General features: G+C 68.0%; 108 protein-coding genes and 1 pseudogene (1 of these 109 only partly in view). 50 read left to right on the plus strand and 59 right to left on the minus strand.

Going from position 1 to position 110127, the window contains the following annotated elements; genetic code table 11:
• Positions 1–458: nucleotidyltransferase family protein (locus tag BLV25_RS05225; RefSeq protein WP_176819438.1), on the minus strand; the 458-nt coding region annotated here is incomplete at its 3' end.
• A 69-nt stretch (positions 459–527) separates the two neighbouring features.
• The gene (locus BLV25_RS05230; RefSeq protein ID WP_021074913.1) at positions 528–1328 is read right to left on the minus strand and encodes a M14 family metallopeptidase; all 801 of its coding nucleotides are present in this window, start codon (positions 1326–1328) and stop codon (positions 528–530) included.
• An 85-nt stretch (positions 1329–1413) separates the two neighbouring features.
• Here BLV25_RS05230 and BLV25_RS05235 point away from each other — a divergent pair, with 85 nt between their 5' ends.
• The 4 genes from BLV25_RS05235 to BLV25_RS05250 all read left to right on the plus strand — a co-directional run bounded on the left by BLV25_RS05235 (position 1414) and on the right by BLV25_RS05250 (position 5890).
• Complete coding sequence (locus tag BLV25_RS05235) at positions 1414–2169, plus strand: N-acyl homoserine lactonase family protein (RefSeq protein ID WP_092731253.1); 756 nt, start codon at positions 1414–1416, stop codon at positions 2167–2169.
• A 69-nt stretch (positions 2170–2238) separates the two neighbouring features.
• Positions 2239–3591, plus strand: a complete 1353-nt coding sequence (gene glnA2, locus BLV25_RS05240) for a gamma-glutamylputrescine synthetase (protein WP_092731255.1) — start codon at positions 2239–2241, stop codon at positions 3589–3591.
• A 121-nt stretch (positions 3592–3712) separates the two neighbouring features.
• The gene (locus BLV25_RS05245; RefSeq protein WP_021074910.1) at positions 3713–4015 is read left to right on the plus strand and encodes a transcriptional regulator; all 303 of its coding nucleotides are present in this window, start codon (positions 3713–3715) and stop codon (positions 4013–4015) included.
• A gap of 108 nt (positions 4016–4123) precedes the next feature.
• Positions 4124–5890 (plus strand): sensor histidine kinase, encoded by a 1767-nt coding sequence (locus tag BLV25_RS05250; RefSeq protein ID WP_092731257.1) that lies wholly within the window; start codon positions 4124–4126, stop codon positions 5888–5890.
• On the opposite strand, the gene hpt is transcribed toward BLV25_RS05250, so the two are convergent.
• From hpt to BLV25_RS05270, 4 genes are all read right to left on the minus strand, one after another.
• On the minus strand, positions 5887–6456 hold the full coding sequence (hpt, locus tag BLV25_RS05255; protein WP_021074907.1) for a hypoxanthine/guanine phosphoribosyltransferase: 570 nt from the start codon (positions 6454–6456) through the stop codon (positions 5887–5889). The genes BLV25_RS05250 and hpt overlap by 4 nt on opposite strands.
• Positions 6457–6570: 114 nt before the next feature.
• The gene (locus BLV25_RS05260; protein WP_021074906.1) at positions 6571–7206 is read right to left on the minus strand and encodes a hypothetical protein; all 636 of its coding nucleotides are present in this window, start codon (positions 7204–7206) and stop codon (positions 6571–6573) included.
• Between the two features lie 43 nt (positions 7207–7249).
• Positions 7250–7903 carry a hypothetical protein gene (locus BLV25_RS05265; RefSeq protein ID WP_049817652.1) on the minus strand — a complete coding sequence of 218 codons (654 nt, stop codon included), beginning with the start codon at positions 7901–7903 and terminating at the stop codon, positions 7250–7252.
• A 119-nt stretch (positions 7904–8022) separates the two neighbouring features.
• A complete protein-coding gene (locus tag BLV25_RS05270) occupies positions 8023–8469 on the minus strand; it encodes a bis(5'-nucleosyl)-tetraphosphatase (RefSeq protein WP_021074904.1) in 447 nt (148 codons plus the stop codon).
• Between the two features lie 181 nt (positions 8470–8650).
• On the opposite strand from BLV25_RS05270, the gene BLV25_RS05275 reads away from it, so the two are divergent.
• From BLV25_RS05275 to BLV25_RS05290, 4 genes are all read left to right on the plus strand, one after another.
• Positions 8651–8983, plus strand: a complete 333-nt coding sequence (locus BLV25_RS05275; RefSeq protein WP_021074903.1) for an uS10/mL48 family ribosomal protein — start codon at positions 8651–8653, stop codon at positions 8981–8983.
• A gap of 146 nt (positions 8984–9129) precedes the next feature.
• Positions 9130–11073: a molecular chaperone DnaK gene (dnaK, locus tag BLV25_RS05280; protein ID WP_092731259.1), complete on the plus strand. Its 1944-nt coding sequence runs from the start codon at positions 9130–9132 to the stop codon at positions 11071–11073.
• A gap of 147 nt (positions 11074–11220) precedes the next feature.
• Entirely contained in the window at positions 11221–12390 is a 1170-nt protein-coding gene (gene dnaJ, locus BLV25_RS05285; protein ID WP_039400576.1) for a molecular chaperone DnaJ, read from the plus strand.
• Between the two features lie 90 nt (positions 12391–12480).
• Positions 12481–13236: a hypothetical protein gene (locus tag BLV25_RS05290; RefSeq protein ID WP_092731261.1), complete on the plus strand. Its 756-nt coding sequence runs from the start codon at positions 12481–12483 to the stop codon at positions 13234–13236.
• Between the two features lie 50 nt (positions 13237–13286).
• Here the strand turns inward: BLV25_RS05290 and BLV25_RS05295 are convergent, their stop codons facing one another.
• Positions 13287–15341: an AMP-binding protein gene (locus BLV25_RS05295; protein WP_092731263.1), complete on the minus strand. Its 2055-nt coding sequence runs from the start codon at positions 15339–15341 to the stop codon at positions 13287–13289.
• Between the two features lie 184 nt (positions 15342–15525).
• Between BLV25_RS05295 and BLV25_RS05300 the strand changes: the two genes are divergently transcribed.
• Positions 15526–16107 (plus strand): GNAT family N-acetyltransferase, encoded by a 582-nt coding sequence (locus tag BLV25_RS05300; protein WP_092731265.1) that lies wholly within the window; start codon positions 15526–15528, stop codon positions 16105–16107.
• Between the two features lie 45 nt (positions 16108–16152).
• On the opposite strand, the gene BLV25_RS05305 is transcribed toward BLV25_RS05300, so the two are convergent.
• Entirely contained in the window at positions 16153–17640 is a 1488-nt protein-coding gene (locus BLV25_RS05305) for an aldehyde dehydrogenase family protein (protein WP_092731267.1), read from the minus strand.
• Positions 17641–17930: 290 nt separating this feature from the next.
• Here BLV25_RS05305 and BLV25_RS05310 point away from each other — a divergent pair, with 290 nt between their 5' ends.
• From BLV25_RS05310 to BLV25_RS05325, 4 genes are all read left to right on the plus strand, one after another.
• On the plus strand, positions 17931–19292 hold the full coding sequence (locus BLV25_RS05310; RefSeq protein ID WP_021075126.1) for an adenylosuccinate synthase: 1362 nt from the start codon (positions 17931–17933) through the stop codon (positions 19290–19292).
• A 6-nt stretch (positions 19293–19298) separates the two neighbouring features.
• Entirely contained in the window at positions 19299–20573 is a 1275-nt protein-coding gene (locus tag BLV25_RS05315) for an MFS transporter (protein WP_092731269.1), read from the plus strand.
• 184 nt (positions 20574–20757) lie between these two features.
• Complete coding sequence (locus tag BLV25_RS05320) at positions 20758–20952, plus strand: methytransferase partner Trm112 (protein ID WP_021075128.1); 195 nt, start codon at positions 20758–20760, stop codon at positions 20950–20952.
• A gap of 215 nt (positions 20953–21167) precedes the next feature.
• On the plus strand, positions 21168–21755 hold the full coding sequence (locus BLV25_RS05325) for a DUF7524 family protein (RefSeq protein WP_021075129.1): 588 nt from the start codon (positions 21168–21170) through the stop codon (positions 21753–21755).
• 27 nt (positions 21756–21782) lie between these two features.
• Here BLV25_RS05325 and BLV25_RS05330 read toward each other — a convergent pair whose 3' ends face one another.
• Together BLV25_RS05330 and BLV25_RS05335 are read right to left on the minus strand one after the other, a co-directional pair.
• Positions 21783–23075 carry a DR2241 family protein gene (locus BLV25_RS05330; RefSeq protein WP_176819439.1) on the minus strand — a complete coding sequence of 431 codons (1293 nt, stop codon included), beginning with the start codon at positions 23073–23075 and terminating at the stop codon, positions 21783–21785.
• The gene (locus BLV25_RS05335) at positions 23072–23944 is read right to left on the minus strand and encodes a CbiX/SirB N-terminal domain-containing protein (protein ID WP_021075131.1); all 873 of its coding nucleotides are present in this window, start codon (positions 23942–23944) and stop codon (positions 23072–23074) included. The genes BLV25_RS05330 and BLV25_RS05335 overlap by 4 nt, the downstream gene beginning before the upstream one ends.
• 148 nt (positions 23945–24092) lie before the next feature.
• Here BLV25_RS05335 and BLV25_RS05340 point away from each other — a divergent pair, with 148 nt between their 5' ends.
• Together BLV25_RS05340 and BLV25_RS05345 are read left to right on the plus strand one after the other, a co-directional pair.
• Positions 24093–24620 carry a DUF7523 family protein gene (locus BLV25_RS05340; protein ID WP_021075132.1) on the plus strand — a complete coding sequence of 176 codons (528 nt, stop codon included), beginning with the start codon at positions 24093–24095 and terminating at the stop codon, positions 24618–24620.
• Positions 24621–24784: 164 nt separating this feature from the next.
• Positions 24785–25090, plus strand: coding sequence for a hypothetical protein (locus tag BLV25_RS05345; RefSeq protein WP_021075133.1), 306 nt, complete (start codon positions 24785–24787; stop codon positions 25088–25090).
• A 146-nt stretch (positions 25091–25236) separates the two neighbouring features.
• Here the strand turns inward: BLV25_RS05345 and BLV25_RS05350 are convergent, their stop codons facing one another.
• The 3 genes from BLV25_RS05350 to BLV25_RS05360 form a co-directional block, all read right to left on the minus strand.
• Positions 25237–27861: a DUF7527 domain-containing protein gene (locus BLV25_RS05350; RefSeq protein WP_092731271.1), complete on the minus strand. Its 2625-nt coding sequence runs from the start codon at positions 27859–27861 to the stop codon at positions 25237–25239.
• A gap of 159 nt (positions 27862–28020) precedes the next feature.
• Complete coding sequence (locus BLV25_RS05355) at positions 28021–28497, minus strand: NUDIX hydrolase (protein WP_092731273.1); 477 nt, start codon at positions 28495–28497, stop codon at positions 28021–28023.
• Between the two features lie 76 nt (positions 28498–28573).
• Positions 28574–29542: a transcription initiation factor IIB gene (locus BLV25_RS05360; RefSeq protein WP_021075136.1), complete on the minus strand. Its 969-nt coding sequence runs from the start codon at positions 29540–29542 to the stop codon at positions 28574–28576.
• A gap of 318 nt (positions 29543–29860) precedes the next feature.
• Between BLV25_RS05360 and BLV25_RS05365 the strand changes: the two genes are divergently transcribed.
• The 3 genes from BLV25_RS05365 to BLV25_RS05375 all read left to right on the plus strand — a co-directional run bounded on the left by BLV25_RS05365 (position 29861) and on the right by BLV25_RS05375 (position 33490).
• The gene (locus tag BLV25_RS05365; RefSeq protein ID WP_092731275.1) at positions 29861–31021 is read left to right on the plus strand and encodes a M24 family metallopeptidase; all 1161 of its coding nucleotides are present in this window, start codon (positions 29861–29863) and stop codon (positions 31019–31021) included.
• A gap of 79 nt (positions 31022–31100) precedes the next feature.
• Entirely contained in the window at positions 31101–32285 is a 1185-nt protein-coding gene (locus tag BLV25_RS05370; protein ID WP_092731277.1) for an MFS transporter, read from the plus strand.
• Between the two features lie 137 nt (positions 32286–32422).
• Positions 32423–33490, plus strand: a complete 1068-nt coding sequence (locus tag BLV25_RS05375; protein WP_092731279.1) for an ornithine cyclodeaminase family protein — start codon at positions 32423–32425, stop codon at positions 33488–33490.
• A gap of 177 nt (positions 33491–33667) precedes the next feature.
• Here the strand turns inward: BLV25_RS05375 and BLV25_RS05380 are convergent, their stop codons facing one another.
• Complete coding sequence (locus BLV25_RS05380) at positions 33668–34180, minus strand: DUF5797 family protein (RefSeq protein ID WP_021075140.1); 513 nt, start codon at positions 34178–34180, stop codon at positions 33668–33670.
• Positions 34181–34328: 148 nt separating this feature from the next.
• Between BLV25_RS05380 and BLV25_RS05385 the strand changes: the two genes are divergently transcribed.
• Complete coding sequence (locus tag BLV25_RS05385; RefSeq protein WP_092731281.1) at positions 34329–34733, plus strand: CBS domain-containing protein; 405 nt, start codon at positions 34329–34331, stop codon at positions 34731–34733.
• A 12-nt stretch (positions 34734–34745) separates the two neighbouring features.
• Here BLV25_RS05385 and BLV25_RS05390 read toward each other — a convergent pair whose 3' ends face one another.
• A complete protein-coding gene (locus BLV25_RS05390; RefSeq protein WP_021075142.1) occupies positions 34746–36071 on the minus strand; it encodes an MFS transporter in 1326 nt (441 codons plus the stop codon).
• Positions 36072–36274: 203 nt separating this feature from the next.
• Here BLV25_RS05390 and BLV25_RS05395 point away from each other — a divergent pair, with 203 nt between their 5' ends.
• On the plus strand, positions 36275–36601 hold the full coding sequence (locus BLV25_RS05395; protein WP_021075143.1) for a transcription factor S: 327 nt from the start codon (positions 36275–36277) through the stop codon (positions 36599–36601).
• Between the two features lie 128 nt (positions 36602–36729).
• Here the strand turns inward: BLV25_RS05395 and BLV25_RS05400 are convergent, their stop codons facing one another.
• Both BLV25_RS05400 and BLV25_RS05405 read right to left on the minus strand, forming a co-directional pair.
• Complete coding sequence (locus BLV25_RS05400) at positions 36730–37551, minus strand: 50S ribosomal protein L11 methyltransferase (protein ID WP_092731283.1); 822 nt, start codon at positions 37549–37551, stop codon at positions 36730–36732.
• Positions 37548–37949 carry a nascent polypeptide-associated complex protein gene (locus BLV25_RS05405; RefSeq protein WP_092731284.1) on the minus strand — a complete coding sequence of 134 codons (402 nt, stop codon included), beginning with the start codon at positions 37947–37949 and terminating at the stop codon, positions 37548–37550. Before BLV25_RS05405 ends, BLV25_RS05400 begins: the two co-directional genes overlap by 4 nt.
• Positions 37950–38083: 134 nt before the next feature.
• Between BLV25_RS05405 and BLV25_RS05410 the strand changes: the two genes are divergently transcribed.
• A complete protein-coding gene (locus BLV25_RS05410) occupies positions 38084–39775 on the plus strand; it encodes an acyl-CoA mutase large subunit family protein (RefSeq protein ID WP_092731287.1) in 1692 nt (563 codons plus the stop codon).
• 9 nt (positions 39776–39784) lie between these two features.
• Here BLV25_RS05410 and BLV25_RS05415 read toward each other — a convergent pair whose 3' ends face one another.
• Positions 39785–40252, minus strand: a complete 468-nt coding sequence (locus tag BLV25_RS05415; protein WP_092731819.1) for a DUF5796 family protein — start codon at positions 40250–40252, stop codon at positions 39785–39787.
• A gap of 151 nt (positions 40253–40403) precedes the next feature.
• Here BLV25_RS05415 and BLV25_RS05420 point away from each other — a divergent pair, with 151 nt between their 5' ends.
• Both BLV25_RS05420 and BLV25_RS05425 read left to right on the plus strand, forming a co-directional pair.
• Positions 40404–41339 (plus strand): shikimate kinase, encoded by a 936-nt coding sequence (locus tag BLV25_RS05420; RefSeq protein WP_092731289.1) that lies wholly within the window; start codon positions 40404–40406, stop codon positions 41337–41339.
• A 14-nt stretch (positions 41340–41353) separates the two neighbouring features.
• Entirely contained in the window at positions 41354–41650 is a 297-nt protein-coding gene (locus BLV25_RS05425; RefSeq protein WP_021075149.1) for a chorismate mutase, read from the plus strand.
• 1 nt (position 41651) lies between these two features.
• Here the strand turns inward: BLV25_RS05425 and BLV25_RS05430 are convergent, their stop codons facing one another.
• From BLV25_RS05430 to BLV25_RS05455, 6 genes and pseudogenes are all read right to left on the minus strand, one after another.
• Positions 41652–42005 carry a type II toxin-antitoxin system PemK/MazF family toxin gene (locus tag BLV25_RS05430; protein ID WP_092731291.1) on the minus strand — a complete coding sequence of 118 codons (354 nt, stop codon included), beginning with the start codon at positions 42003–42005 and terminating at the stop codon, positions 41652–41654.
• Positions 41998–42234, minus strand: a complete 237-nt coding sequence (locus BLV25_RS05435; RefSeq protein ID WP_092731293.1) for a hypothetical protein — start codon at positions 42232–42234, stop codon at positions 41998–42000. Before BLV25_RS05435 ends, BLV25_RS05430 begins: the two co-directional genes overlap by 8 nt.
• Positions 42235–42411: 177 nt before the next feature.
• Positions 42412–43677 (minus strand): annotated as a pseudogene (locus tag BLV25_RS05440) (RNA-guided endonuclease InsQ/TnpB family protein).
• Between the two features lie 472 nt (positions 43678–44149).
• Positions 44150–45700: a hypothetical protein gene (locus BLV25_RS05445; RefSeq protein ID WP_256335655.1), complete on the minus strand. Its 1551-nt coding sequence runs from the start codon at positions 45698–45700 to the stop codon at positions 44150–44152.
• A gap of 59 nt (positions 45701–45759) precedes the next feature.
• Positions 45760–46617, minus strand: a complete 858-nt coding sequence (locus tag BLV25_RS05450; RefSeq protein WP_092731297.1) for an ABC transporter ATP-binding protein — start codon at positions 46615–46617, stop codon at positions 45760–45762.
• Positions 46618–46656: 39 nt separating this feature from the next.
• Positions 46657–47376, minus strand: coding sequence for a hypothetical protein (locus BLV25_RS05455; RefSeq protein WP_092731299.1), 720 nt, complete (start codon positions 47374–47376; stop codon positions 46657–46659).
• Between the two features lie 384 nt (positions 47377–47760).
• Here BLV25_RS05455 and BLV25_RS05460 point away from each other — a divergent pair, with 384 nt between their 5' ends.
• A complete protein-coding gene (locus tag BLV25_RS05460; protein ID WP_092731301.1) occupies positions 47761–49044 on the plus strand; it encodes a DUF6498-containing protein in 1284 nt (427 codons plus the stop codon).
• A gap of 203 nt (positions 49045–49247) precedes the next feature.
• On the opposite strand, the gene BLV25_RS05465 is transcribed toward BLV25_RS05460, so the two are convergent.
• The 3 genes from BLV25_RS05465 to BLV25_RS05475 form a co-directional block, all read right to left on the minus strand.
• A complete protein-coding gene (locus BLV25_RS05465) occupies positions 49248–50507 on the minus strand; it encodes a chloride channel protein (protein WP_092731303.1) in 1260 nt (419 codons plus the stop codon).
• Positions 50508–50578: 71 nt separating this feature from the next.
• Positions 50579–51001, minus strand: a complete 423-nt coding sequence (locus BLV25_RS05470) for a universal stress protein (RefSeq protein WP_092731305.1) — start codon at positions 50999–51001, stop codon at positions 50579–50581.
• A 75-nt stretch (positions 51002–51076) separates the two neighbouring features.
• Positions 51077–51568, minus strand: coding sequence for a hypothetical protein (locus BLV25_RS05475; protein WP_092731307.1), 492 nt, complete (start codon positions 51566–51568; stop codon positions 51077–51079).
• A 221-nt stretch (positions 51569–51789) separates the two neighbouring features.
• Between BLV25_RS05475 and BLV25_RS05480 the strand changes: the two genes are divergently transcribed.
• Positions 51790–53061 (plus strand): outer membrane protein assembly factor BamB family protein, encoded by a 1272-nt coding sequence (locus tag BLV25_RS05480; RefSeq protein ID WP_256335656.1) that lies wholly within the window; start codon positions 51790–51792, stop codon positions 53059–53061.
• A gap of 109 nt (positions 53062–53170) precedes the next feature.
• On the opposite strand, the gene BLV25_RS05485 is transcribed toward BLV25_RS05480, so the two are convergent.
• The 4 genes from BLV25_RS05485 to BLV25_RS05500 form a co-directional block, all read right to left on the minus strand.
• The gene (locus BLV25_RS05485; protein ID WP_092731311.1) at positions 53171–53377 is read right to left on the minus strand and encodes a hypothetical protein; all 207 of its coding nucleotides are present in this window, start codon (positions 53375–53377) and stop codon (positions 53171–53173) included.
• Positions 53378–53578: 201 nt separating this feature from the next.
• A complete protein-coding gene (locus BLV25_RS05490; protein WP_092731313.1) occupies positions 53579–54151 on the minus strand; it encodes a hypothetical protein in 573 nt (190 codons plus the stop codon).
• A complete protein-coding gene (locus BLV25_RS05495) occupies positions 54148–54897 on the minus strand; it encodes an ABC transporter ATP-binding protein (protein WP_092731315.1) in 750 nt (249 codons plus the stop codon). The genes BLV25_RS05490 and BLV25_RS05495 overlap by 4 nt, the downstream gene beginning before the upstream one ends.
• Positions 54894–55793 (minus strand): ABC transporter permease subunit, encoded by a 900-nt coding sequence (locus BLV25_RS05500; protein ID WP_021073670.1) that lies wholly within the window; start codon positions 55791–55793, stop codon positions 54894–54896. Before BLV25_RS05500 ends, BLV25_RS05495 begins: the two co-directional genes overlap by 4 nt.
• 119 nt (positions 55794–55912) lie before the next feature.
• Here BLV25_RS05500 and BLV25_RS05505 point away from each other — a divergent pair, with 119 nt between their 5' ends.
• The gene (locus BLV25_RS05505; protein WP_092731317.1) at positions 55913–56806 is read left to right on the plus strand and encodes a hypothetical protein; all 894 of its coding nucleotides are present in this window, start codon (positions 55913–55915) and stop codon (positions 56804–56806) included.
• A 363-nt stretch (positions 56807–57169) separates the two neighbouring features.
• Here BLV25_RS05505 and BLV25_RS05510 read toward each other — a convergent pair whose 3' ends face one another.
• From BLV25_RS05510 to BLV25_RS05525, 4 genes are all read right to left on the minus strand, one after another.
• Complete coding sequence (locus BLV25_RS05510) at positions 57170–57577, minus strand: hypothetical protein (protein ID WP_092731319.1); 408 nt, start codon at positions 57575–57577, stop codon at positions 57170–57172.
• A 277-nt stretch (positions 57578–57854) separates the two neighbouring features.
• Positions 57855–58196: a DUF5615 family PIN-like protein gene (locus tag BLV25_RS05515; protein ID WP_092731321.1), complete on the minus strand. Its 342-nt coding sequence runs from the start codon at positions 58194–58196 to the stop codon at positions 57855–57857.
• Entirely contained in the window at positions 58196–58504 is a 309-nt protein-coding gene (locus BLV25_RS05520; protein WP_092731323.1) for a DUF433 domain-containing protein, read from the minus strand. The genes BLV25_RS05515 and BLV25_RS05520 overlap by 1 nt, the downstream gene beginning before the upstream one ends.
• Positions 58505–59130: 626 nt before the next feature.
• Complete coding sequence (locus tag BLV25_RS05525) at positions 59131–59967, minus strand: hypothetical protein (RefSeq protein WP_092731325.1); 837 nt, start codon at positions 59965–59967, stop codon at positions 59131–59133.
• A gap of 352 nt (positions 59968–60319) precedes the next feature.
• On the opposite strand from BLV25_RS05525, the gene BLV25_RS05530 reads away from it, so the two are divergent.
• Positions 60320–60754 carry an RDD family protein gene (locus tag BLV25_RS05530; protein WP_092731327.1) on the plus strand — a complete coding sequence of 145 codons (435 nt, stop codon included), beginning with the start codon at positions 60320–60322 and terminating at the stop codon, positions 60752–60754.
• A gap of 8 nt (positions 60755–60762) precedes the next feature.
• On the opposite strand, the gene BLV25_RS05535 is transcribed toward BLV25_RS05530, so the two are convergent.
• Positions 60763–62280, minus strand: coding sequence for a DUF790 family protein (locus BLV25_RS05535; protein WP_021073677.1), 1518 nt, complete (start codon positions 62278–62280; stop codon positions 60763–60765).
• A 129-nt stretch (positions 62281–62409) separates the two neighbouring features.
• Between BLV25_RS05535 and BLV25_RS05540 the strand changes: the two genes are divergently transcribed.
• Positions 62410–62811 carry a hypothetical protein gene (locus BLV25_RS05540; RefSeq protein ID WP_021073678.1) on the plus strand — a complete coding sequence of 134 codons (402 nt, stop codon included), beginning with the start codon at positions 62410–62412 and terminating at the stop codon, positions 62809–62811.
• A gap of 93 nt (positions 62812–62904) precedes the next feature.
• On the opposite strand, the gene BLV25_RS05545 is transcribed toward BLV25_RS05540, so the two are convergent.
• Complete coding sequence (locus tag BLV25_RS05545; RefSeq protein ID WP_092731329.1) at positions 62905–64245, minus strand: DEAD/DEAH box helicase; 1341 nt, start codon at positions 64243–64245, stop codon at positions 62905–62907.
• Positions 64246–64518: 273 nt separating this feature from the next.
• Entirely contained in the window at positions 64519–65511 is a 993-nt protein-coding gene (mvaD, locus tag BLV25_RS05550; RefSeq protein ID WP_092731331.1) for a phosphomevalonate decarboxylase MvaD, read from the minus strand.
• 138 nt (positions 65512–65649) lie between these two features.
• Between mvaD and BLV25_RS05555 the strand changes: the two genes are divergently transcribed.
• From BLV25_RS05555 to BLV25_RS05570, 4 genes are all read left to right on the plus strand, one after another.
• The gene (locus BLV25_RS05555; protein ID WP_021073681.1) at positions 65650–65994 is read left to right on the plus strand and encodes a 2Fe-2S iron-sulfur cluster-binding protein; all 345 of its coding nucleotides are present in this window, start codon (positions 65650–65652) and stop codon (positions 65992–65994) included.
• Positions 65995–66098: 104 nt separating this feature from the next.
• Positions 66099–67016, plus strand: a complete 918-nt coding sequence (gene pyrB / locus BLV25_RS05560; protein WP_021073682.1) for an aspartate carbamoyltransferase — start codon at positions 66099–66101, stop codon at positions 67014–67016.
• Positions 67013–67474, plus strand: coding sequence for an aspartate carbamoyltransferase regulatory subunit (gene pyrI / locus BLV25_RS05565; RefSeq protein ID WP_021073683.1), 462 nt, complete (start codon positions 67013–67015; stop codon positions 67472–67474). The genes pyrB and pyrI overlap by 4 nt, the downstream gene beginning before the upstream one ends.
• Before the next feature lie 309 nt (positions 67475–67783).
• Positions 67784–68644: a hypothetical protein gene (locus tag BLV25_RS05570; protein WP_092731333.1), complete on the plus strand. Its 861-nt coding sequence runs from the start codon at positions 67784–67786 to the stop codon at positions 68642–68644.
• A gap of 71 nt (positions 68645–68715) precedes the next feature.
• Here BLV25_RS05570 and BLV25_RS05575 read toward each other — a convergent pair whose 3' ends face one another.
• The gene (locus tag BLV25_RS05575; RefSeq protein WP_092731335.1) at positions 68716–71031 is read right to left on the minus strand and encodes a thioredoxin domain-containing protein; all 2316 of its coding nucleotides are present in this window, start codon (positions 71029–71031) and stop codon (positions 68716–68718) included.
• A 168-nt stretch (positions 71032–71199) separates the two neighbouring features.
• Between BLV25_RS05575 and purD the strand changes: the two genes are divergently transcribed.
• Together purD and BLV25_RS05585 are read left to right on the plus strand one after the other, a co-directional pair.
• Entirely contained in the window at positions 71200–72483 is a 1284-nt protein-coding gene (gene purD / locus BLV25_RS05580) for a phosphoribosylamine--glycine ligase (protein ID WP_021073687.1), read from the plus strand.
• Positions 72484–72896: 413 nt separating this feature from the next.
• Entirely contained in the window at positions 72897–73436 is a 540-nt protein-coding gene (locus BLV25_RS05585; RefSeq protein ID WP_256335670.1) for an acyltransferase, read from the plus strand.
• A 29-nt stretch (positions 73437–73465) separates the two neighbouring features.
• Here BLV25_RS05585 and BLV25_RS05590 read toward each other — a convergent pair whose 3' ends face one another.
• From BLV25_RS05590 to BLV25_RS05625, 8 genes are all read right to left on the minus strand, one after another.
• A complete protein-coding gene (locus BLV25_RS05590; protein ID WP_021073689.1) occupies positions 73466–74272 on the minus strand; it encodes a mechanosensitive ion channel domain-containing protein in 807 nt (268 codons plus the stop codon).
• On the minus strand, positions 74272–75084 hold the full coding sequence (gene dacZ / locus BLV25_RS05595) for a diadenylate cyclase DacZ (protein ID WP_021073690.1): 813 nt from the start codon (positions 75082–75084) through the stop codon (positions 74272–74274). The genes BLV25_RS05590 and dacZ overlap by 1 nt, the downstream gene beginning before the upstream one ends.
• Positions 75085–75248: 164 nt before the next feature.
• Positions 75249–75962 carry an ABC transporter ATP-binding protein gene (locus BLV25_RS05600; protein WP_021073691.1) on the minus strand — a complete coding sequence of 238 codons (714 nt, stop codon included), beginning with the start codon at positions 75960–75962 and terminating at the stop codon, positions 75249–75251.
• 1 nt (position 75963) lies between these two features.
• Entirely contained in the window at positions 75964–76794 is an 831-nt protein-coding gene (locus BLV25_RS05605; RefSeq protein WP_092731337.1) for an ABC transporter permease, read from the minus strand.
• A complete protein-coding gene (locus BLV25_RS05610; RefSeq protein WP_092731339.1) occupies positions 76794–77846 on the minus strand; it encodes an aliphatic sulfonate ABC transporter substrate-binding protein in 1053 nt (350 codons plus the stop codon). The genes BLV25_RS05605 and BLV25_RS05610 overlap by 1 nt, the downstream gene beginning before the upstream one ends.
• A 308-nt stretch (positions 77847–78154) precedes the next feature.
• On the minus strand, positions 78155–79348 hold the full coding sequence (locus BLV25_RS05615) for a redox-regulated ATPase YchF (RefSeq protein ID WP_021073694.1): 1194 nt from the start codon (positions 79346–79348) through the stop codon (positions 78155–78157).
• A 1-nt stretch (position 79349) separates the two neighbouring features.
• Positions 79350–79556, minus strand: coding sequence for a DUF5800 family protein (locus tag BLV25_RS05620; RefSeq protein ID WP_021073695.1), 207 nt, complete (start codon positions 79554–79556; stop codon positions 79350–79352).
• A gap of 79 nt (positions 79557–79635) precedes the next feature.
• Positions 79636–81654, minus strand: a complete 2019-nt coding sequence (locus BLV25_RS05625; protein ID WP_176819441.1) for a sensor histidine kinase — start codon at positions 81652–81654, stop codon at positions 79636–79638.
• Between the two features lie 174 nt (positions 81655–81828).
• Here BLV25_RS05625 and BLV25_RS05630 point away from each other — a divergent pair, with 174 nt between their 5' ends.
• Complete coding sequence (locus BLV25_RS05630; protein ID WP_092731343.1) at positions 81829–83118, plus strand: amidohydrolase; 1290 nt, start codon at positions 81829–81831, stop codon at positions 83116–83118.
• A gap of 52 nt (positions 83119–83170) precedes the next feature.
• On the opposite strand, the gene BLV25_RS17290 is transcribed toward BLV25_RS05630, so the two are convergent.
• From BLV25_RS17290 to BLV25_RS05645, 3 genes are all read right to left on the minus strand, one after another.
• Entirely contained in the window at positions 83171–84307 is a 1137-nt protein-coding gene (locus BLV25_RS17290) for a polyprenyl synthetase family protein (protein WP_092731345.1), read from the minus strand.
• A 95-nt stretch (positions 84308–84402) separates the two neighbouring features.
• Positions 84403–85773 carry a geranylgeranyl reductase family protein gene (locus BLV25_RS05640; RefSeq protein ID WP_039401829.1) on the minus strand — a complete coding sequence of 457 codons (1371 nt, stop codon included), beginning with the start codon at positions 85771–85773 and terminating at the stop codon, positions 84403–84405.
• Between the two features lie 133 nt (positions 85774–85906).
• On the minus strand, positions 85907–86227 hold the full coding sequence (locus BLV25_RS05645; protein ID WP_021073700.1) for a hypothetical protein: 321 nt from the start codon (positions 86225–86227) through the stop codon (positions 85907–85909).
• A 154-nt stretch (positions 86228–86381) separates the two neighbouring features.
• Here BLV25_RS05645 and BLV25_RS05650 point away from each other — a divergent pair, with 154 nt between their 5' ends.
• The 5 genes from BLV25_RS05650 (at position 86382) to BLV25_RS05670 (ending at position 92081) form a co-directional block, all read left to right on the plus strand.
• Positions 86382–87065 (plus strand): PHP domain-containing protein, encoded by a 684-nt coding sequence (locus tag BLV25_RS05650; RefSeq protein WP_021073701.1) that lies wholly within the window; start codon positions 86382–86384, stop codon positions 87063–87065.
• A 17-nt stretch (positions 87066–87082) separates the two neighbouring features.
• Positions 87083–88297 (plus strand): asparagine synthase C-terminal domain-containing protein, encoded by a 1215-nt coding sequence (locus BLV25_RS05655; RefSeq protein ID WP_092731822.1) that lies wholly within the window; start codon positions 87083–87085, stop codon positions 88295–88297.
• Positions 88298–88545: 248 nt separating this feature from the next.
• Positions 88546–89607, plus strand: coding sequence for a transcription initiation factor IIB (locus BLV25_RS05660; protein ID WP_021073703.1), 1062 nt, complete (start codon positions 88546–88548; stop codon positions 89605–89607).
• A 707-nt stretch (positions 89608–90314) separates the two neighbouring features.
• Positions 90315–91517 (plus strand): methionine adenosyltransferase, encoded by a 1203-nt coding sequence (locus BLV25_RS05665; protein ID WP_021073705.1) that lies wholly within the window; start codon positions 90315–90317, stop codon positions 91515–91517.
• Positions 91518–91628: 111 nt separating this feature from the next.
• A complete protein-coding gene (locus BLV25_RS05670; protein WP_092731347.1) occupies positions 91629–92081 on the plus strand; it encodes a DUF5804 family protein in 453 nt (150 codons plus the stop codon).
• 77 nt (positions 92082–92158) lie between these two features.
• On the opposite strand, the gene BLV25_RS05675 is transcribed toward BLV25_RS05670, so the two are convergent.
• Positions 92159–93091 carry a PLP-dependent cysteine synthase family protein gene (locus BLV25_RS05675; protein WP_092731349.1) on the minus strand — a complete coding sequence of 311 codons (933 nt, stop codon included), beginning with the start codon at positions 93089–93091 and terminating at the stop codon, positions 92159–92161.
• Positions 93092–93356: 265 nt separating this feature from the next.
• Here BLV25_RS05675 and BLV25_RS05680 point away from each other — a divergent pair, with 265 nt between their 5' ends.
• Entirely contained in the window at positions 93357–93740 is a 384-nt protein-coding gene (locus BLV25_RS05680; protein ID WP_021073708.1) for a thioredoxin family protein, read from the plus strand.
• Between the two features lie 246 nt (positions 93741–93986).
• Positions 93987–94166, plus strand: a complete 180-nt coding sequence (locus BLV25_RS05685) for an FmdB family zinc ribbon protein (protein ID WP_021073709.1) — start codon at positions 93987–93989, stop codon at positions 94164–94166.
• A 110-nt stretch (positions 94167–94276) separates the two neighbouring features.
• Here the strand turns inward: BLV25_RS05685 and BLV25_RS05690 are convergent, their stop codons facing one another.
• On the minus strand, positions 94277–95530 hold the full coding sequence (locus tag BLV25_RS05690) for a Glu/Leu/Phe/Val family dehydrogenase (protein ID WP_092731351.1): 1254 nt from the start codon (positions 95528–95530) through the stop codon (positions 94277–94279).
• Positions 95531–95748: 218 nt separating this feature from the next.
• Between BLV25_RS05690 and BLV25_RS05695 the strand changes: the two genes are divergently transcribed.
• The gene (locus tag BLV25_RS05695) at positions 95749–96252 is read left to right on the plus strand and encodes a MaoC family dehydratase (RefSeq protein ID WP_021073712.1); all 504 of its coding nucleotides are present in this window, start codon (positions 95749–95751) and stop codon (positions 96250–96252) included.
• A gap of 90 nt (positions 96253–96342) precedes the next feature.
• Here BLV25_RS05695 and BLV25_RS05700 read toward each other — a convergent pair whose 3' ends face one another.
• The gene (locus BLV25_RS05700; RefSeq protein ID WP_218128606.1) at positions 96343–97449 is read right to left on the minus strand and encodes a DUF4382 domain-containing protein; all 1107 of its coding nucleotides are present in this window, start codon (positions 97447–97449) and stop codon (positions 96343–96345) included.
• Between the two features lie 164 nt (positions 97450–97613).
• Between BLV25_RS05700 and cdd the strand changes: the two genes are divergently transcribed.
• Positions 97614–98078 carry a cytidine deaminase gene (gene cdd, locus BLV25_RS05705; protein WP_092731353.1) on the plus strand — a complete coding sequence of 155 codons (465 nt, stop codon included), beginning with the start codon at positions 97614–97616 and terminating at the stop codon, positions 98076–98078.
• A 29-nt stretch (positions 98079–98107) separates the two neighbouring features.
• On the opposite strand, the gene BLV25_RS05710 is transcribed toward cdd, so the two are convergent.
• Positions 98108–99079, minus strand: coding sequence for a mechanosensitive ion channel family protein (locus BLV25_RS05710; protein ID WP_092731355.1), 972 nt, complete (start codon positions 99077–99079; stop codon positions 98108–98110).
• Positions 99080–99175: 96 nt separating this feature from the next.
• Complete coding sequence (locus BLV25_RS05715) at positions 99176–100306, minus strand: pyridoxal phosphate-dependent aminotransferase (protein WP_092731357.1); 1131 nt, start codon at positions 100304–100306, stop codon at positions 99176–99178.
• A gap of 253 nt (positions 100307–100559) precedes the next feature.
• Here BLV25_RS05715 and purL point away from each other — a divergent pair, with 253 nt between their 5' ends.
• Positions 100560–102872 carry a phosphoribosylformylglycinamidine synthase subunit PurL gene (gene purL, locus BLV25_RS05720; RefSeq protein WP_092731359.1) on the plus strand — a complete coding sequence of 771 codons (2313 nt, stop codon included), beginning with the start codon at positions 100560–100562 and terminating at the stop codon, positions 102870–102872.
• A gap of 178 nt (positions 102873–103050) precedes the next feature.
• Entirely contained in the window at positions 103051–104352 is a 1302-nt protein-coding gene (locus BLV25_RS05725) for an ABC transporter ATP-binding protein (RefSeq protein WP_092731361.1), read from the plus strand.
• 91 nt (positions 104353–104443) lie between these two features.
• On the opposite strand, the gene BLV25_RS17295 is transcribed toward BLV25_RS05725, so the two are convergent.
• The gene (locus tag BLV25_RS17295) at positions 104444–104590 is read right to left on the minus strand and encodes a DUF7550 family protein (RefSeq protein WP_021073719.1); all 147 of its coding nucleotides are present in this window, start codon (positions 104588–104590) and stop codon (positions 104444–104446) included.
• Positions 104591–104667: 77 nt separating this feature from the next.
• Here BLV25_RS17295 and BLV25_RS05730 point away from each other — a divergent pair, with 77 nt between their 5' ends.
• Positions 104668–105351: a uracil-DNA glycosylase family protein gene (locus BLV25_RS05730; protein ID WP_021073720.1), complete on the plus strand. Its 684-nt coding sequence runs from the start codon at positions 104668–104670 to the stop codon at positions 105349–105351.
• Between the two features lie 56 nt (positions 105352–105407).
• Here BLV25_RS05730 and cyaB read toward each other — a convergent pair whose 3' ends face one another.
• The gene (cyaB, locus tag BLV25_RS05735; RefSeq protein WP_021073721.1) at positions 105408–106076 is read right to left on the minus strand and encodes a class IV adenylate cyclase; all 669 of its coding nucleotides are present in this window, start codon (positions 106074–106076) and stop codon (positions 105408–105410) included.
• A 201-nt stretch (positions 106077–106277) separates the two neighbouring features.
• Here cyaB and BLV25_RS05740 point away from each other — a divergent pair, with 201 nt between their 5' ends.
• The 3 genes from BLV25_RS05740 (at position 106278) to BLV25_RS05750 (ending at position 108695) form a co-directional block, all read left to right on the plus strand.
• A complete protein-coding gene (locus BLV25_RS05740; protein WP_092731363.1) occupies positions 106278–107216 on the plus strand; it encodes an FKBP-type peptidyl-prolyl cis-trans isomerase in 939 nt (312 codons plus the stop codon).
• A 140-nt stretch (positions 107217–107356) separates the two neighbouring features.
• Entirely contained in the window at positions 107357–107617 is a 261-nt protein-coding gene (locus BLV25_RS05745; RefSeq protein WP_021073723.1) for a hypothetical protein, read from the plus strand.
• A gap of 40 nt (positions 107618–107657) precedes the next feature.
• Positions 107658–108695 carry a sodium:calcium antiporter gene (locus BLV25_RS05750; RefSeq protein ID WP_039401812.1) on the plus strand — a complete coding sequence of 346 codons (1038 nt, stop codon included), beginning with the start codon at positions 107658–107660 and terminating at the stop codon, positions 108693–108695.
• 51 nt (positions 108696–108746) lie between these two features.
• Here the strand turns inward: BLV25_RS05750 and BLV25_RS05755 are convergent, their stop codons facing one another.
• Positions 108747–109376, minus strand: coding sequence for an RAD55 family ATPase (locus tag BLV25_RS05755; RefSeq protein WP_021073725.1), 630 nt, complete (start codon positions 109374–109376; stop codon positions 108747–108749).
• Positions 109377–109407: 31 nt separating this feature from the next.
• On the minus strand, positions 109408–110127 hold the 3' portion of the coding sequence (locus BLV25_RS05760; protein ID WP_092731365.1) for a MinD/ParA family ATP-binding protein. Its footprint extends 168 nt past the window's final position; the window shows 720 of its 888 coding nt (coding positions 169–888); the start codon falls outside the window, past its right edge — the gene reads right to left on this strand; its stop codon occupies positions 109408–109410.

Raw genomic sequence — 110127 nt, forward strand, 5'->3', positions numbered from 1 at the left:
TCGACGAGGCCGTAGGACTTGGCCTTCTCGCGGGAGCCGACGTCGTAGGCGGCCAGGGCTGGCTCGCCGGCGTCCGCGAAGAAGTCGACGAACTCGGCGATGTCGAAGCTGATGAGGTTGTCGCCGGCGACGACGACGAGGTCCTCGTCGATGCCCTCGCGGTCGACCAGCTGGGCGAGCGCGCCGACGACGCCGAACTTCTCGGACTCGTCGGTGGTGTCCTCGACGGAGAGGGTGGGTTTCTCGAACGCCGTTTCCGCGAGATACGTCTCGAACTCCCCCGCAAAGCGCTCGTTGGTGGAGACGAACACCTCGTCGATCCGGTCGTCGGCCTCCAGATCCGCGAAGATCTCGTCGATGACCGTGTGGTCGCCGATCGGGAGGAACATCTTGGGTCGATCCTTCGTGATCGGCCATAGCCGCGTCGCGTACCCGCCGGCGAGGACAACCGCCTTCATATACTCGCGCAGACGGGCAGGCATCGTATCATTCTTTCCGTCTCGGGACGGTCGGTAGTTCACGGCCGTTCATAGCTGGCCGACGCGGTCCGCGGCATACCCGAGAAGGGTGTCGTGGCCGTCCGCGGACAGCAGAACCGGCCGGAACGGCTCCGCGGCGCGAAGCTCACGGTCGTCAACCGTAGCGTAGGTCGTCCCCGCGGGAACGCGTTCGAAGTTCTCGACGTGAACGCGGTAGGACCGTCCGGGCGGTTTCTCGATCGTTTCGCGGACTCGAAAGTGGCCGGTCGGCGACGGCGTCACGTCCCCCGGGAGGGCGTCCGTCGCGCGGAGAAACGCCACCAGACAGTCGAACGCGTTGTCGGCCGCGGCGTCCGACCCTTGGTAACCGGCCTCGACGTTGACGAAGCCGGGGAGCGTGACGCTCCGTCCCTCGACGACGCCGGTGAAGTCGGCCGCGTGATCGAGCGGCAGCGCCCGCATCACCCGTGCCTTCCGGGGCGTGGGGTCAGCCAGCGTCCCGAACGGGCGGTCATCGGAGACGGTCGCGTGAAAGCCGAGCGTGAAACAGTCCTCGATCTCCCGCAGGAGATCGTGCGCGAGTCGCTCCTCGTGTGCGTCACCGTTCGGATCGCCGGGGAAGGACCGATTGAGGTCCGACTCCAGGAAGCGGTCGCCGGCCGCGAGCGCTGCCTCGTTGGCGACGATCAGCTTGACCGGCCGTCGTATTCGGTCGCGGAGGTCCGTCTCGAGGAAGCGATCGATCGCTCGAACGCCGCACGGTTCGTCGCCGTGAACTCCGCCGACCGCGGCGATCGGGGAGCGCTTCGCCCCGTCCCCGTCGTCCGGTTCAATCGTCTCCACGCGCATATCCCACCGGGGGACCCGCCGCCGCAAAAACGGTTCGGTCCGACGGGACGCCGGACTTATCCCGCGTGGCTCGCACGGTCCTCGTATGTCCCCCAGCGTGACCCCGATGTGTTGCGGGTCGCTGACGATGGACGCGGACGTGCTCGTCGCCGGCCGGTCGGGACGGATCGAGGCCCCTTCGACGACGTTTCTGATCGAGACCGCGGATCGCACGATCCTCGTGGACACGAGCTTCGGCCCGCCGGATCTGATGACGGAGCGCCATCCGGGGTTCGAGTGTCGTCGATCCGCCGACCGAACGCTGCGTGCGGCGCTCGAAGCCGAAGGGGCCGCGCCGTCGGACGTCGACGCGATCGTGTTCTCCCATCTCGATTGGGACCACTGTTACAACCTCGAGCTGTTCAACGAGGACGTCCCGATTTACGTCCAGCGGCGTGAGCTCCAGTACGCCATCGCCCCCTACCCGATGCATGCGGTTCGGTACGAGGCGAAGTCGCTCGGCCGGGAGCCGCCCTGGCTGTCTCGGGACCTGACCCCGATCGAGGGCGAGACGGAGCTGGCGCCGGGAGTCACCGCCTTCCCAACGCCGGGCCACACCGTCGGACACCAGTCCCTGGCGGTCGAGACCGACGCGGGAACGACCGTGATCGCCGCCGACGCGCTGCCGACCTTCGAGAACGTTCTTGAGGACGGGCCGGCGCCGTTCCGGCGGGGAGCGACGATGAACGACTTCGAGTGGTGGGAGAGTGCCCACGACGTCTCCGACCGGGCCGATCGGATCCTTCCGGGCCACGAGTGGGAGATCCTCGAAGCGAACCCGGTCGGATCGGATCGAACGTAGCGACCGAGGTAGCGATACGTTTTGCCGGAACAGTCGTCACTTAGTCACGCACGACGGGTAGGGTACGGTATGACCGACGCCGAGGACGTCCTTCGCCAAGCCGCCGAGTCGAACGTCGATCTGGTTCGGATCGTGTTCGTGAACAACAGCGGGGTGCCCCGCGGGCGGGTGGTCGACACGGACTCGCTCGAGCGCGTGCTCGAGCAGGGAACAAACGTCACGCACGCGATGCAGTCGTTCAACGCCCTCGACCGGCTCGCCCCCGAAGGGAGCTACGGACCCGCCGGTGAAGTTCGGATCGTGCCGGACCCCGAGACGTTCACCGTGCTTCCGTACGACGACCGCGCCGGCCTGCTGCTCGCCGACCTGCACGATCTGGACGGCGAGCCGTGGGCGGCCGGCCCGCGCGCACAGCTGGGGCGGTATCTCGAGGAGCTCGCGGCGGACGGATACACCGCGACGCTCTCCTTCGAGAGCGAGTTCTACTACACGCGGCAGGACGAGGACGGGGAGACGGTTCCCATCGACGGCAGCACGTGCTTTTCGACCGACGGGATGCGCAGCGCACACGACGTGATCCTCGACACCGTGGACGCGCTCGCCAAACAGGGCCTTGACCTCGCCGCCTACTACCCCGAGTACGGCCCCGGACAGCAGGAGCTGGTCGTCGAGCACGAGTCGGGGATCACGGCCGCCGACGCACAGGTCCTGTTCACCGAAACCGTCACCGCCGTGGCGAACGACCACGGCATCGACACGACGTTCCGGCCGAAGCCGTTCCCGGAGCTTCCCGGGACCGGCTGCCACGTCCACCTCTCGCTGTGGCGTGACGGGGAAAACGTCCTCCACGACCCGGACGACGGGGGACGGTATCCCCTCAGCGAGGCCGGGCGACACTTCGTCGGCGGGCTCCTTGAGCACGCGCCGGCGCTCGTTGCGATCACCGCACCGACGGTCGAGTCCTATGACCGACTCGCGCCCGGGATGTGGGCGTCGGCGTACACCTGTTGGGGCCACGACAACCGGGAGGCCGCGGTTCGGGTGCCGTCCGTGAGCACCGCGGACCCGGCGGCCACGACGCGCGTCGAGTTCAAGCCGGCCGACAACACGACCAACCCGTACCTCGCACAGCTGGCGCTGCTCGCGGCGGGGATCGACGGGATCGAGCGCGAGCTCGATCCGGGCGAGCCGCTCAACCGGGATCCGGGATCGCTCGATGAGGCGGCGCTGGCCGACCGCGGGATCGAACGACTGCCGGCGACGCTCGCGGAGGCGATCGACGCGCTCGAGGCCGACGCGGTTCTCCGGTCGGCGCTCGGAGACCCGCTTCACCGGTCGTTCATCGAGGTCAAACGCAGCGAGTGGGACCAGTCCACCACGGACGGGGAGTGGGAGTCCGACTACCTCGATCGCGCGTTCTGACGGGGGACGGACCGGACACCATCGCTCGGCCCCAGCCCGTCGCGATGCAGCCGGTCGTGACGCGGCCCCGTCTCCCCGCATCGATCCGGACGCTTATCTCGTTCGTCCCGTACGGTGATGTATGCCCCCCGCCGACGCCGACCGCACGACGAGACAGCGGATCGCGGACCGACTCCGCGACGGTGAGGCCACCGCAAGCGAACTGGCAGCGGAACTCGCGGTGCCGGTGCCGGTCGTCTACGACCACCTCGAGCACGTCGCGGAGTCGGTCGGGACGGACGAACGATTCCTCGTCGCGCCGCCGACCTGTCCCGACTGCGGGTTCGACCGGTTCGACGACCGTCTGGGACGTCCCTCACGGTGCCCGGAGTGTCGGTCCGAGCGGATCGAGGAGCCGGTCTACCGGATCGAGGAGCCCGACTAGCCGGTCGACCCGGGTGTGGTTCGTCCGATGACGCCCCTGATGGGTCCCCGCCTGGCGGCCGATCCGATGGCGGATCACCTCGGCGAGGCCGCGATCGGATAAACACCTATGGTGGTCTGTCCACTATCTCGGGGCGTGCTCGCTCAGTCGATCCCGTCGGTGTCGGCGCCGTTCGCGATCTACGTGCTGGCGTTCGCCGCCGCCGCGGTGGCCTGCTTCGCGAGCGTCCCTCGCGCACGCACGTTCGACGATCCGGACGTTCGCGTCGGGCTGGTCTCGCTGCTCGTGCTCAGCGGGCTCTGGGCGACGGCCCACGTCGGGTTCCTGCTGGCGGGGCAAGGCTCGCTGGCGGTCCCGCTGTACGTCGCCGGGCTCGTGGCCGGGTTCTCGACGATCGGCGCGTGGCTCTACTTCTGTTCGGCCTACACCGGGCGAACGCTGCATCGACAGCCCGTCTACCGGCGCGCCGCCGTCGGGGTCTTCCTCGCGGTGCTCGCGGTCAAGTTCACCAACCCGATACACGGGATCTACTTCACCGTCGAGCCCAGCACCACGCCGTTTCCCCACCTCGGGATTCACCATCTGGTCGGTCACTGGATCGCGATGGGACTGGCGTACGCGCTCGCGACCGTCGGGATCTTCATGCTCGTCGAGCAGTTCACGCAGGTCGGTGCCGACACCACGCCGCTTGCGGTGCTCGTCGGGATCACCGGACTTCCGCTCGTGCTCGACGTCATCGGGACGCTGCATCCCGGCTTGATCGATATGACCTACGAGCCCCTCGGCGTCGCCGTCTTCGCCGTCGGCGTGTTGTTCGTCTTCTACGACCGGTTCCAGGCGACGCGCATCGCCCACGAGACCGACGAACCGGTGATCGTGCTCGACGACGACGACCGGGTCCGGGACTACAACGTCAGCGCACGGCGGTGCTTTCCGGAGATCGCCGACCGCGTCGTCATCGGCGAGCCGCTCGCGGAGGCGCTGCCCGAACTCGCCGCGGCGGTCGAGTCGGGAACCGACGTCTGTCCGGTCGACCGGGACGGCGAGACTCGGTATTATCGCGTCTCCGTGGGTCCGTTCACGGCCGGGTCGCGTCACCTCGGCCGGCTCCTCACGATCGCGGACGTCACCGACCGCGAGCGCTACCGAACGGAGCTGGAGCGTCAGAACGAGCGGCTCGACCGCTTCGCGAGCGTGGTGAGCCACGACCTGCGGAACCCCCTCAACGTCGCGCAGGGTCGAGTCGAACTCGCCCTGGAAACCGGCGACGACGAACACCTCGCGGCGGCCGCGAACGCGCTCGACCGGATGGAGGAGCTGATCGCCGACGTCCTCACGCTGGCCAGACAGGGACAACCGATCGGCGAGACTGAGCGCGTCCGGCTCGAGGCCGTCGCCGAGGCGGCCTGGAGCGTGATCGAGGCGGACGCGGCCACGCTCGCCGTCGCGGACGATCCCGCGTTCCGGGCCGACGCCGACCGGCTCAAACAGCTGCTGGAGAACCTGTTCAGGAACGCGATCGAGCACGGCGGTTCGGACGTCCGCGTGACGGTCGGCGCGCTCCCGGACGGGACCGGGTTCTACGTCGCGGACGACGGACCGGGGATCCCCGAGGAGAGCCGCGAGGAGGTCTTCGAGTACGGCTACACGACCAACCGGGACGGGACGGGGTTCGGCCTCGCGATCGTCTCGGAGATCGCGGAGGCGCACGGCTGGGACGTCACCGCCACCGAGGGGGCGACCGGCGGCGCCCGGTTCGAGTTCGCCGGCGTCGATCCCGCCGGGGACGATGCCGAGTCCGGTTTCACCGTGGACGACGCCGAATCCGGCTTCGCCGGGGACGACGATGACGGGTCGACGGTCCGGCCGCGTTAGCCGTCGCCGTGGGCGTCGACGATGACGACCTCGCCGTCCTCGACGGTGACGTTGATGAGGGTCCGGACGGTGTAATCGGTGTCGTCGAGCTCGTTCTCGCCGGCCTTCTTGATGACGGCGACGACGTCGACGACGTCCGCGCCGATGTCGTTCGTCAGCGCGTCGAGGATCGCCTTCATCGTGCCGCCCGTCGAGAGGACGTCGTCGAGCACGAGCACGCGGTCGCCGGGCTCGACGTCGTTGATGTACATCTCCGACTCCGAGTAGCCGGTCTCCTGAAACAGCGGGACCTCGCCCTCGAGGCCGTACTGGCGCTTCCGGATGACCACGAGCGGAATGTCGGTCATCAGCGACAGCGCCGTCGAGATGTGGATCCCCATCGCGGCCGGGGTGACGATCTTGTCGACGTTCTCGAGCTCGGCCTTCCGGATGATCCGGATGACGATCTCCCGGAGGAGCTCCGGCTCGAGCATCGGAACCCCGTCGCTTATCGGATGGACGAAGTACTCGTACTCGCCTTTCTCGATGATCGGGGCGTCGAGCAGGGACTGCTCCAGCTGGTCCATGTCGCCGGTACAGACCCGGTCGGATAAAGCCTGGCGGTTATCGCCGTGCGTGCGCCGGTCTCCCACTCGATCACGACCCACCCGCGAGCCCTCTCCCGGGGACTCGCCCGGTAGTCAGTCGTCCGGCGGGAGCCGGTCCAGGACGCGCTCGCCGACGCCGGTGAGGTACGCCTGGCCCCAGACCCCGACGATCAGCGCGCCGATCGAGTTGAACACCAGATCCTTGACGGTGTCGTCGAGCCCGTGTTGGGCCAGCGGCATCGAGATGCCGGTCCTGGCAGCGAAGACGTCGAGGCCGAACTCGAACAGCTCCCAGACCACGCCGAACGCGAGCACGAACGCCACGAGAAAGACGACGAAGAAGCGTCGCGGAAGGCGGATCTCGTCGTGGTGGGCGTCGACGGCGCGGACGGCGACGTACCCGATCGCGGCGACCACGGACGCCGAGGTGGCGTGCGTGATGTGGTCCCACCAGCCCACGGAGGCGTAGAGGCCGGCCGACCCGAGCGTGTGCAGGAACACGGCGGTCGTGAGCCAGAACGCCAGAAACGGGTCGATCGGAACGCGGTAGTTCCGCTCGATGACCGCGGGCGCGAAGGTGATCGCCAGCGCCGCGGCGCCGTTCGTGACCGTCTTCGGCTCGCCGACCCAGACCCCGTAGCCGATCAGCACGACGAGGACCGCCTGCATCGTCCGCGCGAGTCCGCGTTTGGTTGCGGTCGGGAGCGTCGCCCGAAGTCGTCGGATCATCGGGATCGACCTCCGTTCGCCATCCGGCCCGGACCGGCCTTCGTCATTCGGACCGCCTCCCGTCCTCGGCCGCGGATCCAGTCGTTCCGGCGTCGCCGAGCTCCCGCTCGAGCCGCCGTGTGAGTGCGCGGTCGCGCCGGCGGAAGTACAGATCGAACAGCAGCCCGGCGACGATTCCCGCGATCGTCACCCATTGAAACTCGACCATCAGCGCCTCGTTGTCGGCGAGGTAGGTCGTTCCAAGCGTCCGGTCCAATCCCCAGCGGGCGATCGTCCACAGCGCCGCGGTCGCCAGCGTCGCCACGACGACCAGCAGGACCGCGAACCAGTGGGTCACCCGCATCGGCGTGAACATGTCCAGCTCGGCGACGACGAGCAGCGCGAGCGCCGCGAGCGAGAGGTAGGTCGCGAAGACGCCGATCTCGACGCCCGGGGCGAGCGCTCGTGCCGCGAGCGGCAGCGCGGCGAGCACGAGCAGCTCCCACGGGAGCATCACGCGCCAGTCGCGGCGCGCGACCGCCGGCAGCGCCATCACGCCCGCCGTGGTCGCCGAGACGATGAGCCACTGGGCGTCGAGCGGCAGCAGGCTCTCGAGGAACACGAGCCCGACCAGCCCGACGAGCACCCAGCCGATCAGCGCGTTCCGTCGCGTGTCGCGGAACAACGACGCCATGAGGTCGGCGTCAGCGTCAGTCATCGTCGGTCGATCCCGTCGGGCGTCGTCCGGAGTGGTGCTGCTGAATCATCGGTCGTGGATCACCGGGACTGGATCATCGGTCGTGGATCACCGGGAACGGGGCCGCCGTTCGGGAGCGCCTAGCCGTACTGGCCGTCTTCCTCGGCCTGGATCTCGTCGAGATACTCGTGGGCCTCCTCGAAGATCTCGCGGGGGCCGTCCTGGGTGATCGTGTTGATCGCCTGGTCGTAATCGCGCCACTGGAGGTCGCGGTGTTCCTTCGAGAGCTCGGCGCTCGCCTCGAAGGAGCGCGCGATGAACAGGTGGACCGTCTTGTGGATGGTCTCGCCGTTCGCCTCGAACACGTAATCGTACTCCTCGCGGAAGCCGTCGATGAGGCGGAAATCCGAGATTCCCGCCTCCTCCTCGACCTCCCTGATCGCCGTTTGCTGGAGCTCCTCGTTCCCCTCGACCCCGCCTTTGGGGAACTCCCAGTCCCCCGGACGGCTCTTCAGGAGCAGGTACTCCCGGTGGCCGCGGGTGTCGCGGAAGAGGATGGCTCCAGCGCTCGTCGCTTCGACCGTCATTGCGGGCTTCTACTTGGTCGCCGCTAAAGAGGGTGTCGGACGCGACACCCCGCCACGTCGGCCGGTCCGTGACCGTCGCCGGACCACGGCGCCCGATTCTCGACGCGTGCCCCCTCACGCCACGCGACCGGATGTAGGTGCGTTTTTACCCGTCGGCGCCCCACGATCGATATCCCCAGCGATGACCTTCGTCACCAAACTCTCCTTCGAATCCGGCGACCGGCGCGTCCTCGAGGAGACCGTCGAGGACCTCCACCGGACGCTCGAGCGAAAGGGCGTGGAGTGTAAGGGCCCTCACTCCTTCTCGCCCGAGCGAACGCGCGTGCAGCTTTATAAACAACTCCGACCCGGCGACCAGTTCTCGCCGTGGGAATACACCGTCTACGCGCGCAAACTCGAGATCCACGGGTCCGACGACATCGCCCGCGAGATGGTCGACCGCGACTTCCCCGACTCCGTCCACGTCGAGGTCGAGGTCGACCGGAAGAAGCCGCTCGGTCACGGTCGCGACTGACGGTTGAAAAGAGGATCAGTATAAATACTCCGACCGTGAGCACTCAGCGATAGCCCAAATCGACCGACTGCGGCGTGGTACTCTGAACCGGCGATCGGTCCCGTCTAGTAACCTTTAACCGACGCAAACCGGTATTTCCTCCCAAGATGGCGAGCAACAAGATCCTCGGTATCGACCTCGGTACCACGAACTCCGCGTTTGCGGTGATGGAGGGCGGCGACCCCGAGATCATCGCGAACGCCGAAGGCGACCGAACGACGCCGTCGATCGTCGCGTTTTCCGACGACGGGGAGCGGCTGGTCGGCAAGCCCGCCAAGAACCAGGCGGTACAGAACCCCGACCGGACGATCCAGTCCATCAAGCGGCACATGGGCGAGGAGGACTACACCGTGGCGATCGAGGACGAGGAGTACACGCCCGAGCAGGTCTCGGCGATGATCCTCCAGAAGATCAAACGCGACGCCGAGGAGTACCTGGGCGACGAGATCGAGAAGGCGGTCATCACCGTTCCCGCCTACTTCAACGACAAGCAGCGACAGGCGACGAAGGACGCCGGCGAGATCGCCGGCTTCGAGGTCGACCGGATCGTCAACGAGCCGACCGCGGCCGCGATGGCGTACGGCCTCGACGACGAGTCCGACCAGACCGTCCTCGTCTACGACCTGGGCGGCGGCACCTTCGACGTCTCCATCCTCGATCTGGGCGGCGGCGTCTACGAGGTCGTCGCGACCAACGGCGACAACGACCTCGGCGGCGACGACTGGGACGAGGCGATCATCGACCACCTCGCCGAGGAGTTCGAGAACGACCACGGGATCGACCTCCGCGAGGACCGGCAGGCCCTCCAGCGGCTCACGGAGGCCGCCGAGGAGGCGAAGATCGAGCTGTCGAACAAGAAGGAGACGACGGTCAACCTGCCGTTCATCACGGCGACCGACTCCGGCCCGGTCCACCTCGAGCAGTCGATCACGCGGGCCACCTTCGAGTCGCTGACCGAGGACCTCCTCGAGCGGACCGTCGGTCCGACCGAGCAGGCGCTCGAGGACGCGGGCTACGCAAAGGACGACATCGACGAGGTCATCCTCGTCGGCGGATCCACCCGGATGCCGCAGGTCCAGGAGAAGGTCGAGGAGCTCGTCGGCCAGGAGCCGAAGAAGAACGTCAACCCCGACGAGGCCGTCGCGCTGGGCGCGGCCGTCCAGGGCGGCGTGCTCTCGGGCGACGTCGACGACATCGTCCTGCTGGACGTGACGCCGCTGTCGCTCGGCATCGAGGTGAAGGGCGGCCTCTTCGAGCGGCTCATCGAGAAGAACACCACGATCCCGACGGAGGCCTCCAAGGTCTTCACCACCGCCGCGGACAACCAGACGTCGGTCAACGTCCGCGTCTTCCAGGGCGAACGCGAGATCGCCGAGGAGAACGAGCTGCTGGGCGCCTTCCAGCTCACCGGCATCCCGCCGGCGCCGGCCGGAACGCCGCAGATCGAGGTCTCCTTTAACATCGACGAGAACGGGATCGTCAACGTCGAGGCCGAGGACCAGGGCTCGGGCAACGCCGAGTCGATCACCATCGAGGGCGGCGCCGGCCTCTCCGACGAGGAGATCGAGCAGATGCAGGAGGAGGCCGAACAGCACGCCGAGGAGGACGAGAAGCGCCGCGAGCGGATCGAGGCCCGCAACGAGGCCGAGTCGACGGTCCAGCGCGCCGAGACACTCATCGAGGAGAACGAGGAGAACGTCGACGACGACGTGATCGCGGAGATCGAGGCCGCGATGGACGACGTCGAGGACGTCCTCGCCGACGAGGACGCCGACATCGACGAGATCGAGTCGGCCACGGAGGATCTGGCCGACCAGCTCCAGGAGATCGGCAAGCAGATGTACCAGGAGCAGGCGGCCCAGGCCGGTGCCGCCGGCGGCGCCGGCGCTGCGGGCGCCGGCCCGGGCGGAATGGGCGGCGCTGGCCCCGGCGGGATGGGCGGTGCCGGGCCCGGCGGCGCGGCCGGCAACGGTGCCGGCGAGCCCGGCGACGACGAGTACGTCGACGCCGACTTCGAGGACGTGGACGACGAGAACGAGGACGAGGAGTAATCGGTTCCCGTCCGCCGACCGGAAACCATCCAAGCGGACGGTTCACGCCCGCATCGGAACGATATCGGCCGCGCTCGGCCGCGGGTCGGGTGCACGCTTTTCAAGTAGCCCGACGAATTACGACGCCACAAGACCGGAACTTCACGCATGAGCGAGGACTTCTACGACGTACTCGGGGTCTCACGGGACGCCGACGTCGACGAGATCAAACAGGCGTATCGAAAGAAGGCGGCCGAATACCATCCCGACGTCAGCGACCACGACGACGCCGAGGAGAAGTTCAAGAAGATCAAGAAGGCCAAGGAGGTCCTCACCGACGAGGAGACGCGCCGCCAGTACGACCAGCTGGGCCACGACCGGTTCGTCGAGGCCGAGAAGCGCGGCGCGACGGGGTCGGGCGCCGGCGGCGGAGCCGGCGGCGCGGGCGGCCCCTTCGGCGGTGCCGGCGGAGCCGGTGGCGCCGGCGGCTTCGAGGACATCTTCAACCAGTTCTTCGGCGGCGGCGGTCGCGGCCGGGGCGGCGACCCGAACCGGCCGCGGCAGGGCCAGGACCTCCGGACGGGCGTGACGATCGACCTCGAGGAGGCGTTCGAGGGCGTCACCAAGCAGTTCTCGGTCACCAGACCCGAGACGTGTGACACCTGCGACGGCGCCGGCCATCCGCCGGACGCGGACGTCTCGACGTGTCGGCAGTGCAACGGCCAGGGCCAGGTCACGCAGGTCCAACAGACGCCGCTCGGACGCGTCCAGCAGACGACGACCTGTCCCCGGTGTGAGGGGACCGGCGAGACCTACAGCGAGCGCTGTGACGACTGCGGCGGCGACGGCGTCGTTCGCAACGAGGCGACGCTGTCGGTCGAGATCCCTGCCGGGATCCGGTCGGGGCAGAGCCTCCGGATGGAGGGCGAGGGCGCTCCCGGCGAGAACGGCGGGCCGAACGGCGACCTCCTCATCGAGGTCGACGTGGACGTCGGCGACCGGTTCGAACGCGACGGCGCCGACCTCCACGTCCACGAGGCGGTCTCGTTCCCGCAGGCCGTCTTCGGCGACACGGTGCAGATCGAGGCCGTCGACGGCACCGTCGAGATGGACGTCCCGGCAGGCACCCAAAGCGGCGAGACGTTCCGGCTCTCCGGCAAGGGGATGCCTCGGCTGCGCGGCCGGGGGCGCGGCGACCTGTACGTCCAGGTGCAGGTCGTCGTTCCGGACTCGCTCAACGACGAGCAGCGCGAGGCGCTCGAGGCGTTCGCCGAGGCCGGCGGCGAGGAGATCGACGTCGAGCAGGGCTTCTTCGAGAAGCTGAAGAGCTCCTTTTAAACTCCGAAGAGATACTTTTAAACCGGCCCTCCGATCGGCCGACCGTCCCTCGAGAGGGACGCTTTTGACTCTCTCGGCCGGAGTCGACGTATGGAGACACTTGCGGACCCGCTCGCCCGCGATCGACGAAGCGACGATCCCGCGCTCGTGACGCCGGACGGCCGGGAGCGTAGCCGCCACGACCTGATCACGAACGCGTACAGGGCCGGCAACGCGCTCCGGCACGAGGGCGTTCGCCGGGGTGCCGCGGTCGGGATCGCGCCGGTCCCTGATCTACCGTTCCTCCTCGCGTTCCTCGGCGCCGGCCTCCTGGGCGCGCGCGTTCGGTTCGACGTGGACGCGAGCCTCGCGGCCGGCGCGCGGGCCGTGGTCGTCCCGGCGGCCGACGCCCCGGACGTCACGGCGGAGGCGGGACCGGGAACGCGCGTGGTCGCCGTGGGCGGGGAGTCCGCCGATCCCGCCGTCACCCACTGGGAGGAGACCGTCTGGAGCGAGAATCCGGCGTTTCCGTCGCCGACGGTCGAGCCCGACGATCCGTTATTGGACTCGCCCGGCGGCGACGATGCCGTCACTCACGGCGAGGCGATCACCGCAGCCACGGCGATCGCCGAGCAGTACGGGATCACTTCGTCGCGTCGGGTCGTCCTTCGGTCCTCGCTGGCGCACCCGGGCGCGGTCGTGGCCGGCGTGCTCGCGCCGCTGTGCGGCGGCGGGGTCACCGTGTTGTCGTCGGCCGAGGCCGAGGGCGTCGCCGATGACGACCTGGTGATAACCGAGGCCGGTGACCCGACCACCATCGACGTCGCCGACCCGACCGTCATCGATCCCGACGACGTCCCGATCTGAGGTCTGCCGGTTCGACCGTCCCCGCGCGGTATCGTCGATTCTCGGGGCACTCACTGCAGCTCGCGGATCCGTGCGATCGCTTCGGGGTTCTCGATCGACGAGCGGTCGCCCGGGTCCTCCCCGCGGTGGGCCGCCGCGATGGCGCGGCGAACGACCTTCCCCGACTGCGTTTTGGGAAACTCGGGGACGAAACGGATCGCACGCGGTCGAAACGGCTTGCCGTGTTGCTCGCCGACCAGCGTCCGCAGCTCGGACCGGAGGTCCTCGGTCGGTTCGACTTCGGGATCGAGGATGACGTAGCAGACGACCGCGGTCCCCGTCGTCTCGTCCGGGACGCCGATCGCGGCGGCCTGGGTGACCGCCGGATGCTCGACGAGGACGCCCTCGATCTCGGCGGGGCCGACCTTCCGTCCCGCGACGTTCAGCGCGTCGTCGGCGCGACCGTGGAGGAACCAGAACCCGTCGGCGTCCACCTGCGCGAAGTCGCCGTGGTTCCACAGGCCCTCCCACCGCGACCAGTACTCCTCGAGATACCGCTCGTCGCCCGACCAGAGGCTCTTGGTCATCGACGGGCAGGAGTCGCGCGCGACCAGATAGCCGCGCTCGCCGGCTTCACGGACCGACTCGCCGGCCTCGTCGACGACGTCCACGCACATGCCGAGTCCCGGGCCGCCCAGCGTGCACGGCTTGAGCGGCCGGTCGGGCATCGGCATCAGGAAACAGCCGCAGATCTCCGTCCCGCCGGAGATGTTGATGATCGGACACTCCCCGTTCCCGACGGTCTCGTGGAACCACCGCCAGGACTCCGGATCCCACGGCTCACCGGTCGACCCGAGCAGCCGCAGGCTCGAGAGGTCGTGTGCGTCCACCCACTCGTCGCCGTGCTTTCGCAACGCCCGGATCGCCGTCGGCGAGACGCCGAAGGTCGTCACGCCGTGTCTCTCGATCAGCTCCCAGAAGCGGTCGGGATCCGGGTGGTCGGGGGCCCCCTCGTAGAGCACGACCGTGCCGCCGAAGGCATGGTTGCCGATCAGCGTCCAGGGTCCCATCATCCAGCCGACGTCCGAGACCCAGAAGAACCGGTCGCTCGGTTGGTGGTCGAACCCGAAGTGGATCTCCTTGCTGCACTGGAGGAGCACGCCGGCGTGCGTGTGAACGATCCCCTTCGGCTCGCCGGTGGTCCCCGACGAGTAGAGCAGCAACGACTCCTGATCCGCCGGGAACGAGTCGGAGCCGTAGCCGACCGGTTGTGAGTCGATCGCTGCCGCCCAGGTTTCATCGCGTCCGTCGGTCCAGGGGACCGCGGTCGGATCAGCGGCGTTCCCTGCTTCCGGGCCAGTCGTTCCGGCTGTCGGCTCCGCCGCGGGCGTCCGACCGAGACGGTCGTACACGACCACGTGCTCGACGTGACCGGCCTCCTCGATCGCGGCGTCGGCGGTTTCCTTGAGCATCACCGGCGACCCGCGGCGGTGGAAGCCGTCGGCAGTGAACAGGACCGACGGTTCGGCGTCGGCGATCCGCGTCGCGGTGGCCTCGGTCCCGAACCCGGAGAATATCGGGACGGCGATCGCGCCGACTTTGAAACAACCGTAGAGGATCGGGACGACTTCGGGGACCATCGGCATGTACAGCCCCACCGTGTCGCCGGGGTCGGTCCCGACCGACGTCAGGTAGGCGGCGACCCGATCGCTTGCGCGGGCGAGCTCGTGGAAGGTCAGTTCGCGGACGTCGCCGGGTTCGCCCTCCCAGACGACCGCGACGCGATCTCGGTTCGGCGACTCCGGCGCGGCGTGGCGGTCGCAGACGTTGTGCGCGACGTTCAACTTCCCGCCGACGTACCACTCCGAGAACTGTGGGCCGTCGGCGTCGTCGCGAACCGCGTCGTAGGGCTCGTCGAACTCGACCCCGAGGTAGTCGACGATCTCGTCCCAGAACCACTCCACGCCCGACTCGGCGACGCCGTCGATCCCGTAGCAGGTCCGGTCGATCAGTTCGTCGTAGTCGTCGATCCCGTACTCACGCATAAACGCCCGGACGTTCGTCTTCGCGGCGGTTTCCGGGTCCGGACGGTGGGCGATCTCCGTGCAGTCCTCGAGGGGATCCATCCCGTGAGTCTTGTGATCGATCCGGTAAGTAGTTTCGTACGATCGACGGGAAGACGGTTTTCGGGCGGTCGCGGGGGATCAGGTGGGCGCGGAGAATCGGATGGGCGCGGGGGGATCAGGTGGGTGCGGAGGAGCGGATGGGCGCGGGGAACGGTTTTCACCGTGGGAGTTCTTAGCCGCGTATATGTACGTCCGTGATGCCAAAAACCGGGACGAAGCGTGGTTGCTCGACCACATCGAGGCGATGGGGCTCGACGATATGGCGTTTCGCTCGCGGGATTACGTCATCGCGGTCGACGAGGAGTCGAACGAGCGCGTCGGGTTCGGTCGACTCCGGATCCACAAGGGCGATCCCGAGCTGTGCGAGCTCACGGGCATCGGCGTACTCGAGCCCTGGCGCGGACAGGGCGTGGGCGCGCACGTCATCGAACGGCTCGTCGAGACCGCGGACGCGGAGGGCTTCGAGACCGTCTACACCCTGACCGACGAGCCCGGCTACCTCGAGCGGTTCGGCTTCGAGCCGGTGGCCGACGAGGACCTCCCCGACCGGCTTCGCGAGCGGCTCTCGGAGAAGCGCTCGGTGGTCGACGAGTCGGTGGTCGGCCTCCGGATCGAGGTCGACGCCTTCGACCTCCCGGCCGGCACCCGGGAGGCCTTCAAAAACGCCGCGGCCGACGGGGAGACCGACAGCGACCACGAGGAGTCGCCCGAGGACTTCGGCATCGACCCCGACACGGCCACGTATAAGTACGACACCGGCAGCTGATCCGCCCTCGGTCCGGCGACGAACGCGGACGGCCGCACCGCGAGCCTAGAACGGGTACTCCCGCGGCTCGTGTTGCAGCGAGATCCACTTCGTCTCGGTGACCTCACGGAGGAACTCCTCGGCGTTGTACCCGCCCATCCCGGAGGCCTTGGTGCCGCTGAAGGGGACGTGGGCCTCGTCGTTGATGGGCTGGTCGCCGACGTGGACCATCCCGGTCTCGAGCCGGTCGGCGATCGCCTTCCCGGTGCCGACGTCGCCGGCGTGAACCGATCCCGAGAGGCCGTACTCCGTGTCGTTGGCGAGCGCGACCGCCTCGTCGACGTCGGAGAACGGGATCACGGGCGCGATCGGGCCGAAGTGCTCGAAGCAGGCGGCCGACATGTCGTTGGTGACCTCCGAGAGCACCGTCGGCGCGACCACGAGCGAGTCGTCGACGCCCTCGAGCGGCACCGTCTCGCCGCCGGTCTCGAGGGTCGCGCCGGCCGCGACCGTCTCCTCGACGTACTCGAGCATCTCGTCGCGCTGTGACTCGTCGATGATCGGCCCGACGATCGTCTCGGGGTCGTGTGCGGAGCCGGCCGGGATCGACTCGGCGCGCTCGACCAGCCGGTCGACGTACTCGTCGTGGACGGATTCGTGGACGAGATGGCGGTTGATGGAGATGCACACCTGTCCCTGGTGGACGAACGAACCGAAGACGGCGGCGTCGATCGCTCGGTCGAGGTCCGCCTCGGCGGTGACGATGTGGGCGTTGTTTCCGCCGAGCTCCATCGCCGGCGTCGCGAGGTTCTCCGCGGCCTGCGACGCCACTTGCCGCCCGACCGGCGTCGACCCCGTGAAGGCGACCACGTCGCTGACGGAGTGGCTCGCCACGCGGTCGCCGATCTCCGAGCCACGGCCGGTGACCACGTTGAGGACGCCGTCCGGCAGGTCGGCCTCGGCGAACAGCTTCGCGAACAGCAGCCCGCCAACGATCGGCGTGTTCGTCGAGGGTTTGAGCACGACCGTGTTGCCGGCCGCGATCGCGGGCGCGACCGCCCGCATCGAGAGGTTCAGCGGGAAGTTCCACGGCGAGATGACCGTGACCGTGCCGGCCGGGATCCGCTCGACGACGTTCTCCTTGCCCGGGACGTTCGAGGCGGCGTGCTCGCCCTTCATCCGGCGCGGGAGCGTCGCGGCCTCCGCGGCCTGGTCGGTCGCGAGATGGACCGACGTCTCCCCCATCGCCCGCGACCCGCCGGCCTCGCGGGACAGGAGGTCGACGATCGCCTCGTGGTGCTCCTCCAGCGCGTCGAGCAGGGACTGCATCGCCTCCTCCCGACGTGCCGGCGGCGCGGCGGCCCACTCCTCCTGGGCCGCGGCGGCGGCCTCGTAGGCCGCGTCGACGTCCGCCGCCGTCCCGCGCGGGACGTGCGCGACGGTCTCGCGCGTGGAGGGATCCTCGACCGCGATCGTCTCCCCGCCGTCGGCTCCGGTCCATTCGCCGTCGATGTACAGCGCGCTCCAGTCGTCGTCGATCCCGAGTTGGGTCATACGGTCGTGGTGTTCGGTAGCGATCCGTATAGATGATCGTGTCGAGGCGATCCGTTCGCGAGTGCGGGTCACGACGGCGGGGGAAGTGCCACGGCGGCGGAGGAAGTGCCACGGCGGCGGGGGGAGTGCCACGGCGGCGGGGGTGCCACGGCGGAAGAGCGCCAGGGCGCGCGACCGAGGAACGTAGCGGTCGCAACGGTGGTTCGGTTCGCACTCCCGCGATTCCGCCGTCGAACCGTCCCCGGGGCGGACCGTAATCGGTTTACTGCGGCCTGTAGAATGGCGGGTGTATGACAGTCACCATCGTCGGCTCCCAGCTGGGTGACGAGGGCAAGGGCGCCCTCGTCGACCGGTGGGGAGGGGACGCGGACGTGATCGTCCGTTATCAGGGCGGCGACAACGCCGGCCACACCGTCGTCGAGGACGGCGACGAGTACAAGCTCTCGCTGGTTCCCAGCGGCGCCGTCAGGGACAAGGTCGGCGTCCTCGGGAACGGCTGCGTCGTGAACCCGCGCACGCTCTTCGAGGAGATCGACGGCCTGCGCGAGCGGGGGCTCGACCCCGACGTCCGGGTCGCCAAGCGCGCCCACGCCATCCTGCCGTACCACCGCGTGCTCGACGGCATCGAGGAGGAGGTCAAATCCGACTCCGACCTCGACGCCGGGACGACCGGCCGGGGGATCGGCCCGACCTACGAGGACAAGGCGGGTCGACGCGGGATCCGGATCGGCGACCTGCTCGACCGGGAGGTGCTCCGCGACCGCCTCGAGTACGTCGTCCCGCAAAAGCGGGCGCTCGCCGAGGAGGTCTACGGCCTCGACGTCGCCGCCAGCGACCACGCCGACGCCTTCGACGTCGACGCCCTGATCGCGGAGTACGCCGATTACGGCGACCGGCTCGCCGCGGACGGGATGGCGATCAACTGCTCGCAGTTCCTTCACGAGGCACGGCAGGCGGGCGACCGCATCATGTTCGAGGGCGCGCAGGGCACCTCGATCGACATCGACCACGGCATCTACCCGTACGTCACCTCCTCGAACCCCACGGCCGGCGGCGCGGCGGTCGGGAGCGGCGTCGGCCCGACCGTCGTCGGGCAGGGCGAGGTCGTCGGCATCGTGAAGGCCTACCTCTCGCGGGTCGGGACCGGACCGCTCCCGACCGAGCTCGACGGCACCGACCGGGAGGAGGAGCTGGCCGACCACATCCGCGAGCGGGGCGGCGAGTTCGGGACCGTCACCGGCCGGCCGCGACGCATCGGGTGGCTCGACCTGCCGATGCTCCGCCACGCCGCGCGCGTCTCCGGCTTCACCGGGATCGCGGTCAACCACGTGGACGTCCTCTCGGGACTCGACGAGCTGAAGGTGTGTGACGCCTACGAGCTCGACGGCGAGCGCATCGACTCGATGCCCGCGACCACCGAGGAGTGGGGCCGGTGTGAGCCGGTCTTCCGCGAGTTCGACCCGTGGCCCGACGTGGACTGGTCGGCCGTCGCGGACGAGGGGGTCGACGCCGGCCTCGCGGCGCTGCCGGAGGAGACGCAGGCGTACCTCGAGTACCTGAGCGAGGCGGTCGAGGCGCCCGTCTACGCCGTCGGCGTCGGTCCCGGCCGTGAGGAGACGATCGAGCTCGTCAACCCCTTCGAGACCGCCTGAGGCCGGATGCACGACAACGACCGGTCGATCCTCGCGATCGCGATGACCGGTCACGGGATGGTCCACGCCTTCGAGATGTCCATCCCGGTCTTTCTCACCTACTGGATGGCCGCCTTCGATGTCGGCACGGGCACGATGGGGACGATCGTGGCCGTCGGCTACGCCCTGTTCGGCATCGGCGCGCTCCCGGGCGGGATCGCGGCCGACGTCTACGGCTCGAAGCGACTCGTGATGACGTGTCTGATCGGGATGGGACTCGCCTTCCTGCTGTTGGGATTCGGCGGGATCGTGGGTCTGACGGTCGCGTTGCTGCTGTGGGGCGCCGCCGCGAGCCTGTATCATCCCTCGGGGCTCCGGCTCATCAGCACCGGCATCGAGGAGCGGGGGTCCGCGTTCGCCTTCCATGGGATGGCGGGCAACCTCGGGATCACCCTCGGCCCGCTCGTCGCCGTCCTCCTGTTGCTGGTCCTTCCGTGGCGTGCGGTCGCGGCGGCGTTCGCGATCCCCGCCATCCTCGCCGCGATCGCGGTGGCGTTCGTCGACGTCGACGAAACCGCGGCGGCCGCGGGCGCCGACGGGACGAGCACTGATGGGGGCGAAGCCGCCGACTCCGATCACGGAGGCCCTGAAACCGGCGACCCTGGAACCGGCGACCCGCCCTCGGTCCGCGAGGTCCTCGCGGACACCCGGCTGCTGTTCGCGGGCGCCTTCGTGCTCGTGTTCGCGATCGTGATCCTCCAGGGGTTCTTCTACCGCGGCATCCTCACCTTCCTGCCGGAGGTGCTGTCCGACTCGGCGGTCCTCGAGCCGGTCGTCATCCTCGACCGCGAGGTCGCTCCCGCCAGATACGTCTACGTCGCGCTGCTGTGCGTCGGGATGGGCGGCCAGTACCTCGGCGGCACGCTCAGCGACCGGTACCCGCCCGAGCAGGTCGCGATCGGCGCGTTCCTGCTGCTTGCGGTCCTCAGCCTCGCGTTCGTTCCGGCCGCGGCGTTCGGCGTCGCGGCGCTGGTCGGCGTCAGTCTCCTGATCGGATTCGTCCTGTTCGGGGAACAGCCGCTGATGCAGGCCGTCGTCGCCGAGTACACCGGGTCCGGAGACCGCGGCCTGGCGTACGGCTATATGTACCTCGGGACCTTCGGCATCGGGTCGCTCGGCGCGGCCGTCAGCGGGGCCGTGCTGGCCTACACCACGCAGCAGGCGCTGTTCGTCGTGCTCGCGCTGGTGCCGACCGCTGCGGCGGTCGCCTCGGCGGCGCTCTACCGACGCGGCCGCGGCTGACGTCCGGGGCTCGTCCCGCGGTCCCGCCGCTGGATCCGAATCCCGCCCGACTCGCGACCGAGTTCGAACCGACCACGAAGCCGAGTCCGAACGACCGCGAAGCCGAATCCGAACGACCGCGAAGCCGAATCCGGTCCGAACCGGGACCCGCACACTTTTGACGGCCCCTCGCCTACCGCCGGCCATGAAGGAGTCGCTCCTCGACATCATCTGCTGTCCGCTGGACAAACACGACCTCGAGCTCGAGGTCGAGGACCGCGAGGACGGGGAGGTCCTCGAGGGCACGCTCACCTGCACCGACTGCGGGGAGACGTACCCGATCGAGGACGGCATCCCGAACCTCCTCCCGCCGGATATGCGCGAGGAAGCACCCGCCTGAGGCGGCCGCGTCGTTCGTACCGCGGCTCCGGTCACGGGACCGCTCCGCCCGCGTTGTCTCCCGGATCCGCCGCCGCCATCTCTCGAGGATCGATCACCACCATCTCCCGAGGATCGACCACCACCATCTCTCGGTCGTATCCGCCCCGTCTTGGGGGCCCGTGCGCGCCGTGACCGGCGTGAACCTTTTTCTACCGCGCACGCGAGGTAGCAGACGTGCAGACGATCCCGATCGAGGTGAACGGCGACGGCGTGCACTCGATCGCGGCTCCCGACCGGATCACGGTCGAGGGCCCCTTCGAGATCGCGATCGACAACCAGGGACAGGCCGCCCACGTTCACCTCAACGTCGACGACGACCTCGGACGGGTCGCCCGCCTCGGGGAGACGAACCACTTCCTCGAGGCGGACGCGCGCCGCGTCGTTCACGTCGACGTGCGCTCGGACCGTCCCGACCAACCCGTCCGCGGCAAGCTCAAGGCCGTCGTCGGCCACGGGTCCGGAACCGCGTACCTCACCGTCGTCGTGGAGCCGGCGCCGGAACCGGAAGCGGAGTCGGTTACCGTCGACGACGCCCTGTCCGATCCCCCCGAACGGGATCCGGAGCCGACGACTCTCGAGCGGGTCGTCGCCGCGGTCGACGCCGTTTTCGGCGACGGGCTCGGCCCCGCGGTCGCGGTTGCTGCGGTCGCGGTCGTGATCGCGCTCGGGGTCGGGGCCGCCTTGAACACGCCGGCGGTCTTCCTGGCGGCCGGGCTCGTCGTCGCCGCCGTCGTCTTCGCGCTCGCGCTCGTGCTTCGGTGATCCGTCGTCCGGTCTCCCGGCGACCGGCTACTCGCCGTCGGTCCCCTCGTCGGGGTCGGTCGGGACGCCACAGAGGTTTCCGTCATCGTCGAACCGCTTGGCTCTGAGGAACCGGGTTCGATACCGGTTTGCGCCCTCGTAGACGTCGGCCTCGCGGATCTCCTCGACCCGTCCGTCCGCGACCGCGTCGATGATCGCCTCGATCTGCTCCTTCTCGCTGGGCGTGAGGTCGAACTCGTAGGTCCGCTCGGACTCCGACTCGAGCTTCGTCCACTGGCGCGCGGCCGAGACGACGAGCGAGCAGGGCTCCCGGCAGGGGAAGACGCCGTCGCCGCCGTCGACCGACAGGGGCGTGTCGGCGTCGTACTCCCACTCCCGGCGCTTGAGACACTGCGAGTCCGCACAGCAGGTCTCCGCGACCCACTCGACGTGCTCGTGGCCCTCGCCGCGGTCCCACGTTTCGATCACGCCGTAGATGCCGGTCTGCCGCGCCATCGTCTCGTGCCAGTGGGAGACGTCGAGCGCGCCGCGCCGCTCCCGGTCCCAGTTCGCGACGGTCGCCGGGTAGAACGTCTCGACCGTCTCGTAACACTCCCGAGCGTCGAGGTCGGGAAAGACCCAGCCGGCCGTCAACGTCGGCGCGGTCTTGAGCGGCCGGTACCGGCCGTCAGAATCGTGTTTCGCGATCGACCGCGCCGTCCGGGGGTCCTCGTGCGCCTCGAGGTGGTCGCGGTCGATCCCCGCCGCGTCGACGTGCCGGATCTCGTACCGGCGCGTGCCGTCGTCCGCGAGCGTGACCGTGATGCGGAGCTCGCCCCACTCCCGGGTCACGCCGGTCGCCAGCGATGCGTATCGGTCACGGATCGCCGCTTCGACCGCCGTCGAGTCAGGCCCCTCGGCGTCCGTTTCGCCGTCATCCAGCCGGTCCAGCCGGTCCGTCGCCCCCTCCAGCCAGCGGAGGAAGGCGCCGCGCGGTCCCTCGTCGTCGACGACGTGCTCGAAGACGTACCAGTCGGCGACGGCGACCGCGTGCTCGTGTGCGACCTCCGCGAACGCCTCCCGTGAGAGCCCCGTTCGCCGACCATCCGTCGTCTCGAATACGTAGGCGTCGTCGGCGTCGCCGGCGTCGTCGAACGCGACTCGAAACCCGTCCACGGCGAGGGTCGGCGAGCGTTCGTCGTCGCTCGGTGCTCGCGCCAGCGCGTCGATCGCGGCGGTCGGGAGGTCGATCGACGGGACGTCGTTCCCACGGTCCCTGGCGTCCCCCCGGTCGGCGGCCTCGGCCCGGCTCGCGTCGTCGGCGTGCGTGTTCGCCGTCATGGGTGCCCCGCGGCGACGCGAGTCTCCCGACGAACCGTCTCCACGGCGTCGCCGACGTCGGCGCCGGCGTCGGCGGCGCGCTCGAGCACGACGTCGGCAAGCAGCGGCTCGGTCCCGACGGCGCCGGCGTACCAGATCCGGTGGCCGTCGACGGTCGTCGGCACGTCGTAGCCGGTTCGGTAGTCGTCGGTGAGCCCCATATCCTCCGGGATGTCCTCCTGGGTGTGGAAGCCGTCCGCGATGAACAGCGGCACCACGACCACGTCCGTCGCGGTGAAGTGGTCGGTCACGTCGTCGACCTCGGGCTCCTCGTCCATGTACAGCGCCTTGACCTCGTCGAACCGCCCGGTCTCGCGGACCCGGTCGGCGTGGTACTCGATCGCCTTCGCCGAGTTCTCGTTGCGCTCGGTGCCGTGGCCGACCACCGCGAGCCCGAACCCCTCGCCGACGTCGGGGTCGTCGGTCACCGTCTCCGCCCGACGGACCACCACGTCGGTCATCGCCTCGTGGGTTCCGACCGGACCGCAGTAGTGGACGGTCTGACCCGTGTCGGTCGCGGTCAGCGTCGCCTGGTCCGCCGAGAGGCCGTCGGAGTCCCACCGGTCGACGTCCCACCCCTCCAGCCGGAGCTCGCGCGGGATCACCTGCTCGGTGAAGTACCCCTCGGAGACGAACAGCGGGACCACGTACACCTCGTCGCTCTCGACCGTCCGGAGAACCTCCCGGAGGTGCGGTTCCTCCTTCCAGAACCCGGTGTGGACCGCCTCGAAGGCGCCCGCCTCGCGGATCGTGTCCGCGTGGTCGTACGTCGGCGCGCTCGAGTCCGGATTGAGGTGTGACCCGTGGGCCACGATGACCAGCGACTGCATATCGGATCCAGGGACGCGCCGGCCTTAGGGACTTCGGAGCCGACGGCAGCGGGAACGGGAATCGGCGACGGGACCGAAGACGGGCGCCGTCACTCTCGGCACGATCCGGGTCGGCGGTTTCAAGGCGCCGCCCGCGGTAGCCGCGGATATGTCGCTTGCAGCCGATACCCGTGCGGCGGTTCGGGCTCACCCGTTCCTCCACGACGCGCTCCGGGCGGGCGTTCTCAACCACGCCGCGGCCGCCGAGTGGCTCCTCTCACACGCCGTCGGTCTCGAGGGCGATGCAGACGCGATCGCCACCGCGATCCGCCGCTTCGGGACGAACCTCGACGACCTCGATCGGTCCGCCGTTCGCGCCAGCGTGTCGATGCGGAGCGGGGTGGCGATCGTCGATCGCGACCGTCTCGCCGACGAGGACGCTCGTCCCGTCGCGACCGTCGGGGACGTCGCGGTCGTTCCGGAGGGCGAGTTGACCGCGGTGCTGGCCACCGGCTCGGTCGGTCCCGGCGTCCTGGGGCACGTCCTCGGTCGACTTCGGATCGCCGGCATCGGCGTCCACGCGTGTGCGGCCGGCGGTGAAACGTGTCTCCTCGTCGTCGATCGCCTCGCGGGTGCCGATGCGGTTCGCGTCCTCGAGGACGCGTTGACCGCCGTTCCCGACCGGGAGATCGACTGAGGGCGGACACATCGGTTCGTCGGCCGATCCCTCCCGATCGATCACCGAACTCGTGTCCGATCCGAACGGTTAAGGTGTCGCGTGGGGTACGTTCACATCCGTTGGCAGTTCTCCCGTCGCGGACAGCAACTTTTAAACCCCGGGATGACAAGTTAACATATGCCATGATAGACCGACTGGAGAAGGAAGTCGATATGTTGGAACGGCACTTGCAGGTGCTGAAGATGGTGATCGAGAACGAACCCATCGGCATCGTCAAGATGTCGAACGAGACCGGCTACCCCCACCACAAGGTTCGGTACTCGCTTCGCGTGCTCGAGGAGGAAAACCTCATCGAGCCGTCCAGTCAGGGCGCGATCACCACCGAGCGCACCCAGGAGTTCGTCGACGAGCTCGACGAGAAGCTCGACCAGACGGTCGACAAGCTCGGCGAGATGCGGATCGACTCCGCCACCGAAGTCGAGAACTGATCCGACCGGTTCCTGACCGACCGCCGGCTGCTTCTCGCGCCGCGTGATCACACACCGGGGACGAGCCCGGCGAGACGCGTGACTCGGGACTGACCAAGCGCGGGACTACCGAAACGACGCCGCGAGTACGGCCTCGCAGCGACGCGCTAGAGTTCCGGAACCGTCAGGTGGAACCCGCGATCGCGGGCCTCGGCCAGACAGAGGTGGAACCCTTGTTTCCGCGAGATCTTGACGAAGCTCCGCTTCTTCGACCGGTTCAACAGGCCGCCGCCGGTCGCGTCCGCGGCCTCCTCCAGGGCGCCGGGCTCGAAGAAGCTCGAGGTGACCGCGAACCCCGCCGTGAAGGCGTCGTTCCCCTCCGCGAGGCGCGACCCCGTCTCCACCAGCCCCTCGAGGGTTCCCTCGGGGGTCGGGTCGCGGCCGTCGTTGAGATCCGCGACGACGAGCGGATTGCCCATTCGGTCGCGCAACACGAGGTCGAAGGCCTGCTGTTCGCGGTGCTCCTCGCCCTCCGACTCGTAGACCAGCGAGACCGACCCGCCGATCTCGGCCCGGTCGATCCGCGGGATGGCGTCGTAGAGGTCCTGGAGCCCGCTGACGTTCCCCGTCTCGCGGATCTCGAAGAGCAGCTCGGTGACGACCCACTTCGTGAATCCGAACTCCATCGTCTCGACGAGGAACTCCCGATACGGCCGGCCCTCGACGACGGCCCGCTCGTCCTCGAAGCTCGTGTGGTGTTCGATCCGGAGGTTGTTCACCAGCTCGTCGTGTCCGATCGAGCCGTCGTGGGCCTTCTCGAGCGTCGCGCCGCCCTTCGACCCGTACCGGACGAACAGGTTCGTCCCGGCCAGCGCGTCCGCCGGCGAGAGCACGCGGTCGCCCTCGGGCAGCTGCGAGCGGGCCTCCTCCAGATCCCCCCGAACCCGGTCGAGCTCCGACTCGAGCTCGCCGACGCGCTCCTCGAGCCGGTCGGCCTCGGCGCTGAGCTCGTCCCGCTCGGCGATGAGGTCGTCACGTTCAGCCTGGAGGCGGTCACGCTCCTCCTCGAGCCGGTCGCGTTCCTCCTCGAGCCGGTCGCGCTCCTCGGTCGTCTCCGCCAGCGCGCCCTCGAGCCGGTCGAGCTCCTCCCGGAGGTCGGGTCGCTCCGACCCGGAGCGGGCGGTCCCCGCGTTCGCGTCCGTCGTCGACCCTTGCCGGTTCGGCGCCGACTGCGACCCGGATTCCGCTGCGGACCCCGATCGTCGCGTCGTCGCCGACTGTCGCGACTCCGGCGATCGGTCCGTCGGTCGCGGGCTCCGCTCGCTCGCACCGGATCGGGATCCGCCGGTCTCGGCGCTCGCGCCCGGGTTCCCGTCGTCGCCCGCCGCGGACCGTCGGTCCGCCCGCGTCTCGGACGGATCGATGGACGGGATCGATTTCGTCTCCCGCCACTCGGCCTCCTGGGAGAAGACGCTGTCCGAGTCGGACGCGTCGGGCTCTCCGGCGGATTTCTGGTCGCCCCCGGAGGGAGCCGCCTCCCGCCGCCGCTCCGCCTCGCGATGGCGACTCGGGCGGGGGCCGGTCGCGGCGTCCGTGGTCGTCGTGTCCCGGCGCGGCTCCCGATCTCCCGTGCGTTCGCTTGCGGTCCCGGCGTCCGTCGTGGCGGCGGCATCGGATCGCCTGGTCGTGGCGTCGTCGATTTTCGCTTCGGTGTCGTCGGGTCCCGCTTCGGTGTCGTCGGGTCTCGTCGTGGCGTCGTCAGCCCGGGATCCGGCGGATTCGGGGCGTGTTTCCGCCTCGTCGCGTTCCGATCCGCCGCCCCGTTCCGCGTCGTCGGGTCCCGAACCGGCTGGCTCGGTGCCGGCACCACCCTCGGCGTCGTCGACGGTGGTCCCGGCGTCGGCGTTCCCTGCGTCGGCAGCCGCCCCTTCGGTCTCCGCATCGGTCGCGCGGTCCGCGGTCGTGGCATCGTCGGTCGCCGCGTCGGGGCTCGCAGCGCGGTCGGGCTCTGCCGCGGTCGCCGACTCGTCGTCCGGGCTCGCGGCCGGATCGGTACCCGTCGCGACCGCCACGTCATCGTCGTCATTCCTGGCGGCGTCGGCGTCCCCGGCGTCGGACCCTCCGTCGGCGTTCCCCGCCGCATCGGCGTCGGCTGCGTCACTCGGCTCGGTCGGCTCCTCGTCGTCGGTCGACGACCCGGGGTCGTCCGCGAACGATCCCCGGCCGCCGACGGTCGATCCGGCCGCGGCGGCGGGTTCCGGCACGTCCTGGACCTCCAGGTCGACCTCGTAGACGGTGTAGATGCCGACCTCGTCGTCGGCCAGCTCGAACGCCTCGGCGCCGGTCTTCAGCTGTTCGGCGTTGCCGATGAACGCGACCGGGAACGACTCGCCGCCGTAATACACGACGTAGTAGTCGCCCGAGAGGACGTTCTCCGAGAGCTCGATGTAGCCGGTGAAGCTGGACTGCGAGAGCGTGCGGTCGGCCTCCGAGATCGGCGTCTCGTTCGTGTAGTACTGCGCCTTCTGTTCGCCGCCGCGTGTCTGCATCGCGAACAGCAGCGGCAGCGACTCGTCGGGTGCCCGGTAGGCCGTTCCGGAGGCGTCCTCGAACGCCGACAGGGACCCGCCGGTGACGCCGACGACGCGGCCGTTCGACAGATAGGCTCGGACGGCCCCGTCGGTCACCACGCCCGAGAAGTCGCGATCGGCGAGCCGGCTCAACCCGGCGATCCCGTCGGAGACGGTCTCCGCCTCCCACTCGGTCACGACGTCGGTGCGATCGCCATCCATTTGGGTTATCTCGCCGGAGGCGACGCAAATACTTTCCGGAGCGAATGCCGGGCGTCAGACGCCGCGCCTCGGCGTCCCGGCCCGAACGGCCCCGTGGTCCCGCCGCGATCGGATCGGTCCCGATCCGCCGCGCTCGTTTCGCTTCCGAGACGGCCTCGATCACTCCGCTTCCGAAACGGCCTCGATCGCCTCGCAGCCGAGGTCGATCACGTCCGCGTCCAGGTCGCTCGCTCGTAGATCGGCCGGCGTGTACCACTTCCAGCCGTCGGCGTCCACCTCGTCGGTGCCGACGGGGTCGATATCCCGGGACGGGACGCGCGCGAAATAGAGATGGTCGACGTGCTGGTGGCCGACCCGCCCCGCCTCGTCGACGTTGATGTCGTACAACAACAGGTGTGCCGGCCGTGGAAGGCTCCGGCCGTTCGGCCCCTCGATCCCGGCTCGGTCGGCGACGAGCTCCGCCTCGAGCCCGGTCTCCTCGTACACCTCACGGACCGCGGCCTCGTGGGGCAGCTCGTCGCGGTCGATGTGTCCGCCCGGCGGAACGCGAATGCCGAGCCGATCGTGTTCGTGGAGTGCGGTGGCGCCGTCGTTGACGACGTACGCGGTCGCGGTGAAGTGACGGGTGGTTTCCATACCGCCCCGTATTCGGCGCGTCGTAAGAGGAATGTCGGTTCGGGAGTCGCCCTCGGGACCGGATTCCCCCGCCCCGCTACAGCGTCGCGACGTCCTCTTCGGCGTCGAGCAGCTCGTGGTAGCGGTTCCGGATCGTGACCTCGGAGATGTTCGCGACCTCGCTCACCTCGTTTTGCGTGACCTTCTCGTTGGTGAGCAGGGAGGCGGCGTAGACGGCGGCTGCGGCGAGCCCGACCGGGGACTTCCCGGAGTGGACGCCCTGGTCCTTCGCCGTATCCAGCAGCTGTCGGGCGCGCATCTCCGCCTCGTCGGAGAGGCCGAGATCGGAGGCGAACCGCGGCACGTAGCTCTCCGGGTCGGCCGGCTGGATCTCCAGCTTCAGTTCACGAACGACGTAGCGGTACGTGCGTGCGATCTCGTCCTTCTCGACGCGGGAGACGTTGGTGATCTCGTCGAGGGAACGCGGCGTCCCGGCCTGGCGGGCGGCCGCGTACAGCGAGGCGGTCGCGACGCCCTCGATCGAGCGGCCGGGGAGGAGGTCCTCGTCGAGCGCGCGCCGGTAGATGACGGAGGCGGTCTCGCGGACGTTCTCGGGGAGGCCGAGCGCGGAAGCCATCCGGTCGATCTCGCCGAGCGCCTGCTTGAGGTTCCGTTCCTTGGAGTCGCGCGTCCGGAAGCGCTCGTTCCACGTCCGGAGTCGCTGCATCTTCTCACGCTGGCGGCTCGAGAGCGACCGGCCGTAGGCGTCCTTGTCCTGCCAGCCGATGTTCGTCGAGAGCCCCTTGTCGTGCATCATCTCCGTGGTCGGGGCGCCCACGCGGGACTTCTCGTCCTTCTCCCGGGAGTCGAACGCACGCCACTCGGGGCCGCGGTCGATCTCGTCCTCCTCCACGACGAGTCCGCAGTCCGCACAGACCGTCTCGCCGTGTTCGGTGTCCGTCGTGAGGTTGCCGCCGCACTCGGGACAGCGAAGCGTCTCGTCGTCGGTCGCCTCGAGTTCCTCGTTCTCGCGTTCGTCGGTGTGGGTGATGCTGTGTTCGCTCATTGGATGGGGTCGGGACCGCGTGCCGCTGGTCGGGTCCGAGAGATGCGTCTCGGCTTCGTCTTCCTCACTAAAATATAGGGCATCAACGCATATAAGTGTATTTATAAATTCCGAACATATTCCTATAGAAAATTGAGCCGAGAACGTCTCAAACGGCCAATCGTTCGATCGCCGCGATGTGACATCCTGATCGGCCCGATCGGGCATATCCAATATATAATTATTTCGCCGCCGTGACGCCACAGTCCGCCGACGCGCTGCCGCGAACGGACCGCCGGGAAGCCAACCACTATAGGCCGCGCCGCCGGACCGATCGGTATGACTCGGGAGCTGACGGCGCTCGCGGAGACGCTCGCTGACGCCGGTCGCGACGGGTACCTGATCGACGCCGACTGGGAGGACCCGAACCAGCTGTACCTCTCGGGATTCACCGGTCCGGACCCGTTTCTCACCGTCTACGCGGACGGCCGAACGCACCTGCTCGTCTCCGGGCTCGAGTACGCCCGAGCGAAGCGGAGCTCGCGGGCCGACGTCGTTCGCCGCCACGCCGAGTACGACTTCCAGTACGGCGGCCGCGAGGAGCGGCTCGACATGTACGCCGCCTTCCTCGACGACGTCGGCGTCGAGTCCGTTCTGATGCCGGCACGCGGGCCGATCGAGACGGCCGACGGGCTCCGCGAGCGCGGGATCGACGTCGCGATCGACCGCGAGGACGCGCTTACGGCGCTTCGAGCCGTCAAAACCGACGCCGAGGTCGACCGGATCCGGGCCGCACAGCGGGCGACCGAGGCCGCGATGGCGGCCGCGGAATCGCTGCTGGCCGACGCGGACGTCGACGACGGGACGCTCGTCCACGACGGCGAGCCGCTGACGAGCGAACGCGTCAGGGAGGCGATCGAGGTGACGCTGCTGCGGCACGGCTGCGCGTCCGCGGAGACGATCGTGGCCGGCGGCGCGCAGGCGGCCGACCCCCACGACCGCGGGTCGGGTCCGCTCGCGGCCGGCGAGTCGATCGTCATCGACGTCTTTCCGCGGGACACCGAGACGAAGTACTTCGCGGACATGACCCGGACCTTCGCCGTCGGCGATCCCGGCGACACGCTCCGGGAGTGGTACGACCGCACGCTGGAGGCGCTGGAGGCGGCCGTCGACGCCGTCGAGCCGGGGGCGACCGGCGAGGACGTCCACGTCGCCGCCTGCGAGGTCTACGAGGACGCGGGCCACCCCACGCTCCGCAGCGACCCGGAGACCGAGACCGGGTTCGTCCACTCGACCGGTCACGGCGTCGGACTGGCCGTCCACGAACCTCCGCGGCTCTCGATGGACGCCGGCGAGCTCGAGCCGGGGAACGTCGTGACGATCGAGCCCGGGCTGTACGACCCCGACGTGGGCGGCGTCCGGGTCGAGGACCTCGTCGTCGTCACCGAGGACGGCTGCGAGACGCTCACCGACTACCCGAAACGGTTCGTGATCGACTGATGCGACGTGCCCGGCCCGCAAAGCGAGACGCCCGTTCCGCACGACGAGACGCCCGTTCCGCACGGCACCAACCGACGGTATGACGCGCCGGTACGCCTACACGGTCCTCGGGCTGTGTACCCTCGCGTTCAGCGCGACGATGGTCGCTCGGCTGGCGATCAGCCCGGTCGTTCCGCTCGTGGCCGACGACTTCGGCGTCTCCTACGGCACCGTGGGGCTCGCGCTCTCGGGGATGTGGGCGGCGTACGCGCTCTCGCAGTTCCCCTCCGGCGTGCTCGGGGAACGGTACGGCGAACGGCGGATCATCCTCGTGGCGGTCGGCGCCACCGCGATCGCGGCGCTGCTTTTGGCCCTCTCCCCGTCGGTGTGGGCGTTCCTCGCGTTCACCGTCCTGCTCGGCGCCGGCGCCGGGCTCCACTACTCGGTCGCGACGACGCTTCTCACCCGCGAGTTCGACGACATCGGTCGCGCGATCGGGATCCACGTCTCCGGCGGGCCCGCCGCGGGTCTGCTCGCGCCGCCGGCGGCCGCGCTCGTCGGGGCCCGGTACGGCTGGCGGGCGGCGATGCTGCTCGGCGTCCTCGTCGCGGTTCCGGTCTTCGCCCTGTTCGCGTGGCGGGTTCGTCCGACCGAACCGCTGCGGCCCGACCAGGCGCTCGCCGACCGGTTCGCGCTCGCGCCGCTGGTCGAGCTCGTCTCGCGGCCCCCGATCGCCTACACGACCGGGCTCGCGATGCTCGGCGCGTTCGCCTGGCAGGCGACCGCCTCGTTCCTGCCGACGTTCCTCACCGACGCGGCCGGGCTGTCCACCGCCGCCGCGAGCCTCCTGTTCTCGCTGTACTTCCTGGTGCACGGCGGGCTCCAGCCGGTCCTCGGGGCGGTCTCCGACCGGCTCGGCCGGGACGCCGTCGCGACGCTGACGATGGTATCCGGGATCCTCGGGTACGGGGGGCTCGTTTACGCCGCGACGGCGGGACTGGGGCTAGTCGCTCTCGCGACGGCCACGATCGGCGTCGGCGTCGCGATGTCGTGGGGCGCGCCGGTCCAGTCCCGCTTTATGGACCTCCTCGGCGACGCCGAGCGCGGCGCCGGCTTCGGACTCGTTCGCACCGTCTACATGGTGCTCGGCGCCTCCGGGAGCGTCATCGTCGGCACCGTCTCCGACGTCGCGGGCTGGACCGTCGCGTTCGGTCTGTTGACCCTCGTGATGGCGATCGGGGCGAGCGCGCTGACGGCGAACCGGGTGCTGCGGCTTGGGTTGTGACGGTGCTGCGGCTCGGGCTGTGACGGTGCTGCGGCTCGGGCTGTGACGGCGCTCGTTTCTCGCCCGCCCCGCACGCCCCGTTCACGATTCCGATCGCCGAAACGATTTAGGAACGAGGCCGCCTCTCACGGGACGATATGCGCGTTCTCTCGGATGACGACGTCGCGAGCGTCCTCGATCTCGAGGCGCTCCTCGAGGTGGTCGACGAGGCGTTCCGGAAGCAGGGTCGCGGCGAGGTCGAACGACCCGACCGGCCGCACTTCCCGGTCGGAACCGGGCTGACGGTCCCGGCACCGGAGGGGTCCGACGACGGCGAGTTGGGTGGATCCGACGGCGACGAGTCGGGTGGGTCGGATGGCGGCGAATCGGGCGGGAACGGTTCGGTTGCGGGACCCTTCGGGACGGCGCTCGTGATGCCGGCGTACGTCCACGGCGCTGAGACCTACGCCACGAAGCTCGCCGCGGTTCACGAGAACAACCCGGGGCGCGGGCTCGAGACGGTCAACGCCACGATCGCGCTCACGGACGCGGCGACCGGACTGCCGGTCGCCTACCTCTCCGGATCCCGGATCACGAACGCCAGAACGGGCTGTATCGGTGGCGTCGCCGCCCGCGCGCTCGCGACCGACGGACCGGTCACGCTCGGCGTGATCGGCGCCGGCAGGCAGGCGCGCTGGCAGGTCAGGGCGATCGACGCCGCGACCGACCTCGACCGCGTCCGCGTCTACTCTCCCAGCGACTCCCGGAACGAGTGTGCGGAGACGCTCCGCTCGGAAGGGATCGACGCGACGGCGGTCGACTCGCCGCGGGCGGCGGTGGCGGGGGCGACCGTCGTCGTCACCGCGACCCCGGCGAGCGAGCCGGTCTTCGACGGCGCCGACCTCGAGCCGGGAGCGCTCGTGGTGGCGATCGGCGCCTACGACGAGTCGATGCGCGAGCTCGACGCCGAGACGATCCGGCGCGCCGACCGCCTCTTCGGCGACGTCCCGTCCGAGGCGGCCCACACGGGCGACATCCCGGACGACGTTACCGCCGCCGACCTCACCCCGCTTTCGGCCGCGCTCGAGGGGACGGCTGGGCGGGGATCGGACGCCGAGGTCATCGTCGTCGAGTCGGTCGGGAGCGCGGTCCTCGACGCCGCAGCCGCCGAGCACTTATATACTGAGGCGCAGCGTCGCGGCGTCGGACGCGACGTCGACGTGTAGGGTGGCAATACCGTGACGTGGGAGAAACGGCGCCAGCCACGTATCGGGACACGGTGGAAACCTTTGACGTCCTCCCCGCCCTGAAGGGCGGGGTTGTAGCCTTGTAACTTCCAGAAACAACTTAAATATGGCCGCGTTCGAGCCTCGATCGCCGGTCACCCGTCCGGCGGACGGCGGTCACTCGGCGATCTCGACGTCGACCGCGTCGCGCTCCACCGCGAGCCGGAACGTCGGAACCGTGCGGTAGACCACCTCGACGACGTTCTTGCGCCGGAGGCTCTGTAGCGCCTTCCGAACGTCCTCCACGTCGGGGTCGAGGTCGAACTCCTCCCGGAGCCCGTTGAGCACGCTGACGACCGACTCCGACCGCTCGTCCGGTCCGGCCACGACGGCGAAGACGCGCGCCTCCAGCTCCGGGACGCGGATGACGCTCGGCACTCCGTTCCCGTCGGGGTCGTCGCCGTCCGCCTCGATGCCGGGTTCGACGTCGACGAGATCGGCGGCTTCGGCGGTCGCGCGGATGAGGCTGTTGTCGTCCCGGAAGTAGTATTCCTTGAGGTTGGACTCGAGGTAGCCGTGCACCTCGCTGCCGGAGTCCATCCCCCACGCCGCCTGGAGCTCGGCGTTCTTCGTCGGCTGCAGCCGGACCACGTCCGCGAGCCGGTCCAGCTCCTCGTCGGTGAGACTCATACCGCCGGCTACCTTGCCCGCCAGTAAGGACGTTCCGAATCCCGGTCGTGGGACGCCGGGGGAACACCCGACTCGCACGCTCGGTTCGGTCGCGGGTTCGACCGGCCGTGTCGACACCCTTATTCTATGTGCTACCACATACCGATGTATGGACGACATTCTCGTCGGACGCGTCATGACGAGCGAGGCGATCACGGTACATCCGGACACCTTCGTCGAGGAGGCCGCCTCGCTGCTGCTCGAGGAGGGCATCGGATCGCTGGTCGTCGTCGACGACGACGGCCGGCTCGAGGGCATCCTGACGACGACGGACTTCGTTCACATCGTCGCCGCGAGCAAGCCGAAGGCGCAGACGACCGTCGAGCGCTACATGAGCACCGACGTCATCACCGCCAGCGCGCAGGACCCGATCACGGACGTCGCGGACGTGATGATCGAGCAGGGCATTCACCACCTTCCCGTCGTCGACGACGACGGGGGCGTCATCGGAGTCGTCTCCACGACCGACCTGACGAAGTACATCTCCGGCCTGCAGCCGCGGCGGACCGCCTGACCGGGCATTCGATCACGTCGACACGCCGAGCGTCTCGTCGACCTGGGTCACCACGGCGACGAACGCCAGCACCGCCAGCGCCGATCCGGCCGCGAACGGGACGACGAAGCCGTACTCGACCAGGATCCCGGAGGTCAGCGGGCCGATCGCGATCCCGAGCCCGAATCCCATCGTGAGCACCGACAACGTCGAGCCGGACTCGCCCTCCTTGGCGATGTCGCCGGCGATCGCCAGCGACGGCGGGAACGCGAGCGCGACGGAGATCCCCTGAATCAGGCGGACGACGAGCATCGTGACCGGCGTCGTGACGATCCCCTGCAGCAGCGTCGACGGAACCAGCAGGACGAATCCGGCGACGAGGAACGGCCGTCGGCCGAACCGGTCGGCCGCACGCCCCACCGGGACCTGGAAGACGACGTTCGCGATCGTCACGGCCGCGAACTGGATCCCGAACCAGACGGGCGCCTGGCCGAGCCGGAGGTTGATCTGGTTTTGCAGCGTGGCGAACAGCGCGATGCAGATCCCCATCGCGACGGTCGCGAGCCCGAGCGCGAACACCGGATCGAAGAGCCGGTCGTCCCCGAACACGCGGATCGAGACGTCCTTGCCGCTCGCCTTCGCGGACTCCTCGGTGTCGTGGACCAGCCAGTAGACGAGCGCGAACGAGAGGTACGCCCCCGCGCAGGCCGCGAGGAACGCGGCGTCGTACCCGGAGACCACCGCCGGCCGCCCGAAGGCCGTCTCGATGCCCAGCGCCGAGAGGTCGTAGGGCCCCGCCTCGACGACGACGCCCGCGAGGATCGGCCCGAACCCGAACCCGAACAGCCGGAACGTGTTGAACACGCCGAAGTTCTCCCCGCGTTCGTCGGGGCTCGCGGCGTACTCGTTCACGAGCGCGACGACCGCCGGAATGGTCAGGGCCGCGCCGATTCCCTGTGCCGCCCGCAGCACCACGAGCGTCCAGTAGTCGGTCGCGAAGACGTAGAGGCCGCTCGCGGTCCCCAACAGGGCGATCCCCGCCAGGATGAACGGCCGGCGCTTTCCGACGCGGTCGGAGAGCCGCCCCGTCCACGGCTGGGAGAAGCTGTTGAGAAACCCGAACAGCGAGAGCACGATCCCGATGAGCAGCGGCTCCGTAACCGGGATCGACGCCGGACCGACCCCGACGCGACCGCCGAGCAGCGCCCCGAGGTCGACCACGCCGCTGGCGATGTACAGCGGGAGGACGACGATCAGAAACGAGTTGCCGATCGCGCCGACCATCCGGGCCGACCCCAACACGATCACTCGTCTGTCGGCCCCGACGATCGGCGAGGCCAGCCGTCCGAGCAGTCCCATCTGGAGGGGCGTTCGAGGGTCCGATTGAAGGGTCTTCCGTCTGGTGAACCGCGTGCCGCGGCTTCCGTACGTCGGCGAGGGGACGGGTTCCATATGTCTGGCGGTGACGGGTTCCATATGTCGTACGGGGACGATCCCCGAACGGCCCCGGGCACCTTCCCCGATCCCGTCGTTTATATACCGTGGCGTGGCATTCACCGCGTATGGAGTTTTGCGACGAGTGCGGCTCGATGATGAAGGCCGGCGAGGGCGAGGACCACTGGGTCTGTACCGCCTGCGGCTTCGAGAAGGGTCGCGACGAACGCAAGGAGGCCGCGATGGTGACCACCCAGGGCCAGGAGTCCTCCGAGATCGTCGACGTCAGCGACGCCGAGGACAAGGGGCTTCCGACCACGACGGTCCACTGTCCGGAGTGTGGCAACGACTCCGCCTACTGGTATATGCAACAGATCCGGGCGGCCGACGAGTCGGAGACCCGCTTCTTCGTCTGTACCGAGTGCGAACACAAGTGGCGCGAGGACGACCACTAACCGCGCGGTCGCGTCGTTCGACGCCGGACTCCGGTTCAGGCTCCGTGCGTTCCGATCTCCAGGCGTTCCGATCTCCAGACGTTCCGATCCCCGGGAACCGACCGGGATGACGACTCGACGAGCCAGCCCTACGGACGCCGTGCGAACGTCAGATAGCCGGTGTGGCCGACCCCCGCGGTCGAGGGTCGAGACCCGCGCTCGGAGAAGTCCATCTCCCGCTGGATCGTCTCCAGCGTCTCGACGCCTTCGAGGCCGACCTCGCGGGCGGCCTCGACGATCGCGCGGGTTCCCTCGACGAACGGCGAGTAGGCGGCGAGGAACCCGCCAGGGACGAGCACGTCGGGCGCGTGCGCGACGACGTCCGCGGCGTCGCCGGTGTCGAGGGTGAGCACGTCGAACCGATCCTCGACCGGTGTGCGGTCAGCGTCGCCCTCGGTCGGCTCGGTTGGTTCGGTTGGTTCGGCCGGCTCCGCGCCGTCCTCGGCCGGCTCCTCGTCGCCCGCCAGGACCGCGGCGAGGTCGCCGGTGCGGACGTCGACGCGGTCGTCAACCCCCGCGATCCGCATGTTCTCGCGAGCCACGTCGGCGAACTCCGGGTCCCGCTCGTAGCTCCGGACGGTCGCGCCCGCTCGCCCGAGCGCCGCGGCGAGGATGCCCGTGCCGGTGCCGGCGTCGAGGACGCGGTCGCCCGCGGCGATCCCGACGTGGCCGATCACGAGCCCGACGTCGCGGGGCATCATCGGCGCGCCGGTGCGCTCGAGGTGGTCGAACAGGTCCGGGAGGCGGAGTTCGCGCACCTCGAAGGCCTCCCCGAGGTGCGTCTCGACCACGTCGCCGTGTTCGGCGTCGGCCGGCAGCTTCAGGACGCCGAGGTCGGTACCGAACTCCTCGCCGGGCTCGAGCAGGTACTCCCGACCGTCGCCGATCAGGAGGTAGGCGGGGTCGGTCACTCCAGGCGGGCGATGGCGGCCGCGAGGTCGCCCTCCTCGGCCTCGAGCGCCTCGATGGCGTCCTCCTCGCTGACGCCGGCACGCTCGGCGACGATCATCACGTCGTCCTCCGGGATCGCCACGCCCGAGCCGCCGCTTTCGTCGTCGGCCGTCAGCTCGGCCGCCGAGCCCGCACCGCTTCCGCCGGCTCCGGACTCGACGGACTCGGGCTCGCCGACGACCTGGTAGGTCTCCTGTCCCTGGGCGTCCATCCTCGTGACCTGCGGGCCGTCGAAGACGAGGTCCTCCTCGTCGGTCCGGATGACGACCTCCTCGACGTCGAGTTCGGTGACGTCGATCCCCATCTGTTTCATCATCTGTTTCATCTTTCGCGGGTTCATACCGCCGCCTCCAAGCATACCACCGAGTCGCGCTCGTGGCAGCAAAAGGGTGACGAACGGGAAGCGGCCTCGCGGGGCGAAACGGGATCGTCGCGGCGCGAGCCTCGCGAAGCTGCCCCACAGTTAAGTCATACAGGGCCGACGTTTCGGTGATGTTCGATCCCGAGGACCTCGCGGCGATCCGGGAGGCGAAGGCGGAGTGGGAAACCGAATCCCACGACCCGGCCGTCGATAGCGCCGGCCAGCGCCACGCGGAGTTCACCACCGACACCGAGGGGCAGTCGGTCGATCCGCTGTACACGCCCGCGGACGTCGCGGACCTCGAGTACGACGCGGACCTCGGTTTCCCGGGCGAGGAACCGTTCACGCGGGGGGTCTATGCAACGATGTACCGCGGCCGGCTCTGGACGATGCGCCAGTACGCCGGGATGGGGACGGCACGCGAGACCAACGAGCGGTTTCGATACCTGATCGACGAGGGGTCCTCGGGGCTGTCGATGGCGTTCGACCTCCCGACCCAGATGGGCTACGACTCCGACGCGTCGATGGCCCGAGGGGAGGTCGGCCGGTCCGGGGTCGCGATCGACACGCTCGCCGACTTCGAGCGCGTCTTCGAGGGAATTCCGCTCGAGGAGGTCTCGACGTCGATGACGATCAACGCCCCGGCGGCGGTGCTGTTGGCGATGTACGTCGCGGTCGGCGACCGGCAGGGCGTCCCGCGGGCGGAGCTCCGCGGAACGATCCAGAACGACGTGATGAAGGAGTACATCGCGCGGAACCTCTACATCTACCCGCCGGAACCGTCGATGCGACTCGTCACGGACGTCTTCGACTTTTGTGCCGATGAGACGCCGAAGTTCAACACGATCTCGGTCTCGGGATACCACATTCGAGAGGCCGGCTCGACGGCCGCCCAGGAGGTCGCCTTCACGCTCGCGAACGGGATCGCGTACGTCGAGGCCGCGATCGACGCGGGACTGGACGTCGACGCGTTCGCGCCGCGGATCTCGTTTTTCTTCAACGCGCACAACGACGTCCTCGAGGAGACGGCGAAGTTCCGCGCGGCTCGCCGGCTGTGGGCGCGGATCATGGAGGACCGCTTCGACGCCGCCGACCCCGACGCCAAACGGCTCAAGTTCCACGCCCAGACCGGCGGATCGACGCTCACCGCCCAGCAGGTCGAGAACAACGTCGTCAGGGTCGCCTACCAGGCGCTCGCGGCCGTTCTCGGCGGCGCCCAGAGCCTCCACACCAACGGGAAGGACGAGGCGCTGGCGCTCCCGACCGAACGGTCGGTTCGGACGGCGCTGCGGACCCAGCAGATACTCGCCCACGAGTCGGGCGTGGCCGACACGATCGACCCGCTCGCCGGGTCGTACTACGTGGAGAGCCTGACCGACGGCATCGAGGAGCGCGCCCGCGAGATCATCGAGGAGGTCGACCGCCGCGGCGGGATGCTCCCGGCGGTCGAAAGCGGATGGGTCCAGCGGCGGATCCGGGAGGTCGCCTTCGAGCGCCAGCGCGAGATCGAGGAGGGCGAGCGTATCATCGTCGGCGTCAACGCCTACGAAACCGACGAGGAGCCGGCGATCGACCTCCAGGAGGTCGACCCGGATCTGGAGCGCGACCAGCGTGAACGCCTCGCGGCGGTGAAGGCCGACCGCGACGCCGACGCCGTCGACGACGCGCTCGCCGACGTGCGTGCGGCGGCCCGCGGCGACCGGAACCTCCTGCCGCCGATCGTGACCGCGGTCAAGCGATACGCGACCGTTCAGGAGGTCTGTGACGTCCTGCGCGAGGAGTTCGGGGAGTACCGGCCGGAGTCGGGATCGACGGCGATGTAGCCGATCACGTCACTCCTCGGCCTCGAACGTTCCGATGCCGGCCGCGGGCGGGGCGACGATCTCGAAGCTCCGCTCGCTCCAGTCGTCCTCCAGGAACACGAAGACGCGGCCGCCGGCCAGCTCGGGGTCGGCCTCGACCTGCGTCCGCTCGCCGACGCGTCTGGCGGCGACGCCGGGGAACAGTTCCTCGCTTTCGCCGGGCTCGAAGATCACTCGTCCCACGCCGCTGTCCTCCAGGATCTCGTCGTGGGTCTTGAGGTCGTTCACGTAGGTCATCACGCCCTCGGTCTCGGTCGGGTCGGTCACGAGCACGTGCGTCTCCTTGCCGGGGCCGGCCGTGAGCGTCCCCTCGACTTCCGTCGGGACGCCGCGATAGAGCGTGGTTCGGCCGTCGAGGTACTCCACCACGACGCCTTCCTCCCGGAGCTCGACGCCGAGGGTGCTCGGCGGGACGTCGGACCGCGCTGGCGAGGACATATCGATCGGTCCGGCCGCGGCGGCAAAAAGGGACGCGTTCCCCCGCCGCGCATCGACGGTCCGCTCGGACGCTTCGACCCTCCCGCGGTCAGCGGTCCGGCCGGTCGACCGAGACCGCCACATCTATGCCCTCGCTCGGGAGTCCATCGGTATGGAGGGACGGGCAGCCGCGTTGGGCGCCGGAACGGTCCTCAACGCGCTGGCGACCGGCACCGGGTCCGCGTTCGGCATCGACGTCGAGACGCGCGCGACGGTCGAGCTCGACCCGGACGCCGACGACGTCACCGGCGAGATCGCCGCGGCCCCGACCGCCGACACCGAGCTGATCGAACGCTGCGTCGCGCTCGCCACCGAGCGCTGGGGCGACGGCGAGGGCGGGACGGTGCGCACGGACAGCGACGTCCCGCTGGCGGCCGGGCTCAAGAGCTCGAGCGCGGCAGCGAACGCGACCGTGCTGGCGACCTGTGCCGCGCTCGACGTGACCGTCGGGGATCGGTCCGGCGGCGTCGGTGCGGAAGCGGCCGTCGATGCGGCAGCGACCGACGATCCCGACGTCACCCGGCTGGAGGCGTGCCGGCTCGGCGTCACGGCCGCCCGCGAGGCGGGCGTCACGGCGACCGGCGCGTTCGACGACGCGTCCGCGTCGATGCTCGGCGGCGTCACGCTCACCGACAACGCCGCGGACGAGCTGGTGCGGCGGGACGTCGTCGACTGGGACGTCCTCGTCTGGACGCCGCCCGAGCGCGCCTACAGCGCCGACGCCGACGTCGCCCGCTGTGAGAACGTCGCCCCGATGGCCGACCTCGTCGCCGAGCTGGCCCGCGAGGGTCGGTACGCGACGGCGATGTCCGTCAACGGGCTGGCCTTCTCGGCCGCCCTCGGCTTCTCCCCGGAGCCGGCCGTCGAGGCGATGCCCCACGTCACCGGCGTCTCGCTGTCCGGGACCGGCCCCAGCGTGGTGGCCGTTTCCGACCCCACGGATCCCGGGACGGACCTCGACCGCGTTCGCGACCTGTGGGACGACCGCGAGGGAACCGTCCGATCGACGACCACCCGCTCCGACGGCGCACGGATCCTGACTGACTGACCACGATCATCACCATGACATCGAACGACCAAACCCCGGAGGAGATGAGCCTCGACGAGCTGCGTGCCGAGATCGAGGACATCGACCGCGAGATCGTCGAGCTGATCGCCCGCCGCACCTACGTCGCCGATACCGTCGCCGCCGTCAAGGAGGAGCGGGACCTGCCCACGACCGACGAGTCACAGGAGGCCCGCGTGATGGAGCGGGCCGGCGAGAACGCCGAGCAGTTCGACGTCGACGCGAACCTCGTGAAGGCGATCTTCCGACTGCTGATCGAGTTGAACAAAGTGGAGCAACGCGAGAGCCGGTAGCTCAGTCGAGGCCGAGACTCAGCTGTAACGCCTCGTCGACTGCAGCCATCGTGGGTCCGTCGAGTGAACCGACGACCGAGTGAATCCGTTCCGGAACCGAGACGGTTCGAATCTGGTCGAGCCGGATTGACGAATTCTTTTCGAGCGGTGACCCGTCCGCCTCGACGAACACCTCGAACGGATACTCGCGGTAGGTCCCCGTGACGGGCGCGACGATGGTCGTACTGGAGTTCCGGTTTCCGATATCGTTTTGAACGACCACGGCCGGGCGCGTCTTCTTCATCTCGTGTCCTTCAGCGGGGTCGAGTCGAATGATAACCACGTCGCCCCGTCGCACGTCCGTATCCTCACTCATCGAGGCGTTCCCACGCTTCGTCGGACGTTTCGCTCCACTCCTCGGCGAGTGCCTCCGCGCTCTCGGAGGCCTCCCGATAGGCGGCTGCCAGCTCGTCGTCGTCCGGTCGGTCTGACTCTACCTCAACGACTGCGACGGTTACGCGCTTGTTCGCGTACTCGGTGCCGAGGTAGACTCGACCCCGTTCGTCCGTCTCGTTCGTTTTGAGGTCCGTTGCGTCGACTTTCATCGGGGAACGGTACGGACCCACCGCGGATATGTGTTACCCACTATTACCCACGGATTTCCCCGTAGCGGTTACGGGGTGTATTATGGATTTCAGCTACGTAAACTACCCCACCCTACTCGCTCACGGCTTCGCCGTTCGCTTCGTTGAGGGTGTCGTCAGAAGCGGAGCTTCTGACTGCTAACCAGAACCTTCGGTTCTGGTGATGGGGCTTTCGCGTGGACTCCCGCTCTGGCCGGAATTTTCGACAGGAGATTCATATTCTCCGCTCGCGTTCAGCGTCCCGCGATTCAAGCGCACGCCTACGGGTGCGCCTCCGCCGTCCCCAGTTTGGTTACGGCGGAGATACCGCAGTCCAATGTTTTTTGCCGCGTTGTAGTCAGCGTGGTTCTCGTAGCCACATTTCAGGCACGCGAACTCCTCGCCGTCGCGGTTGTCCGGATGCGTGAACCCACAGTGTGAGCAACGGCGTGACGTATTCTCCGGGTCCACCTGCTCCACGTCGATGCCGTTGGGTTCGGCCTTGTATTCGACGTACTCGTACAACCGCTCGAAGGCCCACTTGTGGCCCCACGACGCACCCGAGAGGCGGTCGCGGATGCCGGTCAACTCCTCGAAGGCGATGACCGTACAACCGTTTTCGGCGGCTTCTTCGATGATGCCGTTCGCAATCCGGTGGAGCATCAGTTTGAACCGCCCCGTCTCTTTGCGCCCGACCGACTGGATGTTCTCGTGGGCGTGACGTGACCCACACTGCTGGAAGGATGCACGGCGTTTCTCGTACTCGCGCCGCCAGTGGTCGAACTCGTGACCGCTCCAGAACGTGCCCGTCGAAGTGACCGCGAGTTGGTTCACGCCGAGGTCAACGCCGAGGACTGTGTTGTGCCCGGCCGTCGCCTGTTCCGGCGTGTCGGACTCCACCTCCGCCTTTGTGCGAAGATGGAGGAACCACTCGCCGTCCCTGTTGTGGAGTTCCGCCCCCGTCACCTCGTAGTCGTCGTTGTCGAGATACCGGCTGTGAGGTGTGTCGCGGTCCTCGTCTGGCAGAACGTACGCGACTTCGATACGTCCATCTACGGTCGCCAGCGACACGTACTCGTCGTGGAACGTGGCTCACCGCTTGTCGTACACCACGGTCGGCTTCGAGAAATGTGGTTTGCCAGCGTACTCGCCCTGTTTCCAGCGAGCGACGACGCCCTGAACGGCGTCGGCGGCCTTGTTGCGGGCGTTCTGGACGAGATTCGCGTGCAACCGTGTCCGGTCGCGTACCTCGTCGTAGGTTTCCTCCTGCAACTGTGCCTTGCTGGTCGTCTTGTATTCGCCCTGCCAAGCGTGGTCCACGACGTAGTTCGCGGCCCACAGAAACTCATCAACTGTCTCGCGGAGAAGTGCGGCGTCGTCACTGTCCACGTCGAGTTTCACCGGGACAGTGCGCCGCACCTCCATACGTCAGATGTGTGCTTGGTGGTTTATTAGAATTGGGGAGAAAAGGCGGCCACAGTCCGTGGTTTGTGCCGGAGTTGTCGGCTTCCTCTCCGGCCTGCTCGCTCCTTGAGGCCGGAGGCTCCGCCTCGAAACCGCTGAACAAGGGGGAGCAGCGGACGAATGGACACGGCTCAAAACACACGTCTTCGAACGTCGAACGCGTCGTTTGACCGTGACCGTTCGAAAGTCTCCGAGTTCCGTGATGACGAGACGCGAAGCGTCTCGAACCGCTCGATCCCGAGGCGGTTCACGAAACGTTTAGGTTAACTAAGATGATCCATTGACCCGGAAGGAGAACCGTCACACGCTCCTTCCACCCCCTTTCGAGAAGAGACGCGATACTCGGACGGTACCGTGATCGCAATGCACGCGTGGGACCGTTCGCTCGATCCGGTAGTCGCTTCCGTTCGCTCGATCCGGTAGTGGCTCGTGTTCACTCGATGCGGTAATCGCTAACGCGGTCCCGTGCGACGTGCATCGATCCGATGCAGGCCAGACACGCGAACACGACCGATATGACCGTTCCGAGAACGCCGATCAGGAACTGGTCGATGCCGAGGAACGAGGATATCGCATGCCCAACGGTGCCCGAATGGGCGATCACGGTCGGGAGGGCAACGACGAGGATCACGGTCGAGTAGCCGACGAATCCCGGGATGCTCGGCACGATCGCCTTCCTGCTTCGGGAAACGCTAACCGCCTCAAAGCGTGGAAACACGGCGCCGATGCCCGTCGCGATCGTGCCCGAAACGGCGGATAACACGACGGCCGAGACGCCGAGACTCGCGACGGTCGGCAGCGAGTGTGGGCTCAGAACGGCCGTACCGACGGTTGCCACGACGGTCACGGGAGCAAGCAGTAGGCCACCGGAAACGACGTGCCCGACGATCAGTGCCCGCTCGGGCGTTTCCGAGAGGAGCGTGACCGGGAGCGCCGCACCCTCCTGGCCGATCACGTTGAGCGCGAACAGCGCACCGGCGATCCACGTGCCGCTGAGAAGTATCCACAGCGGAAGTCCAGTCCCGATCTCGCCGGACTGGACGGCAGTGACGATCGGCCCGGCGAGAACGATCACCGGATACAGCGCAAACGAGAGCGAGATCGGCGACCGACGGGCACGTTTCCAATCAACCGCGACCACGCCGACGGCGGGGCGCGAGAGGACTCGTGAGAGCACGCCGAACGTCGACGACTCGTTCCCCGTTCGATCCACCTCGTGGGTAACGTGAACCCCATCGGCGTACCAGAGCCAGTCCGACAGCCGGAACAGCGATGCGACGGCCGCGATGATACACACTGCCGAGAATCCGATCGCGCCGATCGCGCGGAGCGGCGACGCGCCGATTCCGAGTCCGATCGCCGCAAGGTCTCCGAACCAGTTGATCGGCGTCGGCGCGAGGACTCGATGGATCGGCTCGAGTATCGACGCAAACGCGTTCGTAACGATCACCACGAAGTACCCGAGACCGAGGAGGAGAAGGAACAGCATTCGCAGACGGCTCAACAAGACCGAGCGAACGCCGGCGTTTCGGACGCCAAGTGCGAGCACGAATCCCGTCGGAAGGCCGGTTGCGAGCAGAAGACAGAGCGTGAGAAACACGACGGGGATCGTACGGATCGAGCCAGCGCCGATGGCGAACGCGACCGTGGCGGCGCTTCCCACCGTGAGCAGGAACGCGGACCAGAGCACGAGTTCCGTGAGGACGAGACCGCCGATCACAGCACGGTGTGAGATCGTCGTCAACAACCCGTCGAGGTTGTCGGGGCGGAGCGCGACGGCGTACGCACGATAGCCGCCGAATCCCACGACGAAGATCCATCCGTAAACGAATCCCGTTCGGACCAACTCGATGAGCGGTTCGGTCTCGGTTCCGGCGACGAAGCCGCCGGCAAAGTACGCGCCAAACACGCCGGCGATAGCGACCGGAAACAGCAGCACGGCCGCGAACGCGAGGGCCACTAACTGCGCCGAGTTCTCCTTCATCGCCCGCCAGCGACGTCGGAGCTCGGTACGGGCAACGAGGTGTGGACGTCTCGCTCGTGTCATCGATCGTCGGGTCGCGTGCTCGATGCAGTCCCGTCGGCGTCTCCGTTCGATCCGTCCCGTGGGTTTCCGGGACCGGCGATCGCCTCGGATTCCGATTCGGGCGCGACCGGATCCCGTTCGGCGGTGACCGAGAGGAACACGTCCTCAAGCGTCGTTCCCGCTTCCGCTTCCATCCGAGCTGTGAGTTCCGCGGGCGAACCCTCGGTAACGAGGTCGCCCTCGGAGAGAACGCCCACCACGTCCGCGAGCTCCTCGACGACCGAGAGGATGTGCGTCGACAGAAACACCGTGTGACCGTCGTCGGTCAGCTCCGCAATGACGTCGAGAACGGTCCGGGCCGCCCGCGGGTCCAAGCCGCTTGTCGGCTCGTCGAGAAACACGACGTCGGGGTCGTGTAGCAACGCCTGTATCAGGCCGACTTTCTGGCGCATCCCCTTCGAGTAGTCCGCGATTCGCTTGTCGGCATCCCCAGTGAGACCGAAGCGGTCCAGCCACGTCACGATTCGGTCGTTCAGCTCGGCCGCGGGAATATTCCGAAGTCGCCCGAAGTACTCGAGTTGTTCGCGGCCGGTGAGCTCGTCGAAGACCGGCGGTTCCTCGGGGAGATACCCGATCGATGCTCGAATTGCGTCGCGATCCGAGACGGGCTTCCCGTCGATCCACGCCTCGCCGTCGGTCGGCCGCGTCAGCGACGTCAACATCCGCATCGTGGTCGTTTTTCCCGCACCGTTCGGTCCCAGGAAGCCGTATACCGTGCCGCGTTCGACGGCCAAGTCGAGCCCGTCGACGGCGACGTCCGTTTCGAATCGTTTCGTCAGGTCTCGCGTCTCGATGGCGTGTCTCTCTCTGGTCATCTCAACAAGGTACTCCGATGGGTCCGGTGCTGCGATCGATCATACGACGATGCCTCCGACTCCGACGGTGATGAAGACGACCGCGATCAGCGTCGGAAACGCGGCACGTCGAAGACGTGCGATCGCGAATCGTCCCGGAGAGCGATCGGTTATCACGAGATCGCCCGTGAGGGCGACCTCGTGCTGCCTCCGTTCGGGAGACCCCGCAACGAGATACTTCTCACCGGGATCGATCCGACGTTCGACGTAGCGACGCGTGCCGAGTCCAGGGACGATCCGTATCCATTCTGCAACCGGTTCGAGATCGTCTCTCACGTCGACGAACCGTTGGATTCGTTCCGGCGGGGTCTCGTTCGCGCCGACCGTGAGGACCGTCGACTCCGTATCGAGCGCGAACCGCTTCGGTGACGGTTCGACATCGAGGCCGCCACGAGGTCCCTCAAGGGTGAACGGACGCGTCGCGACGCCATCGTCGAGGTGGGCCTGAAACCACGGGACGCCGATCCCGAACGGTTGTCGTTCGGTGACGTCGAACTCGAAGCCGAGACACCGCGCTCCAGTGAACGGGGCCGAAAGCGTCGCTCCGGAGTCGTTCGCCGCTCCACGACAGACGGCGAACGACTCGTCATCCGTGACGGTGCTCGGGTCCTGAACGGAGGCGGAGAGGACCTTCGGGACGACCGCAAGCGGCCGGAGACCATACCAGCCGATGGCGAGGCCAAGGGTGATGAATCCGAACCCAACGACCGTGAGTATCATCACTCCGGAAGTCGTGGGGCGTTCGACGAATCTGGTGGATCTCCCGGAGCGATCCACGGCAAGAGCGTCGGACCGTCTCGGGTACACATCCGGTGGCGGGATCTCGCGTGGAGGGATCTCGTGTGGAGGGATCTCGCGTGGAGGGACCTCATAGGGACCAGTTCTACCGGGGACTTCAAAGGGTTTCCCCCGAACCAAAGCGTTCGGCGCTCGACTGACCCAGTGAACCGCCTCGGCCTGCACCTCCGGGTGGAACGCACAGATTCCGCCATGGCGAGACGTACTCCCCGGGATACCGAGAGACTCCCCGCCACGAGGAGCTTGTCCGGCTTGGAAGCGTAAGACGGACAACTATTTGTCCCGGACGACCGGCATAGTCGGTGGATGGCCCTCCTCAAAACCGTGCTGCGCTACAGCCCTCCATCCGAGACGATCGCCGTTATCGTCGCGAACACGCTGCCGCTCGTCGGCGTCGTCGCCCTCGGGTGGGATCTCGCCGCGCTCGTCTTCCTCTATTGGTTCGAGCTCGGGATCCTCTCGTTTTGGGCCCTCGTGAAGGCGGCGTTTGCCGGTCGACCGTCGGAGTTCGACTCCGATCCGCTGATCGGCGGCGCGCTGGCGCGCAAGCGTACCGCGATACCGGTGCCGTTCACCGAGCTCGGCGTTCGATTCTCGACGCTGCCCGTTCTCGCCGTTGCGATCCCCGTCCTCACGCTGGTCTGGTTCTTTGCAGGTGTGACGACCGTCGGCGTGATAGGCCCGGAAACGCCCGAGCCGGACGCGCTGGTGATGGTGACGCTCTCCGCCTTCGGCATCTTTCTCAGCGAGGGTGCCTCGACGTCTCTCGAGTATTTTTACCGAGGAGGATACCGCGATCACAGCGCTCAGACCGCGATTCAAGATGTTTTCATGCGTGCTGCAGTGATCGGCGTCGGCGGGCTACTCACGGCGACCTTCGTCGGGCTTGCCGCGGACTCGGTCGCATCCGACGATCCGATCACGGCCGTCGATCCGACGCTCGTCGGGTTCCCGATCCTCGTCGGGATCGTTCTCGTGAAGTTCAGTTTCGATCTCGGGGGCCTGTACCGCGATCGGCTCGCCGCCTTCGATGCGGCATCGTCCCTCGAACTCGGCTGGGCGTACGAGCCGCCGTCCGATGATCCGATCGAACCGGTGAGCGACGTCGACGCGCGGCTGCGACCGACCCTCGCAGGGCGATTGGTCGGCGGCCTCTCGCCTGCCCACGTCCGACGGCACCCGGGTGCGTTGGCCGTCGGCGGATTTCTCCTTCTCATTTCGATGCTGTTTCTGATGGGAGAAGTCTGGGATATCGTTCTCGTCCTCGTCGGAGCCGGTTTCATCGTTCCGATGGGACTTCTCACGATCGACTACGGGTTGCGATACGGTGGCGTCGAGTACCGGATCTCGGAAGAGGAGATCGTTGCCTACGATCGACTGTTCCGAACGCGTCTGTGGCGGATCGAGCCGTGGGACGAACACGGCGTACGCGTTGAACGTGATCGGCTTCACGGGTGGCTCAAGACGTCAACGGTCGTCATCGAGCGTGCCGATCGTGAGTTGCGGCTTCCGCACCTCGAGGATCCCGAACCGATCCTTGACGTGTTCGACCGTCGTGCTAACGGCGTCCAGCGGACGGAGGAAACGTAGTGTAAGAGCTGCGGCGGTGGAACGCTGCTGATAACGTCGCGTAAACTGTTGGTAGAGACTTTGGTTTATGTTGTATGATGGGTAGCTCGACGATGAACGTTGTCACAGTGTTTATTCCACGATATTCATAGCCGAATCAGCCATAAGAATCTACTTGCGAATGAACCATTCTGAATGACGGATACCGTTGACACACGACCGCATCAGCGGTTCTCGTCGAACGGAAGGATGCTTCCGGACTCTGCCCGTGGCGCAACTTCCTCAATAAAGGGGACAGTTGGACTCGCCGCAAAGGCAACCAGAGACGCCAGAAATACGGGCGTGATGCTTGCTCCATTGGAGAGCGCAATAGCGATGAGCGCAGACGAAAGGGGCGTCCCGGTAACGACAGAATTGAACGCCGCCATTCCAGTAAGCATCGCCAAAACGGGAGGCAGCCCGGGCACGACGAGAGCCGCCGTCAACCCGACGATGGCTCCCATAAACATATGTGGGATAATGAGGCCGCCAATCCAGTTGCCGTGAATCGTCACCCCTGCTGCAATCATAACTGTCCCAAGCGTGAGTAAGAGGCCGTCAACGCCGAGCGACGCTCCGTTCTGAATGAGTTCGTTCATCTTCGCGCCGCCGTAAAAGTACGACAGCGGCACCAGCCAGCCAAGCACGCCGATAACGGCGCCGGCAATGGTCGTCCGGATATACACCGCGAGGGATGCCTGCCGGAACAGCCGTCCGATAATCGAGAAACTACGCGTGTACACCAGCCCGAACGGGATGCAGACGAAGCCGATGAGTATAGCCCATCCCAAATCCACGGGGGCTAATGGCGTCAACGACGCCGTCCGCCACGTGGGAAAGAGTTGCATTCCCCCGAGCGTGACCTCGGTAAGATAGCCGGCAAACGACGCGATGAGCGTCGGGATGATGGCTTCGTAATACTCCAACCCACGCTCGTGTGGGAGTTCCAACCAGAGGAGTGCCCCACCGATTGGGGCACCGAGAATCGTTCCGAATCCCGCGCCCATCCCCGCGAGGGTAAGCAATTTCGTGGAGCTCTCCAGATCGAACAACTCGGAAGTGTACGTTCCGAACGATCCGCCGACAATGGACATCACGCCTTCCGGCCCGGCGTTCTGTCCGGCGACGAGGCCGATAAGGCCCACCGGAATGACGGGGATGTTCTCTTCGAGATCCACGCGACCCTCGGTGTGGAGCTGCTGGACGAGCGCCGAGAGAGCGCCCGGATAGAACGTGCTGTAGAGGATCGTCCCGATGAGTATCCCGGCGGCGATACTGACGGGCACACGCCAGTACGTCGCGCTGAAGGTGGCCCAGAGAGCGTCCTTGAGAGCGAGCCAGATGATGCGGAATCCCGTGGCGGCGACGCCGACGCCGATGCCCAGAATTGCGGCGACAACGAGCATATGGTGGAATTTTCGCTCGTTGAACTGTACTAGTCCCATCACAGCGACCTACGAGGAGTAGCGGGGCTTGATTTACGTTTTGTTGTTCGGGTGACCGAAGCGGCGTCGCCTCATCGTTGTACTGCGAGGACGGGGATGTCGCCGTCGCGGATGACTTTTTCCGTGACACTCCCTTTGAGGAATCGTCCGACGCCGGAACGAGCGTTCGTACTCATAACGATGATGTCGATGTCGTGTTCGTTCCCATATTTGAGGATGGCCCGATCCGGATCGCCCACCTCGACGGCCCCGACGGCGTCGATGTCTCGTGATTGTGCCGCCTCGACGATACGTTTGGTCGAATCCGTACCCTCCTCACGAAGCGTGTCCAGTTTTTCATCGCCCCGACCGACGATGGAGGCACTTTCACTCTGTTCGACGACCGCGATGACGTGAACGGTCGCGTCGTACCGCTCCCCGAGACTGTACGCGTGTTTCGCTGCCTCCATGGCTGCCTCACTCCCGTCAGTCGGGACGAGTATCGCCTCGTACATATCAGATAGTGAGACCGGCTACAACTAATAGACTGTCAAGGCCTCCCACTCCGTCTGCCGAAGGACGTTTGTATGTTAGGTCGTTAGCTGGCCGTCCGTACTATCGAACTTTCCGAAGAGCGTGTGAATGCTTGCTAGTAGGGCGATACTGAGAATCAAGGTGCCGAGTGCCTGTGGTGTTCTGAGAAGTCCGAGCGCGACGATTGTTGTCATTACGTGGGCGGTGACGAACTGTTCATCTAGGAGGGCTAATCCGATTCCTGTCAGAATCAGCGCACAGATGGGGCTAAGGATGACTCTGAACGCGGCGCTCGATTGTGCCTCAACTGAAAGCGGGTCAATTCCCTGTGCAAAGAGGAGATACGCGATTACTCCTGCTACGACGGCAAGAAGGTGGGTTGTCAGAACGGTGGTGCCAGTAATCTCCCGTTCGTCAGATGTGCCCAGTAGATATACAGTAGGGGCTAACGCCAATAAGACGGCATAATGGCCCGTCAGGAGTGCAACCGCCCCAATAGCGATTGCCAGAACCCCGACATAGGCGGCGTTTTCCATTTCAGGGGCCATCTTAACGGGGTATTCTTTAACGGAGCCATATGACAATTCCGAAGAGAAGAATCGCTACCGCCTTTTGCCATTCCGTGTCCCCCGGTCGCGTTAAGTCTGGCGTGAATTGTGGTAGATCGCGAAGGCTTCGAGCCAGTTTTGAGCTGTACTGAACGATCAACGGTAGCGGTGAATCTGGTATGCGAACTGTTCTATGACGCTCCAAACCGGGAGACTACAAGGTGATTTTAACGCAGCCACAACACTATACATTCGTTAGTCTACATTCGGATGTGAACCGAAGGAGGTTCTTGGCGACAGCGAGTGTCGGCGCGAGTACACTCTCGGGGTGTCTGTCGATGCTTCCATCGCTGGACTCGGATACGTCCCTCCCGAAGACTCCCACCGGTGCGTGGACACAGTACGGTGCCGATGGGACGAACACGTTCGCAACGAACGTCTCCGCTCCAGCACGGGGAAACCTGGCGTGGACCTCGGAGGCCTTCACACGCTGGCAGCCCGTGGTTTCCGACGGGACGGTATATCTGACGAACTTCGACCCTAGTAACGACGGAAGTGCGATCGCGCTTGACGCACGGGACGGCACCGAACGGTGGCGAACGACTCTCAACGCCAGCGGAGACCACGGGACCGTCGTCGTCGACGATCGATTTGTCGTGGCGTACGACACGGAGCTCGTTGCGCTCGATCCGCAAACGGGCGACCGGATCTGGACGGAACGGACGAACGGGATCGACTCTACCGAACTGCTGGTCGCGGACGGAGCCACCGGGACTGTACTAGTCGCTTCCGAGAGCGGCATCGAGGCGTTTAGCGCAGCGGACGGGGAGAAACACTGGGACATCGACACGGTACGTCAACTCGTCCGTGCGCCCGCAGTGTCCGACGGGCGTGTGTTTGCCGTCGGGAACGTGGACGGAGCGCCGTCCCTCGTTGCGCTCTCGCTGGCGGATGGCTCGGAGCGCTGGCGGAGGGAACTCACGTCCACACCCGGGTCCGCCGCGCCCGTCGCAACCCAGGAGGGAGTGGTCGTTGCCGACGATCGAACGCTCGTCGTCCACGACGAGGCAACCGGCGACCGGCTCCGCGAGCTCCACTCGTTCGACGAGAGCGAAGATGCGATCCCCAAGACGGTTGCCGTTGCCGACGGGACCGTGTTCGTTACCACCGCGTCCGGCGTCGTCGCGGTTGATATCGAGACCGGAACGGAACGATGGCGCCGCGACGTTCCAGTGTCCTATGTGGCGGGGATCTGCGTCGGAACCGAAACGGTCGTACTCCCGATCGATGACCCCGAATTCGCATCCGGGAAGAAGACGATCAGCGCGTTCGACCGCGAATCGGGAGAGTTGCGCTGGCACTACGCGTTCGACCCGGGTTTCCATCACCAGGTGACGTCACCGCCGGTGTTGGTTGACGGGGCCGTGTTCTTTACGGCCACCCACATCGACGGTCTCGGAGCCCTCGGCGACGTGCCCGGACGGGATAGCTAGTTTCCAGGCCGTGCGCCATCTTCCTGTGAGGAAGTGTTCCCCCACTACCGCTCCCGGTCCCGCTCTTCGTGAAGAAACCTCTCGTCGAGGATCGAGCAGGCGGGATAGGTCACGTTGCTTCACTCCCGAATACGTTGTTCCAAACCGCATTGATGACGACGAATCCGAGGACGATCGCGACGACGTGGAGGAGAAAGTCGAGGATGATCGTGAACGGACCGGCAATCTCGTCGGTATAAATATTAAAGAGCGTGAATATGACCGCAGCAATCACGGCATCCGGGAGATGAGTGGAGAGTATCTCTCGTCCTTGCACAAGCGATGGCGTTCGTATTTTCCTTCAAATAGGTGTCGTTTTCATCACATTTGAATCGGTCGTCCGCTCGTGTTTCCGTAATCGAACGTGACGGCTCACAGTTGGTCGCTGAAGACCGCGTGTTTATCGCAGTACAGTAGGTACGACGCGTACCTGGCAACCCGGTATCGAGTTCCACCGAACCGACTCTCGTGGACTTCGTTAGGGAAGTAGCGAACGCTTTGTGATAGTAACGACCACCTCCGCTCGGAACGGAACCCACTCCTCGGTTTCGCCGGACCGGTACGAGAGGAATACCGGCTCGAAGTATCCACGGAGCGTATGATCGCCAGCACGGTAGATGCGGTCTCCGTGGATCTCGTACCGTTCGGTAACGGAGGCTCCGGCGTCCACCGACCGACTGATCGTCTCGTTGTCCGTCCAGACGCTGTTTTCACCGACCTCGACGTGCTCGGAGTCGGCGTAGTGATCGGATAGCAAGAGCACCGTGCCGGAATCCCGCTCCGTCGGCGGGTCCAGCGCAAGTAGCCCGAACGGCCACGTGCCGGTACTGCGGACGTCGATCGAGGTCTCGCTCGTGTTGTGCAGTCTCACGTCCAGCACGCCGGGACTGTCGACCGTGATGCCGGCGTCCGACGCGACCACCTCGAGTGAGAGTGGCGCGGTCGTGTACGCAACCGACACGTCGGTCACCGTGTATTCCGTCTCACCGAGACAGCCGGACAGACCGGCCAGCGCAGCCGTCGAAGTGAGGAGGTACTGGCGGCGGTTCATCGACTTTCCTCCGGAGCGGAAACGGTCTCCGACGTCAGCTCCACGAAGACGTCCTCTATCGTCGCGTCGTCGGATAGATCCAGCTGCTCCCGGAAGACAGCAAGACTTCCCTCTTCGACGAGCCGGCCGTGATGCAGGATGCCGACGCGGTCACAGACCACTTCGACCTGTCCGAGCACGTGACTCGAGAAGAAAACGGTCGCACCGCGGTCGGATTCGGCGTCGACGACGTCGCGAACGAGCGCGACCCCGTGTGGGTCCAGACCGGTGAACGGTTCATCGAGGATCAGGAGGTCCGGTTCGCCGGCGAGACTCATCGCGAGGGCGAGTCGCTGTTCCATCCCCTGTGAGAACTCGCCTGCGGGGCGCGTGGCTGCGTCGGCGAGCCCGACGCGCTCGAGGAGCCGGTCCGGATCGTCGTCGACGTCCTTCGTGTCGATCACGAGTCGGAGGTGTTGCCGTGCGGACATCCCGTCGTAGGTACCGAACCGATCGGGGCAGATCCCGATCCGGCGGTGACTGGCGACGACGTCGGTCCACGGATCGTAGCCGAGCACGCGTGCGGTTCCGGACGTCGGCTTGATGTAGTTCAGCAGGAGATCGATCGTCGTCGATTTGCCGGCGCCGTTGGGTCCTAAAAACCCGTAGACTTCTCCTCGTTCAACGGACAGGTCGAGGCCGTCGAGCGCGACGGTGTCCCCGTACCGTTTCGTGAGACCGGCGGTTTCGATCGCCAGCGACGTCATACGAGATCACCCCGTTCGAACCGATATCGAGCAACTCCAAGGGGAACGATCAGCCAGCACAACAGGACCAGAAGTCCGGACAGTTCGTGAAGATACAGCGGAACGGATCCGGGTTCGAACGCCGCGTCGACGGCGTACACGTTGATCGACGTCGGCGTCCGGAGTTTGGTGAGTGCCGGTTCGAACAGCGCCCCCGAGTTCCCGACCCCGAGTAGCCAATTCGTCACGATGTGATACGATCGTTCGGGTGACATCCGAAGGAGAAGGAACAACGCCCCGTCAGCTGGAGCGTCGTACGCACTCACCGCGCGTCCGGTTGCGGCACCATAGATCGCGGTTGCGACGGGCTTCCAGAGAACCGTCAGAACGAGGTAGAACCCGCCGAAGAGCACGCCGGTCGCCCGGACCGTGCTCGTCGTCGCCGCCGAGACGGCTGTCGCGATCGAGACCAGGGTGACGACGTACAACAGCGTCACCAGCAGCACGGCGCCGAAACGGAGCGGTGAGAAGAGCCCGAATCGAAGTCCGCCGGCGAGTCCCAGAACCGCCACGGCTCCAATGACGGGGATCGCGATCCCCGCGCTCCGGCCGAGCGTTTTGGCGACGAGGATGTCGGTTCGCGTGAGGGGAAGCCCCAACAGGAACTTGAGACTCCCGGATGAGCGCTCGGCGACGACCGACCGATAACTCAACAGGAGCACGCCGAGCGGGAGGAGTATGGAGCCGGCGATCTGGATGAACCCAACCGTCAAGTTCGGGCCGAGCTCGTCCCACCCGACGTAGCTCGGACGATACGCCCAGAGGACGAGTAGGATCGCGAGAATCCAGGGACCGTTGGATGTGAGCAGGCGTCGTGCTTCCGCTCGAGCAAGCGGAAACCAGCGTGGGAGGGCCATATCTCGTCGTCTCGGGTATTCCATCATAGGAATGATGGTTTCTCTTCGGTATGCGAGACGTTCAAACGCTCAGTATGGTATACCGAACCTTTTCAGTGACGTCGAACGTTCGGTGTTTCGTGCATCGCCGCCAGTACCTCGCGACGACGGCCCTCCTCACGGTCCCGCTCGCCGGATGTGCGCATCCGTCGAACGTCCTCGATATGCAGGAAGCGACGCCCGACCGACTCGCGGCCGAAACCTCTCGGTCCATCTCTCCGGAGTCCGACGCGCACGCGATCCTTCAGGAGGTGGTCGAGAACGGGTCGGCGACCGCAGCCGGGATCTCCCGCCCGATCGATACCGACGAGCCGATCGAGTTTCAGGAACGGTATTACGACGTGTCCGCGACCGAAATCGGCCGTCGTGACCGAACCAGCTACGATATCCGTGTGGACTATAATCCGGAAGAAACCGCGTCGGCCGAGTCACGCGGCTCGATCGCGTATGCCGACCTCCCCGAGGTGGACAAGACGGCGTTGGATGGGCTGATCCCGCCGCAAGGCGATCCACCGCGGAACGAGGGATTCGATATGGGAACCCGATACGTCTATCCCGAGAACGCAACCGATGCGTCGGTACTCGTTCCGACGCAACAGTACGAATTCATCGAGCATCAGGGCGCGACGTATCGCGTGCAACTCGAGAGCGAGACCGTCGAGGAAGTGACGTACCGGTATGAGATGACCGAGATCGCGCCGAGTACTGCGGCATACGCCGAACGGATCCGATCGGAATTCCTGTTTCCCCTGTCGGGGCTGTCATCCGCCGAACGGGAGGTCGTCGAGGAGGCGATCGACGGTGGATACTTCGACGGCGCGACCGACGCGTTCAGATCGGTCGTCTCACGACTCCGGGCTCACCGCGGGCTCGAAACCAGCGATTCGTACGGGACGTGGCTCCCGGAGTACGAGGGGACGGCGTACATCACCTACGCGGAATTTCCGTCCGACATTACGCCGGCTGGAGAGTGACGACGTCACACGGTACAGCAGCACTCGGGAACCGTCAACGCCGTCCAGCTATCCAGCGGTCGTCCGTCTTTCGTTCTCGACATAATCGGACGGCATCAGCGAGGAGTCTGAAAACTGTTTGGGAGCGCTTCCGGCTGAGAACACAGCGCTGGTGTATTTACAAACAGCAGCCAAAGGAGGATGTGAAGCACGACCGACGGTCGGTCCCCGCTGACGTCGATCACGTGCTTCACGCTGTCTGGCACCCACCACTGCGCTCACAGCAACCCATCACCACACCCACCCCCGAGCCCTCCTTTGCTTTCGTTGTTCCGTGACGAATACCGAACCGAGACCGTCATGTATTCCGTTCCCTAACGACAGTCATCGAAAGAGGGACACCCGAGCGCGGTACACGAGGAGATACGCCGTGAGGGAGGCAGCGGTCCAGACGATCGCTTGTGGTGCAGCATTGTTCCCCTGGATCGTGACGTTCGATACGAGTATCGCCACCATCCCGAGGAGGCCCCACGCGAGTACGGACGCAAACAGAACGACCACGTACTCTCCGAGCCTACCGAGCGACCAGTCTCCCGCGACGATCGGATACGCGCCGCCGAAGGCAAGCACTCCGACGATCAGCGAGACGGTCGCGGGCGAAACGGGGGACCCGAGAACCGTGTTCCAAAGCGAAATAAGCGGATGCAAGACGATGGCGAGGCCAATCAGTCCCAAAAGCAGATCGAGGGTTGCCGCGACCCACGATTCCGGTCCCCGATCGGCAGTCTCCATAGCTGATTTGTAACGTGCTCGTACGAGACGTTTGGGATCAAAAACGAAAGGGGGACCTCGGTACATTCTGCGGGGCCTGTTTCGTCCTCGTCACGTGGTCACTTCGTGCTCCGAACGCTCTCTGCATTTCCTGGGTCGGATTCGAAACGAGACGACAGATCTGGACGAAACGTATGAACAGCTGAACAGAGTTTGGATCTGTTGAAATCCTCAGCAGGTGATACGCCTTGACCCGGTCAATACAGGCGACTCACGTATCGCTCGCTTTCGTCGTGATTCACAGCCAGTCGGTAGTAACGTACGTCACCGTGTCCATCGCCTCTCGGTTGGGGAACGCTTCGATAACTCGCTGGATGATATGGTAGAGTTCGTGCGAGGGGAGCGACTGGTCGGGGACGTAGAATACCCCACTGTGAGAGTCTGCCGGCATCTGGACAAAGTCGTCGCTGGTGACTATGAGACGCCCCTCTTGGACGGCGTACAGACGAATCGTGGTGTCGTCGACGCCTTCTCCCAATTCGCTCACGTCGACGACACGCTCTACGTCGTGGCCTGCTTTGTCGAGTTTGTCAGCCAGTGGAGCCGCGATGTTCTCGTCAAGCAGAAACGCCACCCGCATCACGACGATCCCGGCAGATCCTCGGGGCCGGTGATGATGCTCGGATCGTCTTTTGCGGTTTCGTGAAGCTCTCGACGGCGTTCTTCGACCGCCCGCATCTCTTCGGGATGGTCGTGATAGTACGCCAGTGCGTGGTAGACTTCCGAAGCAGTGAGGTCAAAGCGGTCCGCAACCGTCCGTGCGTCGAGGTCGCGCTCCTCGACCAGCGCGTGGATGTGGCTCACGGTGATTCGCCGGTCCCGAATGTGGGGCTCGTCGTGAATATCCGACTCGTCACCTGAGACGACGGTGTTCATCTGCTTCGACATAGTGTCGAATACCAATCCAGTGACCTTCAGTCTTTGCCGGTTCAGTGAGTCTCTATCTGGCACCCACAGCCACACATCTATTGAGGGGCGGACCATCCGTACCACCAGGTCAGAGTCGAATGGCAGGCATCGCTATGCAACGGCGAGCGTTTCTCGCTGCGACAGCCACGTCAGTCGGAGCGGTAGCTGGGTGCTTCAGCACGTCGAATCAAGCACTTCCGAACGATCCCACCGGTGACTGGCGACAACAAGCCCACGATAGTCGGAACACCGGCGCATCCGATGTCGTCGTTCCAGATCGAGGGAATCAAGCATGGGACGCTGGTGACGCAGGAAGCATCGAACCGCTCGTCGCTGATGGAATGGTGTATTCCGTCGGGGCTAGTGCGACCGCCCTCGATAAAAATAGGCGAATATCCGACTCGTCACCTGAGACGACGGTGTTCATCTGCTTCGACATAGTGTCGAATACCAATCCAGTAGCCTTCAGTCTTTGCCGGGTCAGGCAGTCGGCCGCGGATACGTTGTAGGCGATGACTCACGTACCGCTTGCTTCGTTCGCAGTGCGGTCGTCCACAGAGAGACGCTGGCTCCCGCTTGCGCCGATCGCCGTACAGGCGCGGCTCTCAAAGCGGACCGTCACGGTCGCCCGAACCGGCGGTACCGACGTACGTGAGTTCGACGCGACGTCGGAGGCGGGCAAGGACGATCAGGCCCGCTATCGGCGTTCCGATGCTCAGCGCCGTATCGAGCCGGGCGCGTCCGTCGGTCTCGCGTTGGCCGGCGAGGTAGACCCGGTAGTAGGCGTCGTCCGCGGTTCGGATCGGCGTCTCCGGAACGTCGAGGTCGCGGTGAGCCACCCCGGTGCCGGTACGCGCCGCCCGCGCGATCGGCGACGGAACCGTGTCGACGTCACGAGACACGCGGGACAGGACCTCGGCGGGGGGAACCCGTTGGAGTGACAGTTCCACCCGGTACAGATCGCCGCTGGCGTCGGCATCTTCCGGGGCCTTCCCCTTCTCGTAGACGGTGCCGTTTGCGACGACGTACACGCGAGAACGGTTCGCAACGGTGGCGGTCTCGTAGACGGTGCCGTTGATCTGGACGTAGTCGTAGCCGTCAGGCGCGAGGGCGAAGGAGCTCGTTCCCGTGCCGGCGGTACTGGAATAGATCCCCGTGAGAACGGTGTTGTTTCGTGCTAGATGGCGCTCAAAGGCACACGCGCGGGAGGAGGTGCCTGCACAGACGATCTCCTCGCTCAGGATCGTGCCGGCCGGGACGGCCGACTCGTTCTCGAAGGCGATGCCGGACTCGTCGTCGGTGATCTGCGCCCGCTCGTACCGGTAGGTCGGGTCACCAAGATGGAGAGCGGGGATCCACAGCGGCCCGGCGAGCAGCGCCAGCGCGACGACGGCACGCAGCGCGTCCCGACGCCGCGGCGTCAGGCGGTCAGTGGAGGACATCGTCGGACAGTAGCACGCCCCGTGAGTAAGCGTTTCTGGAGGATGCCGTCCCCGACGGCGCGGTCATCCGTCTTCAAGCAGGAACCCCCGCCGCTTGCGGCGGGTGAGGATGTCGCTTCACCTGCGACGAGCGTGTGCGAACGGAATCGAGATCATCGCCGATCGAGAGACCTGAATCAGCGGACACGTCCGGAACGGTACCGGTGCCAATGCAAGTGCGTGTCGGAAGCTACGAACGACGTGATAGTCTCCGATGGGCTTTATCCACCCGCCGCGGTGGACTCCGTATGGGCCGACCGCCCTCCGGAGAGTTTTAAACAATGGTGAAGAAACCGAAATCAATGGGTTCGATATGAAGAAACATCCGCAACCACAACTCGGCACGAACGGCGATGTCATCGGGCAACGCGTGCTCGCGTACCTGATCGATTCCGTCCTCATCGGACTGCTCTGGGTCGTCGTTATGATCATCGGGTCGGCCCTCGGCGATGCGGGCTTCCTGATGCTGACGCTCGCTGGGGTCGTCATAACCCTCGTGTACGTCTTCCTGCTCGAAGGGATCTACGGGTACACTCCCGGTAAGTACCTTCTCGGGCTGGTCGTCGTCAAATCCGACGGCTCCGATTGTACGATCGGCGCATCGGTCATCCGGAACCTGCTGTGGGTCGTCGATGCCCTCCCGACCGCGAACCTCGTCGCGATGGTGTTGATCCTCGTTACGGACGAGAACCAACGCGTCGGCGATATGGTCGCGGATACGATCGTGGTCAAGCGACGGCAGCGCTAGCCATCCCGTCAGGACGCCTCATCGCCGTCCAGTCGTCGGATCGTCCCGCCGGATAACCCGTTCCATTCGGTTCGGTATCCGAGCCGGGACAGGACCGGACTCGTCTCCGTGATGCCGACCGATCGGAGGACGTCCTCGGCGGCCTCGAGGCTCGTTCCGGGCTCGAGTCGGTCCTCGAGGTCGGCCAGCACGGTCGGTCGAACGAGGGTTCCGCCGAGCCGCTCGTGGTCGGGGAAGGTCGGTTTCGAGAGGGCGTCGACGCCGACGCCGTGGCGATCGGCGAGGGTCTCGAGTTCGATGACGTCCTCGTCGGGGCGGATCGCTTCCGGAAGATCCGCCGCGGCGTCGGCCAACAGCTCCGTCTCGTACTCCCGGAGCACGTCGACGACGTCCTTCACGCGAACCGACCCCGAATAGGTCACCACCCGGTGGTCGGCCGCCGCGATCTCCTCGCCGACGCCGAGGGACTCGTCGACCGCCACCAGCAGGTCGACCGACTCGACGGACTCGAGCTGGGAGAGCTTCTTGGCGACGTACTCCGGCGTCCAAAAGCCCATCACCTCGAAGAACACCCGGAAGTCGGCGTGGTCGTACTCGAAGGCGAAATCCGGGATCATCACGCTCGTGCCGGTCTCCAGCGGTTCGGGCTCGCGGACCAGCGTCCAGTCCAGGTCGAGCGACCGGAACCGGCCGGCGAAGTCCGCCTCCACGCCGCTGTCGAAGGCCGGCTCGGCCAGCGGCTCGACGCCCGGGACGGTGACGTCCGCGTCGGTGAGCGTCATCGTTCGTTCGGTGCCGCGGTCGTCGATCGTGGCCGTCAGCCGCCACTCGGGCGCCGCCGCGACCGACCGCAGCAGCCGGGCGAAGGCGGTTCCGTATCGGCGAGTGCGGCGAAACAGGGCGTCGGGGCCGGTGACCACGAGCTCGCGTCCCGCGTCGGTTCGTTCGAGTTCGTACAACAGCCCGAGCCGCTTCGTCGCGGTCACGAGCCGCTTCGGATCGGCCGACCGAACCCTGACTTCGGTCGCGTCGAAGAGCGCGGTCTGGGCCAGCGAGAGGTTGTACTGCTCAAGCAGCGGTCCCGCGTCCCACCGCGGCTCGAACTCGACGAGCACCTGCTCGTCCTCGCGGTCCGCATACAGCGACTCCGCCACCGCGGCGGGCTCGACGCCGAGCCCGTCCGCGGCGATCTCCAGGGCTCGTTCGCGTTCCGAGTCGGTCGCGACGCCGACCGTCTCGGCGGCCTCGAAGGCCTTCCGGCGGGCCCGCTGCGGGGGCAGCGGCGAGCGCGTCTCGAACGTCGCCTCGCGCTCGAGCAGCGACGCGAGCCCGCGGACGAGCTTGAAGTCGTCGGCGTCCGCCTCGAGTTCGTCGAGCCGGGTCCGAAGGTCCCCGTGTCGGTCGCCGACGTGGCTCCGAAACGTCTCGAGGAGCCGCTCCGCGAGCGGCCGGTCGGCGTCGTCGACGAACCGCGGCGCGTACCCCCCGCCCGCCCGCGAGACGCGGAGGTGGTCCTTCCGAAGCACGGCCGTACCTCGGGACGGATCCCGTAAAACCCACCGGATACCGCGATCGAACCATCGCGTTCGAACGGCGCGTCGACGCGGCTGCGGACCGTGGGACAAGCATTTGTAGTCCGGAAGCAACCCTCGAATATGCGACGACGGGGACTGTTGATCGCCGCGTTCGGAACGCTTGGCGCCGGCTGTCTCGAGGGGCGCTCCCCCTCCGGTCCCCGAAACCCGCCGACCGCCGAAGCGCCGCCCGACGCCGGTTCGGCGGCCGACACCGCCGCGCCGGGCCTGCGGATCGTGGACCGGGATTTCTCCGAGCGCGATGACGGGAGTCTCCGGATCGACGCGACGATCGAGAACACGGCCGCCGAGCGGCGGACCGGCACCCTCGTCGTGACGGCGACGACGCCCGAGGAGGAGGCGACCGAAACGCGCGATCTCGACGTCGACCCGGAGACTGAGATCGAGGTCACGATCGGGTTCGATCTGTCCTACGAGTCGTTCATCAACGGCGGCAGCCTCTCGCTCGACGTCGAATCGTGACCCCCGTTTCGGAGCGCAACCCCCCGGCAGGTGGCTAGCTGCGCCGGTCCGCGATGCGCTCCTCGGCGGTGGCTGCGCCGGTCCGCGACGCGCTCACCGGCGCCGGTCCGCGACGCGCTCCTCGGCGGTGTCCGCGGTCACGAGCTCGTAGACGGTCGCTCGTCCGCCGTCCGCCTTGGGGCGAAGCACCCGCCCGACCCGTTGGGTGAACTCGCGTTCGCTGCCGGATCCGGAGAGGACGACCGCGACGTTCGCGTCCGGCACGTCGATCCCCTCGTCGAGCACGTTGGCGGCGATCACCCGCGAGTAGGTCCCGTCGCGGAACCGCTCGAGTATCTCCCGCCGCTCCGCAGCCCCGGTTTCGCTGGTTATCGCGGGGATGAGAAACCGCTCGGAGAGGTCGTAGACGAGGTCCGTGTGGGCGGTGAAGACGATCACGCGGTCCTCGCGGTGCCGGTCGAGGAGTCCCTCGAGGACGTCCCGCTTTCGCTCCGCGTTCATCATTATCTCCCGGGCGCGCTGTTTGGCCAACAGCGCCTCCCGTGCCCGCGGGTCCCGCCCGGACCGCTTGACGAGCTTCCGATAGTCGCTGCCGCTCGTCAGCGTGAGCCCCGACTCCCGGAGGTACTCGACGAACACGCCCTGCTGGCGCTCGTAGCGCTCCCGCTCGTCGTCGGTCAGATCGACCTCGAGACGGCGGACGTCGTAGGGCGCGAGGTGGTCGCCGGCGAGCGAATCGACGTCGACGGCGTACACGAGCGGACCGACGAGCTCCTCGATGGCCCGGTGTTCGCCGTCCGGTCGCTCGAAGGTCGCCGTCAGCCCGAGTCGCTCGGGCGCGGGAAGGAGGCGAGCGATGTCGCGATACCCCTCGCCGCCGAGGTGGTGGACCTCGTCGAAGACGACGAGCCCGAACGACTCGCCGACGTCGTCGGCCTTCAGGTACGCCGAGTCGTACGTCGAGACCGTGATCGGCTCGCGGCGCTGCTGTCCGCCGCCGAACTGGCCGATCGGAACGTCGAACTCGCGCTCGAGTTCCGACCGCCACTGCTCGAGGAGGTCGATCGTCGGGACGACCACCAGCGTCGGCCGATCGCGGTCGGCCATCGCGGCGATCGCGACGACCGTCTTGCCGGCGCCGGTCGGCAGCTCCACGACGCCGCGCCGGTCGGCGTCCGTCCACGCGTCGAGCGCCTCGCGCTGATACGGCCGCAGGTCGTAGGCGGTCGACAGCGCCAGCGGCTCCGTCGCCAGGACGGCGTCGTCGACCGACCGCCCGGCCACCTCGAGCGCCCGCCGGATCGCCGCGTATCGAAACGCCGCCGCCCGAACGTCCCCGGTACGCTCGTCGTCCGTCACGCCCGGCAGCGGCGGCAGCGGCTCGTCGGCGTCGATCCGGATCGTCCCGTCGTCGTAGCGGAGCCGTACGGTCATCCTCGATCCCTCGTTCTCCGATACTGCGCGATCCGCGGTTAAAGGGTCTCCGACCGACGGTGATCGACTTGAAAAGCGATCGGGTCACACCGTCCCCGTGCGACGTGACACAGCCTCGGCGTGGCACGCGGGTGTGCGGGACGGACGCGCCGAGGAGGGGGCATCCGTTCCGCCCGTTCGCCATTCGAGTCGCCCGCGTTCGGTCGGGAGTCCCGACGGGACCAGTGGTCTGAACCGTCCGACGAGATCACCGATCGGGACCGCCCGACGGGATCAGAACAGCGACTGGCTCGAGTCGAGGACGCGTGCGGGACCGCCGACCGACCAGACGTCCGTCTCGATCCCGATCTCGGCGACGCGGGATTCGACCTCGTCGACGTGCTCCTCGCGCGTGTTGACGTACACCGAGGCGCCGGTGTCCGTCGAGAAGTAGACCGGCACGCCCTCCTCCCGGAGTTCCCGAACCGCGTTGAACACGGCGATCGTCTCGGGCTGCCAGTAAACCCATCCGGCCGGACCGGTCATCGTCGCCGCCGTCAGCGAGAGCGAGTCGTGCTCGGCGAGTTCGAATATCCGGTCGAACGAGCCCGCACGGAGCGCGTCGGTCATCTCCGCCAGCTGCTCGTGGACGTGCGCCATCCGCGCGTCGAACATATGGCTCGCCGCCGCCTCGCGGTGTGCCTCCTCCGTCTCCTTGTACGCCGGGACGTGTGCGGCGACGATCCGGAGGTCCGATTCGGGATCGAACCCGTCCTCATCCTCCCCGACCGGGAGCCGCCGCGACCGGCAGTCCTCGTCGTTCAGTCCCGTTTCGAGTATCGAGTACGCGCCGGTCACCGCGCGGGCCGCCGAGGAGGAGCCGCGGCGGGCGATCGTGGATATCTCCGGGCGGGACAGATCGAGCCCCGCGGCTTCCGCAAGCGCCATCGCGGCGGCGGCGAAGCCCGACGAGGAGGACCCGAACCCGATGTTCGACGGGAAGGAGTTCCGGCTCTCGAAGCGGACCGCGTGGTCGAACCCGGCAAGCTCCCGGACGTGGTCGACCACCAGCTCGATCCGCTCGGCGGCCCGCCCCTCAACGCGGTCGCCGTCGATGCGGACGGTGTCGGCGGCGGCGTCGGGCTCCCACTCGACCGTCGTCGTCGTCGCGGTGGGCGCCGTACAGACGCTGATGCTGTCGTGGTACGGGAGCCGAAGCTGCTCGTCGCGCATCCCGTGGTACTTCACGAGTCCCTGTATCGGGTGGGCTCGCGCGGTGGCTTTCATACCCCATCACAACGGGCAACGCGGGATTAGCGTTGCGAATGTCCGAGTCGATTGTGACCGTCGTTTCCGTTCGATCCGATGTCGGAGCCACCGATCCGATGGCAAGAGTTTTGCCGGCCCTGGGCGAATCCGGTCAGTATGTCCGAGTACACCGTCGAGTTCGCCGGGACCGGCGAGTCGATCGAGGTGTCCGACACGCAGACGATCCTCAACGCCTGTCTCGAGGAGGGGATCGCCCAGGAGTACTCCTGTCGCGTCGGGATGTGTCTGGCCTGCTCGGCCCGCATCCTCGAGGGCGAGGTCACCCAGCCCGCAGCACGGGGGCTGACCGACGAGGAGGCGGAGGAGTATGCGCTCACCTGTATGGCCCGTCCGCAATCGGACCTCACGCTTGATCGCGGCGAGTACCCGCCGAGCATCGAGGACGCGGCCGGCACCGAGGCCGACCCGGGGACCGACGACGCGGCAGCGGCGGACGACTGAGGGTGGCTCGGGGAACTGGTTCTCCCTGACGCGTCGTGCACCACGGTCCCAGGATGCTTTCGGACCCGACGGATTGAAGGTAGTTCCCGACCGCGGGATAGACGATGCGTCAGGACCACCTCATCACCGCGACACAGCTCTCGCGGCCCGACATCGAGGCGATGCTCGATCGGGCGCGGGAGATCGACGAGTCACGGGAGGCGTTCGAGCAACGGTATTCGGGGTCCGTCCTCGCGCTCTGTTTCTTCGAGCCGAGCACGCGCACGAAGATGAGCTTCGAGACCGCCGCCAAGCGCCTCGGTGCGGAGACGATCGATATGGGGTCGGTCGAATCCTCCTCGGTCAAGAAGGGCGAGTCGCTCGCCGACACCGTTCGCGTGATCGAGGGGTACGCGGACGCGCTGGTGTTGCGGCACCCGAGCGAGGGGTCCGCGAAGATGGCCTCCGAGTTCGTCGACGTGCCGGTGATAAACGCCGGCGACGGGGCCGGCCAGCATCCCTCACAGACGCTGCTCGATCTCCACACGATCCGCGAGCGACACGGCCTCGACGACCTCACGATCGGGATCATGGGCGACCTGAAGTACGGCCGGACGGTCCACTCGCTGGCGTCCGCGCTGACGAACTTCGACGCCAACCAGCACTTCATCAGTCCCGAATCGCTGCGGCTGCCCCGGTCGGTCCGGTTCGACCTCCACGAGGCGGGCGCGCAGGTCCGCGAACACACCGATCTCGAGGCGATCCTGCCGGAACTGGACGTGCTGTACGTGACCCGTATCCAGCGCGAGCGGTTCCCCGACGAGAACGAGTACCGCGAGATCGCGGGCGAGTACCGGATCGACGCCGACACGCTTTCGGCGGCCCGCGAGGATCTGACCGTTATGCATCCGCTTCCCCGCGTCGACGAGATCGCGGCGGACGTCGACGAGACCGACCACGCCCGGTATTTCGAACAGGCGCACAACGGGGTCCCGGTACGGATGGCGCTGCTCGACATGCTTCTCGGGGGTGGGTCGGAATGAGCCCCGACCGCGAGCTCCGGGTCTCGAAGATCCGGAACGGGACCGTCATCGACCACATCACCGGCGGACAGTCGCTCAACGTGCTCGCGATCCTGGGGATCGACGGCTCCGAGGAGTTCAGCGTTTCCATCGGAATGAACGTCCCCTCCGACCGGCTCGGCCACAAGGACATCCTCAAGGTCGAGGGTCGGGAGCTGAGCCAGTCCGAGGTCGACGTCCTCTCGCTGATCGCGCCGGAGGCGACGATCAACATCGTTCGCGACTACGAGGTGGTCGAGAAGAACCGGGTCGAACCCCCCGCCGAGGTGGTCGGCGTCCTCTCGTGTCCGAACCGGAACTGCATCTCCAACGACGACGAGCCCGTCGAAACGCGCTTCACGGTGATGGCGGACGGCGTGCGGTGCGACTACTGTTCGGAGATCCTGCGCGACCGCCTGGCCGAACACATCGACGTATGAGAGGACTGGTATTTCTGCCCGGTGACGGTCGGGCGAAGCCGTCGACCGGTTCGGACCGTCCCGGTAGTTTTTAGCCGTCCGATACGTACGTTCACATATGGGCACGAAAGCGAAACTCCTGGTCGCATTGGCCCTCGTAGCCACCGTCTACTTCATCGTCTCCGGCGATAAGGAGCCGGTGGAAGTCGAGTAGCGATCCGAACCGCCCGCGACGGAACCGCGAGCCGGCCGATCGCCCCCGTCCCCGCTTCCGCGTTCGACCGGCTCTCGAACATCCCTTTTAACCACGGCCGCCGAGTACGGCCGCGTATGTACGGGGTCGTCACGCGCAACGCCGACGACGTAACGATCGGGGAGTTCGATCGCGGGTTCTACGAGGTGAAGGACGTCACCGGGCGGGCCGCCGAGCCGGTCGCGAACGCGGTCAATATGGTGTCGTGTTTCGGCGACACCGCGGCGGCCGACGGCGATTCGGGCCTCGTTCCGGTCGACGACCGCGGGGTGCCGGCGAGCCGTGACCGACCCGAGTTCGAGTGGACGCACATCTGCCCGACGCATCCGGAGTACCGGCGGGGGATCCTCGAGATGATCGAGGATTGTGCCGCGGTCGCCCCCGACGTCAGGCTCGACGACGTCGGGTTTCCGCGGGAGGGATACTGTCGGTGCGACCGCTGTGAGCGGCTGTTCGCCGAGAGCGACCACGACGAGCGGGCCGACTGGCGCGCCGCCACCATCACCGACTTCGTCGCCGCCGCGGCCGACCGGATCCCCGGCCGAACCCATCTCTCCGTCCATCCGGATCCGTACCCGGGACACCTCCGGGCGAGGTCGGGAATCGACCTCGACGCGATGGCTGATCACGTCGACGAGTTCGTCGTTCCGATCTACGACACGGAGTACGCGACGACCTACTGGCTCGAGACGATCGCTCGGGGGTTCCGCTCGCGGCTCGGCGGCGACTACGACGTCCACGGTGCGCCGCCGGAAACGCCGTTCTCGGTCGAGCTGTACGCTGCCGACGTCGACGTCGACGCGCTGATCGAGGCGACCGAAGCGGTCGAGCCGTACGCGAAGGACGTGCTGTTCGGCTACGAGGCGGCTAACGCCGCCGCGGCGCTCCGACGGCGGGATGCCGACGCCCGCGGCGGCGAGGTTCATCGACCGGAGTGACTCGCATCAGGGCGTCACACGCGCCCGTCCGGAGGAGCGTCCGTCCGAAGAACGCGCCGTTCGGAGACTCGTTACAGCCAGTCGAGCGCGGCCTCGACGTCCGTTTTGGGGGGCGAACACGCGAACCCGCGACACGCGTAGACGGTCGGTTCCCCGTCGATCGCCTCCCGGCCGTCCCAGACGGGCGGGACTTCCTCCAGGCCGATCTCCCGGCACCACTCGGCGGTCGCGTCAGCGGTCGCGGGACGCGGGGCGAACACCGCGCCGGGGAGGAACCGGTTCGAGAGCGCCTCCCACCACGAGTCGGGGCGCTCGTCGCCGGCGAACACGAGCTCGATCCCGCCGTTCGCCACGCGGTCGGCCGCCAGAACGAGCGACGCGTGCTCGAGCGGTCGCCCGCTGATCCGGTCGGCGTGCGTCTCGAGGACGGCTTCCGCGACGTCCCGATACGGACGGTCGGTGACGAAGCCGTCGAGCTCCGCGAGGAGTCCGACCGCGACGCCGACGCTCGAGGGCAGCGACCGGTCCGTCAGCGACTGGGGACGGACCGAGAGGTCGCTCGGGCCGGCCGCCCCGTCGCCCCGGTCGCTCGGGACCGAGTAGATCGTCCCCGCGTTCTCGTCGTAAAAGTCCGCGACGATCCGGTCGGCGAGCTCGATCGCGAACCCCAGGTGATCGGGACGGCCGGTCACCTGATACGTGTCGAACGCGCCCCGGGCGAGGAACGCGTAGTCGTCGAGATATCCCGGCCCCTTGCGGTCGCCGTCGATCCACCGCCGGTCGAGCCGGCGGGCGTCCGCGTCCCACAGCCGGTCGCGGACGAACTCGAGCGCCGTCGTCGCCCGGTCCGCGAGACGCGGATCCAACGCCCGCGCGCCCGCCGCGAACGCGGAGATCGTCCGCCCGTTCCATCCCGCGAGCACCTTCTCGTCGCGCCGGGGACGGGGTCGTCGCTCGCGGGCCTCGTACAGGTCGACGCGGGCCTCGCGCAGCCGTTCACGGACCGTCGCTCGGTCGAACCCGTGTTCGCCCGCCAGCTCCCCGATCGACGACGACTCGGTGAGCACCGTCGTCCCGCGTTCGAAGTTTCCGGCGGACGTTACGCCGTACCGATCACACACAAGCGAGGCGGCCGGCTCGTCGAGCACCGCCTCGATCTCCTCGGGAGTCCAGGTGTAGAATGCTCCTTCGACCGGATCCGGCGACGATTCGGTCGCGTCCGTTGCGTCCGTCGCCTCCGCCGCGCCCGGTGTGTCGGTCGCTCCCGCCGCGTCCGTTGCGTTCGTCGTAGCGTTTCGGCGCGACGCTGGCGGAACGCTCCTGGCGTCGAGAGTGCTGAAGAAGCCGCCGTCGGGATGGGAGAGCTCGCGGTCGAGGAAGGCGAACGTCTCCTGGGCGACCAGCCCGTATCGCGGGTTCCCCGTCAGCTGGAACGCGTCGAGGAGCACGCGCGGCAGCTCCGCGTTGTCGTACAGCATCTTCTCGAAGTGCGGCACCGTCCAGGACCGGTCGGTCGCGTAGCGGTGGAAGCCGCCGCCGACGTGGTCGTAGAGCCCGCCGGCGACCATCGCGTCGAGGGTTCCCGTCGCAGCCCGCGTCGATGGGCTCCGCTCGGCGTTCCCGGACTCACGTTCGGCGTCCGTGGCGTGGCCCGAGGGGTCCCCGGCGTGACCCGAGGGATCCCCGGTATGATCCGCGGCGGCGCCGGCTCGAAGCAGCAGGTCGATCCGGCGCGGCTGCGGGAACTTCGGGCCGCTCGTTCCGAAGCCGCCGTGTTCCTCGTCGTACCCGCGAACGGCGGTCGCGGCCGCCTCCTCGAGGATCCCCGTTCCCGGCGGATCGCCGGGCTGATCCGGGACGGATTCGACCTCGTCACGGGCCGCGGCCATCCACTGGTCGGCTCGAGACTCCATTTCGGACCGCTGCTCGGGGTCGCTCCAGGAGTCGGCGATCCGCTCGCACAGCTCCCGGAATCCGGGCCGCCCTCGCGTCGGCTCTCGCGGGAAGTACGTCCCGACGTAGAACGGCTTCCCGTCGGGGGTACACCACGCCGAGAGCGGCCAGCCGCCACCGCCGGAGACGAGCTGGCAGACCGTCATCAACACGTCGTCGACGTCCGGCCGTTCCTCGCGGTCGACCTTCACCGGAACGAACGACTCGTTGAGCGTCTCGGCGACCTCGGGGTCCGAAAAGCTCTCCTCCTCCATCACGTGACACCAGTGGCAGGCGGCGTAGCCGACCGAGACGAACACGGGCACGTCGTGCTCGGCGGCGGTCTCGAAGGCACGATCGTCCCAGGGCTGCCAGTTGACCGGGTTGTCGGCGTGCTGGCGGAGGTACGGGCTCGCCTCCGCGGACAGCCGGTTCCGGTCGGTCGGTGTGGACATGGTCGCCGGTACGGCGGCCAGGGGGAAAAGCCGTCGCCACTCGAACGGGGACGTGGCTCGGGGTCGGTCACCGTCGTCGATGTGATCCCTGAATGCGATCCACGATCGTGACGGTATCGAGCGCGTGTAACGACAAGGTTTACACTACCGTGCGTAAACCCCTCGCGTATGACGGAGACCGTGCTGTTGGTCGGCGGCGGCGGACGCGAACACGCGATCGCCCGTGCGCTCGCGCCGGACTGTGCGCTTCACGCGTGCGCGAGCAATCGGAACCCGGGAATCGCCCGGCTCGCGGACGGGTTCGAGACCCTCTCCGAGACGGACACGGCGGCGATCGTCGAGTACGCCGAGTCGATCGCGGCGGACGCGGCCGTGATCGGTCCCGAGTCGGCGCTGGCGGCCGGGGCGGCCGACGCCCTCGAGGAGGCGGGCGTGTACACGTTCGGGCCGACCCGTGATGCGGCGCGGATCGAGACGGACAAGGCCTATCAGCGGCGGTTTATGCGTGACAACGACGTTCCGGGCTGTCCGGACTTCGCGACGTTCACCGATATGGAAGCCGCCTGCGAGTACATCGACGACTACGACGGCGACCTCGCGGTCAAGCCCGCCGGATTGACCGGCGGCAAGGGCGTGAAGGTGATCGGCGACCAGGTCACCGCCGCCGAGGCGAAGGCGTACCTCCGGGACTCCGAGTACGACCGCGTCGTGTTGGAGGAACGACTGGTCGGCGAGGAGTTCACGATCCAGGCGTTCGTCGCCAACGGCGACGTGCGGACGACTCCGGCGGTTCAGGACCACAAGCGCGCCTACGAGGGCGACGAGGGGCCGAACACGGGCGGGATGGGATCGTACTCCGACGCCGGATACTCGCTGCCGTTTATGGCCGAGGGGGACTACGCCGCCGCCGTCGAGATCATCGAGGCGGTCGTCGAGGCGCTTCCCGAGTACACGGGCGTTCTCTACGGGCAGTTTATGCTCACCGCCGAGGGTCCGAAGGTGGTCGAGTTCAACGCCCGCTTCGGCGACCCCGAGGCGATGAACACGCTGCCGGTGCTCGAGACGCCGTTCATCGACGTGATCACGGCGGCCCGCGACGGCGAGGAACTCCCGGAGCTGTCCTTCGCCGACCGAGCGACCGTCTGCAAGTACGCCGTTCCGGACGGCTATCCGACCGACCCCGACGCGGGCGCCCGCATCGAGGTCGACGAGGGGAGCGTCGGGGACGCGCTGTTGTTCTACGCCAGCGTCGACGAGCGGGCGGACGGCCTCTACACGACGACCTCGCGCGCCTTCGCCGTGGTCGGCCTCGGCGCGTCGATCACGGAGGCCGAATCGGTCGCGTCGGAGGCGCTGTCAGCCGCGGGCGATCGCGTCCGGATCCGCCACGACGTCGGCACGGCGTCGCTCATCGACCGGCGGATCGAGCATATGAACGCGCTGCGGGAGTGAGGAGCTCCGAACGGAACGGCGGTGACGCCGTCGCTCACCGGATGGTGCGAACAGGTGACGCCTCCGTCGCGATCGATGCTCCCGAACTCGCCGGAGCGATTCGAAATCGCCCGACCGATGGAACGACGGACTGGATCCACGACGGCGCGTCACGCACCCGCCTCGACCGCCCTGGGCGATCGGTTCAGCTCACGCGGTCGGGTGCGTCGGCATCCCGTTTGAACGTCGGGAGATCGAGGCCGTCCAGCGAACGGCGTGCAGCGGGATCGGCGAGGGCAACCGTGAGCGCGAGGTCTTTAACCGCGGGGGGCGGATCGGCTGGCGTGAGCGACGACGATCACCGCCGGGACGAAACGCGCCCCTCGGAGACCGACCGCGACGAGGAAGCGGCCGCGACGCGTCGCCGGAACCGATTGGATCGGGTCGCGACGCCCGGGCCACGCAACTCCCTGTGGTCGTGGCCGGACGCGAAGTCCCCGCTGGTCGTCGTCAGGAACTATCTCGTGATCCTCCTGTGCCGGATCTCGCCGAGCCTCCGGCTCAAGAACTGGCTGCTGCGGCGGATCGGGGTCTCGGTCGGCGCCGGCGTCTCCTGGGGGCTGGAGTCGACGCCGGACGTCTTCTGGCCGGAACGGATCACGGTCGAGTCGGACGCGATCGTCGGCTACGACGCGACGCTGCTGTGTCACGAGTTCCTCCAGGACGAGTACCGGCTCGGCGACGTGGTGATACGGCGGCGCGCGATGATCGGCGCGGGCGCGATCGTGTTGCCCGGCGTGACGGTCGGGGAGGGAGCCCGGGTCGCCGCCAACTCGCTGGTGACCGAGGACGTGCCGGCCGGAACGACCGTCGCCGGCGTGCCGGCGGAGGTCGTCTCCGAGCGGGCGGGCGGGCCCGACTTAGGGGAAGCGAACGCGGAGCAGTCAGCGAAGCCCGACAGAGCCGCGAAGTAACGTGCGATCGGACGGACGCATCGTCACGGTTAGTTCCGGATGCGGACGATCCCGTCGCGGAACACGACGTGGTTCGGCAGGACGTGTTCCTCGCCGTCGGTCTCGATGTGCGTGACGAACAGGTCGACCTCCTGGACGATCCCGCGGCGGTCCGCGACCTTCACCTCGTCGCCGATCCCGTAGGGCTGCCGGAGCAGGAGGAACACGCCCGCCGCGGCGGCCGCGAGCAGGTCCTTCGTCGCGAGTGCGGTGAGCACGACGAGCGCGAACGCGTACGCCGCAAGCAACACGATCAGCGCGAGGGTCGCGACGCCGATCTGGTCGAGCGCGATCAGGCTCGCGACGTAGACGACGCTGTATTTCGCGACCGTTGATATCACGCCGGTCTCGGGGAGTTTGATCCCGCGGAGGCGCTCGGCGACGTACAGTTCGACCTTGTCGCCGACCACGATCCCGACGATCAACACGACGATCGCGATGAACAGTCGCGGAACGAACGTGGCGATGTCGCCCCAGAAGAGTTCGGTATACTGGATGTCGGCGACCGAGAGCGCGGTGAGCACGGCGATCCCGACGATGAAGTAGTTCGAGAGCTTCGCGATGATGGTCACCGTCGAGAGCCCGAACTCGCGGGCGGTCCGCTCGAAGGCGGTCCCCTCGGTCGACTCCGGAACGCCGGCGCGCTCGAGCAGCCGTCGGTTGATCACCTCGACCGCGTAGCCGGCGACGATGCCGAAGATCACGATGAACAGCGCGAGCCAGACCCGGGGCGGGACGAGGCCGAGCACCTCGACCGCCGTTTCCCGGGCGCTGAGCGGGAGCACGGTCCGGACCATCAGTACGCCTCCGGGTCGACCTCGAGGATGAGCCGTCCGCCCTTGAACGCTCGAACGAGTCCGTCGGACTCCGAGAGCACGATCGCGGTCGCGTTCGTGTCACGGGTGATCGCGCCGGCGGCCATGTGTCGCGCGCCCAGTCCCTTCGGGATGTCGACGCCCTCGGCGGCGGGCTCGAGGTAGCGGTACGCGGAGACGATCTTGCCCGAGTCGGAGATGACGAACGCGCCGTCGAGCCGGGAGAACTCCTTCAACATCACGTTCACGATCGGGTCGCCGACGTGGACGTGGCTCTTCTCGAAGGGGTTGTAGCTGAGCGGGCGCGATTTGTTCATCACCTTGCCGGCGTCCCCGACGACGAACAGCGCGCCGACCGGCTTCCCCTTCTGCCCCTTCTTGCCCAGCTCGATCGCCACCTCGAAGACGTCCCGGATCACGCCGGGCTCCGCTCGCGAGTCGACGAACAGGTCGTAGATCCCCGACCCCATGTCCTCGGTCGCGCGGACCCGGATCACCGAGTCCGCGTCGTCGTCGTCGAACACCGACACCGAACAGGCGATCGCGTCGCCCGTCTCGACGATCCCGTTCTCGATGGCGCCCTCGACGCCGAACCGGATCCGGTCGCGAACGTTGTCGAACTCAAGGGGGAGCTCGACGAACGTGTCGGCGTCGACCGCGTTCTCCGTGTCGACGACGACGACGTCGACGTCCGCCTCGCGGAACCGCTGGTGAAACGATCCGCTCGGGGAAAACAGGAAGACGCCGTCGACGTCGGCGACGACGTCGTCGAGGAGGTCGGTGAGGGTGGACATCGTTATTTAAATCGTCCGAGGCCGTATATAAAGCAGTTGTGCCGTCGTCACGCGCCCGTCGGACGCGGATCGGGATGCTCTCGGCCCGTCGGCGAGCGTGCGCTCGGTCGTGTCGAACTCGTGACCGGTTGGGTCGGAGCAACTCGCGGTTGGGTCGGAGCAACTCACAGTCCGAGCGCGTCCGTGACCCGTTTGCGGGTCTCGATCAGCCGGTCGTCGGTCCGCTCGCGGGGGCGATCGAGGGGGACGTTCACGTTCTCGACGACGGTGCCGGGCTGGCCGCCGAGCACGACGACCCGGTCGGCGAGGTAGACAGCCTCCTCGACGTCGTGGGTGACGAGGACGACGGTCGCGTCGACGTCGTCCCGGACGTCGAGCAGGAACTCCTGTTGCTCGACCTTCGTCAGCGCGTCGAGCGCGCTGAACGGTTCGTCGAGGAGGAGGGCCTGCGGCTCGTAGGCCAGCCCACGTGCGAGCGCGACGCGCTGGGCCATTCCCCCGGAGAGCTCCTCGGGGAGCGCCGTCTCGAAGCCGTCCAGCCCGACGCGGGCGATCAGGTCGTCGACGCGGTCGTCGGCGACCGACCCCTCGAAGCCGAGCCTGACGTTCTCCCGGACGGTCGCCCACGGGAGCAGACGGGGATCCTGAAAGACCACGCCCACGTCGTCGCTGCCGCCGGCGTCCACGGGCGTTCCGTCGACCGACGCCGTGCCGTCGAATCCGGACTCGAGACCGGCGAGCACGCGCAGTAGGGTGCTCTTGCCGCAGCCGGAGGGGCCGACGACCGAGACGAACTCGCCGTCGTCGGCCGCGAAGTCGACGTCGCGCAGCGCGACCGTCTCGTCGTACGCCTTGGTGAGCGAGCGCGTTTCGAGCATCTTACCCCCAGTAGACGAGCCGCTTCTGAAGCGCCTTCACGCCGATATCGGAGAGGTTTCCGAGGAACGCGAACAGCAGGATCGAGCCGACGATGATGTCGGGGCGAGCCAGCACTCGGCCGTCGCTCAACAGGAAGCCGAGTCCCTGGCTGGCGGCGATGAGCTCGGCCGCGACCACGAACATCCACGCCAGTCCGACCCCGCCGCGAACGCCGACCAGCAGGCTCGGCAGGGCCGCGGGGAAGATGACGCGTCGGAGCGTCTCGAGCCGGCCGACGTCGTAGACCTCCACGACCTCGAGGAGGTCCTCGTCGATCCCCTGAATGCCCGTCGAGAGGTTGAGGTACACCGGGAAGAACGCGCCCAGCGCGATGAGCGTCACCTTCGCGCTCTCGCCGATGCCGAACCACAGGAGGAACAGCGGGACCCACGCCAGCGAGGGAATGTTCTTCAGGCTCTGGAGGAGGGGATCCAGCAGATCGTTCGCGAGCCCGAACAGTCCGGTGAGCGTCCCGAAGAGGATCCCGGCGCTCACGCCGAAGAGCACGCCGAACGCGACGCGCTGAATGGTGACGCTGAGATGACCCCACAGCTCCCCGGAGGCGCCCATCGCCACGAACGTCGTCAGGACGGTCGCCGGGGCGGGAAGCTGATGGGGTTGGAAGACGCCCCCGGCCACGAGGAAGTGCCAGCAGACCACGAGCAGCCCGGGCACGACGAATCCGAGCACGCTGCGCGGAGAGACCGGCGTGGTCGGCGTGTGGTCACGGAGCCACGCCGCCAGGCGTTCGCCGGTCGCGGTCGCGCCGTCGTGGTCCTCCACCGTCGCCATCAGTTCACCACCTCACTGGCAGTCTCGGAGTCGATCAGCTCGTCGATCCGTGCCTGGAGGTCGGCGTCGGGCTGGACCATCCCCTCCTCCTTGAGGATGGGCGCCAGCGTCGACAGGAGCTCGCGGTGCTGCTCGCCCGGGAGCGCGGTCGAGAGGTCGTTCCGCTCGATGAACACGCGCTCGGCGACCGCTTGGGACATGTCCGACTCGGCGGCCAGGATCGACGCCGTCTCCTGAGGGTTCTCGAGCGCCCACTGGCGCCCGCGTTCGTAGGTCTCCAGGACGCGGCGCGCGTCCTCGGGGTGGTCCTCGAGGAAGCCCTCGAGCACGTTGAGGAACCCGTAGGTGTTGAAGTCGGGCTCCCGGAAGAACAGGTCGACGTCGTGCTCCAGCTCCAACTCGGCCATATGGGGGTCCAGGCCGGCCCACGCATCGACGTCATCCTGGACGAGCGCCGACTGGCCGTCGGGGTGCTGGAGGTGCACGACCTCGACGTCGGACTCGGAGAGCCCTGCCGTCTCGAGCGCCTGCAGCAGGAAGAAGTACGGGTCGGTCCCCCGCGTCGCCGCGACGCGTTTGCCCTCCAGGTCCGCGACCGAGGAGATGCCCGAATCGGATTTGGCAACGAGCGCGGTCCATTCCGGCTTCGAGTAGATGTACGGCGTCCGGATCGGCACGCCGTTCGTTCGCGCGAGCAGCGCCGCGATCCCGGCCGTCGAGGCGAACTCGGCGGATCCGCTCTGGGAGTACTCGTTGGCCTGGTTGCTCCCGAGGCTGAGCACCCACTCGATCGAGACGTCGTCGTCCGCGAACTCCTCCTCGAGCCAGCCGTGTTCCCGGAGCACGAGGCTGATCGGGTTGTAGTAGGCCCAATCGACCGTGATCGTCCGACCGCCGGACCCGCTCGATCCTCCGTTTCCGGACCCATCGTTCGAACCGCCGCCGTTACCTCCACCGTCGCCGTTTCCGGTCCCGCCGGTCGCGATGCAGCCCGCCGCAAGCGGTGTGGCGATCGTCGTCCCGGCCGCGGTGAGGAAGCGTCGTCGTTCCATCGTGTCCCCACGTACCGACCGTATCCCCTATAAGCTATGCATAAACGGAATATTTCGTCGCAGCTATGATGTTTAATAGTAATATCCGGGTCGGAGGTCATCGACGGAAAACGCGCGAACGCGGTGTTCGGGGGTCGACTCACCGGGATATGCGGGTGTATGGGAGTATCAACCATCCGATCGCGTCCGAACGGCCGCGTTCCGAAAACCGGACATCGTGTCCGCTATCCGGGACGCCCGGGTCGCTCGGGGCGTTCGTCTCGTTGCCGTCCCTTCGTCCCCGCAGTTCCCTCACGCTCCGGATCCCCTCACGGCCCCGCCGTCGAGACGATCTTGATCACGTCGCCCTCGGACAGCTCGTGGTCCTCGCCGATCCGGCGGCTCGAGCGCGCGTCGATCGCGTGGAGGTAGCCCTCGCCGATGTCGGAGTGAACGGCGTATGCGAGGTCCTTCGGGGTCGCGCCCGCCCGGAGCAGGAACGCGTCGGGAAGGACGTTCCCGCGGGCGTCGGTCCACTTCGCGGCGTCCTGTACGGGATAGGCGGTAAATCGGTCGAGCCGGTCGTACACTGCCGTGTTCAGCGCCGTCTGGACGCCGGTGCCCTCGAACGCGTCCATCACGTCGCGGATCCCCTCGAGCCCCTCGCGCTGGCTCTCGGAGACGGCGTCGTCGTCGACGATCTCGAAGTCCGGGTCGCCCGGATCGTACGCGACGATGCCGGCCTCGGCGGCTCGCCTGAGTCCGAGCTCGCCGTCCGCGGCCGCGAACACCACCGGCTGGTCGGTTTCCTCCCGAAGCCGGTCGATGTGCTCTTGGGGCGCCACGTCGGCCTTGTTGGCGACCACGACGATGGGCTTGGTCCGGCGGCGGAGGGACCGAGCCAATCGCTCGCGGTCCGCGTCCGCCCACTTAAAGGGATCGGCCGGATACTCGACCGACCGGAGGACCGCCGTCACGTCCGCCGCGGTCGCGCCGAACCCCGTGAGCAGGTCGGTGAGCGCCTCCTCGAGGTCGAAGTCGGGCGACCGGGACTTCCGCTCGACGCTCTCCCAGTTGCGGTCGATGATCCCCGCCAGCCAGAGGTCCATCTCGCGTTCGATGAAGTCGACGTCCTCGAGCGGGTCGTGGCTCCCGACCGGGACCGGCTCGCCCTCCGCGTCGGTTCCTCCGGAGGCGTCGACCACGTTGAGGATGACGTCCGCGTTCGTCAGCTCGTCGAGGAACTGGTTGCCCAGCCCCTTCCCCTCGTGGGCGCCGGGCACGAGCCCGGCCACGTCGAGGAGCTCGACCGGGACGTACCGCTTCCCGTCGCGGCAGTTCTCCGCCCCGCACCGCTCCTCGCGGTCCAGACACGGACACTCGGTGCGGACGTGCGTGACTCCGCGGTTGGCGTCGATGGTCGTGAACGGGTAGTTCGCGACGTCGACGTCGGCCATCGTCGCGGCCGTATACAGGGTGGATTTCCCCGCGTTCGGCTTCCCCGCGAGCGCGACCGTGATCATCTCAGGCTCCCGCGAGCACGTCCCCGACGCGGCGCGGCTCCCCCGAGAGGTCGGGGTCCGACTCGACGATCTGGAGGATCTCGTGGTCGGTGACGTCCGGGTAGTCCTTCTCGATCGCCTCCTCGATCAGCTCGCGGTCCAGGCGGAACTCGGTCCCCTGATAAACGACGTCGACGCCGTCGTCCTCGATTGAAAGGATGGTGCTCATGGCCGATCCGAGGCGTGTCCCGCCTATAAGGGTGCGGCTCTCGGTCGACGGCGGATGCGGGGGCGTCGCTCGCGGTCGTCTACAGACGCAGGGAGACGATCGTCGTCGCGTCCGCCGGCACCGACGGAACTGCTCCGGTGCCTCCGTTCGCGGACGCGCTGGCGACCCCGCCGGCGTCAGTACCGGCCGTTCCGGGTGCGGCGTCGGTGCTGTCCGTTCCGGGTGCGACGTCCGTGCCGGCCGTTTCGGGGCCGGCGTCCGCGTCGGCTTCGGAGCGACCGCCGTCGGTCGGCGAGACGGTTCCGGTCGTCGTCTCGATCGACAGCCGCGCGCCGACCGAGTCGGCGGCCCACTTGACGAGCCAGAGCCCGACGCCGCTGCCGTGGGACAGCGGCGTCTCCTCGTTCGTGTCGAGAACCGTGAGCTCGTGGTCGGGAATCCCCGGCCCGTCATCCGCCACCGAGATCACCGTCTCCGTCCCGGCGTCGTCGACGGACACCCAGACGATCGGGTTCGGCGCGTCGTTGTGGACCGCGGCGTTCTCGACCAGACATCGGAGCGCGGTCTCCAGTCCCGGACCGCCCGTCACCGTCTCGGGGCCATCGTGGTCGATGTGGACGATGACGTCGGGGTGATCCCGGCGGATCGTCTCGACCACGCGCTCGATCACGTCCGCCAGGTCGTAGCTGACCGTCCGTCCGCGCTGGTCGATGATGCGCTCGATCTCGCGCGCGTTCTCGCTGTTGCCGAGCAGCTCCTCGCTGGCCTCGCGGATCGCGTCGATCCGGGCGAGCATCGCCGCATCGACGCTCCGATCGGCGTCCAGGGTCCCGTTCGAGTCCGTGAGCTCGTCGGCGAGGAGGTCGGCGTTCCCGCGGATCGTGGTGAGCTTGTTCCGGATGTTGTGCCGGAGCACGCGCGAGAGGATCTGCCGAAGCAGCTCGAGTTCCTCCTCGCGGTCCTCCAGCTCGTGTTCCCGCCGCTTGATCGGCGTGATGTCGCGGAGGACGATCACCCACGCCGTGGAGTCGATCGATCGCTGAACCGCCGAGGCCGACACCGAGAAGTGTCGATCCTCGCCCTCCATCGGGACGGCGATCTCCATGTCGTCGGTTCCGTGGGTCTCGTGGGTCGCGTCCGCGTTTTCGGGGGCCGTGTCGGTTCCGCCGTCGGTCGTCCCGGACGCCGTTTCCCGGTTGCCGGCCTCCGTGTGCGTGGCGGCCTCCAGAATGCGGTCGTAGACCGCCGGCGGAACCGAGGCGAAGAACGCCGACGCGGGCATCCCGACGTGGACGTCCTCGTCGGCGAACAGGCGGTCGGCCGTGGCGTTGTAATCGAGCACGCGGCGTTCGTCGTCGATCGTCACGACGGCGTCGTCCATCTCCGCCATCGCCACCTCCCGCGCGACGGGAACGACCGTGAGCAGATCCATCCGGTAGAGCGCCTGCAGCAGGAACAGCCCGCTGCCCGCGAGGCCGATCGGGGTGAGGTCGTAGACGGTTGGTACCGCGTCGAACAGCGTCAGGAGGTTCGCGAGGATCGGCGGAACGACCGCCAGCGTCAGGATCGCGGCCTGTCGCCGCCGGAGCCCCCGCGACCGGAGCCACTCGCCGGCCAGCAGGACGGTTCCGGTGAGAACGAGCAGGTAGTTCAACCCGGCCTGCACCCAAAAGCCCGGGCCGTAGGACGCGACGAGCACCGTCCCCTGAACGGCCGTCTCGGGGGTCAACACGAGGTGGTGATACGGGTTCGACCACGCGATCACCTGACCGAGACCCACGTACGCGACGAACGGAACGAGCGCGCGTCTGGAGGGCCACCACCCCGTCGTCGATTCGACGGCCAACAGCAGCCAACCGATCGCGATCAGCGACGCGGCGAGCAGCCGGACGTTCCAGGCGGCCACCGAGAGGTCGGGGTTGGCGACGAGGTACTCGTTGCCGAGCCCGATCGGCCACAGCGCGATCCCGAGGACCGCGAGCGCGAACCCCCGGCTGCCGGGCGTGTCGGGGTGACGGAGCGGCTCCCGCAGCAGGAACAGCAGCGCGGTCCCCATCGCGAGGTAGCCGACGCCCACCGCTCCCGACGAGAGTGCCATCGTCGGAACGACGGTCATCGACCGTTATAAAGCCACCTGACGACCGCGGGACGGTGGACGGTTCGGGCGCAATCGGCGTGACGGTGGACGGTTCGGGCGCCATCGGCGTGATGGTGGACGGTTCGGACGTCATCAGCGGGGTACGCTTAACCGCCTGCACGCGATCGGTGGCGTATGAACGAGACCGACTTCGAGTCCTACCGGGCGTTCCGCCGCGATCTCCACCGCCATCCCGAACCCGCCTGGTGCGAGTACTACACGACCGACCGGATCGTCGCGGCGCTCCGGGACCGCGAGCCGGACGACTTGTACGTCGGCCGCGAGGCGCTCGCGAGCGACGCGCGCACGGGCGTCCCCGACGCGGACACCCTCGATATGTGGGCCGACCGCGCCCGCGAGGCCGGCGCCGATCCCGACGTCCTCGAGCTGACCGCCGACGGCCACACCGGCTGCATCGCCGTCTTCGAGCGCGGCGACGGGCCCACGGTCGGCCTCCGGGTGGACATCGACGCGCTGCCGGTGACCGAGGCCGACGGCCCCGACCACGAGCCCGCGGCGGGCGGCTACCGATCGGAACACGAGGGGTATATGCACGCCTGCGGCCACGACGCCCACGCGACGATCGGGCTCGGCGTCATCGACGCCGTCCTCGCCGGCGGATTCGCGGGAACGCTCGTCGTCGTCTTCCAGCCCAGCGAGGAGCGGATCGGCGGCGGGCGGCCGATCGCCGAGTCGGGCCACCTCGACGACGTCGACTACCTCCTCGCCGTTCACGTCGGCCTCGACCATCCGTCCGGCGAGGTCGTCAGCGGGATCGACGGATTCCTCGCAGTGCAGCACTTCCGGGCCGACTTCGAGGGCCGGCCGGCTCACGCCGGCGCGAACCCCGAACAGGGACGAAACGCCGTGCAGGCGATGGCGACCGCCGTCGAGAACCTCTACGCGATCCCCAGACACGCCGACGGCAAGACGCGGGTCAACGCCGGCGTCGTCGGCGGGGGGACCGCCACGAACGTCATCCCCGAGGAGGCGTTCATCGAGGGGGAGGTCCGCGGCGGCACCACCGATCTCGCCGACTACATGTTCCACAAGGCCGAGCGCGTCCTGCGCGCGGCCGCGGAGACCCACGGCTGCTCGGTCGCCATCGAGTCCACCGGGGGCGCCCCCAGCGCGACGAGCGACGCCGCGCTGGCCGCGGTCGTCGGCGAGGCGGCCAGCGGCGTCGACGGCGTGGAGACGGTCCGCGACCGGGACGATCTCGGCGGGAGCGAGGACGCGACCTACCTGATGGAGCGCGTCCAGGATCGCGGCGGGCTCGCCTGTTACGTCTGCGTCGGAACCGACCATCCCGGCGGTCACCACACGTCCACCTTCGACGTCGACGACGAGGACGTTCGGATCGCCATCGACGTCCTCGCGGACGCGATCGACCGCATCGGCGAGGCGCCGCCGTCGAATCGGTGAAACGTCGGGTCCGCGTCTCGCTCCGTCGGACCGACCGGTCGAGCACGGCGCCTCAGGCCGACCGGTCGAGCACGGCGCGGACGAGCGACGCGAGCGTCTCGACCTCCCGGGACATCCCGGACGGAGCACGGTCGCCGTCGGCCGCCATTCCGTCCGCCGTCGCGGTCGAGCCCGTATCCGAGCGGGAGTACGCCCCCGACTCGGAGGGAAACGCATCGGTCGCCGCCTCGATCGCCGCCCGCTCGTGGTGACGGGTTCGGTCCCGGACTGCCGCCGGATCGGCGTTCGCGATCGGCGACGCGGCGTCGGTGGTCGGCGACGCGGCGTCGGTGGTCGGCGACGCGGCGTCGGTCGACGCGGACGAGTCGGTCGTCGGAGCCCCGGCAGCCGGGTCGAGCTGCGCCATCCCGACCGCGGTTCCGAGGTGGCGGCCGCACTCCCGGAGCGCGTCGGCCCCTTCGTCGCGTTCGACGACGGCCCCGCCGAGCCCCATCGCGGCCTCGTAGAGGCTGCCGAGGGTTCGGTGAACCGCCTCCTCGGTCGTCTCGAGCGTCCCGCCGTCGGCGTCGGCGGCGATCGTCAGCCCCTCGCTCACCGTGGTCATCGTTCCCGCAAGCAGGGCGTATCGATCGACCGCCTCGATCGGACCGGTCGGACCGGCCGCGTTACCCTCGTCATCGGCGATCTGGGTGAACGCCGCTGCGTAGCAGACGTCGCCGGCGAGGAGGGTCTCCGTCCCGGGATCGATCGACGTCCCGCGGTTCCGACCGACGTCGTCGTTCCGGCCGGCGTCATCGACGTTTCGATCGGGGTCATCGTCGTCGGCCGGCAGGCTGAACGGCGTCGGACCCTCGAGCAGCCGCGCGTGGATCCGAGCGCCGGTTTCGACGAGCGTGATCGCGACAGCGGCGTCGAGGGCTCGGTCGGATCCGGGGATCGTCCCGGGCGTCGCAGCCTCGCGGGACGTCGCGTCATCGCCGTCGGCGAGCGCCGCACGGGCAGGGTCGTCGCCGAGCGCCGACGCGGTTGCAAGCAGGAGCGTTCCCGATTCGGTGACGGCCGACTCGCGGAGTCGGTCGCGAACGGCGTCGTAGAGGACGGCCGGCTGGCGTCCCTCGATCCGGGTCGCAAGCGCGCGGTGGAGCCGGCGGTCGCAGGCGTGGAGGAGGTCCGTCGGCGGGGTCGCCATCGTTTCTCGAGTTCGTGACGATGCGTGTAAAAGCCACGCGAGTGTGAAGGTTTCGCCGGATCGACGGCGCGGCGTCGAGTGCTCCCGGCGCCGCGTCAGTACTTCGCCTCGGCGCCGGTCGTCTCGTAGATCCGGTCGAGGATCCGGTCGCGGTCCGCGGTCCACGACTCCATCGCCGCCGGCGATCCGGGGTATTCGCCGTAGTGGTCGAGCAGCTCGTCCGCGAGCTGCTTGGTCTCGTAGAAGTTCCAGATCGTCCCCCAGTAGCCGAAGCTCTTGACCGCGCACTTCAGCTTGAGCCCGAAGGACATCGACGTCGACCCCTCGTACAGCGCCTCCGCGAGGTTCTCGCCGGGCAGGGCCGCCAGCAGCCCCATCAGGTCGTCGATGTCGACCGCGGTCGAGAGGATGTTGTAGACGTCGAGGCCGGCGTACCGGCCGCCGAAGTGGTCCATCACGCGCTCGTTGTACCGCCAGAGGGCGTCCTCGCTCACGTCGCCATCGCCGATCGCCTCCACGGCCTGCTCGCCGGCGTACTTGCCCGCGTAGGCTGCGCCGGCGATCCCGCCGCCGGTCGTGGGGTTGACGTGGCCGGCGGCGTCGCCGACCGCCATATATCCCGGCGCGACCGCGGAGTCGTACGGACGGCGGGTCGGGAGGGCGGCGCCGAGCTTGTCGGTGACGGTCGCGCCCGCGAACTCGGGGCGGTTCCGGAGGTCGCGTTTCAGCGACTCGACGAGCTGCATCGGTTCCTCGTTCATCTGGAAGCCGAGGCCGGCGTTGATCTCGGTGTCGGTCCGCGGGAAGTACCAGAGGTAGCCGGCCGCGCGCTCGGTCGGCTTGAACACCAGGGCATCGTCCCATTCGACCGGCTCGGGGACCTCCACGATCTCGCGGTAGGCCGAGCAGAACTGCGAGTACCGGACGTTCGTGTCGAAGGTCGTCCCCGAGAAGTCGGCCTTGTCCTGCAGCAGCGAGAGCGACCCCGCCCCGTCGATCACGACGTCCGCCGCGAAGTCGATGGCGTCCCCGCGGCGCTTCCCGCGGAGGCCGGTCACGCGGCCGTCGTCGTCCTGGCGCACGTCCCCGATCACGGTCTCGTAGTGGAACTCGACGCCGGCGTCGGCGGCGGCCTCGATGAGCCGACGACCGTACTCCCAGCGGTCGATGACCGCGAGCTCGCCGGGGACCGGGATCTCGAGGACCGTGTCCTCCTGGGGGATCTCGAAGCGGCCGTGGTCGACGCCCGTGTTCGTGAACGCGGGCTCGATCCGGGATTTGGGGATCGCCTCGGGGAACGCGTCGGCCCCCTTCAGCGCGTCGCCGCAGGCGATGTGACCGGCCTCGGTTTCGTCCTTCCGCTCGACGACGGCGACGTCGAGGCCCGCCTCGGCGATCGTCGTCGCGGCGTAACAGCCGGCCGTGCCGGCTCCCGCGACGACGACGTCGTACTCGTGGGTGGTCATACCTCATTCGTGGCCGCCGGGCGGGCAAAACTCTTTATGCCGATTTTCGTCCTCCGGGCGACGTCACAACGCCGGGCGACGGCGTCGGGATCGGGGTCCGTCCCGAGGATCGGCCTCCCACGTGACGACCGGCCTACGACGCCCCCGATTCGGCCGCGTACCGGTTCCCGTCGGCGATCGTCTTAAATAAGGCTCCGATCAGGCCGCCGACGAGCAGGGCGCCGGCGCCCACGATGATGACCAGGCCGATGATCATCCCGACGGTCTCCCGGATGAGGCCGCTGTACCCGACGACCAGCTCCGGGGTGAAAAAGACCAACAGCCCGACCGGTAACAGCAGCCAGCCCGCCAGGAAGACGATGATCAGCCGGATCATCGCCGGGCTGAGCGCGTACGCGAAGGCTGAATCGAAATCGACGCCACGGTCGGCCAGAACGTCCTCGACGTCGGTCATCGGATCACTGTGTGAACGACCGGCGGCCGGACGCATAACCGTACCGGCCGGATCGTCGAGTCGAAGCCGTATCGGCCACCACCGGGCCAGTACCGCGTCGGCCGGCGGCCGGCACACCGCGTCGCTTTTCAGGGACTCCCGCGTACGGCCGGTCGTGCTTTCGGTCGAGCTGCATACCCACTCGGAACGCTCCCACGACGGCCGCGACCCGGTCGACCTGCTGTTGGAGCAGGCGGCGGCGGTCGGGCTCGACGCCATCGCGGTCACCGACCACGACGCGATCGACGCGTCGATCGAGGCCGCCGAGCGCGCGGCCGACCACGGCCTCGTCGGGATCGTCGGGATGGAGGTGACGTGTGCGGCCGGCCACGTGCTCGCGTTCGGCATCGAGGACCTGATCCCCTCGGGACTGCCCTACGGGGAGACCCTCGACCGGATCCACGACCAGGGCGGGATCGCGGTCGTCCCCCACCCGTTTCAGAAGACCCGCCACGGCGTCGCGGCCCACATCGACGACGAGCAGCTCGCGAGCGCGGACGCGATCGAGGTGTACAACTCCCGGCTGCTGACCGGGCGGGCGAACCGCAAGGCCGAGCGCTTCGCGCTCCACCGGGACCTCCCGATGACCGCCGGGAGCGACGCCCACGTCTCCGAGATGGTCGGGCAGGCCGTCACCGAGGTCGACGCCGACGAACGGTCCGCGGCGAGCATTCTCGAGGCGATCGCCGCGGGACGGACCAGCGTCATCGGCCGCCGGACCCCCTGGCACGTCTCCTTCCGACAGGCGGCCGGCGGCGCGAAGCGTCGGGTCCTCCGGCGGCTGGACGATCTGCGATGACGGCCGACGACGCGCCGATGGCCAGTGACGACGCTGCGCTGGACGGTGACGACTCCCTCGAGCGTGACTCCCTGCACGGTGCGACTCCCGAGCGAGTTCGACGGGCGATCCGCGACTCCGATCCGCTCCCCGGCGGCACGGGCTTCGGCGGGTACGTCGACCTCGCGGACGGGACGCCGGCGCTCGTCCGGGACGTCCTCGGCCGGGTGCCGGTCTTCGTCGAGGCGGCTGCGGCCGACCCCACGACGGACGAGGCGTGGGCGTTCGACCGCCGTGCGCTCGCGGAGCCGCGGCCCGTGCCCGCCGGGACCGTTCTGACGGCCGCGAACGAGCGTCGCGTCTGGACGCTTCCCGATTCGCGGGCCGACGCAGCCGCGGCTGCGCAGACGGACGTCGATGAGGCGATCCGCGGGTCGATCGCCGCCGGCGGCGTCGGCGCCGATTCGGATTCCGGCGACGACGTCGCGGTCGCCTTTTCGGGCGGCGTCGACTCGGCGATCGTCGCCGCGGGCGCGCCCGACGCGCCCTGTTACGTCGCCGGGTTCGAGGGGTGTCACGACGTCGCGGCCGCCCGGACGGCCGCGGCGGCGATGGACCGCGAGCTGCACGAGGTTCGGATCGACCACGACGATCTCCGGGCAGCGGTTCCGGCGGTCGCCGCGGCCACCGGGCGGACGAACCCGATGGACCTCGCGATCGCGGTCCCGCTGTACTGCACCGCGCGCGCGGCCGCGGCGGACGGCCACGATCGGCTCCTGCTGGGACAGGGCGCCGACGAGCTGTTCGGCGGGTACAGCAAGGTCGTCGAGCCCGCGGACGACCGTCGGGTCGAGGCGGAGACGGTGCGGGGCGCCCGCGACGAGACGCTGCGAACGCTGCCGGCGCAGATCGAACGCGACGTCGGGGCGATCCGGGCGGCCGGGATCGAGCCCGTGACGCCGCTGCTGGCGGACCGCGTGGTGGCGGCCGCGCTGCGGCTCCCGGGGTCGCTGCTCGCGACGCCCGACGAGCGAAAGATCGCGCTGCGGCGTGCCGCCGAGGGGATGGTTCCCGAGTCGGTCCGGACCGCGGAGAAGAAGGCGGTGCAGTACGGCACCTACGTCTCCCGTGAACTCGACCGGCTCGCCCGGCAGGCGGGTTTCAAACGGCGGATGGACGACCACGTCGAACGGTACGTCGAGTCGGTGCTTCTGGAGTCGGGCTCCCTCGAGCCGTCCGCCGACGAACGATAGCGCCGCTCGTCGACGACCAGTGGCGCCGTTCCCTGCCGCGATAGGTATATAAATGAACGATCGTTACCGTCCGTTCGGGCGTTTCGAGCCGTCTATCGGCGGTTGTGATCGAATCACACAATACATTTATATAGTACCGGTTCCTAACTCGGAGTGAAGAACGCGAGCGAGGTCGATTTTATATTCCTTTCGTCCTCCTCAGCCGCGCACCACGCGACCGCGGCCCGCCGTCATCACGAGCACATCCAATGAGTCAGACACGCTTCAGCGCCCACCGGCGCACGACCGACACGAACCGAGAGACGACCGACGACCGACGGTCCGGAACGCGATCCGGCGCCGACGAGTCGACGACCGAGGACGAGCAGGCACACGAACACGAGTCGACGACGACCTGTCCGGAGTGCGGGAGCACGCTCCGTAGCGAGGGCGCCGAGACGATCTGTTCGGACTGCGGGCTCGTCGTCGACGCCGACGAGATCGACCGCGGCCCCGAGTGGCGCGCGTTCGACGCCAGCGAGAAGGACTCGAAGTCGCGCGTGGGCGCCCCCACGACGAAGATGATGCACGACGACGGCCTCTCGACGAACATCGGCTGGCAGGACAAGGACGCCTACGGCAACTCGCTCTCCTCGAGCCAGCGCCAGAAGATGCAGCGGCTCCGGACGTGGAACGAGCGGTTCCGCACTCGCGACTCCAAGGAACGGAACCTCAAGCAGGCGCTCGGCGAGATCGACCGGATGGCCTCCGCGCTCGGCCTCCCCGAGAACGTCCGCGAGACCGCCTCCGTCATCTATCGGCAGGCGCTCGACAACGACATGCTTCCGGGTCGCTCGATCGAGGGGATCGCGACCGCGAGCCTTCAGGCGGCCGCCCGGATGGAGCAGGTACCGCGCTCGATCGACGAGATCGCGGCCGTCAGCCGGGTGGACGCCGAGGAGTTCAAGCGCGCCTACCGGTACATCAACCGCGAGCTGAAGCTGGAGATCCAGCCGGCCGATCCGGTCGAGTACCTCCCGCGGTTCGCCAGCGACCTCGAGGTCCCCGACGAGACCGAGCAGTTCGCCCGCCAGCTGCTCGAGCAGGGGAAACGACAGAACGTCCACAGCGGCAAGTCGCCGGTCGGCCTCGCGGCCGCCGCGATCTACGCCGCCGGCAAGCTCACCAACGTCGATCTCACCCAGAGCGAGGTCAGCGACGTGACCGGGATGAGCGAGGTCACGATCCGGAACCGCTACCAGGAGCTGCTCGAGGCCGAGGAGGCCCGGTTCCCCGGCTTCGCCGAAGGCGACGCCGACGCGGTCGCCTGATCGCTGACGGCCTGAAACGTGCCGGAACACGTCGGGCGCATTCGAGTCGGGCGCATTCGAGTCGGGCGCATTCGAGTCGGGCGTATTTTGAACGGTTCGAGGGACGCTTTGAACGATCCGACGACTGACGTTCGGATGACTCGCCGAACAAGCAGTTCGGAGACCCGAGAACCCGGACGGTGATCAGCCCCGCCGGGATCGGCGGGGCGATCGGGACGAACCGGTGACTGACCACGTCACTGGGAGCACTCGTCCACGTCGGCGTCCGGCCGCGTCGCGGCCACGGACGCCGTTCGTCGATCGGTTCCGGGATATCTAAACCGCATCTGATCCGTCAAAACTGACCATACCGATCGAGATATCCGCGGGATCGTTTCGTTTTGCGTACGACTGCGGATTCGTTTTCATTTATAAGCTTCGCCCTTCGAGTGTATTGATCGAACGTTAGCCCGGACTTCCCGAGTCCCCGGTTCCGCGTCGGATCCCGTGTTTCGCATCGGGTCTCACGTTTCGCGTCCCCTTCCGCGGTTCGCTCGCCCTCCGCGGTTCGCTCGCCCTCCGCCGTTCGCGTCGGCCGATCGAACCGGCCCGCGACCGCGAGTCGACGTGTTTCGTCCGCCGCCGCGACCGAATATGTCTCGGAGGAATGAATCCCTCCGGAACACTTTCCGCAAGTTATACCGTACCCCGTCCGGTAGCCGTAGCCAATGAGTCGGAACATCCAGGTCAGTCGCCTCGACCGGGCGGCGGTCGAGGACCAGGACGTCGAGATCGTCGAGCGGAAGGGGATCGGGCATCCGGACTCGATAAGCGACGGCATCGCGGAGTCGGTCTCCCGGGCGCTCTCGCGGCTGTATCTCGACCGGGTCGGCAAGGTGCTCCACTACAACACCGACGAGACGCAGCTGGTCGCCGGCAACGCCGCCCCCGCGTTCGGCGGCGGCGAGGTCGTCGAGCCGATCTACATCCTCATCGTGGGACGGGCGACCAAGGAGTACGACGGGCAACACCTGCCGGTCGACTCGACGGCGCTGGCGGCGGCCCGCGAGTACCTCGCCGAGGCGATCCCGGAGCTGGAGTACGGGACCGACGTCATCGTCGACGTCAAGCTCGGCGAGGGCTCCGGCGACCTCCAGGACGTCTTCGGCGAGGAGGAGGCGCAGGTTCCGATGGCCAACGACACCTCCTTCGGCGTCGGCCACGCCCCCCTCACCGAGACCGAGCGGATCGTGCACGACGCCGAGCGCGAGCTCAACACGACCTACCACGCGGACCACCCGGAGCTCGGCCCCGACGTGAAGATCATGGGGAAACGCGAGGGCGACCGGATCGACATCACGGTCGCCGCCGCGATGGTCGACCGATACGTCGACGGCTTCGAGGCGTACGACGACGCCGTCGAGTCGGTCCGGGAGTTCGTGACCGACCTCGCCCGCGACCGGACCGACCGGGAGGTCAACGTCGACGTCAACACCGCGGACGACTACGACGAGGGCTCCATCTACCTCACCGTGACGGGAACCTCGGCGGAGCAAGGTGACGACGGGTCGGTCGGTCGGGGCAACCGGGCGAACGGCCTGATCACGCCGAACCGGCCGATGTCGATGGAGGCGACCTCGGGGAAGAACCCGGTCAACCACATCGGGAAGATCTACAACCTGCTCTCGACGGAGATCGCCGAGTCCGTCGCCGCCGAGGTCGACGGGATCCGGGACCTGCAGGTCCGGCTCCTCTCGCAGATCGGCCGCCCGATCGACGAACCGCACGTGGCCGACGCGCAGGTCGTCACCGAGGACGGGGTCGACCTCGACGACGTCGAGGACGAGATCGTCGCGATCGTGGACGCGGAGCTCGCTGACGTCACCGGCGTGACCCGGCGGGTCATCGAGGGCGACGTCTCGACGTTCTGACCGCGAATCGCTCGACCGTGAGTCGCCCGACCGCGAGTCGCTTACCGTGGGTCACCCGATCGTGGGCCACCCGACCGCAACCGATTTGCGGTCGGGGACTCCAGTCGGGGTATGACGCAGGTGTGTCTCGTGGGCGACCCGGCGGTGAGTCTCGCCTACGAGCTCCTCTCCCGCGAGACCGCGCGGGAGGCGCTGTCGACCTACGAGATCACGGAGCCGTTCGCCAACAGCCTCGCGGTCGAGACGGTGAGCCTCGGCGCGGCCGTCTCGCTGTGCAACGACCTGAACTGGTACCTCGTCCGCTTCGTCCGCGAGACGCTGATCCGCGAGCCGTCGATCGACGCCGAGGAGTGGCTCTCGCGGGACCTCGCGCGGCAGGTCCGCGACGGCGAGATTCGGCCCGAGGAGACCGACCGGCGGCTCAAGCTGTTCGGCGTCGTCGACGGCGAGCTCGTCGACCCGAAATACGTGACCAGGGAGCAGGGAACCACGCCGGACCACGGGCGGGACGACCTCGACGGGACGGTCGTGGTCCGGGTGAGCGATGCGGAGTTCTCGGCGTGACCGACGCGAAGCTCTCGGCGTGACCGACGCGAAGCTCTCGGCGTGACCGACGCGAAACTTTTCGTCCGGGCGACTCGTTAGACCGAACCGTCCGCGTTCGCGTCGAACATCCCGGTCGAGAGGTAGCGCTCGCCGCTGTCCCAAAAGACCGTCACGACGAGCGGCTCGTCGCCGGCGTACGTGCCCGCGTCCCGGAGCTCCTCGGCGACGGCCTTCGCCGCGAGGTTCGAGGCGCCCGAGGACTGGCCGACGAGGATGCCCTCCTCGCGGGCGAGGCGGCGACACTCCGCCTCGGCCGCGGCGAGTTCGACCGTGTGAACCTCGTCGAGGAGGTCGACGTCGAGGTTCGGGGCGATGAACCCCGGTCCCATCCCCTGGAAGTCGTCGCCGGTCGGCTCCTCGCCGGACAGCACCGCGCTCTCGGCCGGCTCGACGGCGTCGATCCGAATCTCGGGAAACGCCTCGCGGAGCCGCCGGCCGGTGCCGGTGATCGTTCCGCCGGTGCCGACGCCGGCGACGAGGGCGTTGACCGGCCGGTCGTCGACCTGGTCGAGGATCTCGGCGCCGGTCGTCTCGTAGTGTGCACGCGGGTTCGCCGGGTTCTCGAACTGCCGCAGCTGAACCATCCCCTCGGCCTCGAGCTCGTCCGCCCGGTCCTTGGCGTCCGAGATGTCGCCCTCGACGAGCTCGACGGTGGCCCCGTACGCCCGCATGATGCGGCGTCGCTCGGGCGATTTCGAGGCCGGCATCACGATCGTTACGTCGTAGCCCTTCGCCGCGCCGGTCATCGCGATCCCGACGCCGGTGTTCCCCGAGGTCGGCTCGACGATGCCGTCGCCCGGCGAGAGCTCGCCGGACGCCTCGGCGGCCTCGATCATCGCGATCGCGGGGCGGTCCTTGGCCGAGCCGCCGGGGTTCTTCGATTCGATCTTCGCGGCCACCGTCGTTCCCGCCGGCGAGGAGACGCGAACCAGGGGCGAGCCGACGGTGTCGAGAATGCCGTCGTCCATTGGGTGAGTTTACTGTGAGCGTGCGTAAACCACCTACGGACCGCGGCAAGATGCGGATCGAACCGGGTCCCGCGATGCACCGAATTCCGCGATGCACCGGAGTTCGCGATGTACCGAATTCCGCGATGCACCGGAGTTCGCGATGTACCGAATCCCGCGATGCACCGGAGTTCGCGATGTGTCGATCCCCGCAACGTGTCGGATTCGACGCCGCGTCGGATCCGGCGACGCGACCCTTTTAAGCGCGCCGTTCCTATTCGGCCGTATGTCACTACGGACGCTACAGCCGAACGCGGCGTGGAGCGCGGCCGGCTACGAGGACGCGCTCGAGACGCTCGGCGCCGACGACTACGTCTTCAAGGTCTGGGGCGGCGACTGGTGCGGCGACTGCCGCCAGCAGCTGCCCGACTTCGCCGCGGCCCTCGAGGCCGCCGGCGTCCCCGACGAGCGGATCGAACACCACCCCGTCGAGAAGGCGGAGGACGGCTCGAAGGTCGGACCCGGCGTCGAGGAGTACGGGATCGAGCTGATCCCGACCGTCGTCGTCGAGCGCGACGGCGAGGAGCTCGCCCGGTTCGTCGAGGAGGAGCCGGTCCCGATCGCGGTCCACCTCGCCGAGCAGCTCGCCGAGATCGACGCGACGGCCTGACGCGGCGCCCGTCGTTCGGAGCGACGAACCGACCGGACGCCGATGTCGGCCGTGTGATGGAGTCCCCCGGATCGGATGGTCGGGCGTGTCACTCTTCACTCATCAGGAATCCGATCGTGGACCATACGTGATATTATGTAAGCTAACACAGTGATCCGACGATGATCGAGAAATCCTCTTTGCGTCTGCACCGGCCACCACCCGATGAACGTTTATCCCGCTTGACCGGCTAGAAGGAAAGAACTGATGGGATTCTTCGAAAGAGCCGGGCGACGGGTCGAGCGATTCAAACAAGCCGCGAAGAAGGCAGCCGACGAAAACGCGGACTACCGGTGTCAGTCGTGCAACGCGCGGTTCAATGCCGACGACGACCAGTGTCCGGAATGCGGATCGACGGAGATCGTCTCGACGTCGGCGGAGGAGTGACTACCGGCATCGTTTGAAGGACGTCAACGGAGTCGAAGATCCCGTCTCGGACGGGTCGTTCCGCCCGAATTGCTTATAAATATCGACCGTGAGTCCCCGGTTCGCGCCGCTCAGGGCCAGGTGCCGGCCTGCTCGGCGGCGTCGATCACGCGCTGGACCGCGACGACGTAGGCCGCGGTGCGGAGGTTGCGCAGGTCGTGGGTCTCGTAGGCGTCCACGAGGCCGTCGAAGGCGTCGGTGATGACGCGCTCGAGCTCCTCGTTGACGCGCTCCTCCGTCCAGCTGAACCGCTGGCGGTTCTGGACCCACTCGAAGTAGGAGACGGTGACGCCGCCGGCGTTCGCCAGGATGTCCGGGACGACCCAGACGTCGCGCTCGGCGAGCACGTCGTCGGCGCCGGGCGTCAGGGGGCCGTTGGCGGCCTCGACGACCACCTCGGCCTGCACGGCCTCGGCGAGTTCGGCGTCGATCGCGTTCTCGAGGGCCGCCGGCACGAGGAGGTCGACGTCGAGCGTGAGCAGCTCCTCGTTGGTCAGCTCCTCGGCGTCGCCGTAGCCGACGACGCTGCCGGTCTCGTTTTTGTGCTCCTTCACGTCGACCGGGTCGAGCCCGCGCGGGTCGTGGATCCCGCCGCCGGAGTCCGAGACCGCGACGACGGTGGCCCCGACGTCGTCGAGGAGGTCCGCGGCGATCCAGCCGGCGTTGCCGTACCCCTGCACGGCGACCGAAGCGCCCTCGACCTGCTCGCCGATCCAGTCGAAGACCTCGCGTGCGGCAAGCATCGTCGAGCGGCCGGTCGCCTCGACGCGACCTGCCGAGCCGCCGGAGTCGATCGCCTTGCCGGTGATGACGCCGGGGGCGGTCGTGTTCTCGAGGGTCTCGTAGGTGTCCTTGATCCAGTTCATCTCCCGCTGGCCCGTGTTGACGTCGGGCGCGGGGATGTCCCGGTCCTCGCCGATGAGCGGCCGGAGCTCGGTCGCGAACGCGCGGGTGATGCGCTCAAGCTCCGCCTCGGAGTACTGGGTCGGGTCGATGCTGATGCCGCCCTTCCCGCCGCCGTAGGGGATGTCGACGGTCGCACACTTATAAACCATCCAGCCCGAGAGCGCCTTCACCTCGTCGCGGGTGACGCCCGGATGGTAGCGGATGCCGCCCTTGTACGGGCCGCGGTCGCCGTTGAACTGCGAGCGGTACGCCCGGACCGTCTCGAGGGAGCCGTCGTCGAGCTCCACGGTGAGGTTGGTCTCGAGCACCCGCTCGGGGTTCTTCAGCCGCTCGATGACGCCGTCGTCGACGTCGAGATGGGCCGCCGCGTCGTCGATCTGCTCCTGGAGACTCTCGAACGGATTGGTCTCGTCCGACATACCTACAGGAGTCGTATCCGTGTGGTTAACTGTACCGTCTCACGGTTTCGGTCGCGAATGTTGCCGTGTTCGTCGGGACGGACGAGGTCCTCGGCGCCGCCGATCGGGACGACCTCCCTCGCGACGCCGGCCGAGACGAACCGCTCTCCCGGATCGTCGGATACGCGTCCCGTCGAACTGCCGGATACGCTTATACGTCCCCGCCCACGTGAGCCGGTATGGCCGGACGCTACTACGAAGGATTCACCGTCGGCGAGACGATCGACCACGCGGCTCGACGGACGATAAGCGAGGCCGACAACCAGCGGTTCTGTGATATGACGATGAATCAACAGCCGCTTCATCTCGACGCCGCGTTCGCCGCGGAGTCCGAGTTCGGCGAGCGGGTCGTCAACGGGCTGTACACGATGTCGCTGGCGGTCGGGCTCACGATCCCCGAAACCACCGACGGAACGATCGTCGCGAACCTTTCGTACGATTCCGTCGAACATCCCGCCCCCGTCTTTCACGGCGACACGCTGCGTGCGCGGTCGACGGTGACGGACAAGCGGGAGACGAGCGACGGCGACCGCGGCGTCGTGACGATGCACGTCGAGGCGTTCGTCGTCGAGCGGGAGGCGGACGTCGACGAGGACGATGCTGCCGAGGGCGACGCCCACGATCCGCTCGTGTGTGCGTTCGATCGAACCGTGCTCTCAAAGAAGCGGCCGGCAAGCGAGTAGCGGTCAGGGAGACGATCGTCCCTCCGCTTCGGCCGAGGCGAACGACGTGAGCCGGCCGACGAACCGACGGACTTCGATCGTTCGAACCGGTTACTGGTCAGGCGTTCCGGTCGTTTCGGACTCCGGCGACCCGGCGGTCCCGGTCGGTTCGGTGGTTTCGGTCGGTTCGGTGGTTTCGGTCGGTTCGGTGGTTTCAGTCGGTTCGGTGGTTTCAGTCGGTTCGGTGGTTTCAGTCGGTTCGGTGGTTTCAGTCGGTTCGGCGGTCTCGGCCGGCGTCGCGTCCGTGTCATCTTCCGACGCGTCCTCGTAGCGCACGGTCGTCCCGCTGGCGACCGGTCGAATGATGTAGCGACGTCCCTGGCCGGTCCGGTTCGGCGCGAAGTCGGCGATGAAGGTCGTCCGCGTCGACGCGCGGACCTCGAACGACTGGTTGAACTTCAGCGGCGCGTTCCCGGGCGTCCGGACGTCGGCCTCCTCGCCGGTCGTCAGGGTTCCGCGCGTGCTCGCGACGTCGAGCTGCAGGAACCGATACTGGCCGACCTCGACCTCGGTTTCGTCGATGAGCTTCGTGCTCCCGTCCTGCAGCTGAACGAGGTCCGCCTCCTGCGGCTCCGCGAACTCGATGTAGCGCCGGCCGCTTCCGTCGGCGTCCGCTCCTTCGTCTTCCTCGTCCTCGCCCTCATCCTCATCCTCGTCCTCCTCGTCGTCAGTCTCGTCCTCGTTGTCCTCATCGGCAGCGTCCTCGTCATCGGGATCCGCGGTCTCGGTCCCCGTTGGCGTCGCCGTGTCGGTCGTGGCCGGCGTCGCCGCGTCGGTCGCGGTTTCCGTTTCGGCCGGACCGTTCCCGTCCGTCTCGGTTTCGGCCGCATCATCAGCCTCTTCCTCCTCGTCCTCCTCGTCCGTCGCGTCGGCGGGCTTGATCCAGATCCCGTCGAGCGTCACGACCAGGGACTCGAAGTCGTCGATGTCATTGGGCTGGTCGGTGACGCTCGTCGAGAGCGTCCCGTAGCGCGTGGCGTCTGCCGAGTCGTCTCCCGACCCATCGCCGGAATCGGAGCCCGCGTCGTCGGTCCCGGATCGGTCGCCGTTCCCGGACCCGTCACCGTTCCCGGACCCGTCGTTGCCCCCGGTACAGCCGGCGAACGCGCCGGCGGTCGCTGCAGCTGTAACCCCCCGAATGTATGTGCGCCTCTGCATGACGTCCGCTACTCGGTCCGTGAACGGGATATGGCTGTTGGACCGGGGTGGACGGAATGAAAATCGGGAGACTGGACGGGAAAGCCGACCGGAACCGTCCGACGGAACCGACCGATGGCACGTTCGAGCGGCGGATTTATCGGCACGGTCGGCGTGTCGCCGGTATGCACGAGGATCCCCTCATCGAGGCGGCTCGAAGCGCGCTCGAGAGCGCCCACGTCCCCTACTCCGAGTACGCGGTCGGTGCGGCACTCAAGACGGCGGACGGAACGGTGTATACGGGCTGTAACATCGAGAACGCGAACTACTCGAACAGCCTCCACGCCGAGGAGGTCGCGATCGCGGAGGCCGTCAAGAACGGCCACGAGACGTTCGCCCGGCTCGCGGTCGCCTCCGGCGCCAGGGACGGCGTCACGCCCTGCGGGATGTGTCGGCAGACGCTGACGGAGTTCTGTGCCGACGACCTCGAGATCGTCTGTGACGAGGGCGGGGAAACGGACGGGGGTGAGGGCGCGGACGAGAGCGAGGGGACGGGTGAGGGCGAGAACCGAACCACGACCTACACGCTCGGGGAGCTGCTTCCGAACACGATCTCGGCGGACACGCTTTCGGCGGCCGAGCGTCGCTAGTCGCCGCCAGTTACCGGGAACCGGGCCCGCTACCGGTTCCGGCTCACGGGGAAGGCGATCCGGTCGGGGTGCTCGTTGAACCGGGCCAGTATCCGCTCGTACAGTTCGTTTTTCACCCGCTGGCCGCGGCGGGGATGCGCCAGGTAACGGAGCCGCAGCTCGACCCAGCTTTCGCGTTGGGCGACGTTCACCGACGGGCCGTCGGCGACCTCCAGCTCGACCGGCGTCTCGGCGAGCGCCTCGCGGTAGGCGTCCACGTGGCGGGCCATCTCCGCGCCCAGGTAGTCGTCGGCCTCCTCGCGCATCACGTCGCGGGCGAACGCGAGGTCGGTCTCGAAGGCCACCTGGAACGCGATCTCGTTCCAGACCGACGGGGACCCGCCCCCGCCGAAGTTGACGACCTCCGAGGAGAGCACGAGGCTGTTCGGAACGGTGATCACGCGTCCTGACGGCTGGTTCGTCGAGACGAGTTCGCCGTTGATCTCCCAGATCGTCGTGACCAGGAAGTCGACGGCGATCACGTCGCCCTTGGCCTCGCCGATCCGAACCCGGTCGCCAACGCCGTAGGGCCGCTTGAGGAGGACGTAGCCCCACGCGATCAGCGACAACAGCGGCTGTTGGAGCGCGAACGTGACGGCGAACCCGACGACGCCGAGCGAGAAGAGCAGGCCCAGCCACTGCTGGGTCAGGGCCGCGAGGGCGGTCACGGTCGCGGCGAGACCGAACGCGAGCCGCAGGACGTTCCGCGCGTCGTGGGCGCGCCGCTTGTTCGCGTGGCGCGTGAGCGCGGCGAGCGCGAGCGCGTAGAGCCCGTACGCGACGAGCAGGATCGCCGCGAGGAGCAATCCCTTGCTCGCGATCGAGACCAGGGGGATCCCCAGGATCGTCGGGAGCGTCGCAAGCGGGCTCGTTGGAGCCGGATCCGCGGCGGAAAGAAGGCCGGCGCCGGCGGCACAGACGATCCCGGCGAGCACGGATCCGATGGCGACGCGTCGATTCACTGTTCAACCGATCCGGCGCATCAAGTAAACGGTTTTCCTCGACCCGGACGACCGCTGCCGGTCCGGGCGATCCCGGCGAACAGGGAGCCGATGGCGTCACTCGGTGACGGCGTCGTAGGCGTCGGCCATCACGTCGAGCGCGTCGCGGATGGTCGCCTCGTCGGTCGCGTACGAGATCCGGGCGTGGCCGGCGCCGCCCTCGCCGAAGGCGTCGCCGGGGACGATGATGAGCCCGCGGTCGACGCATTCGTCAACGAACCCCTCGGGCACCTTCGGCATCGCGTAGAAGGCCCCGCGCGGCGCCGGACACTCGATGCCGATCTCCGCGAGCCCCTCGAGCAGGACGTCGCGCCGGCGTTCGAACGTGGTCGTCATCTCGTCGACGACCGACTGGTCGCCCGTCAGGGCAGCCTCCGCGGCGAACTGCGAGGGCGCCGACGCGCACGCCTGGACGTACTGGTGGACGCGCAGCATGCGGTCGATCCGCTCGCTCGTCGCGGTGACCCACCCGAGCCGCCAGCCCGTCATCGAGTAGAGCTTCGAGACCGAGTGGACCACGACCAGGTTGCCGCCCGCGTCGAACTCCATCGGCGAGTGGTGCTCGCCGTCGAAGACCGTGTACTCGTAGACCTCGTCGGAGATGCAGAGGACGTCGTGTTCGCGCGCGATGCGGGCGAACGCCGCGACGTCCTCGCGGGGAGCGACGGCGCCGGTCGGGTTCGCCGGCGAGTTGATGATGAAGGCGGCGGTGTCCTCGGTGATCGCCGCCTCGACGGCGGCCGGATCGAGCGTGAGGTCGTCCCGCAGTTCGACCGGGACCGGGTCCGCGCCCGCGAGCTTCGCGAGCGCCGCGTAGGAGACGAAGCCGGGGTCGGGAACGATCACCTCGTCGCCGGCCCCGACGTGAGCCTCCAGCGCGAGGTGCAGCCCCTCGCTGCCGCCGGCGGTCGCGATCACGTCGTCGACGTCGACCGGGACGCCCTGGTCGCGCTCGTGTTTGGCGACGATCGCCTCCCGCAGGGACTCCAGGCCCCGGTTTTGGGTATAGCTGTCCGCACGACCGGCCCGGATCGCCTCGACGGCGGCCTCGCGCGCGTGATCCGGGGTCGGAAAGTCGGGTTGGCCGATCCCCATATCGATCGCGTCGTCGCCGGCCGCCTCGAAGACGTCGCGGATGCCGCTGGGCGGGATCCGTTCGATCCGGTCGGAGAACGTCGGTGATGCCATACCTAACGCAGCGATCCGGCCGCGAATAATTCTTGCCACATCCCGTGAGGTAGTTTCCACATCCCGTGAGGCAGTTTCCACATCCCGCGAGTCACTTTCCACATCCCGCGAGGCACGTGCGCCGAGCGACGATGCGTGTCGCTCGGTGGGCACGCCGGCGACCCTATGCGGTACCGGTCACACGCCCCGGAAAGTGATCCACGAATGTGGGTATGGAAAGACATTAGAACGGTCGATATAACCATACAACTGAATGAGCCTGTCCGACGCGGACGCCGAGCTCGTGCGCGAGGAGCTCGGACGCGATCCCACCCCGGCCGAGGCCGCGCTGTTCGAGAACCTCTGGAGCGAGCACTGCGCGTACCGCTCCTCGCGACCGCTGCTGGGCGCCTTCGAGAGCGAGGGCGACGCGGTCGTGATCGGCCCGGGCGACGACGCGGCGGTGCTCGCGCTGCCGACGCCCGCGGCCGCGGAGACCCCCGCCGGCGAGCGCGACGACGATGACTACGGCGACGTCTACGTCACCTTCGGCGTCGAGAGTCACAACCACCCCTCCTACGTCGACCCCTTCGACGGGGCGGCGACCGGCGTCGGCGGGATCGTTCGCGACACGATGAGCATGGGCGCGTACCCGATCGCCCTGCTCGACTCGCTGTACTTCGGGTCCTTCGACCGGGACCACGCGAAATACCTCTTCGAGGGCGTCGTCGAGGGGATCTCCCACTACGGGAACTGCATCGGCGTCCCCACGGTCGGGGGCAGCGTCGCCTTCCACGAGGGGTACGAGGGCAACCCGCTCGTCAACGTCGCCTGCGTCGGCCTGACGAACGAGGAGCGACTCGTGACTGCCACGGCCCGGGAGCCGGGGAACGCGCTCGTGCTCGTCGGCAACGCCACCGGACGCGACGGCCTCGGCGGCGCCTCCTTCGCCTCCGAGGACCTCGCGGAGGACGCCGAAACCGAGGACCGGCCGGCCGTACAGGTCGGCGACCCCTACGCGGAGAAGCTGCTGATCGAGTGCAACGAGGCGCTCCTCGACGAGGACCTCGTCGTCTCCGCCCGCGACCTCGGCGCGGCCGGGCTCGGCGGCGCCTCCTCGGAACTGGTCGCGAAGGGCGGACTCGGTGCCGAGATCGAGCTCGACCGCGTCCACCAGCGCGAGCCGAACATGTCGCCGCTTGAGATCCTCCTCGCGGAGTCCCAGGAGCGGATGTGCTACGAGGTCGCGCCGGAGGACGTCGACCGCGTCCGGGAGCTGGCCGACCGTTTCGACCTCGGCTGCTCGGTCATCGGCGAGGTGACCGAGGGAACCTACACCTGCACCTTCGAGGGCGAGACCGTCGTCGACGTCGACGCCGAATACCTCGCCGACGGCGCGCCGATGAACGACCTGGACGCGGCCCCGCCCGAGACCCCGGCCCGCGATCTCCCCGAGGCCGACCTCGAGACAGCCTTCGAGGCGGTCGTCGGCGCACCCTCCACCGCGAGCAAGCGCTGGGTCTATCGCCAGTACGACCACGAGGTCGGCACGCGCACGGCACTCACGCCCGGCGACGACGCCGCGATCATGGCGATCGACGAGGCGGCCGCCGTCGACGCCCCGGACGACGACACCGCGACCGGTGCTACGGACGACGCGACCGGTGCCACGGACGACGCGACCGGTGCCACGGACGACGCGACCGGTGCTACGGACGACACGACCGGTGCCACGGACGACGCGATCGGGGTGGGACTCGCGCTCTCGGCCGGCGCGAACCCGAACTGGACCGAGGCCGCGCCCTACGACGGCGCCCGGGCGGTCGCGCTCGAGAACGCGACGAACCTGGCGGCGAAGGGAGCGGTCCCGCTCGCCGCGGTCGACTGTCTCAACGGCGGCAACCCCGAGAAGCCCGACGTCTACGGCGGCTTCACCGCGATCGTCGACGGGCTCGCCGAGATGTGTGCCGACCTCGAGACGCCGGTCGTGGGCGGCAACGTGTCGCTGTACAACGACAGCGTCGAGGGGCCGATCCCGCCGACGCCGACGCTCGCGCTCCTCGGCACGAAGCGCGGATACGACGCGCCGCCGGCCGCGCTCGATGCGGCCGTGGCGGACGAGTCCGAGCTCCTCCTCGTGGGATCCGGCGGCGACGCGCTCGGCGGATCCGAGTACCTGGCTCGGACCGACGGCACGGACCGGTTCCCGGCACTTCCGGACTCGGATCCCGCGGACCTGATCGATACGCTCGCGCGAGTCGCTCGCCACGAGTCGACGGTCGCCGCCCACGACGTGAGCGACGGCGGACTGGCGGTCGCGCTCGCCGAACTCGTCACGGACGCGGCCGGCGCCGACGTCGAGCTCCCCGACCGCATCGCCGCCTTCGAGGAGACGCCCGGCCGGCTGGTCGTCCAGACGACAGATCCCGAAGCCGTCGCCGAGCTGGCCGGCGACGTTCCGACATATTCGCTCGGGGCGGTGACCGCGGACGGCCGGCTCCGACTGACCGTCGGCGACGAGCGCGTCGCGACCACCGCGGCCGAGATCCGCGAGCGGCGCGACGTGCTCGAACGCGAGATTGCCTGAGTCGGCCGTCAGACCGACCGCTATCGGGCCGATCGGCCGATCGACCCCGGTGGCGAGCTTCTCGAGCGCGGCATCGCTGACGGCGTGTGACAACACGACACCAGCGAAACGGTTTTAGGGGTTCCTAAAGTATGTGGCAGCAACGAACACCGTTCGCGGCGTTTGCCGCTCTCCGATCATGTCACACCAACGCAGCTCCGCTCGCGACACGGCCGACTCGACCGACGCCGGCGTTGACGGCGCCTCGGGATCGACCGCGAGGCCGACGTCCGGGTCGGGATCAACGTCCGAATCCGGATCCACGATCGAACCCGGCACCGCGGCCGACGCCGGTTCGCGAACGGCGTCGGGGACCGGTTCGATCACCGATCCGACCGCCGATACGGTCGGCGACGCCGGATCCGACGGGGTCGTCACGGCGAGCGAGACCGTGCTCGCGCTGGACGACGTTCACAAGCGGTTCGGCTCCGAGTCGGCGGTCTCGGGCGTCGACCTGGCGGTTCGGGACGGCGAGCTGTTGACCCTGCTCGGCCCGTCCGGCTGCGGGAAGACGACGACGCTCCGGATGATCGCCGGCCTGGAGACGCCCAGCGAGGGTCGGATCGCGATCGGCGACGAGTGCGTGGCGGAGCCGGACCGCTGTACGGCACCCGAGGAGCGCGACGTCGGGATCGTCTTCCAGAACTTCGCCCTGTTTCCGCATTTGACCGTCCGGGAGAACATCGCGTTCGGTCTCTCGGACCGGTCGGCAGCCGAGACCGATGCGCGCGTCGACGAGCTGCTCGAGCTGGTGAACATGCCCGACCACGGCGAGAAGACGCCGGACCAGCTCTCGGGCGGCCAGAAACAGCGCGTCGCGCTGGCCCGGTCGCTGGCCCCGGAGCCGGACGTCCTCCTGTTGGACGAGCCGTTCTCGAACCTCGACGTCCGGCTCCGCGTGGAGATGCGCGAGGAGGTTCGCCGGATCTTAAAGGCGGCCGGCGTCACCGCCGTCTCGGTGACCCACGACCAGGAGGAGGCGCTGTCCATCTCCGACCGGATCGCCGTGATGAACGACGGGCGCCTCGAGCAGATCGGCAAACCGGAGTCGGTGTTCGAACAGCCCGAATCGAAGTTCGTCGCCTCCTTCCTCGGCCGTGCGGCGTTCCTCAAGGGCCACCTCCGCGAGGGCTCGGTCGAGACCGGGATCGGCCGGTTCAACGCCGCGACCCTCGAGGGGTACGACACGGTCTACGACAGCGCGCCGGTCGACGTCCTCGTCCGGCCGGACGACCTTCGCGCGTCGCCCGCCGAGGACGGCGTCGCCGACGGCACCGTCGTCTCCCGTCAGTACGTCGGTCCCTCGTTCATCTACCGCGTCGAGCTGGACTCCGGGGAGTCGGTCCACTGCCTCCACAACCACTCCGAGGAGTTCGAGCTCGACGAGCAGGTGTCGGTCGACCTCGTCGCCGACCACCCGCTGGCCTGGTACCCGCGGTAGTCGATCCCCCTCGTCAATCTCCTCGGCTTCGACGAACACACGGACAGCTTCAAAGCTGTGCACGCCGCGACCGACGCCGCTCACGCCGGATCTATAACAGAAGCGCCGGGACGAGGTACGCGATCGCGAGGCCGATCAGGAGGACGATGCCGCCGGTGAGAACCTGGCCGCCGGTGAACTCCTGCATCGGTGACGTTACGCGTGCGTCCGGGTCGGGCTCCGCGGAGTGGTCTGCCATACCCGACGATCGGAACGGACCCACAAAAACGGATCCGATCCGAACGCCATTTGGGCGGCACCGCCGTACCCGACCGCGTGCGAAACGTCACGAACCGGCGCCGGAACCCCTTCGGAATGCGTCCCGACTGTGCCGAGTACGTGCCCGGCTACGGCGACGCGAACGCGGACTTCCACGTGATCGGCGACCATCCCGGGATTCACGGCGGGCGGGAGTCGGGCGTTCCGTTCACCGGCGAACCCTGGTCCGAACGGTTCCGCGGCGCGCTCGCGGCCGGGGGAATCCTCGGGAAGGGTGCGGCACGGGCGGCCTGGAATCCCGACGCCGCTCCGTGGTCCGACATCGACGGCACGTTCCTCTCGTATCTTCATCCGTGCGTTCCGGATGCGGACGCCGAGGGCGAGGTCCCGTCCGACGCCGCCTACGCCGAACTGGAGCCGGTCTTCGACGCCGAGCTGCGGGCGATCGCCGCACACGTTCTGTTACCGGTGGGCGAGCGGGCGACGCGGCACGTCATCGAGTCCTACACCGCGAGGACGTGGGCCGAGATCGAGGCGGCCGGAGGACTCGAGACGGTCCACGGCACCGAGCTGCTCGGGTCCGGCTGGTTGGTCGTCCCGATCCGTGACCCACGAGAGTGGGAGTCGGACCACGCGGAGCGCCTCGCGGCCGGGCTGCGGGAGCTCCGCCGGACCGACTACCGGCGCGAGAGCGACCTCGGGCGGTTCATCGCGGGCGAGGAGCCCTATTTCGTGCGGTGATCGAGACGAGAGTCACGTCGTCGGACCGAGCACGTCGTCCGATCGATGTCGGAATCTCAGACGTCCGCCGCGAGCAACAGCCCGAGATAGGACGTCCGGATCTGGTCGTCCGGGTCCAGCCCGAGTTCGCGTAGCAGCTCGCGTGCGCGGTCGCGGGCGGCCTCGATCCCGTCGACGGTCTCGACGTCGCGTTCGATCTCGACGAACTCGCCGACGTCGTCGACCCGGTCCAGCGTGAGGGTGTACCCGTCGATCCGGTAGAACTCGCGGCGTTTCTCGACGGTCGCGGCCGGCGTGTACCCGAGCCCGTCGAGGATCGCCGCCATTTCCTCGCCGTCCGCGACGACCGTCTCGTGCTCCTCGCGCGTCTTCGAGGCCTCCTCGAGGAGGGGCCCTTTATACGTCACCTTCGTCCGCGACGTCGGAACGTCGTCGATCTCGGTCCCGTTCCCGTCCCCGTTCTCGATGTCGGTCCCGTCTCCATACTCGTCGGTCCCGTCCCCGTTCTCAGCGTCGGTCCCGTCTCCATCCTCTCCCCCGACGTCGGCGATCGGGTGTTCGACGCGGACGCGGAGCGCCTCGTCGGTGGCGGCGAAATCGCGGTCGGGCGCGTCGTAGTAGGTGTCGACCTGCCGGATCGCCTCGAGCCGGTCGGCGTCGGTCGACGCCAGCCGGTCACGGACGGCGGCGACGTCGGCGGCGACCTTCAGCTCGACCTCGTACATACGCTTCCCGACGACCCCGCCGATGAAAAGGTCGCCGTTCGCGGTCGTCGCTCCGCCGGGTCCGACGCCGCGGACCGCATCCCGATCACCGAAGCATTCGGAGTCTCGGCGCCCGTGCGGGCTGAATTCCCGTGTTACCGCCGTGCAGGGTCGTGGGGAAGAACCGTGCTCCTTAAGGGTGCAACGGGGGATCGTTGGGGTATGAGTGACCAAGAGCAGGCCGACGCGGCCGCGGACGCCAGCGAGGCCGACAGCGAGGAGACCGAGGACGCAGCGACCGGCCTGCAGGACGGCGATTTCGTCCGTATCGCCTACACGATCCGAACCGCCGACGACGGCCAGGTCATCGACACGACCGACGAGGACGTCGCCGAGGAGGCCGAGATCGACACCGAGGAGTACGACTTCGAGCCGCGCATCATCGCGATCGGCGCGGGCCACGTCTTCGCCAGCGTCGAGGACGCGCTCATCGGCGCCGAGGCCGGCGACGAGGGAACCGTCGACGTGCCCGCCGACGAGGCGTTCGGCGAGTACGACCCCGAGGAGGTCGAGACGGTGAAGGCCGACAAGATCGGCGAGGACGAGCGATACCCCGGCGCCCAGATCCAGATCGACGGTCGCCAGGGCCGCCTCGAGACGATCATCAGCGGCCGCGCGCGGGTCGACTTCAACCACCCGCTGGCCGGCGAGGACCTGGAGTACGAGTACGAGATCCTCGAGGTCATCGAGGATCGCGCCGAAAAGGCCACCGGAATGCTCGGGATGTACCTCCAGGAGGAGCCCGAGGTCCGGATCGAGACGGTCACCGAGACCGAGGAGGTTCCGGCCGAGGGCGACGACGAGGAGCCCGAAACCGAGGAGGTCGAGAAGGACGTCCTCTACATCGAGGCCTCCCCCGGAATGCAGATGAACCAGCAGTGGATGTTCCAGAAACAGCAGGTCGCCCAGGACCTGATGGACCGTCTGGACCTCGACCGCGTCGTCATCGAGGAGGTCATCGAGGGCGGCGGAATGGGCGGTCTCGGCGGTATGATGGGCGGTATGGGCGGCGGCGCCGGCGACATCGAGGACGCCCTCGAGGACGTCGACGTCGACGCCGACGAGCTGGCCGACGAGCTCGAGGACCTCGACGAGGAGTAATCGGCCCCCGGCCAGCCGGCCACGCGTTGCGTTCGCCGGTTGCTGGCCGCGTTCGCCGACCGATCGTGCGTTCGTCGACGGGGAATGGATCCACGCGTCGAACCGACATCTTTTGAGTGGTCGCGCGCACAGCCACGCGTATGAACCTCGAGGACGCCCGCGAGGACGTGATCGTGGCGGCCGCCGCCGCGGTCTCGACCGTCGCGGTCGCGGTGATCGGCCGGGTGGTTCCGGCCGCCGATCCCGGGACGGTCCCCTCGCTCGCACCGATCGGGGTGTACCTGCTGTACCTGTTCACGCGGAAGGGCGGCCCCTACACCGCCCTCGACACCGTTCGCAACTGGAGCCTGCTCGCGGTCGTGAGCGCGCTCGTGGCGCTTGGATACGGGATCCTCGGATGACGTTTGGACTATGGGCGCGGGAACGATGCCGATGATGCCGATGACGCTTGGCGGCCTCCTTCCCGCGACGCCGGCCGCCGACGTCGCGGTGATCGCGGTCGCGACCGCGGTCGTCTGGGTCGCCAGCGGCTGGCTCGAGGAGGCGGCGGAGGCGCTCTCGGCTCACTACGGCCTGCCGGCCGTCGTCCAGGGGTCGATCGTGGTGGCGGTCGGCTCGAGCTTTCCGGAGTTCGCGAGCGTCGTGGTGACCGCCTTCGCCGGCGTCTTCGAGATGGGCGTCGGAGCGATCGTCGGGTCGGCCATCTTCAACGTGCTCGTGATCCCGGCGCTGTCGTCGCTCGCGACCGACGCGGACCTGGATACGAACCGGGCGATCGTCTACAAGGAGGCGCAGTTCTACATGATCGCCATCTCCACGCTCGTCGTGACCTTTGCGCTTGCAGTGATCTACGTGCCCGTTCCGGACGCCCCGTCGCTCATCGGCGAGATCACCCGGCCGCTGGCGGCGATCCCGCTCGGCCTCTACGCCCTGTACCTGTTCATTCAGTGGCAGGACGTCGGCGACCACGATGCCGGGGACCGGCCGACCGGGATCGCGGTCGGTCGCGAGTGGGTACGCCTTGCCGGCGGCCTTCTGGGGATCCTGATCGCCGTCGAGGCGCTCGTCGGCGGCGTCGAGTCGCTCTCGACGACCTTCGGCATCCCGGAGTTTCTCGCCGGCGTGACGATCGTCGCGGCTGCGACGAGCCTTCCGGACGCGCTCGTGAGCATCCGATCCGCGACGGACGAAAAGGGGATCACCAGCCTCGGAAACGTCCTCGGGTCCAACACGTTCGACCTCCTCGTCGCGATTCCGGTCGGCGTCCTGCTCATCGGTAACGTCCCCGTCAACTTCGCCGTCGCCGCCCCGCTGTTCGGCGTGTTGACGCTCGCGACGGTGGTCTTGTTCGCGTTCCTCCGGACCGGGCTCACGCTGACGGCGGTCGAGTCCTACGCGCTGCTTGCGGCCTACACGCTGTTCATCGCGTGGATGGCGGCCGAAACGATCGGCGTCACCGGGTACATTCACGGCGTTTGAGGACCGACGGGCACCGAGGCCGGCTCCGGCTCGCCGGACCGGCCGGACGCCCTAGGCGATGTCGCGGCTCGTGTCGATGGTGACCGACTCCGCGAGCTTGAGCTTCACCGGCTCCTCGAGGGCGGCCCCGCCGCGGAACTTCGGCACGGCGAGGCGGTTGATGACCTCGTTGGCGGTGACCTCGGTGTGGAGGTCGAAGACGACGTCCGCGACGTGCTCGGTGAGATCGCGGTTCGCCGGGACGTCCCGTCCCTTCATCGCGTGAAGCACCGCGACGCTGCCCGTGTTGGTCATATGGGTCTGGAGGGTGTTGAGGAACCGTCGGTAACGGGCGGTCTCGTGGCGTTCGAGGGGGTCGACGGCGTCGACGATGAGGTTCGCCTCCTCCGGGAGCGTCGCGATCAGGTCGTTGGCGTGATCGAGATCGAGGGCGGTGTCCCCGCCGATGTCCCGGATCGTCGGGTCGCCGACGCGCGTCGTGGACCGGTCGAGCCCGTCCCGGACGGCCTCCTCCGACCGGATGGTCGTGAGGTACAGGGTGCCGCGGGCGGCCGTGAGCTCGTAGAGGAACAGCTCGACCTGGCTCGCCGGCGACGCGGTCAGCGCGACGATGCTGCCGCTCGGAATGCCGCCGCCGAGTTGGCGATCGAGGACCGAGATCCCGGTCGGAAGCCGCGCCATAGGCGTCCCCACGTGGTCCAGGGTTAATTCTCTATCGGGGATACGACCAGTTCGCCGGGTCGACGTCAGCCGTGCGTCGGTCGGACGTCGTTCGATCCGGTTCCGGCGTCCGCCGGCCGCGCTTCGGGGTCGACGTTGCTCGGTCGCGCTCCGGGGTCGACGTTTCTCGGTCGCGCTCCGGGGTCGACATCGTCCCGCTCGCGGATCCCGCAGCCGTTCCATCGCCCCCGAGCGACCGCCGGAGCGCCGCGGCGACGTCCCGGTAGGCGGACCGCACGCGGGAGTCGGACACGACCGGCGGACGCACGGCCGGGACGGTTCCGAGAGCGGGGGCCGACAGGAACGCGGAGACGCCCTCGGGAACGGTTTCGGCCCGCGTCACGACGACGCCGACCGGCTTGGCGTCGAGCTCCCGCGCCATCGCCGCGGTCTTGGCCGTGTCGCGGAGCGCCGGCGGGGAGAGCGTCGTCACGAGCAGGGTTCGGTCCGCCACCGACAGCGGCGCGGCCGCGTCGGGGCCGGCTCCGGACGGGCAGTCGACCAGCGTCGCCGCGACCGACTCGCCGTCCGGCTCACGGAACCGGCCGAGGTGACAACGTCGGTCCGCGTCGGCGGGCTCGGTCGGCGGCGGGACGACTCGAACGTCGCCGTCGGTCCGATGGCCAACCGTCGCAGTGAGGTTCGACGCCTCTCGAGGCGGGCGTGACGTTTCCCGTGATGGTTGTGGCGTTCGTCGAGGCGGGTGTGACGC

Source organism: Halopenitus persicus (assembly GCF_900107205.1).
Lineage (GTDB): Archaea > Halobacteriota > Halobacteria > Halobacteriales > Haloferacaceae > Halopenitus > Halopenitus persicus.

Excerpts from the sequence above, each read along its gene's own strand:
- BLV25_RS05230 (WP_021074913.1), bottom strand. The coding sequence starts at position 1,328 with ATGCGCGTGGAGACGATTGAACCGGACGACGGGGACGGGGCGAAGCGC.
- BLV25_RS05235 (WP_092731253.1), top strand. The coding sequence starts at position 1,414 with ATGTCCCCCAGCGTGACCCCGATGTGTTGCGGGTCGCTGACGATGGAC.
- glnA2 (WP_092731255.1), top strand. The coding sequence starts at position 2,239 with ATGACCGACGCCGAGGACGTCCTTCGCCAAGCCGCCGAGTCGAACGTC.
- BLV25_RS05245 (WP_021074910.1), top strand. The coding sequence starts at position 3,713 with ATGCCCCCCGCCGACGCCGACCGCACGACGAGACAGCGGATCGCGGAC.
- BLV25_RS05250 (WP_092731257.1), top strand. The coding sequence starts at position 4,124 with ATGGTGGTCTGTCCACTATCTCGGGGCGTGCTCGCTCAGTCGATCCCG.
- hpt (WP_021074907.1), bottom strand. The coding sequence starts at position 6,456 with ATGGACCAGCTGGAGCAGTCCCTGCTCGACGCCCCGATCATCGAGAAA.
- BLV25_RS05260 (WP_021074906.1), bottom strand. The coding sequence starts at position 7,206 with ATGATCCGACGACTTCGGGCGACGCTCCCGACCGCAACCAAACGCGGA.
- BLV25_RS05265 (WP_049817652.1), bottom strand. The coding sequence starts at position 7,903 with ATGACTGACGCTGACGCCGACCTCATGGCGTCGTTGTTCCGCGACACG.
- BLV25_RS05270 (WP_021074904.1), bottom strand. The coding sequence starts at position 8,469 with ATGACGGTCGAAGCGACGAGCGCTGGAGCCATCCTCTTCCGCGACACC.
- BLV25_RS05275 (WP_021074903.1), top strand. The coding sequence starts at position 8,651 with ATGACCTTCGTCACCAAACTCTCCTTCGAATCCGGCGACCGGCGCGTC.
- dnaK (WP_092731259.1), top strand. The coding sequence starts at position 9,130 with ATGGCGAGCAACAAGATCCTCGGTATCGACCTCGGTACCACGAACTCC.
- dnaJ (WP_039400576.1), top strand. The coding sequence starts at position 11,221 with ATGAGCGAGGACTTCTACGACGTACTCGGGGTCTCACGGGACGCCGAC.
- BLV25_RS05290 (WP_092731261.1), top strand. The coding sequence starts at position 12,481 with ATGGAGACACTTGCGGACCCGCTCGCCCGCGATCGACGAAGCGACGAT.
- BLV25_RS05295 (WP_092731263.1), bottom strand. The coding sequence starts at position 15,341 with ATGGATCCCCTCGAGGACTGCACGGAGATCGCCCACCGTCCGGACCCG.
- BLV25_RS05300 (WP_092731265.1), top strand. The coding sequence starts at position 15,526 with ATGTACGTCCGTGATGCCAAAAACCGGGACGAAGCGTGGTTGCTCGAC.
- BLV25_RS05305 (WP_092731267.1), bottom strand. The coding sequence starts at position 17,640 with ATGACCCAACTCGGGATCGACGACGACTGGAGCGCGCTGTACATCGAC.
- BLV25_RS05310 (WP_021075126.1), top strand. The coding sequence starts at position 17,931 with ATGACAGTCACCATCGTCGGCTCCCAGCTGGGTGACGAGGGCAAGGGC.
- BLV25_RS05315 (WP_092731269.1), top strand. The coding sequence starts at position 19,299 with ATGCACGACAACGACCGGTCGATCCTCGCGATCGCGATGACCGGTCAC.
- BLV25_RS05320 (WP_021075128.1), top strand. The coding sequence starts at position 20,758 with ATGAAGGAGTCGCTCCTCGACATCATCTGCTGTCCGCTGGACAAACAC.
- BLV25_RS05330 (WP_176819439.1), bottom strand. The coding sequence starts at position 23,075 with ATGACGGCGAACACGCACGCCGACGACGCGAGCCGGGCCGAGGCCGCC.
- BLV25_RS05335 (WP_021075131.1), bottom strand. The coding sequence starts at position 23,944 with ATGCAGTCGCTGGTCATCGTGGCCCACGGGTCACACCTCAATCCGGAC.
- BLV25_RS05340 (WP_021075132.1), top strand. The coding sequence starts at position 24,093 with ATGTCGCTTGCAGCCGATACCCGTGCGGCGGTTCGGGCTCACCCGTTC.
- BLV25_RS05345 (WP_021075133.1), top strand. The coding sequence starts at position 24,785 with ATGATAGACCGACTGGAGAAGGAAGTCGATATGTTGGAACGGCACTTG.
- BLV25_RS05350 (WP_092731271.1), bottom strand. The coding sequence starts at position 27,861 with ATGGATGGCGATCGCACCGACGTCGTGACCGAGTGGGAGGCGGAGACC.
- BLV25_RS05355 (WP_092731273.1), bottom strand. The coding sequence starts at position 28,497 with ATGGAAACCACCCGTCACTTCACCGCGACCGCGTACGTCGTCAACGAC.
- BLV25_RS05360 (WP_021075136.1), bottom strand. The coding sequence starts at position 29,542 with ATGAGCGAACACAGCATCACCCACACCGACGAACGCGAGAACGAGGAA.
- BLV25_RS05365 (WP_092731275.1), top strand. The coding sequence starts at position 29,861 with ATGACTCGGGAGCTGACGGCGCTCGCGGAGACGCTCGCTGACGCCGGT.
- BLV25_RS05370 (WP_092731277.1), top strand. The coding sequence starts at position 31,101 with ATGACGCGCCGGTACGCCTACACGGTCCTCGGGCTGTGTACCCTCGCG.
- BLV25_RS05375 (WP_092731279.1), top strand. The coding sequence starts at position 32,423 with ATGCGCGTTCTCTCGGATGACGACGTCGCGAGCGTCCTCGATCTCGAG.
- BLV25_RS05380 (WP_021075140.1), bottom strand. The coding sequence starts at position 34,180 with ATGAGTCTCACCGACGAGGAGCTGGACCGGCTCGCGGACGTGGTCCGG.
- BLV25_RS05385 (WP_092731281.1), top strand. The coding sequence starts at position 34,329 with ATGGACGACATTCTCGTCGGACGCGTCATGACGAGCGAGGCGATCACG.
- BLV25_RS05390 (WP_021075142.1), bottom strand. The coding sequence starts at position 36,071 with ATGGGACTGCTCGGACGGCTGGCCTCGCCGATCGTCGGGGCCGACAGA.
- BLV25_RS05395 (WP_021075143.1), top strand. The coding sequence starts at position 36,275 with ATGGAGTTTTGCGACGAGTGCGGCTCGATGATGAAGGCCGGCGAGGGC.
- BLV25_RS05405 (WP_092731284.1), bottom strand. The coding sequence starts at position 37,949 with ATGCTTGGAGGCGGCGGTATGAACCCGCGAAAGATGAAACAGATGATG.
- BLV25_RS05410 (WP_092731287.1), top strand. The coding sequence starts at position 38,084 with ATGTTCGATCCCGAGGACCTCGCGGCGATCCGGGAGGCGAAGGCGGAG.
- BLV25_RS05415 (WP_092731819.1), bottom strand. The coding sequence starts at position 40,252 with ATGTCCTCGCCAGCGCGGTCCGACGTCCCGCCGAGCACCCTCGGCGTC.
- BLV25_RS05420 (WP_092731289.1), top strand. The coding sequence starts at position 40,404 with ATGGAGGGACGGGCAGCCGCGTTGGGCGCCGGAACGGTCCTCAACGCG.
- BLV25_RS05425 (WP_021075149.1), top strand. The coding sequence starts at position 41,354 with ATGACATCGAACGACCAAACCCCGGAGGAGATGAGCCTCGACGAGCTG.
- BLV25_RS05430 (WP_092731291.1), bottom strand. The coding sequence starts at position 42,005 with ATGAGTGAGGATACGGACGTGCGACGGGGCGACGTGGTTATCATTCGA.
- BLV25_RS05435 (WP_092731293.1), bottom strand. The coding sequence starts at position 42,234 with ATGAAAGTCGACGCAACGGACCTCAAAACGAACGAGACGGACGAACGG.
- BLV25_RS05445 (WP_256335655.1), bottom strand. The coding sequence starts at position 45,700 with ATGAAGGAGAACTCGGCGCAGTTAGTGGCCCTCGCGTTCGCGGCCGTG.
- BLV25_RS05450 (WP_092731297.1), bottom strand. The coding sequence starts at position 46,617 with ATGACCAGAGAGAGACACGCCATCGAGACGCGAGACCTGACGAAACGA.
- BLV25_RS05455 (WP_092731299.1), bottom strand. The coding sequence starts at position 47,376 with ATGATACTCACGGTCGTTGGGTTCGGATTCATCACCCTTGGCCTCGCC.
- BLV25_RS05460 (WP_092731301.1), top strand. The coding sequence starts at position 47,761 with ATGGCCCTCCTCAAAACCGTGCTGCGCTACAGCCCTCCATCCGAGACG.
- BLV25_RS05465 (WP_092731303.1), bottom strand. The coding sequence starts at position 50,507 with ATGGGACTAGTACAGTTCAACGAGCGAAAATTCCACCATATGCTCGTT.
- BLV25_RS05470 (WP_092731305.1), bottom strand. The coding sequence starts at position 51,001 with ATGTACGAGGCGATACTCGTCCCGACTGACGGGAGTGAGGCAGCCATG.
- BLV25_RS05475 (WP_092731307.1), bottom strand. The coding sequence starts at position 51,568 with ATGGCCCCTGAAATGGAAAACGCCGCCTATGTCGGGGTTCTGGCAATC.
- BLV25_RS05490 (WP_092731313.1), bottom strand. The coding sequence starts at position 54,151 with ATGAACCGCCGCCAGTACCTCCTCACTTCGACGGCTGCGCTGGCCGGT.
- BLV25_RS05495 (WP_092731315.1), bottom strand. The coding sequence starts at position 54,897 with ATGACGTCGCTGGCGATCGAAACCGCCGGTCTCACGAAACGGTACGGG.
- BLV25_RS05500 (WP_021073670.1), bottom strand. The coding sequence starts at position 55,793 with ATGGCCCTCCCACGCTGGTTTCCGCTTGCTCGAGCGGAAGCACGACGC.
- BLV25_RS05510 (WP_092731319.1), bottom strand. The coding sequence starts at position 57,577 with ATGGAGACTGCCGATCGGGGACCGGAATCGTGGGTCGCGGCAACCCTC.
- BLV25_RS05515 (WP_092731321.1), bottom strand. The coding sequence starts at position 58,196 with ATGCGGGTGGCGTTTCTGCTTGACGAGAACATCGCGGCTCCACTGGCT.
- BLV25_RS05520 (WP_092731323.1), bottom strand. The coding sequence starts at position 58,504 with ATGTCGAAGCAGATGAACACCGTCGTCTCAGGTGACGAGTCGGATATT.
- BLV25_RS05525 (WP_092731325.1), bottom strand. The coding sequence starts at position 59,967 with ATGTCCTCCACTGACCGCCTGACGCCGCGGCGTCGGGACGCGCTGCGT.
- BLV25_RS05530 (WP_092731327.1), top strand. The coding sequence starts at position 60,320 with ATGAAGAAACATCCGCAACCACAACTCGGCACGAACGGCGATGTCATC.
- BLV25_RS05540 (WP_021073678.1), top strand. The coding sequence starts at position 62,410 with ATGCGACGACGGGGACTGTTGATCGCCGCGTTCGGAACGCTTGGCGCC.
- BLV25_RS05545 (WP_092731329.1), bottom strand. The coding sequence starts at position 64,245 with ATGACCGTACGGCTCCGCTACGACGACGGGACGATCCGGATCGACGCC.
- mvaD (WP_092731331.1), bottom strand. The coding sequence starts at position 65,511 with ATGAAAGCCACCGCGCGAGCCCACCCGATACAGGGACTCGTGAAGTAC.
- BLV25_RS05555 (WP_021073681.1), top strand. The coding sequence starts at position 65,650 with ATGTCCGAGTACACCGTCGAGTTCGCCGGGACCGGCGAGTCGATCGAG.
- pyrB (WP_021073682.1), top strand. The coding sequence starts at position 66,099 with ATGCGTCAGGACCACCTCATCACCGCGACACAGCTCTCGCGGCCCGAC.
- pyrI (WP_021073683.1), top strand. The coding sequence starts at position 67,013 with ATGAGCCCCGACCGCGAGCTCCGGGTCTCGAAGATCCGGAACGGGACC.
- BLV25_RS05570 (WP_092731333.1), top strand. The coding sequence starts at position 67,784 with ATGTACGGGGTCGTCACGCGCAACGCCGACGACGTAACGATCGGGGAG.
- BLV25_RS05575 (WP_092731335.1), bottom strand. The coding sequence starts at position 71,031 with ATGTCCACACCGACCGACCGGAACCGGCTGTCCGCGGAGGCGAGCCCG.
- purD (WP_021073687.1), top strand. The coding sequence starts at position 71,200 with ATGACGGAGACCGTGCTGTTGGTCGGCGGCGGCGGACGCGAACACGCG.
- BLV25_RS05590 (WP_021073689.1), bottom strand. The coding sequence starts at position 74,272 with ATGGTCCGGACCGTGCTCCCGCTCAGCGCCCGGGAAACGGCGGTCGAG.
- dacZ (WP_021073690.1), bottom strand. The coding sequence starts at position 75,084 with ATGTCCACCCTCACCGACCTCCTCGACGACGTCGTCGCCGACGTCGAC.
- BLV25_RS05600 (WP_021073691.1), bottom strand. The coding sequence starts at position 75,962 with ATGCTCGAAACGCGCTCGCTCACCAAGGCGTACGACGAGACGGTCGCG.
- BLV25_RS05605 (WP_092731337.1), bottom strand. The coding sequence starts at position 76,794 with ATGGCGACGGTGGAGGACCACGACGGCGCGACCGCGACCGGCGAACGC.
- BLV25_RS05610 (WP_092731339.1), bottom strand. The coding sequence starts at position 77,846 with ATGGAACGACGACGCTTCCTCACCGCGGCCGGGACGACGATCGCCACA.
- BLV25_RS05615 (WP_021073694.1), bottom strand. The coding sequence starts at position 79,348 with ATGATCACGGTCGCGCTCGCGGGGAAGCCGAACGCGGGGAAATCCACC.
- BLV25_RS05620 (WP_021073695.1), bottom strand. The coding sequence starts at position 79,556 with ATGAGCACCATCCTTTCAATCGAGGACGACGGCGTCGACGTCGTTTAT.
- BLV25_RS05625 (WP_176819441.1), bottom strand. The coding sequence starts at position 81,654 with ATGGCACTCTCGTCGGGAGCGGTGGGCGTCGGCTACCTCGCGATGGGG.
- BLV25_RS05630 (WP_092731343.1), top strand. The coding sequence starts at position 81,829 with ATGAACGAGACCGACTTCGAGTCCTACCGGGCGTTCCGCCGCGATCTC.
- BLV25_RS17290 (WP_092731345.1), bottom strand. The coding sequence starts at position 84,307 with ATGGCGACCCCGCCGACGGACCTCCTCCACGCCTGCGACCGCCGGCTC.
- BLV25_RS05640 (WP_039401829.1), bottom strand. The coding sequence starts at position 85,773 with ATGACCACCCACGAGTACGACGTCGTCGTCGCGGGAGCCGGCACGGCC.
- BLV25_RS05645 (WP_021073700.1), bottom strand. The coding sequence starts at position 86,227 with ATGACCGACGTCGAGGACGTTCTGGCCGACCGTGGCGTCGATTTCGAT.
- BLV25_RS05655 (WP_092731822.1), top strand. The coding sequence starts at position 87,083 with ATGGCCAGTGACGACGCTGCGCTGGACGGTGACGACTCCCTCGAGCGT.
- BLV25_RS05660 (WP_021073703.1), top strand. The coding sequence starts at position 88,546 with ATGAGTCAGACACGCTTCAGCGCCCACCGGCGCACGACCGACACGAAC.
- BLV25_RS05665 (WP_021073705.1), top strand. The coding sequence starts at position 90,315 with ATGAGTCGGAACATCCAGGTCAGTCGCCTCGACCGGGCGGCGGTCGAG.
- BLV25_RS05670 (WP_092731347.1), top strand. The coding sequence starts at position 91,629 with ATGACGCAGGTGTGTCTCGTGGGCGACCCGGCGGTGAGTCTCGCCTAC.
- BLV25_RS05675 (WP_092731349.1), bottom strand. The coding sequence starts at position 93,091 with ATGGACGACGGCATTCTCGACACCGTCGGCTCGCCCCTGGTTCGCGTC.
- BLV25_RS05680 (WP_021073708.1), top strand. The coding sequence starts at position 93,357 with ATGTCACTACGGACGCTACAGCCGAACGCGGCGTGGAGCGCGGCCGGC.
- BLV25_RS05685 (WP_021073709.1), top strand. The coding sequence starts at position 93,987 with ATGGGATTCTTCGAAAGAGCCGGGCGACGGGTCGAGCGATTCAAACAA.
- BLV25_RS05690 (WP_092731351.1), bottom strand. The coding sequence starts at position 95,530 with ATGTCGGACGAGACCAATCCGTTCGAGAGTCTCCAGGAGCAGATCGAC.
- BLV25_RS05695 (WP_021073712.1), top strand. The coding sequence starts at position 95,749 with ATGGCCGGACGCTACTACGAAGGATTCACCGTCGGCGAGACGATCGAC.
- BLV25_RS05700 (WP_218128606.1), bottom strand. The coding sequence starts at position 97,449 with ATGCAGAGGCGCACATACATTCGGGGGGTTACAGCTGCAGCGACCGCC.
- cdd (WP_092731353.1), top strand. The coding sequence starts at position 97,614 with ATGCACGAGGATCCCCTCATCGAGGCGGCTCGAAGCGCGCTCGAGAGC.
- BLV25_RS05715 (WP_092731357.1), bottom strand. The coding sequence starts at position 100,306 with ATGGCATCACCGACGTTCTCCGACCGGATCGAACGGATCCCGCCCAGC.
- purL (WP_092731359.1), top strand. The coding sequence starts at position 100,560 with ATGAGCCTGTCCGACGCGGACGCCGAGCTCGTGCGCGAGGAGCTCGGA.
- BLV25_RS05725 (WP_092731361.1), top strand. The coding sequence starts at position 103,051 with ATGTCACACCAACGCAGCTCCGCTCGCGACACGGCCGACTCGACCGAC.
- BLV25_RS17295 (WP_021073719.1), bottom strand. The coding sequence starts at position 104,590 with ATGGCAGACCACTCCGCGGAGCCCGACCCGGACGCACGCGTAACGTCA.
- cyaB (WP_021073721.1), bottom strand. The coding sequence starts at position 106,076 with ATGTACGAGGTCGAGCTGAAGGTCGCCGCCGACGTCGCCGCCGTCCGT.
- BLV25_RS05740 (WP_092731363.1), top strand. The coding sequence starts at position 106,278 with ATGAGTGACCAAGAGCAGGCCGACGCGGCCGCGGACGCCAGCGAGGCC.
- BLV25_RS05745 (WP_021073723.1), top strand. The coding sequence starts at position 107,357 with ATGAACCTCGAGGACGCCCGCGAGGACGTGATCGTGGCGGCCGCCGCC.
- BLV25_RS05750 (WP_039401812.1), top strand. The coding sequence starts at position 107,658 with ATGACGCTTGGCGGCCTCCTTCCCGCGACGCCGGCCGCCGACGTCGCG.
- BLV25_RS05755 (WP_021073725.1), bottom strand. The coding sequence starts at position 109,376 with ATGGCGCGGCTTCCGACCGGGATCTCGGTCCTCGATCGCCAACTCGGC.